The 115343-nt window shown below is 37.0% G+C and carries 100 protein-coding genes (1 of these 100 running past the window's edge); 51 read left to right on the forward strand and 49 right to left on the reverse strand.

Annotation, left to right across the window (positions count from 1 at the left end; all coding sequences use genetic code 11):
• The 8 genes from ACXAGJ_RS12585 to ACXAGJ_RS12620 all read left to right on the forward strand — a co-directional run.
• A partial coding sequence (locus ACXAGJ_RS12585) for a beta strand repeat-containing protein (protein WP_474840352.1) occupies positions 1-4343 on the forward strand: 4343 nt, incomplete at its 5' end.
• 45 nt (positions 4344-4388) lie between these two features.
• Positions 4389-5045 carry a hypothetical protein gene (locus tag ACXAGJ_RS12590; RefSeq protein ID WP_474840354.1) on the forward strand — a complete coding sequence of 219 codons (657 nt, stop codon included), beginning with the start codon at positions 4389-4391 and terminating at the stop codon, positions 5043-5045.
• Between the two features lie 13 nt (positions 5046-5058).
• Positions 5059-10563, forward strand: coding sequence for a beta strand repeat-containing protein (locus ACXAGJ_RS12595; RefSeq protein WP_474840356.1), 5505 nt, complete (start codon positions 5059-5061; stop codon positions 10561-10563).
• A gap of 315 nt (positions 10564-10878) precedes the next feature.
• Entirely contained in the window at positions 10879-12027 is a 1149-nt protein-coding gene (locus tag ACXAGJ_RS12600; RefSeq protein WP_474840358.1) for a gliding motility-associated C-terminal domain-containing protein, read from the forward strand.
• Between the two features lie 239 nt (positions 12028-12266).
• Complete coding sequence (locus ACXAGJ_RS12605; RefSeq protein WP_474840360.1) at positions 12267-12815, forward strand: ClpP family protease; 549 nt, start codon at positions 12267-12269, stop codon at positions 12813-12815.
• A 33-nt stretch (positions 12816-12848) separates the two neighbouring features.
• Entirely contained in the window at positions 12849-13574 is a 726-nt protein-coding gene (locus tag ACXAGJ_RS12610) for a M15 family metallopeptidase (protein WP_474840362.1), read from the forward strand.
• A 55-nt stretch (positions 13575-13629) separates the two neighbouring features.
• Positions 13630-14097, forward strand: a complete 468-nt coding sequence (locus ACXAGJ_RS12615) for a CAP domain-containing protein (protein WP_474840364.1) — start codon at positions 13630-13632, stop codon at positions 14095-14097.
• A gap of 159 nt (positions 14098-14256) precedes the next feature.
• Complete coding sequence (locus ACXAGJ_RS12620; protein WP_474840366.1) at positions 14257-15024, forward strand: M48 family metalloprotease; 768 nt, start codon at positions 14257-14259, stop codon at positions 15022-15024.
• 76 nt (positions 15025-15100) lie between these two features.
• Here the strand turns inward: ACXAGJ_RS12620 and ACXAGJ_RS12625 are convergent, their stop codons facing one another.
• Positions 15101-15481 (reverse strand): ankyrin repeat domain-containing protein, encoded by a 381-nt coding sequence (locus tag ACXAGJ_RS12625; protein ID WP_474840368.1) that lies wholly within the window; start codon positions 15479-15481, stop codon positions 15101-15103.
• Between the two features lie 477 nt (positions 15482-15958).
• Between ACXAGJ_RS12625 and gpmI the strand changes: the two genes are divergently transcribed.
• From gpmI to ACXAGJ_RS12650, 5 genes are all read left to right on the forward strand, one after another.
• Positions 15959-17476, forward strand: coding sequence for a 2,3-bisphosphoglycerate-independent phosphoglycerate mutase (gene gpmI / locus ACXAGJ_RS12630; RefSeq protein WP_474840370.1), 1518 nt, complete (start codon positions 15959-15961; stop codon positions 17474-17476).
• A 103-nt stretch (positions 17477-17579) separates the two neighbouring features.
• Complete coding sequence (locus ACXAGJ_RS12635; protein ID WP_474840372.1) at positions 17580-18146, forward strand: thioredoxin family protein; 567 nt, start codon at positions 17580-17582, stop codon at positions 18144-18146.
• Positions 18147-18220: 74 nt separating this feature from the next.
• Positions 18221-19039 (forward strand): type I methionyl aminopeptidase, encoded by an 819-nt coding sequence (gene map, locus ACXAGJ_RS12640; RefSeq protein WP_073321607.1) that lies wholly within the window; start codon positions 18221-18223, stop codon positions 19037-19039.
• Positions 19040-19063: 24 nt separating this feature from the next.
• Entirely contained in the window at positions 19064-19831 is a 768-nt protein-coding gene (locus ACXAGJ_RS12645) for a methyltransferase domain-containing protein (protein ID WP_474840374.1), read from the forward strand.
• 150 nt (positions 19832-19981) lie between these two features.
• The gene (locus tag ACXAGJ_RS12650; RefSeq protein WP_474840376.1) at positions 19982-23506 is read left to right on the forward strand and encodes a tetratricopeptide repeat protein; all 3525 of its coding nucleotides are present in this window, start codon (positions 19982-19984) and stop codon (positions 23504-23506) included.
• Positions 23507-23513: 7 nt separating this feature from the next.
• Here ACXAGJ_RS12650 and ACXAGJ_RS12655 read toward each other — a convergent pair whose 3' ends face one another.
• The 9 genes from ACXAGJ_RS12655 to ACXAGJ_RS12695 form a co-directional block, all read right to left on the reverse strand.
• On the reverse strand, positions 23514-24509 hold the full coding sequence (locus ACXAGJ_RS12655; protein ID WP_474840378.1) for an FAD:protein FMN transferase: 996 nt from the start codon (positions 24507-24509) through the stop codon (positions 23514-23516).
• Positions 24510-24514: 5 nt separating this feature from the next.
• Positions 24515-24892 carry a Na(+)-translocating NADH-quinone reductase subunit F gene (locus ACXAGJ_RS12660; RefSeq protein WP_473285723.1) on the reverse strand — a complete coding sequence of 126 codons (378 nt, stop codon included), beginning with the start codon at positions 24890-24892 and terminating at the stop codon, positions 24515-24517.
• Positions 24893-24945: 53 nt separating this feature from the next.
• Positions 24946-25824: a DUF4846 domain-containing protein gene (locus tag ACXAGJ_RS12665; protein ID WP_474840380.1), complete on the reverse strand. Its 879-nt coding sequence runs from the start codon at positions 25822-25824 to the stop codon at positions 24946-24948.
• 79 nt (positions 25825-25903) lie between these two features.
• Positions 25904-27214 carry an NADH:ubiquinone reductase (Na(+)-transporting) subunit F gene (nqrF, locus tag ACXAGJ_RS12670; RefSeq protein ID WP_474840382.1) on the reverse strand — a complete coding sequence of 437 codons (1311 nt, stop codon included), beginning with the start codon at positions 27212-27214 and terminating at the stop codon, positions 25904-25906.
• Between the two features lies 1 nt (position 27215).
• Positions 27216-27932 (reverse strand): NADH:ubiquinone reductase (Na(+)-transporting) subunit E, encoded by a 717-nt coding sequence (nqrE, locus tag ACXAGJ_RS12675; RefSeq protein WP_073321595.1) that lies wholly within the window; start codon positions 27930-27932, stop codon positions 27216-27218.
• Positions 27933-27943: 11 nt separating this feature from the next.
• Positions 27944-28642, reverse strand: a complete 699-nt coding sequence (locus ACXAGJ_RS12680) for an NADH:ubiquinone reductase (Na(+)-transporting) subunit D (protein ID WP_073321593.1) — start codon at positions 28640-28642, stop codon at positions 27944-27946.
• A 3-nt stretch (positions 28643-28645) separates the two neighbouring features.
• On the reverse strand, positions 28646-29404 hold the full coding sequence (locus tag ACXAGJ_RS12685) for a Na(+)-translocating NADH-quinone reductase subunit C (RefSeq protein ID WP_474840385.1): 759 nt from the start codon (positions 29402-29404) through the stop codon (positions 28646-28648).
• A gap of 2 nt (positions 29405-29406) precedes the next feature.
• Positions 29407-30666 carry an NADH:ubiquinone reductase (Na(+)-transporting) subunit B gene (locus ACXAGJ_RS12690; protein WP_073321587.1) on the reverse strand — a complete coding sequence of 420 codons (1260 nt, stop codon included), beginning with the start codon at positions 30664-30666 and terminating at the stop codon, positions 29407-29409.
• A gap of 4 nt (positions 30667-30670) precedes the next feature.
• On the reverse strand, positions 30671-32026 hold the full coding sequence (locus tag ACXAGJ_RS12695; RefSeq protein WP_474840387.1) for a Na(+)-translocating NADH-quinone reductase subunit A: 1356 nt from the start codon (positions 32024-32026) through the stop codon (positions 30671-30673).
• A 187-nt stretch (positions 32027-32213) separates the two neighbouring features.
• Between ACXAGJ_RS12695 and ACXAGJ_RS12700 the strand changes: the two genes are divergently transcribed.
• From ACXAGJ_RS12700 to apaG, 3 genes are all read left to right on the forward strand, one after another.
• Positions 32214-33482: a type IX secretion system plug protein gene (locus ACXAGJ_RS12700; protein ID WP_474840389.1), complete on the forward strand. Its 1269-nt coding sequence runs from the start codon at positions 32214-32216 to the stop codon at positions 33480-33482.
• 141 nt (positions 33483-33623) lie between these two features.
• Positions 33624-34775: a DUF3667 domain-containing protein gene (locus ACXAGJ_RS12705; protein WP_474840391.1), complete on the forward strand. Its 1152-nt coding sequence runs from the start codon at positions 33624-33626 to the stop codon at positions 34773-34775.
• Between the two features lies 1 nt (position 34776).
• On the forward strand, positions 34777-35163 hold the full coding sequence (gene apaG, locus ACXAGJ_RS12710) for a Co2+/Mg2+ efflux protein ApaG (protein ID WP_073321576.1): 387 nt from the start codon (positions 34777-34779) through the stop codon (positions 35161-35163).
• Here apaG and ACXAGJ_RS12715 read toward each other — a convergent pair.
• Together ACXAGJ_RS12715 and ACXAGJ_RS12720 are read right to left on the reverse strand one after the other, a co-directional pair.
• Positions 35156-36154 carry a DUF6695 family protein gene (locus ACXAGJ_RS12715; protein WP_474840393.1) on the reverse strand — a complete coding sequence of 333 codons (999 nt, stop codon included), beginning with the start codon at positions 36152-36154 and terminating at the stop codon, positions 35156-35158. The genes apaG and ACXAGJ_RS12715 overlap by 8 nt on opposite strands.
• A complete protein-coding gene (locus tag ACXAGJ_RS12720) occupies positions 36151-36867 on the reverse strand; it encodes an NRDE family protein (protein ID WP_474840395.1) in 717 nt (238 codons plus the stop codon). The genes ACXAGJ_RS12715 and ACXAGJ_RS12720 overlap by 4 nt, the downstream gene beginning before the upstream one ends.
• A gap of 171 nt (positions 36868-37038) precedes the next feature.
• On the opposite strand from ACXAGJ_RS12720, the gene pruA reads away from it, so the two are divergent.
• The gene (gene pruA / locus ACXAGJ_RS12725) at positions 37039-38667 is read left to right on the forward strand and encodes an L-glutamate gamma-semialdehyde dehydrogenase (RefSeq protein WP_474840397.1); all 1629 of its coding nucleotides are present in this window, start codon (positions 37039-37041) and stop codon (positions 38665-38667) included.
• 67 nt (positions 38668-38734) lie between these two features.
• Positions 38735-39199: a GNAT family N-acetyltransferase gene (locus ACXAGJ_RS12730; RefSeq protein ID WP_474840399.1), complete on the forward strand. Its 465-nt coding sequence runs from the start codon at positions 38735-38737 to the stop codon at positions 39197-39199.
• Between the two features lie 16 nt (positions 39200-39215).
• On the opposite strand, the gene ACXAGJ_RS12735 is transcribed toward ACXAGJ_RS12730, so the two are convergent.
• From ACXAGJ_RS12735 to ACXAGJ_RS12750, 4 genes are all read right to left on the reverse strand, one after another.
• Positions 39216-40406, reverse strand: a complete 1191-nt coding sequence (locus tag ACXAGJ_RS12735; protein WP_474840401.1) for a glycoside hydrolase family 130 protein — start codon at positions 40404-40406, stop codon at positions 39216-39218.
• Positions 40407-40417: 11 nt separating this feature from the next.
• Positions 40418-41812: an MFS transporter gene (locus ACXAGJ_RS12740; RefSeq protein WP_474840403.1), complete on the reverse strand. Its 1395-nt coding sequence runs from the start codon at positions 41810-41812 to the stop codon at positions 40418-40420.
• Positions 41813-41824: 12 nt separating this feature from the next.
• Entirely contained in the window at positions 41825-42973 is a 1149-nt protein-coding gene (locus ACXAGJ_RS12745) for a glycoside hydrolase family 26 protein (protein WP_474840405.1), read from the reverse strand.
• A 143-nt stretch (positions 42974-43116) separates the two neighbouring features.
• Complete coding sequence (locus ACXAGJ_RS12750; RefSeq protein WP_474840407.1) at positions 43117-44310, reverse strand: AGE family epimerase/isomerase; 1194 nt, start codon at positions 44308-44310, stop codon at positions 43117-43119.
• A 105-nt stretch (positions 44311-44415) separates the two neighbouring features.
• Here ACXAGJ_RS12750 and ACXAGJ_RS12755 point away from each other — a divergent pair, with 105 nt between their 5' ends.
• Positions 44416-45297 (forward strand): helix-turn-helix domain-containing protein, encoded by an 882-nt coding sequence (locus tag ACXAGJ_RS12755; protein WP_474840409.1) that lies wholly within the window; start codon positions 44416-44418, stop codon positions 45295-45297.
• 11 nt (positions 45298-45308) lie between these two features.
• Here ACXAGJ_RS12755 and ACXAGJ_RS12760 read toward each other — a convergent pair whose 3' ends face one another.
• Positions 45309-46616 (reverse strand): alpha/beta fold hydrolase, encoded by a 1308-nt coding sequence (locus tag ACXAGJ_RS12760; RefSeq protein ID WP_474840411.1) that lies wholly within the window; start codon positions 46614-46616, stop codon positions 45309-45311.
• 168 nt (positions 46617-46784) lie between these two features.
• Here ACXAGJ_RS12760 and ACXAGJ_RS12765 point away from each other — a divergent pair, with 168 nt between their 5' ends.
• Positions 46785-47543 (forward strand): LytR/AlgR family response regulator transcription factor, encoded by a 759-nt coding sequence (locus tag ACXAGJ_RS12765; protein WP_474840413.1) that lies wholly within the window; start codon positions 46785-46787, stop codon positions 47541-47543.
• Positions 47544-47548: 5 nt separating this feature from the next.
• Here ACXAGJ_RS12765 and rsmG read toward each other — a convergent pair whose 3' ends face one another.
• Entirely contained in the window at positions 47549-48178 is a 630-nt protein-coding gene (rsmG, locus tag ACXAGJ_RS12770) for a 16S rRNA (guanine(527)-N(7))-methyltransferase RsmG (protein ID WP_474840415.1), read from the reverse strand.
• A 168-nt stretch (positions 48179-48346) separates the two neighbouring features.
• Here rsmG and ACXAGJ_RS12775 point away from each other — a divergent pair, with 168 nt between their 5' ends.
• The 3 genes from ACXAGJ_RS12775 to ACXAGJ_RS12785 all read left to right on the forward strand — a co-directional run bounded on the left by ACXAGJ_RS12775 (position 48347) and on the right by ACXAGJ_RS12785 (position 51169).
• A complete protein-coding gene (locus ACXAGJ_RS12775; protein WP_474840417.1) occupies positions 48347-49447 on the forward strand; it encodes a fatty acid desaturase family protein in 1101 nt (366 codons plus the stop codon).
• Positions 49448-49488: 41 nt separating this feature from the next.
• Complete coding sequence (locus tag ACXAGJ_RS12780; protein ID WP_474840823.1) at positions 49489-50679, forward strand: pyridoxal phosphate-dependent aminotransferase; 1191 nt, start codon at positions 49489-49491, stop codon at positions 50677-50679.
• Between the two features lie 220 nt (positions 50680-50899).
• The gene (locus ACXAGJ_RS12785; RefSeq protein ID WP_474840419.1) at positions 50900-51169 is read left to right on the forward strand and encodes a hypothetical protein; all 270 of its coding nucleotides are present in this window, start codon (positions 50900-50902) and stop codon (positions 51167-51169) included.
• A 31-nt stretch (positions 51170-51200) separates the two neighbouring features.
• Here the strand turns inward: ACXAGJ_RS12785 and ACXAGJ_RS12790 are convergent, their stop codons facing one another.
• On the reverse strand, positions 51201-52697 hold the full coding sequence (locus ACXAGJ_RS12790; RefSeq protein ID WP_473285703.1) for a potassium transporter TrkG: 1497 nt from the start codon (positions 52695-52697) through the stop codon (positions 51201-51203).
• Between the two features lie 3 nt (positions 52698-52700).
• A complete protein-coding gene (gene trkA / locus ACXAGJ_RS12795) occupies positions 52701-54050 on the reverse strand; it encodes a Trk system potassium transporter TrkA (RefSeq protein WP_073321529.1) in 1350 nt (449 codons plus the stop codon).
• 198 nt (positions 54051-54248) lie between these two features.
• Between trkA and ubiE the strand changes: the two genes are divergently transcribed.
• Together ubiE and porT are read left to right on the forward strand one after the other, a co-directional pair.
• Positions 54249-54977 carry a bifunctional demethylmenaquinone methyltransferase/2-methoxy-6-polyprenyl-1,4-benzoquinol methylase UbiE gene (gene ubiE, locus ACXAGJ_RS12800; RefSeq protein WP_473285702.1) on the forward strand — a complete coding sequence of 243 codons (729 nt, stop codon included), beginning with the start codon at positions 54249-54251 and terminating at the stop codon, positions 54975-54977.
• A 1-nt stretch (position 54978) separates the two neighbouring features.
• Positions 54979-55686 (forward strand): type IX secretion/gliding motility protein PorT/SprT, encoded by a 708-nt coding sequence (porT, locus tag ACXAGJ_RS12805; protein WP_474840422.1) that lies wholly within the window; start codon positions 54979-54981, stop codon positions 55684-55686.
• 1 nt (position 55687) lies between these two features.
• Here porT and ACXAGJ_RS12810 read toward each other — a convergent pair whose 3' ends face one another.
• A complete protein-coding gene (locus ACXAGJ_RS12810; RefSeq protein ID WP_474840424.1) occupies positions 55688-56425 on the reverse strand; it encodes a TrmH family RNA methyltransferase in 738 nt (245 codons plus the stop codon).
• 37 nt (positions 56426-56462) lie between these two features.
• On the opposite strand from ACXAGJ_RS12810, the gene tamL reads away from it, so the two are divergent.
• The 3 genes from tamL to accD all read left to right on the forward strand — a co-directional run bounded on the left by tamL (position 56463) and on the right by accD (position 61287).
• The gene (tamL, locus tag ACXAGJ_RS12815) at positions 56463-59042 is read left to right on the forward strand and encodes a translocation and assembly module lipoprotein TamL (protein WP_474840426.1); all 2580 of its coding nucleotides are present in this window, start codon (positions 56463-56465) and stop codon (positions 59040-59042) included.
• Positions 59043-59297: 255 nt separating this feature from the next.
• Positions 59298-60365 (forward strand): class II fructose-bisphosphate aldolase, encoded by a 1068-nt coding sequence (gene fbaA, locus ACXAGJ_RS12820; RefSeq protein ID WP_073321514.1) that lies wholly within the window; start codon positions 59298-59300, stop codon positions 60363-60365.
• A 64-nt stretch (positions 60366-60429) separates the two neighbouring features.
• The gene (gene accD, locus ACXAGJ_RS12825; protein WP_474840429.1) at positions 60430-61287 is read left to right on the forward strand and encodes an acetyl-CoA carboxylase, carboxyltransferase subunit beta; all 858 of its coding nucleotides are present in this window, start codon (positions 60430-60432) and stop codon (positions 61285-61287) included.
• Positions 61288-61349: 62 nt separating this feature from the next.
• On the opposite strand, the gene ACXAGJ_RS12830 is transcribed toward accD, so the two are convergent.
• On the reverse strand, positions 61350-62180 hold the full coding sequence (locus ACXAGJ_RS12830) for a hypothetical protein (RefSeq protein WP_474840431.1): 831 nt from the start codon (positions 62178-62180) through the stop codon (positions 61350-61352).
• 165 nt (positions 62181-62345) lie between these two features.
• Between ACXAGJ_RS12830 and rpsO the strand changes: the two genes are divergently transcribed.
• A complete protein-coding gene (gene rpsO, locus ACXAGJ_RS12835) occupies positions 62346-62615 on the forward strand; it encodes a 30S ribosomal protein S15 (protein ID WP_073321640.1) in 270 nt (89 codons plus the stop codon).
• 230 nt (positions 62616-62845) lie between these two features.
• Positions 62846-65017 carry a polyribonucleotide nucleotidyltransferase gene (locus ACXAGJ_RS12840; RefSeq protein ID WP_474840433.1) on the forward strand — a complete coding sequence of 724 codons (2172 nt, stop codon included), beginning with the start codon at positions 62846-62848 and terminating at the stop codon, positions 65015-65017.
• Between the two features lie 82 nt (positions 65018-65099).
• Here ACXAGJ_RS12840 and ACXAGJ_RS12845 read toward each other — a convergent pair whose 3' ends face one another.
• Entirely contained in the window at positions 65100-65495 is a 396-nt protein-coding gene (locus tag ACXAGJ_RS12845) for a hypothetical protein (RefSeq protein ID WP_474840435.1), read from the reverse strand.
• 187 nt (positions 65496-65682) lie between these two features.
• Here ACXAGJ_RS12845 and ACXAGJ_RS12850 point away from each other — a divergent pair, with 187 nt between their 5' ends.
• From ACXAGJ_RS12850 to ACXAGJ_RS12890, 9 genes are all read left to right on the forward strand, one after another.
• A complete protein-coding gene (locus ACXAGJ_RS12850) occupies positions 65683-66909 on the forward strand; it encodes a hypothetical protein (RefSeq protein ID WP_474840437.1) in 1227 nt (408 codons plus the stop codon).
• 61 nt (positions 66910-66970) lie between these two features.
• Positions 66971-67528 (forward strand): RNA polymerase sigma factor, encoded by a 558-nt coding sequence (locus tag ACXAGJ_RS12855; protein WP_474840439.1) that lies wholly within the window; start codon positions 66971-66973, stop codon positions 67526-67528.
• Positions 67518-68825 carry a hypothetical protein gene (locus ACXAGJ_RS12860; RefSeq protein ID WP_474840441.1) on the forward strand — a complete coding sequence of 436 codons (1308 nt, stop codon included), beginning with the start codon at positions 67518-67520 and terminating at the stop codon, positions 68823-68825. The genes ACXAGJ_RS12855 and ACXAGJ_RS12860 overlap by 11 nt, the downstream gene beginning before the upstream one ends.
• A gap of 230 nt (positions 68826-69055) precedes the next feature.
• Positions 69056-69919, forward strand: a complete 864-nt coding sequence (locus tag ACXAGJ_RS12865) for a sigma-70 family RNA polymerase sigma factor (RefSeq protein ID WP_027395748.1) — start codon at positions 69056-69058, stop codon at positions 69917-69919.
• Positions 69920-70120: 201 nt separating this feature from the next.
• The gene (locus tag ACXAGJ_RS12870; RefSeq protein WP_474840444.1) at positions 70121-70528 is read left to right on the forward strand and encodes a BLUF domain-containing protein; all 408 of its coding nucleotides are present in this window, start codon (positions 70121-70123) and stop codon (positions 70526-70528) included.
• A gap of 49 nt (positions 70529-70577) precedes the next feature.
• On the forward strand, positions 70578-71240 hold the full coding sequence (gene rpe, locus ACXAGJ_RS12875) for a ribulose-phosphate 3-epimerase (RefSeq protein WP_474840446.1): 663 nt from the start codon (positions 70578-70580) through the stop codon (positions 71238-71240).
• An 11-nt stretch (positions 71241-71251) separates the two neighbouring features.
• Entirely contained in the window at positions 71252-72382 is a 1131-nt protein-coding gene (locus tag ACXAGJ_RS12880) for an AraC family transcriptional regulator (protein ID WP_474840448.1), read from the forward strand.
• 81 nt (positions 72383-72463) lie between these two features.
• A complete protein-coding gene (locus ACXAGJ_RS12885) occupies positions 72464-74224 on the forward strand; it encodes an FG-GAP-like repeat-containing protein (protein WP_474840450.1) in 1761 nt (586 codons plus the stop codon).
• Between the two features lie 153 nt (positions 74225-74377).
• Positions 74378-75349 (forward strand): YpdA family putative bacillithiol disulfide reductase, encoded by a 972-nt coding sequence (locus tag ACXAGJ_RS12890; RefSeq protein ID WP_474840452.1) that lies wholly within the window; start codon positions 74378-74380, stop codon positions 75347-75349.
• Between the two features lie 53 nt (positions 75350-75402).
• On the opposite strand, the gene ACXAGJ_RS12895 is transcribed toward ACXAGJ_RS12890, so the two are convergent.
• From ACXAGJ_RS12895 to ACXAGJ_RS12910, 4 genes are all read right to left on the reverse strand, one after another.
• Positions 75403-76113 carry a Bax inhibitor-1/YccA family protein gene (locus ACXAGJ_RS12895; protein ID WP_474840454.1) on the reverse strand — a complete coding sequence of 237 codons (711 nt, stop codon included), beginning with the start codon at positions 76111-76113 and terminating at the stop codon, positions 75403-75405.
• Between the two features lie 54 nt (positions 76114-76167).
• A complete protein-coding gene (locus ACXAGJ_RS12900) occupies positions 76168-77043 on the reverse strand; it encodes a zinc-dependent peptidase (protein WP_474840456.1) in 876 nt (291 codons plus the stop codon).
• 156 nt (positions 77044-77199) lie between these two features.
• The gene (gene folE / locus ACXAGJ_RS12905; RefSeq protein ID WP_474840458.1) at positions 77200-77862 is read right to left on the reverse strand and encodes a GTP cyclohydrolase I FolE; all 663 of its coding nucleotides are present in this window, start codon (positions 77860-77862) and stop codon (positions 77200-77202) included.
• A gap of 6 nt (positions 77863-77868) precedes the next feature.
• Positions 77869-78273 carry a MerC domain-containing protein gene (locus ACXAGJ_RS12910; protein WP_474840460.1) on the reverse strand — a complete coding sequence of 135 codons (405 nt, stop codon included), beginning with the start codon at positions 78271-78273 and terminating at the stop codon, positions 77869-77871.
• A gap of 102 nt (positions 78274-78375) precedes the next feature.
• Between ACXAGJ_RS12910 and ACXAGJ_RS12915 the strand changes: the two genes are divergently transcribed.
• The 4 genes from ACXAGJ_RS12915 (at position 78376) to ACXAGJ_RS12930 (ending at position 82787) form a co-directional block, all read left to right on the forward strand.
• A complete protein-coding gene (locus ACXAGJ_RS12915; protein WP_474840462.1) occupies positions 78376-79008 on the forward strand; it encodes an ABC transporter ATP-binding protein in 633 nt (210 codons plus the stop codon).
• Between the two features lie 2 nt (positions 79009-79010).
• Complete coding sequence (locus ACXAGJ_RS12920; protein ID WP_474840464.1) at positions 79011-80345, forward strand: ABC transporter permease; 1335 nt, start codon at positions 79011-79013, stop codon at positions 80343-80345.
• Positions 80338-80778: a hypothetical protein gene (locus ACXAGJ_RS12925; protein ID WP_474840466.1), complete on the forward strand. Its 441-nt coding sequence runs from the start codon at positions 80338-80340 to the stop codon at positions 80776-80778. The genes ACXAGJ_RS12920 and ACXAGJ_RS12925 overlap by 8 nt, the downstream gene beginning before the upstream one ends.
• A gap of 131 nt (positions 80779-80909) precedes the next feature.
• Complete coding sequence (locus ACXAGJ_RS12930) at positions 80910-82787, forward strand: hypothetical protein (protein ID WP_474840468.1); 1878 nt, start codon at positions 80910-80912, stop codon at positions 82785-82787.
• 65 nt (positions 82788-82852) lie between these two features.
• On the opposite strand, the gene ACXAGJ_RS12935 is transcribed toward ACXAGJ_RS12930, so the two are convergent.
• From ACXAGJ_RS12935 to ACXAGJ_RS12970, 8 genes are all read right to left on the reverse strand, one after another.
• Positions 82853-83680, reverse strand: a complete 828-nt coding sequence (locus ACXAGJ_RS12935; RefSeq protein WP_474840470.1) for a hypothetical protein — start codon at positions 83678-83680, stop codon at positions 82853-82855.
• A 33-nt stretch (positions 83681-83713) separates the two neighbouring features.
• Positions 83714-84697, reverse strand: a complete 984-nt coding sequence (locus ACXAGJ_RS12940; protein ID WP_474840472.1) for a DUF5829 family protein — start codon at positions 84695-84697, stop codon at positions 83714-83716.
• Positions 84698-84750: 53 nt separating this feature from the next.
• On the reverse strand, positions 84751-85335 hold the full coding sequence (locus ACXAGJ_RS12945; protein WP_474840474.1) for a HupE/UreJ family protein: 585 nt from the start codon (positions 85333-85335) through the stop codon (positions 84751-84753).
• A gap of 15 nt (positions 85336-85350) precedes the next feature.
• Positions 85351-85869, reverse strand: coding sequence for a DUF6702 family protein (locus ACXAGJ_RS12950; protein ID WP_474840476.1), 519 nt, complete (start codon positions 85867-85869; stop codon positions 85351-85353).
• Positions 85870-85933: 64 nt separating this feature from the next.
• Complete coding sequence (locus ACXAGJ_RS12955) at positions 85934-88141, reverse strand: DUF5916 domain-containing protein (RefSeq protein ID WP_474840478.1); 2208 nt, start codon at positions 88139-88141, stop codon at positions 85934-85936.
• Between the two features lie 8 nt (positions 88142-88149).
• A complete protein-coding gene (locus ACXAGJ_RS12960; RefSeq protein WP_474840480.1) occupies positions 88150-88686 on the reverse strand; it encodes a hypothetical protein in 537 nt (178 codons plus the stop codon).
• Positions 88687-88833: 147 nt separating this feature from the next.
• On the reverse strand, positions 88834-90051 hold the full coding sequence (locus ACXAGJ_RS12965; protein ID WP_474840482.1) for a GTP-binding protein: 1218 nt from the start codon (positions 90049-90051) through the stop codon (positions 88834-88836).
• A gap of 151 nt (positions 90052-90202) precedes the next feature.
• The gene (locus ACXAGJ_RS12970) at positions 90203-90511 is read right to left on the reverse strand and encodes a hypothetical protein (protein WP_474840484.1); all 309 of its coding nucleotides are present in this window, start codon (positions 90509-90511) and stop codon (positions 90203-90205) included.
• Positions 90512-90948: 437 nt separating this feature from the next.
• Here ACXAGJ_RS12970 and ACXAGJ_RS12975 point away from each other — a divergent pair, with 437 nt between their 5' ends.
• The gene (locus tag ACXAGJ_RS12975; protein ID WP_474840486.1) at positions 90949-92217 is read left to right on the forward strand and encodes a S8 family serine peptidase; all 1269 of its coding nucleotides are present in this window, start codon (positions 90949-90951) and stop codon (positions 92215-92217) included.
• Between the two features lie 80 nt (positions 92218-92297).
• Here ACXAGJ_RS12975 and ACXAGJ_RS12980 read toward each other — a convergent pair whose 3' ends face one another.
• Positions 92298-92684 (reverse strand): Fur family transcriptional regulator, encoded by a 387-nt coding sequence (locus tag ACXAGJ_RS12980; RefSeq protein WP_474840488.1) that lies wholly within the window; start codon positions 92682-92684, stop codon positions 92298-92300.
• 235 nt (positions 92685-92919) lie between these two features.
• Between ACXAGJ_RS12980 and ACXAGJ_RS12985 the strand changes: the two genes are divergently transcribed.
• Positions 92920-93432, forward strand: a complete 513-nt coding sequence (locus ACXAGJ_RS12985) for a hypothetical protein (RefSeq protein ID WP_474840490.1) — start codon at positions 92920-92922, stop codon at positions 93430-93432.
• A gap of 88 nt (positions 93433-93520) precedes the next feature.
• Here ACXAGJ_RS12985 and ACXAGJ_RS12990 read toward each other — a convergent pair whose 3' ends face one another.
• The 5 genes from ACXAGJ_RS12990 to ACXAGJ_RS13010 all read right to left on the reverse strand — a co-directional run bounded on the left by ACXAGJ_RS12990 (position 93521) and on the right by ACXAGJ_RS13010 (position 96565).
• Positions 93521-93682, reverse strand: coding sequence for a hypothetical protein (locus ACXAGJ_RS12990; RefSeq protein ID WP_474840492.1), 162 nt, complete (start codon positions 93680-93682; stop codon positions 93521-93523).
• Complete coding sequence (locus ACXAGJ_RS12995; RefSeq protein ID WP_474840494.1) at positions 93682-94347, reverse strand: hypothetical protein; 666 nt, start codon at positions 94345-94347, stop codon at positions 93682-93684. Before ACXAGJ_RS12995 ends, ACXAGJ_RS12990 begins: the two co-directional genes overlap by 1 nt.
• Before the next feature lie 64 nt (positions 94348-94411).
• Positions 94412-95497, reverse strand: a complete 1086-nt coding sequence (locus ACXAGJ_RS13000; protein ID WP_474840495.1) for a hypothetical protein — start codon at positions 95495-95497, stop codon at positions 94412-94414.
• On the reverse strand, positions 95481-96026 hold the full coding sequence (locus tag ACXAGJ_RS13005) for a hypothetical protein (protein ID WP_474840497.1): 546 nt from the start codon (positions 96024-96026) through the stop codon (positions 95481-95483). The genes ACXAGJ_RS13000 and ACXAGJ_RS13005 overlap by 17 nt, the downstream gene beginning before the upstream one ends.
• Complete coding sequence (locus ACXAGJ_RS13010) at positions 96026-96565, reverse strand: RNA polymerase sigma factor (protein WP_474840499.1); 540 nt, start codon at positions 96563-96565, stop codon at positions 96026-96028. The genes ACXAGJ_RS13005 and ACXAGJ_RS13010 overlap by 1 nt, the downstream gene beginning before the upstream one ends.
• A 243-nt stretch (positions 96566-96808) precedes the next feature.
• On the opposite strand from ACXAGJ_RS13010, the gene ACXAGJ_RS13015 reads away from it, so the two are divergent.
• From ACXAGJ_RS13015 to ACXAGJ_RS13025, 3 genes are all read left to right on the forward strand, one after another.
• Complete coding sequence (locus tag ACXAGJ_RS13015) at positions 96809-99130, forward strand: TonB-dependent receptor (RefSeq protein WP_474840501.1); 2322 nt, start codon at positions 96809-96811, stop codon at positions 99128-99130.
• A 3-nt stretch (positions 99131-99133) separates the two neighbouring features.
• Complete coding sequence (locus ACXAGJ_RS13020; RefSeq protein WP_474840503.1) at positions 99134-99988, forward strand: DUF4249 domain-containing protein; 855 nt, start codon at positions 99134-99136, stop codon at positions 99986-99988.
• Positions 99989-100150: 162 nt separating this feature from the next.
• Positions 100151-100336: a hypothetical protein gene (locus ACXAGJ_RS13025; protein ID WP_474840505.1), complete on the forward strand. Its 186-nt coding sequence runs from the start codon at positions 100151-100153 to the stop codon at positions 100334-100336.
• Positions 100337-100482: 146 nt separating this feature from the next.
• Here ACXAGJ_RS13025 and ACXAGJ_RS13030 read toward each other — a convergent pair whose 3' ends face one another.
• The 8 genes from ACXAGJ_RS13030 to ACXAGJ_RS13065 all read right to left on the reverse strand — a co-directional run bounded on the left by ACXAGJ_RS13030 (position 100483) and on the right by ACXAGJ_RS13065 (position 110986).
• Positions 100483-101151 carry a S8 family serine peptidase gene (locus ACXAGJ_RS13030; RefSeq protein ID WP_474840507.1) on the reverse strand — a complete coding sequence of 223 codons (669 nt, stop codon included), beginning with the start codon at positions 101149-101151 and terminating at the stop codon, positions 100483-100485.
• Positions 101097-101630 carry a hypothetical protein gene (locus tag ACXAGJ_RS13035; RefSeq protein WP_474840509.1) on the reverse strand — a complete coding sequence of 178 codons (534 nt, stop codon included), beginning with the start codon at positions 101628-101630 and terminating at the stop codon, positions 101097-101099. Before ACXAGJ_RS13035 ends, ACXAGJ_RS13030 begins: the two co-directional genes overlap by 55 nt.
• Before the next feature lie 117 nt (positions 101631-101747).
• A complete protein-coding gene (locus ACXAGJ_RS13040; protein ID WP_474840511.1) occupies positions 101748-101951 on the reverse strand; it encodes a hypothetical protein in 204 nt (67 codons plus the stop codon).
• 172 nt (positions 101952-102123) lie between these two features.
• Positions 102124-103959 carry an N-acetylmuramoyl-L-alanine amidase gene (locus tag ACXAGJ_RS13045; RefSeq protein WP_474840513.1) on the reverse strand — a complete coding sequence of 612 codons (1836 nt, stop codon included), beginning with the start codon at positions 103957-103959 and terminating at the stop codon, positions 102124-102126.
• 3 nt (positions 103960-103962) lie between these two features.
• Positions 103963-104838: a TolB family protein gene (locus ACXAGJ_RS13050; RefSeq protein WP_474840515.1), complete on the reverse strand. Its 876-nt coding sequence runs from the start codon at positions 104836-104838 to the stop codon at positions 103963-103965.
• 108 nt (positions 104839-104946) lie between these two features.
• Positions 104947-107397, reverse strand: a complete 2451-nt coding sequence (locus tag ACXAGJ_RS13055) for a peptidoglycan DD-metalloendopeptidase family protein (RefSeq protein WP_474840517.1) — start codon at positions 107395-107397, stop codon at positions 104947-104949.
• 332 nt (positions 107398-107729) lie between these two features.
• Complete coding sequence (locus ACXAGJ_RS13060; protein ID WP_474840519.1) at positions 107730-108407, reverse strand: response regulator transcription factor; 678 nt, start codon at positions 108405-108407, stop codon at positions 107730-107732.
• Between the two features lie 224 nt (positions 108408-108631).
• Entirely contained in the window at positions 108632-110986 is a 2355-nt protein-coding gene (locus ACXAGJ_RS13065) for a TonB-dependent receptor (RefSeq protein ID WP_474840521.1), read from the reverse strand.
• 143 nt (positions 110987-111129) lie between these two features.
• Here ACXAGJ_RS13065 and ACXAGJ_RS13070 point away from each other — a divergent pair, with 143 nt between their 5' ends.
• From ACXAGJ_RS13070 to ACXAGJ_RS13080, 3 genes are all read left to right on the forward strand, one after another.
• Positions 111130-111762: a MarR family winged helix-turn-helix transcriptional regulator gene (locus ACXAGJ_RS13070; protein ID WP_474840523.1), complete on the forward strand. Its 633-nt coding sequence runs from the start codon at positions 111130-111132 to the stop codon at positions 111760-111762.
• A 126-nt stretch (positions 111763-111888) separates the two neighbouring features.
• Entirely contained in the window at positions 111889-113544 is a 1656-nt protein-coding gene (locus tag ACXAGJ_RS13075; protein ID WP_474840525.1) for a TonB-dependent receptor, read from the forward strand.
• Between the two features lie 13 nt (positions 113545-113557).
• Positions 113558-115343 carry the 5' end (the start) of a hypothetical protein gene (locus tag ACXAGJ_RS13080; RefSeq protein WP_474840527.1) on the forward strand. The gene runs 4643 nt beyond the window's last position, so only the first 1786 of its 6429 coding nucleotides appear in the window; it begins with the start codon at positions 113558-113560; the stop codon falls past the right edge of the window.

Genomic DNA, 115343 nt, shown 5'->3' on the forward strand with positions numbered 1-115343 from the left:
AAGGACCGACAGGTGCTACCGGAGCAACCGGAGCGCAAGGACCTACTGGTGCCACTGGAGCAACCGGTGCACAAGGACCGACAGGTGCTACCGGAGCAACCGGAGCGCAAGGACCTACTGGTGCCACTGGAGCAACCGGTGCACAAGGACCGACAGGTGCTACTGGAGCTACTGGTGCACAAGGACCGACAGGTGCGACTGGAACTACCGGAGCGCAAGGACCTACTGGTGCCACTGGAGCTACTGGTGCGCAAGGACCGACGGGTGCCACTGGAGCAACCGGAGCACAAGGACCGACAGGTGCCACTGGAGCAACAGGAGCGCAAGGACCGACAGGTGCTACTGGAGCGACCGGAGCACAAGGACCGACAGGTGCTACTGGAGCAACCGGAGCACAAGGACCAACAGGTGCGACTGGAGCTACTGGAGCACAAGGACCGACAGGTGCCACTGGAGCAACTGGTGCACAAGGACCTACGGGTGCGACTGGAGCAACCGGAGCACAAGGACCAACAGGTGCGACTGGAGCTACTGGAGCACAAGGACCGACAGGTGCTACTGGAGCAACCGGTGCACAAGGACCTACGGGTGCCACTGGAGCAACCGGTGCACAAGGACCGACAGGTGCTACTGGAGCGACCGGAGCACAAGGACCAACAGGAAATACAGGTGCAACTGGTGCACAAGGGCCAACAGGTGCCACTGGAGCAACCGGTGCACAAGGACTGACAGGTGCTACTGGAGCTACTGGTGCACAAGGACCGACAGGTGCTACTGGAGCAACCGGAGCACAAGGACCAACAGGAAATACAGGTGCCACTGGTGCACAAGGACCAACAGGAAATACTGGAGCAACTGGTGCACAAGGACCAACAGGAAATACAGGTGCCACTGGGGCACAAGGGCCGACAGGTGCTACTGGAGCAACCGGTGCACAAGGACCTACTGGTGCTACTGGAACAACCGGTGCACAAGGACCTACGGGTGCCACTGGAGCAACCGGTGCACAAGGACCAACAGGTAATACTGGAGCAACAGGTGCTACTGGAGCTACTGGTGCACAAGGACCAACAGGTGCCACTGGGGCAACCGGAGCACAAGGACCGACAGGTGCTACTGGAGCAACAGGTGCACAAGGACCAACAGGAAATACAGGTGCCACTGGTGCACAAGGACCGACGGGTGCTACTGGAGCAACCGGAGCGCAAGGACCAACAGGTAATACTGGAGCAACAGGTGCTACTGGAGCTACTGGTGCACAAGGACCAACAGGTGCGACTGGAGCAACCGGTGCACAAGGACCTACGGGTGCGACTGGAGCAACCGGTGCACAAGGACCAACAGGTGCTACTGGAGCTACTGGTGCGCAAGGACCAACAGGTGCGACTGGTGCCACTGGAGCACAAGGACCAACAGGTAATACTGGAGCAACCGGAGCGCAAGGACCTACGGGTGCCACTGGAGCAACCGGAGCACAAGGACCAACAGGAAATACTGGAGCAACCGGTGCACAAGGACCGACAGGAAATACAGGTGCCACTGGAGCACAAGGACCGACAGGTGCTACTGGAGCAACAGGAGCTCAAGGACCTACGGGTGCTACTGGAGCAACAGGAGCACAAGGGCCAACGGGTGCTACTGGAGCTACTGGTGCCACTGGAGCACAAGGACCAACAGGTAATACTGGAGCAACCGGAGCACAAGGACCGACAGGAAATACAGGTGCCACTGGTGCACAAGGACCTACGGGTGCCACTGGAGCAACCGGTGCACAAGGACCGACAGGAAATACAGGTGCCATTGGAGCACAAGGACCGACAGGTGCTACTGGAGCAACAGGAGCTCAAGGGCCAACAGGTGCCACTGGAGCAACCGGTGCACAAGGACCGACAGGTGCTACTGGAGCAACCGGAGCGCAAGGACCAACAGGTGCCACTGGGGCAACCGGAGCTCAAGGACCGACAGGAAATACAGGTGCCACTGGAGCACAAGGACCGACAGGTGCTACTGGAGCAACAGGAGCACAAGGACCTACGGGTGCCACTGGAGCAACCGGTGCACAAGGACCAACAGGAAATACAGGTGCCACTGGAGCACAAGGGCCAACAGGTGCTACTGGTGCAACAGGAGCTCAAGGACCTACGGGTGCTACTGGAGCAACCGGTGCACAAGGACCAACAGGAAATACAGGTGCCACTGGAGCACAAGGACCGACAGGTGCGACTGGTGCAACCGGTGCACAAGGACCGACAGGTGCTACTGGTGCAACCGGAGCACAAGGACCGACAGGTGCGCAAGGACCAACAGGAAATACAGGTGCCACTGGAGCACAAGGACCTACAGGTGCAACTGGAGCAACCGGAGCACAAGGACCAACAGGAAATACAGGTGCCACTGGTGCACAAGGACCGACAGGTGCAACTGGAGCAACCGGAGCACAAGGACCGACAGGTACTACTGGAGCAACAGGAGCGCAAGGACCTACTGGTGCCACTGGAGCTACTGGTGCGCAAGGACCGACGGGTGCCACTGGAGCAACCGGAGCACAAGGACCGACAGGTGCCACTGGAGCAACAGGAGCGCAAGGACCGACAGGTGCTACTGGAGCGACCGGAGCACAAGGACCGACAGGTGCTACTGGAGCAACCGGAGCACAAGGACCAACAGGTGCGACTGGAGCTACTGGAGCACAAGGACCGACAGGTGCAACTGGAGCAACCGGAGCGCAAGGACCAACAGGTAATACTGGAGCAACAGGAGCGCAAGGACCAACAGGTGCTACTGGAGCTACTGGTGCACAAGGACCTACGGGTGCAACTGGAGCAACCGGTGCACAAGGACCGACAGGTGCGACTGGAGCAACCGGAGCACAAGGACCTACTGGTGCCACTGGAGCAACCGGTGCACAAGGACCGACAGGTGCTACTGGAGCGACCGGAGCACAAGGACCAACAGGTGCCACTGGGGCAACCGGAGCACAAGGACCAACAGGTGCTACTGGAGCAACAGGAGCACAAGGACCAACAGGTGCTACTGGTGCAACAGGAGCACAAGGACCAACGGGTGCTACTGGAGCAACCGGTGCACAAGGACCAACAGGAAATACAGGTGCCACTGGTGCACAAGGACCTACAGGTGCTACTGGAGCAACAGGAGCGCAAGGACCTACAGGTAATACAGGTGCCACTGGTGCACAAGGACCTACAGGTGCTACTGGAGCAACCGGAGCACAAGGACCGACAGGTGCGACTGGAGCAACAGGAGCACAAGGACCAACAGGAAATACAGGTGCCACTGGAGCAACAGGAGCGCAAGGACCAACAGGAAATACAGGTGCCACTGGTGCACAAGGACCGACAGGTGCGACTGGAGCAACAGGAGCGCAAGGACCAACAGGTGCCACTGGAGCTACTGGTGCGCAAGGACCTACAGGTGCCACTGGTGCACAAGGACCTACAGGTGCTACTGGAGCAACAGGAGCACAAGGACCAACAGGTGCTACTGGAACAACCGGTGCGCAAGGACCGACAGGTGCTACTGGAGCAACCGGTGCACAAGGACCTACGGGTGCGACTGGAGCAACAGGTGCACAAGGACCAACAGGAAATACTGGTGCCACTGGTGCACAAGGACCGACAGGTGCACAAGGACCAACGGGTGCGACTGGAGCAACAGGAGCGCAAGGAACTACAGGACCTCAAGGACCTACAGGCGCACAAGGGCCAATAGGTTTACAAGGACCAGTAGGAGCAACAGGACCTCAAGGAGCCACTGGGCCACAGGGGGCAACTGGAACACAAGGACCTACAGGTGCCACTGGAGCAACTGGTCCACAAGGACCAACTGGAGATCCGGCAACAAATATTGTGACGAATCTATCTCAGAATACAACAACGGGTGTAATCACATACACCAATGAAAATACACCAACCCCAGATACACAAACAGCTAATGTAGTTAGTACAGATGCTAATAACGACATTACTGTAGGTAGTGATGGAGGTGCATTCTTTGCTAGTCCTGTAAAAGCAATGGGTAAAGTTGCCGGTAATGGAACAGCAGCAAAAATATTAAATGCTACTGTGACAAGATTAAATGAAGGCGATTATCAAATAACGTTCACTACGGCAATGCCAGATGATGACTATATCATTCAGCTCTCAATACTAGATTGTGGTGGAGATTGTCCAGGAAATACCGGACAAGATTATGATGATCCGGGGATCACATATTACAACCAAACTACAACCGGATTTAGAGTGAATATTGGAGATAGTGATAATGGAACCAATCAGAAAGACGATATTGATTTAGAATTTATGTTTACCGTACTTGACTTCTAATAAATATTATTTAAAACAAATAGTGAGGCACTAATAGATATCAAAATGAAAAAGTTACCCCTATTAATATTATTTCTAGCATTAATGAATCAAGCCTTCGCCCAGATAGGCCCCAATGATGCTAATGCTTTGATGGGGTTACCCACCGCCACTAACCTAACTGAGATTAATGCTATTATTAATCCACAAATAGGATCTGTAGTCTTTAATTTGGACGACGAAGAAATATATCGTTATACTGGTGCAACCAATGGATGGCAAGTAGCTACAGATGATCAAACTGACGCGGAGGTGCCACTTTCAACACCAATAGATGTTGATGAAGATGCTGTTTCTACTCCTACTAACGAAACTAACTTACAAGAAGTAGTTCAGGCGATAGCTCCAATTACTTCAAAAGCTGGAAGAGTATTCTTCCCTCCTTCTATAGAAATTGATGCTTCGGCAATAGTAAGCAATCAAACTATAGATTTATATGCTTTGTATAGAGCTCAATACGCAACGCCAGTGATAAGCAGTCCTAGTGCGCCAAATACAATCCCCATTTATGAAGCTAATGAACTTTACTATTATGTAACTTTTGCGGATCCAGTCGTTTTTAATATCGATAGTTTAAGTGATGCTGGAGTTTTACAATATGATATTTTAAGTATCCCAACCGATGACAATACCCTGATCAATGTGGTATTTGTAGTTAGGTAATTAATGCTAACCCATGGGATTGATACAGAAGATAACATATCAACTTATACTTTTTTCGATTGCTGTATTGTCAATACATTCTTCATTTGGGCAGGATACCTATGCCGATAATTTTAATGGAGGAGGCAATTATGCAAATAGTTCTGGTAATCAAACATGGACTCCTAGTTGGGTTGAAAATTTTGATGGAGGTTCTCCAAATGGAGGTAGAATAGAAATAAATGGAAATCAATTAGAATTCAATAATCTTGATGGCCGAAGTATTAGTCGATTACTAGATTTAAGTGCAGCGACAGCCGTTACTCTTACACTGGACTTTGATGCAACGAGTAGAGGTAATGAATCTTTGTTAGTTCAATTGAGAAATTCTGCTGGTGTATGGGTAACTATAGCTACCATTAATACGACCAATACAGGTACCGTCACGCATGTTTTGACTGCAGACCAAATTTCCGCTAATTCTGGAATACGATTTTTGGGTGGAGATAACTTTTGGAATGGTGCAGAAACGATATTAATAGACAACGTTCAATTTGAAACCAACAGCAGTACTTTTGTGATTACTGACGGTGTAACCGTAAATACTTGTACTGGAACTTTTGTTGATTCAGGGGGAACAGGTGGAAATTATTCCAATAACGAAGATATTACATATACCATATGTCCAGACGTCGCAGGATCGAATGTAAATATTACGTTTACTCAATTTAACGTAGAGGACGATTTTGACTTTCTAAGAATCTATGATGGAACTTCTACTGCTAGTCCGCTCATAGGTATTTTTGACAATGGTAATTCTCCTAATGGTACTACGATATCCTCTACCACAGGATGTCTTACATTTAGATTTACTGCAGATTTTATTTTTAATTTTTCCGGTTGGGAAGCCACTATTTCCTGTACTGCTTCTGCAGCAGATTTATCTATTGGTGATGCTGTAGTAAATGAAAATGCTGGAACCATAGATTTTACGGTTACGCATTCGGGAGCTAGTACAACGGGACCTTTTACTGTAGAATATACTACTGCAGATAATACGGCTACTGCACCTGGAGATTATACAGCGACAGGCGCCCCAACTCCCACCATTACATTTTCTGGTGCCACTGGAGAAACACAGACCATTTCTATACCTATTATAGATGATAATTTCACAGAAAATACTGAAACTTTTTTCGTGGATATTGCCAACCCAAGTGATGGGACAGTCACGATAAGTGATTCACAAGGAGAAGGAACTATTAATGATAATGATACCGCATCGATTGCTATTGGAAACGTTACCGTGAATGAAGGTGATGGAACTGCCACCTTGGATGTTGTTTTATCTGGAGCTAATGTGGCTGGAGGCTTTACTGTAGAGTATTCTACCGCAGATGGTTCTGCTACTGCTCCTGCAGATTATACGGCCACGGGTGCCCCTACTCCAACAATTTCATTTACAGGTACAGGTAGTCTCCCTGAAACACAACAAATAACAATCCCTATAATAGATGATTCTGACGTAGAAGGAAATCATAACTTTTTTGTAAACCTTGGCGCAGTAAGCAACGCCCTCGTGACTATAAGTGACAATCAGGGAGAAGTAACGATACAAGATAATGATGCAGGTATTAGTATAGCAGATCTCACCAATATAGGCGAAGCTTCTGGCACAGCTAATTTTGTAATTACACATACTGGAGCAGATGTTCCTGGCGGCTTTACTGTTAATTTTGCCACAGCAGATAATACAGCAATTGCTCCTGGAGATTATACCGCCACTGCCTCCCCTCCTGCCATTTCCTTTTCTGGGACAAGTGGAGAAACACAGACTATATCGGTAACCATTATTAACGATGGTGATACAGAGGGTAACGAAAGCTTTTTTGTAAATCTTACAGGAGTTAGCAGCCCACAAGTTACTATTACTGATTCGCAAGCAGAAGGAACCATTATCGATGATGAAATCCCTTTTGTTATTACCGATGGGGTTACCGACAATACTTGTAGCGGGTTTTTCGTAGACACAGGAGGTTTTAATGGAAATTATAGCAATAATGAAGCAATAACCTATACACTTTGTCCGGACACCCCTGGAAGCGTTATTGTTTTAGATTTTGAAGAATTCAATGTAGAAGACTTTTTTGATGGTTTAGCCATTTTCGAAGGAACTACAACAACTACACAAATCGGTGTTTTTGATAATGAAAATGTTCCAAGGCAAATTGTTTCTACAGACCCTAGTGGCTGTCTTACTTTTGTATTTACTTCAGATTTCACTGTTGTAGACGATGGTTGGGTAGCTCGTATTTCATGTGCCTCTGTCTTCTTAAATGTAAGTAATGTAACCGTAAGTGAAGATGCCGGAACCGCAACCTTTACAGTAACTTTAAATGGAAATGTCCCGGGAGGTTTCACTGTAGATTACCTTACTGAAGATGGCACCGCATTTGCCGACTCTGACTATACTACAACTTCGGGAACATTAAGTTTTACAGGAGTAAACAATGAACAAAGAACGGTTACCGTACCTATAATCAATAACACCTTTGCGGAAAATGATGAGATATTTTATCTTACTTTAAATAATGTATCCAACTCTACTGTTGGACTTATAGAAGGTATTGGTACGATTACCGACGATGTTGGTGATACTGCGGTAGATGATGATGTACCGCTTACTTTATTTGATGAATTTAATGGTTATTTTGATTATGCCCTAACGGGAGGTTCCCTAAGGTTAGCTTCAGATTCTGTTGACCCTTGTGGAATTGCCGCTTCCTCATCGAATACCCTAACCACTGCTATACCACCAGGATCAACCATAGAGCAAGCATACCTTATCTGGGGTCATACCAGTCCTAGTGCAGATGATGTAGTCGTCTTCGAAGGACAAAATGTAACCGCTAGTGTAATCAATTCGGCCAATGGGGGTACTACCTATGGGATGGTGGGAGATGTAACTTCCATTATTCAAGGTATTGCAGACCCTTCTACCAATGTTTATGATTTTAGCGGGTTATCTGTAGATAATCGTACGCTATGTGACAATACTATTATTATTGGAGGTTGGTCATTAATGATATTTTATACAAACCCTGCTTTCCCAGCTGTGGGAATAAACATGTATAACGGTTTTGATGCCTCATCAAACAATACGACAACATATACTCTTGATGGTTTTTATGCTATTGGTGCCGCTGGATCTAAAACATCAGTTTTATCCTGGGAAGGAGATGGAGATATCACTGGGAATGAAGAAATATCTTTAACTGTTGGTGTAAATAACACCACATTGAATGGTGATGGAGATAATACAGGAGCAAACCAAAATGTATTTAACTCCACCATCTTTGATGATACCGTTATACCTAATGTGAATACCAATACAGATTTTGCCATAGACTTAGATACCTATGACATCTCTGCACTGATTGGACCTGGAGAAACATCTGCTACCACAGAGGTTACTACCGGAAATGATTTTATCATTCTGAATACTGTTTTAATCAAAGTACCGAGTAACCTTATTACTGGATTTGTTTTTGAAGACGTTAATTACCCTGGTGGTATTGGAAGAAACCTTGCAACTTCTTCTGGTGTAGGTATCGAAAATGCGCGAGTTGAATTATACAGAGAAACCAGCCCTGGTACATTCACTTTTGAAGAAGCAACAACCTCAGATAATACTGGAGAATATACTTTTGGAGGTATTCCTGATGGAACATATCGTGTTCGAGTGGTGAACAATACCGTGAGATCCACAAGAGGTGGAGGAGCGGCTTGCACAACTTGCCTACCGATACAAACTTTCAGAAGAGATTATGCCTCAGGAGGTACTTTTACCGATCAGCCTAATGAAGTGGGAGGTGTAGACCCTACCGCTACAGATGCTGCTTCAAATACACTTACCGGAGCTCAAACCGTTTCTAGTGTTACCATAAATGGTGAAGGAGTTGTAGATCTTGATTTTGGGTTTAATTTTAACACCATAGTAAATACCAATGCAGACGGTCAAGGATCTTTAGAACAATTTATAGTAAATGCTAATAATTTGGATGAAACCGGATTAAATATTGAAGCCAATGGTATTTTTAATCCAGCTGCTGGTGTGGATACCTCAATATTTATGATTCCGACCAATACAGATCCGCTCGGAAGAACGGTAGATCCGAATTACGATATAGCCAATGGTTTTTTTGACATCAATACAACAAGCAATCAACTTACAGAAATAACCTCTGACAATACGAGCATTGATGGTAGAACCCAAACTGCCTATTCTGGGAACACTAATAATGGGACTATAGGTGCAGGAGGAAGTACCGTTGGAGTATCGGCCACTACCCTACCAAACTATAATCTACCTGAAATTCAGGTACGAAGTGATTTTGGAGATGTCCTTCAAATGGAAGCTTCTAACACTATTATAAGAAATATAGCAGTGTATGGAGGAAACAGAAGAGCAATACAGCAAAATTCTGGAACCAATAATCTTGTTTCCTCAAATTTACTAGGTGTTAATGCTTTGGGAGCTATTGGCACAGTGGGAGTAGGATCTTATGTTGATGACGGTGTAGAAGTAACCGGTGGTGAAGTAGTAATAGATGGTAATTACATCTCATCAAACACCGATTTTGGTGTTATCGTAAATGGTGGAACAGCTACTACCATTCAAAACAATCACTTTACCGGTAACGGTACCAGAAATTGTGAATATAATATTACCATACAAAGTGGAAGTGGTGTTGTAATTCAGAACAATCTTATCGAAAATGCTGAATCTACTGGTATTAATGACGATGCAGGAAATGTTACTATTACAGAAAATACTGTTACTACTTCTGGAACAAACAATGGTTGTGCTCAACTAAGTGGTATAGAGCTTTCACAGAACAACTCATCAGTATCTAGTAACATCGTAAACAGTAATGCTGGAGCCGGAATCGTATTAAGTGGAGGAAACACTACAGGAAATCGCATATCTCGAAATTCTATTTTTGCAAACGGTACTGCAGCACCCGCATTAGGTATTGATATAAATAACGATGGTGTTACCCTTAACGATAATGGCGATACAGATAACGGACCAAATACTTCCATCAATTTTCCAATAATAGAATCTGCTGCGATAAGCGGAACTACATTACGCGTAAGAGGTTGGGTTGGTGCAGGTGCAACCGTAGAGTTTTTCTTAACCGATATTAATGAAGGTACAGCTACCGCAGGAGATAACCAGCTTGGTTTATCAGTAGATTATGGTGAAGGTCAAGTATTTGTTACCTCGGCTACGGAAGGTTCTGGAGTAGATAGCGATACCACAACATCGGGCTATACGGATGCAGATGGAAACACAGATAACACAAATAGATTTGACTTTTTAATTACATTGGCATCTCCTATTGCCCCAGGAAGCCTCATATCTGCGACTGCCACAATATCCAATTCTACCTCAGAATTTGGAGGTTCTGCCGCTATTGGTTCGGCCAGAGTAATTACCAACAGAACAATAACCTACAGAGTCAGACAAAATTAGAACATCAAAAAATTACCCACTATAAGTAAAGTAAACAGAATTATTAATCATCGTCAAAATTTTATAAATCGTCAAAATCATGAAACTACACCTTTTTTCTTTTTCACGAAATTTTATTCATAACGGGTCGACTAAGTCCTAGATAATCATACAGTTTGTATGAAAAAACCCATTTATCACTGATAAACGGCACAAAAATGCCGTTCGTCGAAAATAATGTGCGTTTTACCGTAAAAAATTAGTCGGATTTAAATATAAAGTTTATTTTAGCCATATAATTAATACGGTTAAACCGTAAACACATCTTAAAGCCCCATGAATAAAATAATCGTCATAGCAATTTGTTTAATAGCACCTGTTACCCTATCAGCCCAACAAGCCTTTCATAACTTTGGAGATATACAAATCCACGATCAAGGTCAAATTGGTTTTCATATCGATGTAATTAATGATGGTGCTTTTGATAATAACTTAGGTCTTGCTGGATTTTACAACGCAGATCAAAGTTTAACTGTTTCTGGAGATAACAGACCTGTATTCCACGACATGGAAATCGATGTAGCCAACGATCTTAATCTTGAGATCGCAGTTGGTGTTACTAACTTCCAAGAGTTTATAGCAGGTAGAGTAGTTACGCCAAGAGACCGAAGAGGAGTTTCTTTAGATTATATTAACGACGCTCCTTATTTGGGAGCCAATGACGATCGTTATGTTGATGGTTATGCTACCATCGATGGACTTTTAGATTTTACTTTTCCTGTAGGTGACGATTTCAGGTTACGACCAATGCGTATCGAAAATGCTGCGGCTGTAAATACTGCTAGAGGAGCTTATTTCTTCGAAGACCCAAACAATCCTAATTTCTTCCCTACACAATTTGATACTAACAGTTTTGGAGAGCTGTTATTTGGGATTAGTAATTTTGAATTTTGGGACCTTGATGGTGATGTATCAACCAGAGTGACGCTTACCTGGGATGATAATAGTAATATTCCTACACTAGTAGATGATCTAGACGATTTAAGAGTAGTAGGATGGGATCCTAACCTAAACCAATGGATCAACCTTGGTAATGTAGCAACTATAGGAGATTTGGATAATGGAGAAATCACTTCAGAAGCTTTTATTCCTAACAACTATACGGTAATAACATTCGGAACGTCTAGTCTTATCTTGGATGGAGATTTAGAAATTTTTACTGCAGTATCGCCTAATGGTGACGGTCTTAATGATACCTTTATCATACAAGGGATAGCTCAATTCCCAGACAATGAATTATCGATTTTTAATCGATGGGGAGTAATGGTATACAATAAAAAGGGATACGATAACTCCTGGGGTGGAATTTCAGAAGGAAGAGCTACGATCGCCAAAGGAGAAGAATTACCTGTAGGTACATATTACTATGTATTAAAAATTGAAGGTCAAAAAGACAGAGCTGGCCACCTATACATTAACAGGTAATACAAAACATAAATAAGTTTCAAGTAAATTTTTGTTTATTGACTCTAAAAAGTATTCGATAGCTACTAATAATCTACAATATTTAATAAGCTCGTCTTCAACGACTAGTATCCATTAATTCTATTTTTCTGTATCAAACACGGTGACTTGTATTTGTAAAATGCAAAAACAAATGCTATTTTTTGTAAAAATAATTATACATTTAACAGGTATATACACAAGAAAATAAAATCATAGATATGAAAGAGAAATCGGGAAAAACGCAAGACCTTTTAGACAAAAAATTTTTAGAGGAACGAACAGTATTTCTTTGGGGGCAAGTAGATGATAAATCCGCAAAACATGTTATTGATCGCCTAATGTATTTGGATATGGTAGGAGATCAGGAAATAAAGTTATACATCAATAGTCCAGGAGGTTATGTTACTTCTGGTTTTGCTATGTATGATACTATCAAAAGTTTAAAAAGTCCTGTTTCTACCATATGTACGGGGTTAGCCGCTTCAATGGGATCAATTCTTCTTAGTGTTGGTGAAAAAGGGAGAAGATTTATCCAACCTCATGCCAAAGTGATGATTCATCAACCAAGTGGAGGTGCCAGAGGACAAGCTTCGAATATTGAAATTCAAGCAGCCGAAATTCTTAAAACCAAAGAATTAAGCGCCCAGATCCTAGCGGATAACTGTGGACAGGATATGGAAAAAGTACTTAAAGATTTTAATCGCGATTACTGGATGGATGCCCAAGAATCTCTGGAATATGGTATCGTAGATGGTATCATCGAATAAGTTTCCTATCATCACTCTTTTCGAATAACCATTATGTTTAGACGTGATTTCATAAAGATAAACGCCACTGTGGCTTTAGGATTATCCTTTTCTGGGTTTACTGTGTTTCAGGATACCTTTTCGAAAGATGACCTCATGGGAAAAGGTAATCCTACCTTTTTTGGCGATGGTTATCGTCTTCAAAAGGAAACTTATGAAGCTTTCTTAAAGATGAAAGCTGCAGCTCAAAAAAGTGGATTCGAAATCAAGGTGGTATCTAGCTATCGAAATTATGCACATCAAAATCGGATTTGGGAACGTAAATACAAAAAGTTCACCGCAGAAGGGTTATCCCCTACCCAGGCAATTCGAAAAATTATTGAATACTCTACTATCCCAGGTACATCAAGACATCATTGGGGAACGGATTTGGATATTGTAGACGGCAATGCTCCACAACCAAAAGGATTGTTACTAGCTAAGAATTTTGAAGGAGACGGCCCTTTCTGTAAATTCAAAGAATGGATGGATAAACATGCCAATAGTTTCGGCTTTTATCTGGTCTATACAGACAGGGTTGGCCGAAAGGGTTTTAAATACGAACCCTGGCACTATACTTATGCTCCGCAATCTATACCCATGCTAAAGGCGTATAAGAAATTAGATATCACTTCAGAGCTTAAAAAAGCTAAATTATTAGGTAGCGAATTCATTACCGAAACCTTTATTGAACAATATATTAATGAAAACATATTGGATATAAATCTACAATTATTGTAATTTTTTATACTAAATTGCTCCGATTTTAGTTAATTAATAAAAAGACCCCATACCTATGAGAACCTACTTTACGAAGTATTGCTGCATTTTTGTAATGCTAATCACTGCCTTTTCATGTTCTGACGATGATAGTGCAGTTGCCTCACCAAACAATCTCTCAGTAACCGACGAGATTTTAAAATTGATCAATGAACATCGCGCTAGTGAAGGGCTATCCCCTCTCGTAGTAAATGCTACTGCAGAACGACTGGCTATAGAACATACTGAGTATATGATCGCTGAAGCAGATATAAGTCATGATAATTTTCAGGCTAGAAGTAATGAATTAAATCAAAGCGAAAATGCCTCAAGTGCTGCAGAAAATGTAGCGAGCTTCTATCCTAATGCTGCTAGTGTAGTTGAAGGATGGCTAAACAGTACAGGACATCGCAATAATATTGAAGGTAATTATACCCATACCGGGATTGCAGCGCTGCAAGACGAAAATGGAAATTACTATTATACACAACTTTTTTATCGCTAAACTAGGCAAACTCAACTATGCTAGTTAGCACTAAATACATTCTTTAACAGAATGATAAACCTCTAGTAGTTGCTTACTAAAAAGTGTTTTTACATTTTATTAGTAAGCAACTTTTATTTTATATTTAGTACATTTAAGTAGTAATCAAAACTCTATTTCATGAGACGTGGTGGTCTAAAAATCAGAATACTCATCGGTTTAGCTATTGTCGCTTTTGCTTTCATCAAAAAGTGTGGTAATCGCACCCATAATCCATATACCGATAGAGTACAGAATATTAATATGACTAGTGATCAAGAAATCGCTATAGGATTACAAAGTGCTCCTGCCATGGCAGAACAGCATGGTGGCTTATATCCTGACGAAAAGTTACAAAGCTATATTGAAATGGTAGGTAACAAATTAGTAAACTCCAGCATGGCCAAAGAAACGCCATATCGTTATGAGTTCCACCTGTTAGCGGATCCAAATACGATCAATGCTTTCGCTTTGCCGGGAGGACAAATTTTTATTACCTATGCCCTACTATCAAAGCTTGAAAACGAAGATCAGGTAGCCGGAGTATTAGGTCATGAAATAGGGCATGTTCTGGGACGCCATTCTGCAGAACGAATAGCAGAACATGATTTTTGGAAAACCATATCTACAGGAGCATCTGTAGGAGCCGATATGGGAGGGCTCGTAAATGGTATTGGTCAAAATGTATTATTAGGAAATGGCAGAGATGATGAACTAGAAAGTGATAAACTAGGTGTTTTGTTTATGATTAATTCTGGATATGATCCTAATGAGATGATTGATGTCATGAAAATTTTGAAAGCTGCGGCAGGTCCAAATAGAGTTCCAGAATTTCAGAGTACACATCCAGACCCTGAAAATCGAATTGAAAAAATCAAAGAAGCAATTAGAGAGTATCAAGGAAGATAAAATCAATTCAACCGTATAAAAAAACAGGTTTGTATGAGTCATACAAACCTGTTTTTGCAATTATATACTAATTAAATTAAGACACTTCTTTAAGAAGCGCTACAGCTTCCTGAGCATTAGATAATTCTGCAAATTTCATTGCCGTATATCCTTTTTTGTCTCTGGTCTTTACATTTGCTCCTTCATCAATAAGTAATTTCATGATCTCAACACGGTTATATCGTGCTGCATACATTAAAGGAGTCATTCCTAGAGACTTTTGGTTCACATCGCTACCTAGCTCTATCATTTTCTTTACTGTATCTACATCTCCTTTTACAATAGCCATGCAAAATGGGCTTGTTTTTACAGTTGTAACTTCATAAGATGGATTGTCAATTGATGTGGTGGTGTCTGTTGCAAATGCGGCAGAAGAGATTAGCATTGCCGCAAAAGCGAATAAAAATGTTTTTTTCATGATGAATGAATTTAAAGTTAAATTATTGATTATACTTAATAAGACCTCTGATCTATTCATTTTGTTACATTTCAATATTTTAAATAACAGAAATTTAACCTTTGTACAACAAAATATTAAGATTCTAAAACTAAATCAACTTGCTGTTTTACAAACATTTACCAAAACATCTCCCCTCACTCTTGTTTCTTAAATATTTTATTTAAAAAAATTTCAATACCGCAAATGAATTATAATATTCATACAAAACACCATCAAATTTTAAGGATAACTCACTTTTAACCTTCAGTAAACAAATTCGTTAATAGTATCACAAAAAAAAGTGTTCTCCTTACCTAAAGTATCTACAAAATTCATGTATCGATAAACCTATCTTTTTGTGTAGCTGAGTATGAAATTGTAATTTTGTCTCTTGTCTTATTTTAGCATAAAAATAACCGGGAAAAACAACCAACTAAAACCTAAATTCAGAATTCCATGAATAAAAAAGTTATCTTAATGATCCTAGATGGATGGGGAACATCACCAGATCCAAAAGTTTCTGCTATTGATCACGCCAATACTCCTTTTATCGACAGTCTATATACCAAATACCCGAGTGCTTCTTTACGAACCGATGGTTTACATGTAGGATTACCTGAGGGTCAGATGGGAAATAGCGAAGTAGGACATATGAATTTGGGGGCTGGTAGAATTGTATATCAAGATCTTGCCAAAATCAATATGGCAGTCGATAAAAATACTCTTAAGGACGAGCAAGTTTTGATTAATGCCTTTACTTATGCCAAAGAAAACAACAAAAACATTCATCTTCTTGGTCTGGTGAGTGATGGAGGTGTTCATTCTCATATCAATCATATCAAAGGTCTTTTGAATGCCGCACATGAATACGAATTAGAAAATGTGTTTTTGCATGCCTTTACGGACGGACGGGACGTAGATCCGAAATCAGGAAAAGGGCATCTTCAAAATATACAGGAACACATGTCTAAAACTACCGGGAAAATTGCTTCTGTTGTTGGAAGATATTATGCAATGGATCGCGACAAACGATGGGAAAGAGTAAAATTGGCTTACGATTTACTTGTGCATGGACATGGTACACCAACCACTAATGTTCTAGATAGTATTCAGGCAAGTTATGACCAAGACGTTACTGACGAATTTATCAAACCTATTCTAGTACAAGAAAATGGTGAAGCTGTAACTACTATTCAGGAGAATGACGTTGTCATCTTCTTTAATTTCAGAACAGATAGAGGTCGAGAACTCACAGAGATGCTATCGCAAAAAGATATGCATGAATACAATACGCATAAGCTACCGCTTCATTACGTAACCATGACGAATTATGACGATACTTTTGAAGGAATTCAAGTAATTTATGATAAAGAAAATATCACCAATACCTTAGGACAAGTGTTAGCCGAGGCAGGAAAGAAGCAAATTAGAATCGCTGAAACCGAAAAATATCCTCATGTTACCTTTTTCTTTTCGGGAGGACAAGAAGAACCCTTTGAAGGTGAATCGAGGATTCTAAGAAACTCTCCTAAAGTGGCTACTTATGATTTGAAACCCGAAATGAGTGCTTATGAATTGAGAGATGCTTTGGTCCCTGAATTACAAAAAGGAGAGGTGGATTTTGTATGTCTCAATTTTGCAAACGGAGATATGGTGGGGCATACTGGAGTGATGGAAGCTGCTATTAAAGCCTGCGAAGCTGTTGACGAATGTACCAAAGATGTTGTTTCTACTGGATTGGAAAATGGATACACCACATTACTTATCGCCGATCATGGAAATTGTGAAACTATGATCAATCCTGATGGTTCTCCGCATACCGCTCACACGACCAACCCAGTACCTTTTATTTTGATTGATGCAAATGGAATCAAAGTAAAAGATGGCGTTTTGGGAGATATTGCTCCTACTATCCTGGATCTAATGGGTGTTGATCAACCAGAAGCGATGACGCAACATTCATTGTTGGCGTAAGCTTTTAGGTATCGTTTTTTTGATTTTGTTAAACTAGCATTAAGATATACTATTGAGCTAAGGGTTTATGGTATCTTCGCGTACTGAATTATTATTTTATCCAATGAAAACTATACTCTTGCTGTTAAGCATTATCGTTCTTAATTCGTGCATCAGTGCATCGATAGCTGTAAACACCTCTGGTCGCTCTGAAAACGAATCTCAAGCATCTGATAGTTCTGAAACAAAACCAGATATCTTGGTAGGGAAACATCAACGGGCAGCTCTTGAGCAGCAACCTTTTGCATCCTGGTTTACTACAAATTATGATGAGTATACAGTAGATACTGAAGCGACTACCAAAATCTCACCTTATCTTAAAGATATCTCTGTAAAAGCTTTTATGGGGACTTGGTGTAGTGATAGCAAAAGAGAAACTCCAGCTTTTTATAAAATTCTGGATGAAGCGAAATTTGATTACAACAATTTTGAGTTAATTACGGTAACTCGTTCAAAAGACACTCCAGAAGGTTTTGAAAAGGGATTAAACATAGAAAGAGTCCCGACTTTCATCTTTTACAAAGAAGGCAAAGAAGTAGGGCGCTATGTAGAGTTTGCTAGAGAAAGTTTGGAAAAAGATATGCTGGCAATTTTATCTGGTCAAGGATACAAACACTCATACGAGGATTAAAAATAGCATCAATTTTAATTGATCCCAATATTCTTCGTAAATTTGCCTGCTTTTAATATGGAATTTTACGACCTATGATCATTACCAAAACAAGAGAAGAAATAGAACTAATGCGTGAGAGCGCTTTGATCGTTTCCAAAACGTTGGGCATGTTAGCCTCTGAGGTGAAACCAGGTGTCACTACATTGCATTTGGACAAATTAGCCGAAGAATTTATCAGAGATCATGGTGCTATACCAGGGTTTCTAGGGCTCTACGACTTTCCAAATACGCTATGCATGAGTCCTAACGCACAAGTTGTTCATGGTATTCCTAACGATACACCTCTTGAAGAAGGAGATATCATTTCTATAGATTGTGGAGCTATCAAAAATGATTTTTATGGAGACCACGCTTATACCTTCCCAGTAGGTGAAGTTTCTGAAGATGTAGCTCGTTTGCTACGCATTACCAAAGAATCTTTGTATGTTGGTATCGCCGAGTTCAAAGTAGGAAATCGTGTGGGTGATGTTGGATATGCCATTCAAAAATTCACAGAAGATGCAGGATACGGTGTTGTAAGAGAATTGGTAGGGCACGGTATTGGTCGTAAAATGCATGAAGATCCAGAAATGCCTAACTACGGCCGACGTGGAAGAGGAAAAAAATTTGTCGAGGGAATGGTAGTCGCTATGGAACCAATGACCAATATGGGCACACATCGCATCAAGCAATTGCGTGACGGATGGACCATCCTTACGGCAGATGGTAAGCCTAGCGCACATTTTGAGCATGATGTGGCTATTATAGACGGTAAACCAGAGATTCTTTCTACCTTCAAATACATTTATCAAGCTTTAGGTATTGAATCTGATGAAGAAGATGCATTCCGACAAGAATTATTAGCGGTATAGGCATTTGTGATCCAGTCCTAGTTCATGAAAAGGCTTTTTAAATTTATTCTTAATACGATTCCTAGACCTATCCTAATCAGGCTAAGTTATTGGGTTCGACCAGTAGTTTCTTTTTTACTACGTGGAAAAACCTATACAGATCCAATAGATGGAAAGAGTTTCTCTAAGTTTCTCCCTTATGGATACGGAAAGCAAAGAGAAAATGTTTTATCGCCTTCTACGCTATCATTAGAACGCCATCGTTTGCTATGGCTATATTTACAAAAAGAGACCAATTTCTTTTCTGCACCAGCCAAGGTATTACATTTTGCTCCTGAACAAGCTTTTTACAAGAGATTCAGAAAATTATCTCATTTAGACTATACAACTACGGATTTACTTTCTCCTTTGGCGGATGTAAAAGCTGACATCTGTAATCTTCCATTTGATAATGACCAATATGATGTTATTTTCTGTAATCATGTTTTAGAACACATCCCCGATGACACCAAAGCCATGCAAGAATTATATCGCGTCTTAAGATCTGGGGGCATGGCTATATTACAAATTCCTCAAGATCTAAATCGTGAGACTACTTTTGAAGATGATAGCATTACCGACCCCAAGAAAAGAGCCGAAATTTTTGGACAATACGATCACGTACGCGTATACGGTCGAGACTATTTTGAAAAATTAAGAGCTATTGGATTTAAGGTAGACGAAGTAGATTATACTTCTGTATTATCTGATGAAGAAGTGACCAAATATTGCCTGGCCAAAGGTGAAATCCTACCTGTTTGTTATAAGCATTAGTCTTCATTTTTAACACTTCCTCATTCAAATTTTCATTAATTAGAGGTAACATTTTCCGATCTTTGCCACTAACTAAAAACCAGCTTTGAATAGTTAATCTAGCTGAAAATTTTAAAGACATCAATTGACTTTTTGAAACCTAAAAAACATATGTCGTCGCCTACCCCAGCATTTCGATCTATTTATATCTTTCTTTTGCTTTCCTTGCTTTGTACTTGGACTGGTAAAGCACAATCGATTAATAAACAAGAAATAGCCTCAACACATTATAAAAAGGGAGAAGAATTACTCGCTGTATGGAAATTGGACAGTGCTGTGCTACATTATAAAAAAGCGCTTAAGCTCTACGAATCTTCTGGTAATTTGAAGAAGGTATCTGACTGCTACGACAAGATAGCAGAAACCCAAAGAAAAAATTATGATTTAAAAGAGGCTTTAGTAAATGCCAACAAAGCCCTTGAACTTCGATTAAAAATATTTGGAGATGAACATGCTGAAGTGGCATTATCGCATTCCAGCATTGGAAATATTCTAAGATTACAAGATCAATTTAATTCTGCACTTGACCATTTTCAAAAGGGGCATGCGATTGCATTAAACACATTAAACAAAAACCATCAAACAATTGCTGAAAGTCTTCATGGAATAGGGACAGTGTATCATCACTTGGCAAAATATGATCAAGCAATGAAAAATTATGATGAGGCACTTCAAATAAGATTAAAAGTATTTGGCAAACACCATCCTAAAATCGCAGAAAGCTATATTGATATCGGTACTACCAATTATCATCTTGGGAAATATAATGAGGCTTTAAAGTATTATCGCAAAGCTTTAGAAGTAAGAAAAACCGTCTCAGAAGAAAACAGCGTCGAGGTTGGTATTTGTCATGATCTTATTGGTAATATTTTGAATCGCCAACATAAGTATGAAAAGTCTGTCCAAAATATAAACACCGCGCTAGATATTTTCAAAGAAAAAGTTGGTAATAACCATCCATTTGTTGGAATATCCTATTACAGCCTGTCCAAAGTCCTAAGGTTCGAAGGGAAACAGAATCAATCATTAAATTACGCTCAAAACGCATTGTCTATCCTTATCCCTAAAATAGGTATTAACCACACCCAAATTATAGATATTAAAAGTAACATGGCTATTACTTATAACCTTAAAGGTGCCTATAACAAAGCTTTAGAAATTAATTTGATGTCGTTGAACACTGAAATGAAAGTTAGGGGTAAAACACACCCATATATTGGATCAAAACATAATAACATTGGTTTAATTTACTACAAGAAAGGAGAATACAATAAAGCTTTATTACACTATAAAAAGGCTATGGATATTTTCATAAGCGTGTATGGAAAACATAGCACAGCAGTTGCAACTACCTATAACAATATTGGAAATCTTTATAAACGTAAGGAAAAGTATAACGAAGCAATAATGTATTACAACAAATCATTAGAAATAAGAACTGTTTATTATGGAGAGTACTATCCTGAAACAGCCTATTCCTATAGAGATTTGGCCGAACTATATGGCTTAATTAACAACTACGAGTCAGCCTATTACTTCCAGCTAAAAGCGCTTAAGGTTATGAAAAAGCTTTACAAAAAACCAACATACTACATTAGTGATATGTATGATACATTCGCTTTACTACAGTATCAAAACAAAGAGATTGATAAAGCTTTTCAGACGTTACAAAAGAGCATACAAAATAGAATGGCAACAGACGGATCAAAACATCCCAGAACGGCCAAAACTTACAATCTATTAGCCAAAGTAACAACTGACAGAAAACAACTTGAAAATTCTTTGGGTCATTACCATAATGCTATTACTTCAAATACTAAATCTAAGGTTAATACTGCAAAGTTTTCGCCTCAGAATTATTTTGATCATAATACTCTTCTATTATCGTTACAAGGCAAAGCACAAACACTAGCAAGTCTATTTGAAAGCACAAAAAACAGGAATTATCTTATATCCGCTATAGAAGTATATCAAAACACTGATATTCTAATCGACGAAATTCGTCAAGGTCTTCATAGCTATCAAGACAAAATTGATTTTGCTCAAAAAGCACAACAAACCTATAGTGCTGCGATTGAAACGCAACAATTACTATATCAAAAAACGGGAGATCAAAAAGATTTGGAAAAAGCATTTTATTATGCCGAAAAAAGCAGAGCAAATACCTTAAAGAGTTTATTAGCAGCATCCAATGCTTCGCATTTTTCAGGATTACCCAAAAACATTACATCATTTGAACAACAACTAAAGGCAGATTATGCCTATTACAATTCTGCTATTGCCAACGAACGTATACAACAAAACCCTGATAGTTTAAAGATCGTTACTTACGAAAATCACTTATTTGATGTCATTGGGAAACGGGATTCCCTGGTCCAAGTTTTGGAAAAAGAATATCCAAAATACCATCAACTCAAACATCAAAATGAAATCATATCCATTCATGATATTCAACAAAAAATAGATGAGAAAACAACAGTTTTGGAATATTTTGTAGCTGATAGCATATCTTATGTGTTTACTATTTCAAAAAACGACTTCAATATTACCACATTAAACACCAAAAACGTATTAGACAATATCCAGGTGTTAAGAAAATCTATAGCCTCACAAAATACAGCATCATACAAAAGGGTATCACACAACATTTACAAACAACTTTTATCTCCTATTCAAAATCAGCTTAAAGGAGATCGATTGATCATTATTCCTGACGGTCCTTTATGGCATATTAATTTTGATATTCTACTCACAGACAATAGTGACTCAAACAATCCTAAAGCATTACCCTACTTAATCCAACAATACACAACCAGCTATGCCAATTCGGCTACCTTGTTATTTCCTGAACAGCAACAAATCGATAATCAAAAAAGAAAAGAATGCCTAGCCTTTTCGTTTTCTGATGATATCAACCAAGATAAGAATGAAACCATAAGTCTGGCTACCTTGCGAAATTCTAAAAAGGATTTACCAGGTACTCGTAAAGAAATTAAAGCGATTTCGAATATCATTAACGGAGACTACTTTTTTGGCCAGCAAGCAATAGAGTCCAACTTCAAAAAAAATGCAGCGCAATACAATATTCTACACCTTGCCATGCATGGTGAGGTAGATCATGAACGACCCCAAAACTCCAAATTGTTGTTTACACCAATCAAAGATACTATTGAGGATAATTTTTTGTACGCGCATGAATTATTTGCCATGCAAATCCCGGCAGAACTTACCGTACTAAGCGCCTGTAATACTGGAACCGGTAAAATTGCCAAAGGAGAAGGTATTATGAGTTTGGGTAACGCTTTTCAATATGCGGGAACCAAAAGTTTGGTGCTTAGTAATTGGGAAATATCTGATCAAACCACACCGGATCTTATGAAATACTTTTATACTAATCTAAAGAATGGTATAGATAAAGCACAGGCATTACGACAGGCCAAACTACAATGCCTTGATTTATCTGACCCAAATAAATCTCACCCTTTTTATTGGGCAGGGTTCTATCTGGTGGGTAACTCGGATCCCATTCAGTTTGAGAATGATTTATCTGTGTATTGGATCATAGGAATATTATCTGCTGTTGCACTCCTTTTCGTTATATTCTTAAAACGAAAAAGAAGCATTTCAGGTAAATAAATAAAATCTAGTTTTCAGGAAATCCATTCACCGCTAGTGTTTTTAACTCCTTATCGGAATCTTCATAAATAAAATACACTTTTAGCTCTGGATGAGTCGTAAGAAACTCTTTTGCCCGTTCTAGCCCCATCGACATTAACGCGGTAGCATACGCATCGGCATGCATACAATTTGTCGTGATTACTGATACACTTAATACATTTGATTTGTGAGGGTAACCTGTTTTTGTATCAATAATATGCGCATAACGATTACCATTCTCATCTACTTTGAATTTGCGGTAACTCCCAGAAGTGGCCATCGCTCCATCCTCTAAAGAAATCACCTTGCTATAAGATTGAGTCTGATCAAAGTTCGGATCTTCTACCCCAATTTTCCATGATTTTTGCTTGATCAAATTACTGCCTTTACCCCGAATTTCGCCCCCAATTTCTACCAAGTAATTATCTTGACCTTTGCTTTCTAAAAACTTGGCAAATACATCTACAGCGTATCCTTTGGCAAGTGCGTTGAAATCAATAAACGTATCCGGATGTTCTTTTACAATCTTATCCCCTTTTAGCACAACTTTTTGCACTCCTACAGTTTGCAACAAGCTATCAATTTTAAGGCTATCTAGTCCAACAATTTTACCTTCAGGCCCAAAGTCCCATGCATTTACCAATACACCAATAGTTGGATCAAAAGCGCCTTGAGTTTGGTCGTATAGTTGTTTTGAAGCTACAAATACCTTCTTAAAATGGTCATCTACAACGACTGTTGTATCTCCTTTATTAATTTTAGAGATATCAGAATCATCCATGTAGGTAGACATTGATGTATTGATTACCTTAATCAGACTATCGTATGAAGATGAAAAATCAGATTTTTCATTACTGATATACTGTACAGAAAAAGAAGTTCCAAAAGCTTCTCCTTTTTGATAATTCAAAAGCAAAGTTGGTTCTTTTTTACAAGCTACCACTGCAAAAAAGAGAAACAATACCAATAGTCTATGTATCATAATGATTAATTCAGATGAGTTTCGATGGTTTGCAACCCTGCATATTCCAGAATATACTCTTCATTAAGCTGTACGGGTTTATTTGGATTCTCTGCATTTTGCAATCCTACTCCGGCATAAAACACTTTTGCCTCTTGTTCTCGTGCATGTTTCTTGAAAGATTCCATCCAAATCATATCATAATTATGAGGATTATCAGGATATGCTATTGCCTTCACGATCACAAAATACCGTTGATTTGATTGATCTATACAAACAAATTGTGGGTGTTTTCCTAATTGACTGTTGATTGCTATAAATTCGTAGCCCTTTTTCTCTAATTCTTCTCCAACAATATTCATTGCCAGATTGTGTAGTTCTTGTCTTGTTAAAATCCTTGCCATTACGCTGCAAAGATACAATCAAAATCATGAATTTTTCAGAGGTAATTCGTGATTTATTTAAACCTTACAAACTTCGCTTCATCAAAATAGTAACTAGGGGTATACACCGGCTTTTCTGCTTCAAATTTGTACCAGGGAGAAGTTTCCGGTTCTTCAAAATTTTTAAGTAAGCATACACTTTGCGCAGGAGTGTTTCCTTGAGCAAGTAAATACATTTTCTCTCCGTTCTCATTCTTTATTTCATCAACAATAATTTCAATATGCCCTGGTGACCCAGGTTTGACCAGCATATCTCCTATTTTTATTTCTGAAACCGGGACCTTTTTCAACTCATGATACATAGAAAGGGTTCCCGCATAGGTGTAAATGAGATTAAGGTATTTATAAAAGTTAGATTTAGAATGATTGGCTGCAGCTGTTTTATGAAAGGAAACTTTATTCCCTCTAATTTTTGGTCGATATCCTTCGGCATATTTCTTCCAGGAACAATAATGACCAGAGGTAAAATTAAATCCGATTTCATTTTTGCGATTGTTATTCCATAAATACTCTGATCGAATACGCATTAAAGCATCTGCGCATTGCTGCAAACCATTTTTAGGAACTGGCACCTCAAGTATGGCATCATGCCAATTTTGAGCAAAATATTCGCTCTCATCATAATTAATGATTTTACTACCATAAGGTTTCAACTGATAGTTACGTAAGTACTCTTCAAAAGATCCATTGGGATACGTCACTCTGGTATACCCTTCGGGCAGTAAAACTCTGGTTACGATCGAATCTCCTTCTTCATTAATCAAACTAGGTTTGGAAATCACATGAGTCACTACTCCTTTTACTTGATGCGTCAACATCTTTCCTTTTGAGGTATTCTGAAACACCACAAAAATAGCCCCAACGATAATCAACACTACCACTAATTTCTTCATAACTTCCCTTCTTATACTCTCAAAAATAAAAAAACCGATACAAAATGTATCGGTTTTTGGTTGTATCTAGAAAGAAATCTTATCCTCCAAAGTCGTCGAATCTGATATTCTCATCAGGAATACCAAAATCTTCACCCATTTTCTGAACGGCTTTATTCATTAATGGTGGCCCACAGAAATACAATTCTATATCTTCTGGAGCTTCATGATGATTCAGGTAATTATCAATCACACAATTATGTACAAAACCAACAAAACCATCTCCTTCGGCATCATTAATATCTTTTTTCACTGTCCAGTTATCTTCTTCTAAAGGCTCTGAAAGTGCTAAGTAGAATTTGAAATTGTCAAACTTCTTTTCTAAGTCATAAAAATGATCTAAGTAGAAAAGCTCTCGTTTAGAACGACCTCCATACCAATAGGTAACTTTACGTCCTGTTTCCAGAGTTTTGAATAAGTGATATAAGTGAGAACGCATTGGCGCCATACCTGCTCCACCACCTACATATAGCATTTCTGCATCAGACTCATTGATAAAGAACTCTCCGTAAGGTCCAGAAATTGTTACTTTATCTCCAGGCTTTTGTGCAAAAATATAAGAAGATGCTACACCAGGATTTACATCCATCCATCCATTTTTTGCTCTATCCCATGGCGGAGTAGCTATACGTACATTCAGCATAATATCACGTCCTTCCGCTGGGTAAGAAGCCATTGAGTATGCACGCTCCACAGTTTCTGTGTTTTTCATTACAAGAGGCCATAATCCAAACTTGTCCCATTCTACCTGGAATTTGTCTGGAGTTTCGTGCTCTTCTGGGTGCGCAGTAATATCCATATCAGAATACTTGATCTCACAAGGAGGAATTTCAATCTGGATATATCCACCTGCTTTGTAATTCATATCCTCAGGAATGCGTACAACGAACTCTTTGATAAACGAAGCTACGTTGTAGTTACGCACTACTTCTGCTTCCCATTTCTTAATACCAAATACCTCTTCTGGGATTTGGATATTCATATCTTGCTTTACTTTTACCTGACATGCCAATCTCGCTCCGTGTTGTAATTCTTTACGAGAAAAGTGTGGTGTTTCTGTAGGTAGTGCTTCTCCACCACCTTCTAGTACGTGACACTCGCATTGTATACAAGTACCTCCACCTCCACATGCAGATGGTAAAAATATTTTTTCGTTACCTAAAGTAGACAAAAGTGTTCCTCCTGAAGCTACTTCTATCTCTTTTTCACCATTGATGGTAATCTTTACTGGACCAGAAGGTAATAATTTATCCTTTGCGAATAGTAAAATTCCTACCAACACCAGGATAAGAACCAAAAAGGAAACAATGGTAATGGCTATTGTTCCACCGGTTGATGCTAATAATATCATATTATTTAAGTATTGTAACATTAGTATTTTGGGCTACTTCTTTTGTAGTCTTCTCTTCTTCTACCTGAACAGCTTTTGGCGCCTGCTTTTCTTCTTCATCTCCACCTGTTAACATTCCACCAAAACTCATAAATCCAATAGCCATTAACCCAGTAAGAATAAACGTAATTCCTAAACCTCTTAATGGTGCTGGCACGTTTGAGTATCTGATTTTTTCACGAATAGCAGCAATTGCCAAAATAGCCAAAAACCATCCGATCCCTGAACCGATTCCATATACAGCAGCTTGAGAGATATTTGCAAACTCTTTTTGTTGCATAAATAACGACCCTCCTAGGATGGCACAGTTTACCGCAATCAAGGGTAAGAAAATACCCAAAGAGTTATACAACGATGGAGAAAACTTCTCTACAATAATCTCTACCAATTGTACCATTGTAGCAATCGTAGCAATAAATAGAATAAAAGTTAAGAAACTTAAGTCATAACTCGCATATTCTGGACCTAACCATACTAATGCTCCTTCTCTAAGGATATATTTATCTAATAAGAAGTTTAATGGCACTGTAATGGCTAATACGAATATAACTGCTGCACCAAGTCCTACAGCTGTAGATACTTTTTTGGATACTGCAAGGTACGAACACATCCCAAGAAAGAATGCGAATACCATATTATCTATAAAGATCGATTTTAAAAATAATTCTAAATATTCCATGTTTCTTTCTTTTAATGATCTTCAATTAATGCTTTATTTTTACTTCTTTGGATCCAGATAATAATTCCAACAGTAATCAAAGCCATTGGGGCTAATACCATGAAACCGTTGTTTTCGTATCCAATAGCATACAATCCTGTTTTTTCGATAGGATCTCCTAGAACTTTGGCCCCAAAAAGAGTACCTGATCCTAGCAACTCTCTGAAGAACGCTACAATAATCAATAGCACTCCGTATCCAGCAGCATTTCCGATTCCGTCTAAGAAGGATTTCCAAGGTCCGTTACCTAAGGCAAAAGCTTCAAAACGCCCCATGATGATACAGTTGGTAATGATCAACCCGATAAATACCGAAAGTTCCTTACTCAGTGTATACGCAAATGCCTTGAGCACCTGATCCACAATAATTACCAAGGCAGCTACCACTACAAGCTGTACGATAATTCTAATTTTTGAAGGAATAATGTTTCTCATCAATGAGATCACAACGTTACCTACTCCCAAAACAAAAACCACAGATATCGCCATTACTATAGAAGGCTTTAACTGTGCAGTAATTGCAAGTGCCGAGCAAATCCCCAATACTTGAATAGTAATTGGGTTATTATCTGCTAGAGGATCCGTTAATAATTTTCTGTTCTTTTTTGAAAACAAAGGCTCTTTTGGCTCCTTTACTTTCGCTTCAACTTTTTCTTCTATTACTTCGGCCATAGCTTATTTTTTTAAAGTTTCGAAATAAGGTTGATACATTTTGATTCCTTTCTTCACCATCGCAGTAACACCATCACCAGTGATCGTAGCTCCTGCCAATGCATCTACCTCATTATCCTTTTTATCCTGATTCTTAGGATCTCCGTTTCCTTTCTTAACCGTAATTCCTTTGTAGTTTCCACTAGCGTCAAGAATGCTCTCTCCGATAAAATCATCTCTAAAATAAGCTTCCTTAATGTTAGCTCCAAGACCTGGTGTTTCTCCTTTATGATCAAAGAAAGCTCCTTTTACAGTTTTGAACTCTTTATCCAAAGAAACATATCCCCAGATTGCATCCCAAAGTCCATTTCCTCTTAAAGGAACGATATAAAATTCTTCTCCATCCTTTTTACCGATAAACAAAGGCATTTTACGCTCGTAATTAGCGTCTTGCTTTACTTTGTCATTCTCTTTCTTAACTTCTATATCGAAAGCGTCAGTTGTTTGCTCAGCTTTACTACCTACAATAATAAACTGACCTTTATCTCCAACATATTGATTGAAAAGATCCTCTGCTTGCTCAGGAGCAACAAATTCGTTAGGATCTTCGCTATCGGCGATTCCCATTGCAAACAGGATATTTTGTTGTTTTTCAGTTCTTTTATTTGCATCTATTCGCCCTTTCAAAGAAGACGCAGTAAATGCTAACAAAGATCCAACCACTACCACCATCGCTATAGCGAATATGATAGTATATGAGTTTTTATCTGTATTAATCGCCATGATTAAGCAGTTTTAAGTTTTAAACGTTTCATTCTTTTCTTCACATTACCTTGTACCACATAGTGATCAATGGTAGGAGCAAATACATTCATTAATAGAATTGCTAAGAATACTCCTTCTGGATATGCCGGATTGAATACTCGAATCAAAATTGAAATGAATCCAATCAAAAATCCGTAAATCCATTTTCCTTTATTGGTTTGTGAAGCGGTTACCGGATCGGTTGCCATAAATACAATACCAAACGCAATACCACCAACGATTAGGTGTTTCCAGAATTCAAGATCCATTAATGCATAGAACTTACTTGATTCTGCAATCCATCCTGCATTAGTGATTCCGTTAAAAATAAGTCCCATGATAAGTGCTCCAAGAACAGCACTCACCATAATTCTCCAGCTTCCTATTTTGGTAAAAATCAAGAATAATCCTCCTAACAATATCAAGATAGCCGAGGTTTCTCCCACAGATCCTGGAATGAAACCATAAAACGCATCAGCGATAGAGTAAGTTACCTCCTTACCGTGAGATGCAGTTTGTGCTAGGATCTCTTTCCCTTGTGCCAAACCACCTAAAATAGTTTCTCCAGAAATAGCATCCAATTGAGCTCCTCCTGCAATTTCATTAGCTCTTTCTACAGCTCCGTGCACCCACACCTTGTCTCCAGACATCCAGGTAGGATACGCAAAGAACAAAAATGCTCTGATCGTAAGTGCCGGGTTAAGAATATTCATTCCTGTTCCACCGAACACTTCTTTACCGATTACTACTCCGAAAACAACAGCTACTGCCAACATCCAAAGTGGTGTATCTACTGGTACGATTAACGGAACTAGCATTCCTGTAACCAAGTACCCTTCTTCTACTTCATGACCTTTGATTACAGCAAAAACGAATTCTACCGCAAGACCAACTCCGTAAGAAACAACTACCAAAGGAAGTACTTCCCAAAGTCCTACTATAAGGTTATCCAAAGTCCAGAACTCTGCACTTAAGAATCCTCCAGAAACTGCTTGAATTTCTCCTAAGGCCAAATGATGCTGATAACCGGCGTTAAACATTCCAAATATCAAACATGGTAGTAAGGACATGATTACCGTATTCATCGTACGTTTCAAATCATCCGCTGCACGAACATGTGATCCCGAATGGGTAGTTTCGTTAGGTAAATACAAAAAGGTATGGATTGCATTAAATGCAGGGGCCATCTTCTTCCCTTTATATTTAAGTTTTAGTTTATGTAATTTATCTTTTAATCCCATAGCACTATCCTATTTCTTTTAACATTAGGTCCAATCCTTCTCTAATTATCTGTTGGTGCGGTTGCTTTGACACACATACGAACTCTGTAAGAGCAAAATCTTCTGGAGCTACCTCGTACATCCCCAGTTGTTCCATCGCGTCCAAATCATTTACCATACAAGCCTTCAACAACTGTAATGGATAAATATCCAACGGGAAAACATTTTCGTAACTACCTGTTACCACAAATGCTCTATGCTCACCATTGGTATTGGTATTCAACGAGTACTTTTTATTTGGGAACAACCAAGAGAATGTTAGTGCTCTTGATGGAGATATTTTATTGAAAATTGGTTTGTTCCAACCAAAAAATTCGTAATCGTCACCTTCTGGAATGATTGAGATCGTATTGTGATAGTATCCCAAATATCCGTCAGGCTTTACATTTTCACCAGTTAATACATCACCGCTTATCACTCTGATGTTACTTTCATCGTGAACTCCAGAATCATACACCATTGTAGAAACTTCTGTTCCGATAACCGTTTTGTAATATTGAGGCTTCTTTACAGAAGATCCCACAAGAGCTATCGTTCTTTCGGCATTAAATTTACCTGTCAGTAGTAATTCCCCAATGATCACAAGATCCTGTGGATTTACTACCCAAACTACTTCTCCTTTATTGATAGGATCAATCTTGGCGATTTGCACACTTACGTTTCCTGCCGGGTGTGGACCAGACACTTTATGTAGTGTTACATTATTAAGGTTTGAAAGTGGAGAATTACCTTGTTTCCCTACAGAAACATGTACTTGCCCTTCGGTCAACTTGCTCAAGGCAGTTAATGCCACTTGCAGTTCATTTTCCTTTCCTTCTAGAACATAATCCAAATCTGCAGCCAAAGGTGCTGTAGCATATCCAGACACAAAGATTGCCTTTGGAGCAACATCTGGATTTGCGATTACATCATAAGGTCTTTGCTTGATAAATGGCCAACATCCCGATGACAACAAGTGGCTTTTTACTTCTTCGCCGCTCATTGCATTGACATCTTTGGTGCCAAAATCAGCAAATTTTTGTTCCTTATCTCCCAAAATCTTAAAGGCTAAGATTTTTCTTTTGGCGCCACGCACAATTTCAACTATCTCTCCACTTACTGGTGAAGGAAAAAGTATATTTTCATTAGATTTAGAGTGGAAAAGTGGTTCGCCGGCCTTAACTTCTGTACCTTGTTTTGCAATAACTTTTGGTACGATACCGTGAAAATCGTCAGGCTTAATTGCGTAAACATTACTTCTGATAGCGTTTACAGTTTTCTTTTCTGCTTCGCCAACAAGCTTAATGTCTAAGCCCTTTCTGATACGAATGTCTTTTGACATATTTGTAGTCTATGTTAATTAACTAAAAAAATCGTGCAAATTTACTAATTAAAACACGTAAGTGAAAGCAGGTTATGTTATAAGATTTTATTTATAATAATTCTAAATAAGCTTTTTTGATGAACAAAAACTCCTTTTATCTGTTAGGCATACATTTTGTTATATTTACATCCAGAACAAAGCCAAAATGTTAAAAATAAATAAGCCAGCGTTAGCGCTATTCATTCTGTTTATTGGGATTCATCAAATCATTATTTCTCAATCTCCGATTGATGAAGCACCCACTGCAGATTACATCAAAACCATTCAATTTTCTGGGGACCAAGAATTTGCAGGAATCCCTATCATCAAATTAGGGGATCCGATCCAAATTTCTTTTGATGATGTTAATGGTGATGAAGCTGATTACTATTATCGTATCACACATTATGATTTTGATTGGACTCCATCCGTGTTATATAAAAACGAGTTCATGGATGGCTTTGATGAAATCCGAATAGTGGATTACGAAAACTCCTTCAACACCCTTCAAATGTACAGTCATTACACTTTGGAAATTCCGAATCAGGATACTCGAGGATTAAAAGTAAGTGGCAACTACCTACTGGAAATATACAATGATGATGAAGACGTTGTATTCTCTAGAAAATTTATCATCTACGAACCCTTAACTACCGTTAAGGTATACACCAAAAGATCCCGTGACCTCAACTTTATCAATACCAAACAATCTGTACAGTTTGAAATAAATTCTCCCAGAGAAATCCTGAGAGATCCTAAAAGAACAGTAAAGACCTTGGTGATGCAAAACAATGATATCAAACAATCCATTACTGATTTGATTCCTCAATTCACCATTGCAAACTCTTTGGTATACAAATACGATCAGGAATCGGCTTTTTGGGGTGGTAACGAATTTTTGGCTTTCGACAATAAAGAAATCAGAGCCTCTACCGCAGATATCGAACGTATCGAACTCAATGATATTTACCATAATTATTTGTATCGAGACGTTGTTCGAGCAAACCGACGATACACTTACAATCCCGATATCAATGGGAATTTTGTAGTTCGTAATCTAAATGCAGGCAACAATAATGTCGAAGCTGATTACGCCTGGATACACTTTGCATTAGAATGCTACGAACCTTTGGAAGGAGGTGAACTTCATATCTATGGAAATTTCAATAACTACACTTTGGATGAATCCACTCGCTTGGAATACGACGAAGAAAGCGGTTATTATTTCCTAAAGAAGCTATTCAAACAAGGATTTTACAACTACAAATATGTATTAGTGCGGCCCGATGGGAGTATCGATCCTGGGTTTGTGAGCGGCAACTTCGACGAAACCGAGAATGAATATATCGTTATCCCTTATTACAGAGCCCCAGCAACACGCTACGATAGAGCCATTGGGAAAGGAATAGGAAATTCTGCAAACATCACCAACTAAAATCTGTACTTGAAATAAACGATATCTCTTTCACAGGACAATTAGAAGTTCGTACAACCATACTTACCTCTTATCAAGTGGGGAAATAACAAATAATTAACATAAAACCTTTATTTTAGACCCCAGTAACACATTTCTTACATGAAAAACAAGGGGAGATTTCTAAAAAAGTATCGAGGAAATGAATGTCTAAACTGTGGAGTACCATTGGATATGGTGGACAAATACTGCCATAACTGCGGCCAGGCAAACACCACAAAACAACTCTCTTTCAAAGATTTTTTTAATGAGTTTTTTGCTAGTATTTTCTCATACGATTCAAGGTTAAGACATACTATCATTGCACTTTTATTTAGCCCAGGCAAAATTTCCAAAGAATACATCAATGGAAAACGGGTGAAATACGCTAATCCTTTTCGATTTTACTTAAGCGTCTCTATCATCTTTTTCATCATCAATGGATTGTTTATTGATTTTGACAAATTCAAATCAAATATTGAAGAAGACGTCACCAAAACCAAAGCCACCTTGTCAGAATTAGAAGAAGGCATGAATGTTCCTGACTCCGTAAAACAAAGAGTTGCAGAACAAATCTCTGAGACAAGAGGTATTCCCGTTTCAGAGAGAGAAAAGATCAAAACCGCCATTTTACAAGCAGACAGCCTTAATTTATCCGCACTCAAAAATGACAAACCTAAGGAAGTTGCCTATTACACACAATCTCAAATCGATAGTATTGGTTTTTTCTCTAGACCATTCAAACTCTTCAAGATGTATGATGATCATTATGAAAAAACAGAAGAGAAATCTACTTATAAAGCACTAGCAGACCTCAAGCATGATGAAAATCGATTGAATAAATACATTTACAATCGAGTTAAGAAAACCAATAACATAAACGATAATTACGGTATAGAATTATGGAAGTTTATCTTTAGTAAATTACCTTTTATCATCTTTTTCTTTCTGCCGTTTTTTGCTCTTGCCATATGGTTTGTATACATCAGAAGATCCTATACCTATATGGAACATTTGGTATTCACTTTTCATACACAAACCGTGTTTTTTATTTTGATAGGAATATCCATATTGATTGGTCAAATCATACACAGTTCTGCCATAGGAATCACCCTTTTATTATTTCTATTTTACCTCTACAAAGCCATGCGTAAATTTTACAATCAAGGAAGATTCAAAACTATTGTTAAATTTCTGTTAGTAAACGTTTTATTTTTTATATTAGCAAGTATAGGATCTGCGATTACTTTGGTAGGATCGATTTTCATTTTTTAGTATGGTTCAACAAATAACTCGAGGCATAAAAATTTCGGTGGATACCACCTTTGAGGGTACGTTCTATAAGAACTACAAGATCCATTTTGCCTTTGGTTATAAGATCACCATTGAAAATCAAAGTAAAGATTCTGTTCAACTTACTTCTCGTTTTTGGGAAATCAAAGATGCGCTAAACAATACTGAAATTGTAGAAGGAGAAGGCGTTATAGGGAAAAAACCAGTACTAAAACCCGGAGAATCCCACACTTATAATAGCGGATGTTTACTAAGTTCTCCCTTTGGAGCCATGAAAGGCCATTATAACATGGTTAATTTTACTTCCACACGGAAATTTAAAGTAATGATTCCTGGCTTCAAATTATATGCTCCTTTTGCACTTAATTAACGATTCGCTCTACCAGATCAAACCTTATTTTTTCTCCGTTTTGTTCTATATGGCAATACTTACAATTTGAATCGTACACAAATCGATATGTTTGAGTAATATCAAATGCTGATTTTTCTGCTTCAAACAGCCCTTTGAAATCTTCTTCTCCGTATTCATCAAATCGTACAATTTCATACAAATTATGATGATTTTCGGGTATCCTAAGCTTAAAATAAGCACTACTCCCCGTTCCCGACAAGAAGCAAGCATCTTCTAAATGCTTAGGCTTCTTTTCCTGCCCTGCAGAGTCATTGGGATTTGGAACATTTTTATCAAAGTAATTGGTCATATTTTCTTTAAATGCTGACCCTTTGTATTCCTTGACTTCTCCTTCAATTACTTCATAAATCGGATTATGAACAGAGGATTTTTCTACATTTCCAACTGTACTAGGAGTAAATCTCTTGTTTCGAAGTAATGGCTTCCTAATTTTGTGATGATCCGTACCCGCTAAGATAGTGTCTGTAACGATTCTTGAACAATTACTCCCTTCTTTACCAAAAGCTTTATAAGGAATGCTTCCTTTTCCTTGTACCGAAAGCACATGCGCCCGAGCTTTTTCATAATCAATAAAATCACATACAGAAGCTACCAAACGTCCGCTACCATGAGTTTTGTGTGGATTTGCTTCTAACCAAACTAAAAACTCTTTTAAATTTTCAAGATTGTGATCCGGATCTAATATGGCTTTGAAAGGGATTTCGAGCTCTACATCGGTAATTGCACTGCGAACCCTACCATAACCCTGAGGTGTGATATACCTCCCAAAATCATAGTATTCAGCTCTTCCCGTCGAATTTTCTATTAACACAAATGCCGCATGTCCGGCTTTGATATATCTGTTCCTTCCTAAACCAAATATTGGAAGTAATTGCAATACAGATTCGTCAGAATATCGAACAAAGGTATCAGGAAAAGCAAGAGAAATTATTTTACCTGTATATTTCACGCAGTTATTGCCTCAAAAATAATCGTACTCACCTCACTGTCCTGTAGGTTTTCGTAGCGCATAGAAAGTTCTTCTTCATTTTTTACTACTTGCGTAATACTTCGGGTTTTCAAGAAACCTCGATCAATCTGAAGATCTACATCTTTATCGCCTATACCTGCATTTTTATGAAAATCTAATAAGGTATCTGAACTCAAAACATTTTCATTTTCAAAAGTTTCGAACCAGTCTTCTCTTATTTTCTTCATTTCTTTTGTATAAAGCGTAGATGACGACCAAATATGAGTTTCTTTTTCTAATTTTCTCACATGTTTTTTCTTGCCGTCCCACACTAGCTCAAGTAGCAATAGATCTGCACTCCAATTGGCAGCTACGATAGTAAATGGCTCTATCCCTTTTAGATTATACCTTGCTATAGCATTTTCAAGATCTTCAGCCTCTAATAGATCTTTAACTACGACCCCTCTACTCTGTCGGTAAGAAACCATTCTTTCATGGATTTCAAAACCACCGTTAAGCAAACAAATCATTGTATTTTTATCGCTTACCCCTATCCAGGTGCCTCCCGCAACTGCATCTTTTGGAAAAAGCATTCTCGTCCCATTTATTTGATAGAACTCCGGCAACAGCGTTTTTCGATTTATAGCCTCATCACGATTTGAGGTAAGAATAAAATTATTTTCTTGAGTTGGAATTAATGTTACTGTACACATAAATTTTGGGTCGGCTAAATATTCCACAACTTACAAAAAAAAATACATACTCCACAATGTTTATAAAAGGTTAAAATGGATAATACCCTTTTTAATTTTCTATCTTTGCCATCTAATTTAACTAACTCGTTAAATAACAAATCTTAATAACTATTAATAACACTTCTTATCATGGGAAAAGGTTTTTTTCAAGTTCCTACTGCCATTAATGAACCCGTAAAATCATATGCTCCAGGTACTCCTGAGCGTGAAGAGGTTCTGGCCACCTATAAAAAAATGTATAATGAAACTATAGATGTTCCTTTATATATAAACGGAGAAGAGATTACCACTGGCGATACAGCTACTATGTCTCCTCCTCATGATCACAAACATATACTTGGGACATATCATAAAGCTGAAAAAAAGCATATTCAACAAGCTATAGATACTGCTCTTGAAGCCAGAAAAAAGTGGGCCGATTTGCCTTGGGAACAACGTGCAGCGGTATTTTTGAGAGCTGCCGAGTTAATTGCAGGACCTTACCGTGCAAAAATAAATGCTGCCACAATGCTTGCGCAGTCTAAAAATATATTTCAAGCAGAAATCGATGCTGCTTGTGAGTTTATCGACTTTTTGCGATTCAATGTGGAATATATGACACAAATCTATGAGGACCAGCCAGATTCTACTTCTGGAGCCTGGAACCGATTAGAGTACCGACCACTTGAAGGGTTTGTATATGCTATTACACCGTTTAACTTTACTGCGATCTCTGGAAACCTTCCTGCCAGTGCTGCCTTGATGGGTAACACTGTGGTTTGGAAACCAAGTGATAGCCAGATTTATTCTGCAAAAGTGATTGTAGATATTTTTAAAGAAGCTGGAGTACCTGATGGAGTAATTAACGTAGTTTATGGAGATCCTGTAATGATCACAGATACAGTTTTGGCTAGTCCAGATTTTGCGGGTATCCACTTTACCGGTAGTACTCATGTCTTTAAAGATATTTGGAGTAAAATTGGAACCAATATCCACAATTATAAAACATATCCTAGAATCGTCGGTGAGACTGGAGGAAAGGATTTTATCGTTGCTCACCCTAGTGCTAACGCCAAGCAAGTAGCTACTGGTATCTCTAGAGGGGCTTTTGAATTCCAAGGTCAAAAATGTAGTGCAGCCTCCAGAGCTTATATCCCACAAAGCTTATGGGCTGATGTCAAAAAATATGTTCAGGAAGACATCAAATCCTTCAAAATGGGAAGTCCTGAAGATATGAGTAACTTCATTACTGCGGTTATTCACGAAGGGTCTTTTGATAAATTGGCCAAATACATCGATCAGGCTAAAAATGACAGTGATGCAGAAGTGATAGCTGGTGGAGGTTATGACAAATCCAAAGGATACTTTGTAGAGCCTACAGTAATTGTAACAAAAGATCCAAAATACACCACCATGTGTACAGAGCTTTTTGGTCCTGTAATCACTATTTATGTGTATGAAGACAGCGATTGGAATAACATGTTAACATTAGTAGATGGAACCAGCGAATATGCGCTTACTGGAGCCATATTCTCTACGGATCGTTATGCTGCTGCGGAAGCGACCAAAGCACTTGAAAATTGTGCAGGAAACTTCTATATCAATGACAAACCAACTGGAGCTGTTGTAGGACAACAACCTTTTGGTGGAGCAAGAGCTTCTGGAACCAATGACAAAGCAGGTTCATATTTGAACTTATTACGTTGGGTATCTCCTAGAACCATTAAAGAAACCTTTGTATCCCCATCGGATTACAGATATCCTTTCTTAGGAGAATAACCACATATCTTATAAATTTAAAAAGCGCCAATTGGCGCTTTTTTTAACCCTTTTTATAAAAAACATCATGATTATCAGATCAGCTACTATTGAAGAACTTCCTATATTACTCGATTTTGAACAAAAAATCATTGAGGCCGAGCGCCCTATGGATGTAACTCTGAAACAAAAAGAAGCTATCAGTTATTATGACATTGGTGCATATGTAACCTCCGATCATACAGAAGTAGCTGTTGCAGAAATTGATGGAAAAATTGTTGGCAGTGGGTATGGACAAATACGAAATCGAAAATCATTTTTCAAACAAAAGCAATTAGGATACATAGGATTTATGTATGTAAAAGAAGCCTATCGCGGGATGGGAGTGAGTCAAGCTATAATCCAGTATTTATGCAATTGGTTTGCGACCAAAAACCTGGAAGAAGTTCGACTTACAGTTTATGAAAAAAACCCAAGAGCCATAAGAGCCTATGAGAAAGCTGGATTTGAAAAACATCTCATTGAAATGCGTCTAAATTTAAAAGGCGAATAACCCAAGAAATAAAGACTTACATTTCGAATTCTCTATTTTTTTTGATGAGCTTTAATATGCTATCCACTGATCCTGCACTGGTAAATGAATCGGCTGGTGTATTTTTACAATAATCCACCAATATATCTATGGTTGAAGTGGCAACATGCATACGCACATCTGAAGAAGCATAGTAGATATATACGGTGCCATCAGGGTCTTTTACCCAACCATTTGAGAACAATACATTTCCCACATCCCCTATGATTTCTTGATCATTGGGAGCCATAAAATATCCTCCTGGATAATAAATTACTTTGGTAATATCCTCCAAATCTGTCATAAACACGTACAACACATATCGAAGCCCTGCCGCCGTATTCCTTACTCCATGAGCCAAATGAAGCCATCCTTCATCAGTTTTTAGCGGAGCAGGACCAAGTCCATTTTTCAACTCATAAACCGTGTGGAATTTTTTATCAAAAATAACTTCCTCTTTTTCTATTATAGCCTGTTCCATAGAATGGGTATACCCTATTCCTATCCCTCCTCCTTTTCCAGTTTCAATAAAACCATCCTGGGGGCGTGTGTACAAACAATACTTTCCATTTACAAATTCTGGGTGTAACACCACATTTCTTTGTTGGTTCGAAGGAGTAACTAAATCCGGTAATCTTTCCCAATTCTTAAGATCCTTTGTACGAGAAATCCCTGCACTGGCTATTGCACTAGAAACATCACCTGCCGGAGCATTAGGATCCTTTCGTTCTGCACAAAAAACCCCATAAATCCAGCCATCTTCATGCGCGATCAAACGCATATCATACACATTGGTTTCTGGGTTATCGGTTTGAGGCATTACCACAGGCTCGTCCCAAAACTTGAAATTATCGATCCCATTAGGGCTTTCAGCAATAGCAAAAAAGGATTTCCTATCATATCCTTCTACACGAACGCAAAGCACATAATTGTCTCCCCATTTGATCGCTCCTGCATTAAATGTTGCATTTACTCCTATACGTTCTAAAAAAAACGGATTGGTTTCCGGATTTAAATCATAACGCCAATGCAAAGGCGCATGTTCTGCCGTGAGTATTGGATTCTGATACCTTGAAACAATAGCATTTCCAGATTCGATAATTGCATTTGGTTGTTGAATTAACTCTTTATGTTGTCGTAGTAAAGCTTCAAAACGTTTTGATACAGGTTTCTTCGGTTCGTTAATCATTACAATTGTTTTTAGTTGGTTGTATTTCTTCTTTCGGTGAGTTGTCTATTAATATCAAGAACTAACGCATCATCAAGCTTGTAGAAATATATAAATAGTGCAGAAAGCAATGCTCCGATCGCGGGAGCAAAACTTAACATCATTCGAATTCCTGTTTTTGCTTCTTCGCTTTGTACAGCATTTGCTTCAAATCCATAATAAGCCAACAACCAACCTGTTAAAGCACCTCCCAAAGTCCATCCTAGTTTTTGAGACATGGAGGATGAAGAGAATATAAGTCCGGTAGCACGTCTTCCTGTTTTCCATTCTGAGAAATCGGCAATATCCGCATACATCGACCATAGCAGAGGAAATATAATTCCTGCGCAAGTACTAATCAAAAACTGAAATACAAATATCAACTCCAGATCACCTTCTTCAAACCAAAAGAAAACACAACTTAATACTGATGCTAAGGCCATAGCAAACAAGAACGTAGCTTTTTTGCCTATTTTATCAGATATAGGTTTAGCCAAAATCACTCCTACAATATTCGCTGCCTGACCAAGTACCAGGTATAAGGTGCTATATGTTACATCTACTTTTAAAAGAGGTAATTGAAACGCCTCTTGTGTATCAAAGTAATATTTGAAATAATAGATTGCCGATCCGTCTCTTAAAGAATTAAAAATCAAAGAGCACACTCCCGCCCCCAGAAGAATAAACCAGGGTTTATTTTTTAGTAGATTCGAAAGGTCTACTTTTAAAGAGTGTCTCTGTTCTTTAGGTGGTGTAATCCGTTCTCTGGTAAGATAGAACGTAAAATAGAACAAAATCGCAGCAATCACCGCGTAAATCAGGACGGTATACTGCCATCCTCGTTGATCATTTATAACCCCGGTATCTGTTGTACTAAACACACTTACCAATGGTTCTGCAAAAGCCAGGACCAAAATACTTCCGGCAAAAGCAAAAACAAATCTATACGTAGATAAAGCTGTTCTGTCTTTAAGATTAGAGGTCATCACACCTAATAAAGAGGCATAAGGAACATTGACCGAAGTATAAACGATCATCATGAGGGTATAGGTAACATAGGCGTATATTAGTTTACCCGTTCCTGTAAAACCTGGTGTCGTAAAGGTAAGTGTACCGATTATTGCAAATGGAATCGCCATCCATAGCAAATAGGGCCTGAATTTCCCCCATTTGGTATTGGTTCTATCGGCGATGACCCCCATTATGGGATCATTTGCTCCATCGAATACTCTGGTAAGTAAAAACATAGTTCCTACTGCCGCTGCAGAAATTCCGAAAACATCGGTATAGAAAAATAACAGATACATCGAAAACAGTTTCCAAAACATCGACGATGCGAAGTCTCCTAATCCGTATCCAACTTTCTCTTTAAACTTTAATCGTTGCATATCTCATGACACTTATTTGATATTACTTATTTCTTCTAAAAACAACACATGAGGTAGTTTTCTATACGCTTTGAAATTTTCACTAGTTTTTTGTCCTTGAAAAGGGACATAAAAATGACTTTCTCGAGCATTTCTCCAAAATAATGCCCACGATATCCCCGTATTCGATATACTTTTATCCAGAATCTCTGTCCACCAGTTTTCAGAGCTATCTAATTTTTCATGCCCCGCTTCAGAAAGTGCATAAGGCATGTTTTTCTTTACCGCTACCACTTTTAAAACTTCGAGATTACGTTTTAAGATCTCCATATACTCAACATCGGTAGTATACTGATACACATCAACACCTAAGAGATCTACATAATCATCCCCCGGGTAGTACCTCAAAAACTCTTCTTCTTTTTCCAAAAGATTAGGAGAGTACATATATAAAATATTATGCACCTTCAATTCATTACTTAATAGAGCTACCGTTTCTCTCCATAATTGCTTATACTCTTCAGGGCTGCAACTTGAACTCCCCCACCAAAACCAATCTCCATTCATTTCGTGAAATGGACGAAACACCACAGGAATATCTCTTTGCCAAAAACCATCTAACTTCTTCAAAAACAAGGCTACTTTTGCTAAATACTCTTTGTAATTATCGTGTAACACCCCTCCTTTCAGGATTTGTTTTACGGTTGCGGTAGTATCCCAACTACTTTTACCAGACATAGGATTATTGGGATGCCAACTAATGGTTATAATGCCTTTATCTTTATGAGCTTTTCTAATCAAGTTCCTCATTACCTCAAAATCCACCGTATCCAGATTGTGTGGATTACCCAACTCTATATGGCCAATTTCAAAACCATATACCCCAGGAAAATCACCAGACACTTGCTGCGCATCACTTTGGTAAGTATCTCCATCGTTTTTCCAATTAATACCGTAAGCAGTTGCATCCTGATGACCAAAGGCGTACCCTTTTTTAGGAATTTCCTTTATCCGATTAAACAAATAATGTGTTTTAGCAGTTGCTTTGGTATCCACTAAATTATTTTTTTGTCGCATTGATCGGGATGAGCCACAAGACTGAAGCCACATTGCAAACATGATTACTGCTATAACATTTGCAACACGATTAACCTTTTTTATATCCCAACTATTTTTTTTCATCTTTTTAAACCAGGTTACATAATTACCTTTTAACCAAGAACATGGTAAAAATAGCGTTGATGAAAAAAGTTGTGTAATACTATTTTATCAATTCCTATACGAATCCTAGGAGCGCTCTACTAAATTGTGCTTCTCCCTGGTTTTTAACGCACATCATAAAGATGCAGTTGCATACACGCCCTACTATTATGATATGGGCATTTCCACATCCCTACTTTTTCATCCTTTGAATTATGATGCCCGTATGCATCTATACGCCAAAACCATTCTCCATATTTTTGATCGATCATCTTTGAAGTAATAAACTCCCAAATCCTTTTCGCGGTCTCGAGGTACCTTTGTTCTCCTGTAATTTGATACGCGTAATACAAACCAACCACGCCTTCGGCTTGCGGCCACCAATGCCTATCTTTATCTATATCTCCGGTAACATAGTTTTTCTCATTCATTACACCCCCTTCATCATCTATCGCCACCTGTATACATCGATCTGCTATGTTGATCGCAACACTTTTTACCTGATCGATTATTTTTTCATCTTGAATTGCTTCAGCAGCTTCTACCAGTAACCATGCTGCTTCTATATCATGTCCGTATGAATAGACGTTGCTTTTCAGGTTCCATTTCTCATCAAAAAACAGATTAAAATGCCCAATTTTATCCAAAAACACCTTCAAAAAAAGATGGATTAATTTCTCTATCGCCTCTTTGACTTGATTCTCCGGATAAATTTTAAAAAACACGGTATACGCTTCCAACAAATGAAGGTGCGTATTCATAGTTTTGGCGGTATTATCATCTTTCTCACTCAATCGCATATCTTGGATTTGATTCCATTGTTGATCAAAAGCCTCAATATAACCTCCATTTTGATGATCTAGCGCATGATTTTCTATTAAGTTAAAAATCTCTATAGCCCATGCTTTACTTTCTTCATTGTTGGAAAACAGATAATATTCTGAAAGAGCATATATCATAAAAGCTTGCGCATAGACTTGCTTCTTGGCATGCACAACTTCTCCCATGTAGTTTACCTCCCAAAAAACTCCTCCGTACTCCTTATCCTTAAAATAGGTTTTGAGATAATCAAAACTCCTCTCACATAGCAACTCATATCGGTTGTCTTTGTAAAAGTTAGAAGCTGCCGAAAAAGTCCATAAAATTCTTGAATTGAGTATGATCCCTTTATTACTTAACGGTTTCTTTTGATCCGGATATGCGATATGACCAATAAATCCTCCGTATTTGGTATCGAGGGTATGTTCTTCCCAATATTTCAAAATATGGGCAAGTTCCTTTTTTGTAGCTTCTTTTAATTCTTGCAAAGCAATCCTCATATTAGTATAGAATTAATAATTACTATCTTATAGACAGTTCAAAACTATTTTATATTATTTTTAGATTTTGACACTATTTAGTCAATTACTAATCCTATTCCGTAGATGAAGCTTTTGGAGCAAGATATTCATAGAGAAATCACCCCGCTTACGGCGAGTGATTGTTTTCTTGTATTTGATAGAATCAAAGATGACTTTGATTTTCCTGTTCACTTTCATCCTGAATTCGAACTTAATTTCATTCATAACGGAAAAGGAGTTCAAAGAATCATTGGAGATCATATGCAAGAAATCGAAGATTATGAATTAGTTCTTATCGGGCCCAATCTATTTCATGGGTGGACACTGCATAACTGCGAACAAAAGGAAATTCATGAGATCACACTTCAATTTCATGACAATCTTTTGCAGGATTCATTGCTGAACAGATCCCTAATGAAGCCCATAAAAAAACTATTTGAAGACTCTTTTTATGGGGTCCTCTTTTCGAGAGAAACAGCAATCGCTGCTTATTCTAAAATTAGGAACTTATCAAAATTAGAAGGCCTCGAATACTTCCTTTCTTTTATTTCTTTATTGCATTTTTTGGCTATTTCTGAAGGTCAAAAGAAATTGTCCTCTTATTCCCCTACCACAGAGAATTTTCACAATAGTGAAAAAATAAAAATCATCTATGAGTACGTCAAAGAAAATTTCAGAGAAAAACTTAAAGTTAAAGACGTAGCAGCACTAGTGAATATGACAGAAGTCTCCTTTAGCCGTTTCATAAAGAAAAGAACAGGCAAAACTTTTATAGACTATCTCAACGATGTTCGTATTGGCTTTGCCTCTCAATGGTTATTAGAAAATGATGAATCCATAGCAGAAATCGCTTACAAAGCTGGATTCAACAATGTATCCAACTTCAATCGCATATTTAAGTCCCGAAAAAACTGCACTCCCACAGAATACATCAAAAACTTTGAAGGTGTCAAAAAGGTTTTATAGCCTTGCACGAATCATTTCACCATTTCCCATGCCCAATCAATAATTTGCTGGCTGATTTTATCTTCCCATTTTCCAAGTTTAAAATTAAAACTTGAACTGTAATCCGGATGAATTGTAGACCAATGATCTAACTTTGGATATTTATAGAGTTGATGATCCTTATGATTTGATTTTTCTAAAAGAGCTATGATCATATCATTATCATTCTCGGTCATGATCCAATCATTGGTCCCCCATCGAATTCTAACCGGTACTTTTATTTTTTGCCATTCGGAAGCAAAATTAAAATCTTGTACCTGATGGTAATATTCAACAGGACGACCATACATATGGAAATGACCATGCTTGTGATATTTTTTGAACAATGGATTTTCCTCTAAAATATCATGATAACTTCTCTTTTCAATCAACATTTTATAGTAGATGGGAATATAAACTGTATTCATCAAGTCATATATCTCTTTTTGAGATTTGCCCTCGATCTCTAATATTCTACGTTCTATTTCCAGCATATGCTCGTACCAGGATTTGAAAAACGTTCCATCTGATATCACTCCCGCGGCATTAAATTGATTCGCAATATATGGAGCCAAAGCACTCCCCATACTATTTCCGTACACAATCACTTTATCTTGTTGGATATACGTTTTTGATTTGAGCAATTGCATCGCAGCTTCGTATCCGCTAATCTCGGTTTGGAAGTCCGTTTTCCCACAATCTCCCTCACTATCCCCTACTCCTGGTTTTTCTACTCTTACTAAAACCATACTCGATTTCTCGGCCAAATCTTTGATTAATCGTACCCAGTTGTTACTTCTACCCGAGTATTTTTCTATTGTAGAACAACTCAACCCCTGGATCAAAAAAATAGCAGGAAAAGGTCCTTTCCCTTTAGGCTTGGTAATAATCACCCGTTGACGTATTCCATAATCACTAGTCACACTCTCGTAAAAAGTATCTAAGACATCATGCTGTTCTTTTGGCAAAGGGTTTAACACTACCTCCTGACTTATTACATCGACTCCTCTTTTGGCCGCGATATAGGTTTTTTGATCAGCACGAATCCCGTAGGTTATAGCACTCCAATCTTCTGAATTAAGTACCGATCGATGATCTACATTTATAATCACATCTTCTACTTTAAAACCTGCGTTAAGCAATGGAGTCCCTTCATCGATCTCTTCAATCTTTGCTCCCGGTGTTTTGTTATCCGGCCATGAAATTTTAGCTTCAAACGAAGCTCTTCTTTTTAATGTTTGAGATAAACATTGTGTGGTGATACTAAAAAGAACCAATACTAATACCCCTATTTTTTTCATTTGTTAGTTTTTATATTTGTGATTCATTAAAAGGTTACTTGCTCAAATCCTGGATAAACGTATTCGCTTCCGGATAGAGCAATAGTAAAAAGATTGGGAGGTAGTAAGGGTTAATTTATATGAAGTATTTCGGTTTTTATATCAAATCATCTTTTCCCTACAGAATGTATGATGACAATAACTCTAGATAGAAAAAACAAAGTCATTATCCAGGTAATATTCTGGATTGCCTATTACCTATTGTTTAGTTTTATATGGGTGCAGAATGGAGATTACAAAGCTTCTTTCTTTTTGGAGTTTGTTTTACTGCCTATTCGCATTCTTACTGTATACTGTTGTATCCTCTTTTTAATCCCAAAATACTTACTGCAAAAAAAGTTTATAGCGTTTGTTATGTATTACATATTGCTACTATTATTTGCTAGTGTCGCTCAGCGGCTTTTTATGTTCTTTTTTATTGAAGACTTTGATCAATTTGTCTTTTCTAAGATATTTGATATTCCAGCAATGATTCGATCTTCTGTATTGATTAATACAACGATCATATTTGTTTCGTCGATTTATATTTTATTGCTCTATTTCAGAGAAAAGGAGAACAACGAACAAATACCTGGTAAAATGATAGAACTAAAGTCTAATAGACGTACTCATCGTATTGCTATTCATGACATCGTTTATATTGAAGGACTTGGAAACTATGTAAATTACCATCTACAAGACCATTCAAAAATTACGGTATATCAAAGTTTAAAAAAGTGCCTTGAGCAATTGGAAGATGATAAATTTGCTCGAATACAAAAGTCCTTTATTATCAACACCAATCATTTAAGATCTTATGACAACGATACGGTTGAGATGAATAACGGAGCTTCATTACCTGTAGGTGCCAAGTTTGACATCAAAGAACTATCCATACATCATTCTTGACCTATCTATAATTTATACTTCAAAGGTAAGTGTACCACTTTTTTGGTCTCAAAAAAAGATTCTTCAAAAATATCAGAAAGATTGTATTGGTTAGCTTTTGGAAAGCTAGCCAATTCTTCGGTAAGATCACCCCCCTTGAGATACAGAATCCCATTTTGTAATTCATGCTGGCTTTTTTTGGCAATATTTTTACGTACCCACTTTACAAAATCGGGCATATTGGTTACCGCTCTACTCACCACAAAATCAAAGCGATCATCAAAAGTACCTGCTCTTCTTTGCTCTGCTTTTACATTGGTAAGTCCCAACTCTTTTACCACTTCGTTGACCACTCGAATCTTTTTTGCAATAACATCTACCAAATAAAATTGGCTTTCAGGAAACATAATAGCCAAAGGAACCCCCGGGAATCCCCCACCTGTACCAACATCTAATATTGTAGTCCCTGACTGAAAGGTTTGAACCTTTGCAATTCCTAAAGAATGTAATACATGACGCTCATATAAGGCTTCAATGTCCTTGCGAGATATGACATTAATTTTTGAATTCCATTCTCTATATAGATCACCTAATTTTGAGAATTGATCTACTTGTTCTTCTGTTAAATCTGAAAAATATTTTTGTATAAGAGTCACACTTTTGTCTTTTTATTATTTTAAGAATAAACCGATCGTAATGAAAGCGCAAAAATACATGTTAAATCGTTACATTTTATTTCTTTTTAGGAAGTTAAAAAAATTTAAATACCTAAATTTACCCAATATTACTGTGACTAATTTCGTTTAGTCATAAACCTCAACAATATGACTAAACCGAATATACGTTTTAGTAGAGTAGATTCTTCTAAATTTTTCAGAACGCTGAATAAGCGGGTTAATCAGTATTTCAAAGAAAACGACATAAAGCGTACAGGAAACTGGAAACTACATTTGAAAACCATCATTATGTTTTCCATTTTTCTTACCCCTTATTTTTTGATCCTAACCCTTAATATTTCACAATGGTGGATGTTATTACTCACCGTAATTATGGGAGTTGGAATGGCAGGAGTTGGAATGAATGTGATGCATGATGGTAATCATGGATCTTATTCGTCAAAGAAATGGGTAAACAAGCTAATGGGAAGCAGCATGTATGTTCTTGCAGGAAACGTGTACAACTGGCAGGTACAACACAATGTTTTGCACCATACCTATACCAATATCCACGGGCATGATGAAGATATGGACGCGGGACGTGTAATTCGTTTTACCAAACATGCCAAATGGAGAAGGTTCCATAAGTTTCAGCACTACTACTCCATATTCTTGTATGGATTACTAACCTTTAACTGGGCTTTGACGACAGATTTCAAACAAACCAAAAGGTATTTGGCTAGAAAACTAGCATATGGTAAACTACCAAGTCCAGTAAAGCAGTGGAGTACGGTGGTGATCACAAAAGCAATTTATCTATTAATTTGGATTGTGCTTCCTATGATTATTATGTCGATTGCATGGTGGAAAATTCTGATTGGCTTTTTTGTCATGCACTATGTAGCCGGTCTAATTCTTAGTATCGTTTTTCAATTAGCACATATGGTAGAAGGCGCTGATATGCCAATGCCTGATCAAACGGGCACAATGAAAAACACTTGGGCTATTCATCAATTATTTACTACAGTTAACTTTTCTACCAAAAACAGATTGGTAAATTGGTTTACTGGAGGATTGAACCATCAGGTAGAACATCATATTTTTCCTCATATCAGCCATATTCATTACACCAAAATTTCTAAAATAGTAAAACAAACTGCTCAAGAGTTTAACCTACCATATAACGAGTACAAAACCACACGCAAGGCGATCATGGCACATTTCAAACATTTAAAAGAAATGGGTATGGAACCTGCAATTCAATCATAACTTTTATTTACCAATTAAAAATGAGTACACAAGTATCGGAAATGAGCGCACATTTGTCAGACAGAATCAATTCACTTAAAGCTTCTGCCACTTTAGCAATGGCTGCCAAAGCAAGAGAATTACGAGCTGAAGGGAAAGATATCATTGGTTTAAGTCTGGGAGAACCAGATTTCAATACTCCCGATTTTATTAAAGAAGCTGCTATACAAGCAGTAAACGACAATTACAATTCTTACACTCCTGTAGATGGATATGTAGAATTAAAAGACGCCATTATCACCAAATTTAAACGTGATAACAATCTTGAGTACGATAGGTCTCAAATCGTAGTTTCTACCGGAGCAAAGCAAGCACTGTATAATGTAGCACAAGTTTATATCAACCCAGGAGATGAGGTGATTTTACCTTGTCCTTATTGGGTAAGCTATAGCGATATCATAAAATTAGCTGGAGGAGTACCTGTAGAAGTGAAGACTTCTATTACTACAGATTTTAAAATGACTGCAGAACAGCTGGAAGCAGCCATTACACCAAAAACAAAAATGCTTTGGTACAGCTCTCCTTGTAACCCTAGTGGTTCTATATACAGCAAGGAAGAACTAAGAGCATTGGCAGATGTTTTACAAAAATATCCTGAGATTGTAGTAGTAAGTGATGAAATTTACGAGCATATCAATTATAAAGAAGAACACGCTTCTATGGCACAATTTGCAGACATGTACGATCGTACTGTTACTGTAAATGGTGTTGCCAAGGCTTTTGCCATGACCGGATGGAGAATAGGTTATATAGGAGCCCCTACTTCTATTGCACGTGCTTGTAATAAAATGCAAGGTCAGGTTACCAGTGGAGCAAACTGTATCGCGCAACGTGCAGTGATCACCGCCTTAGAAGCACCAGTAAGTAAAATCCAATATATGGTGGATGAGTTTAAAGAGCGTAGAAAACTCATCTTAGATTTACTTGCCGAAATACCAGGTTTTGAGTGTAACGAACCGGAAGGAGCATTTTATGTTTTCCCAGATATCTCTCATTACTTTGGTAAAACAATTAAAGGATATACCATACAAAACGCATCTGATTTTTCTATGTTTATTTTAGAAAAAGCCAACGTAGCGACAGTTACAGGAGATGCCTTTGGAAATGCCAATTGCATTAGAATATCTTATGCTGCCAGTACAGAACAAATTATAGAAGCGATTAAAAGAATAAAAGAAGCTCTTTTAGACTAGTTTTATTGCTTTTCACAACCTAAAAAAACCGATTGTAGACTCAAATACAATCGGTTTTGTTGCTTATTATCAAAACCTTAGGAAATATTAACCTTATTTTATCATTTTTATCACATTCTCCAGATAATAAATATAAAATATAGGAGTTATACTTTTCAGCTTTATAAAAAACTCTGTCTTATAAAGTTATTTTCGGAGATACCAACTTAAACTTAAAACCATGTCCCCCACTGAAAAAGAACGCATTGTTCAGAAAAACGTATTGCAAATTTTCAAAGAAAACTTTAATGTTTCTAAAAGTGATGATGAGATTTTAGACATCAAACCAGATCAGGAATTAGAAGGTAATGACACCTGCTATTACGAGGCTATTATAGACATTTTTTTGATAGAGCCTGAGCATTTGGATAGCATTAAGGGAAAAGTAAAAGACACCATCAAAATGGTAGCCAAGCTATGGACTATCAATCTGCATTACGCATTACCTTAGCCTTAAAAGCTAACAAAATTTGATTTGATTATTATCTATTTCTCCAGAAGAAAGGGGTAAGTAGAATTAATACCGTAAAAAGCTCTAGTCTTCCGATCAGCATCAGGAAGCAGCACCACCATTTTCCAAAATCAGGAAGCACATCAAAGTTGTTTACCGGGCTTAGTTTCCCAAAAGCTGGTCCGACATTTCCTAATGAGGAAGCTGCTCCTCCCACTGCAGTTTCAAAATCCAAACCTAATGCTCCAAGCACCACAGATCCAATAATAAAAGCTAGCATGTATAGAATAAAAAACGCAAGAATATTAAACGTAATTTCTTTGGATACCGCCTTGGTGTTATAACGCACCGGTAATACTGCTCTTGGGTGTAACGTTCTTTTAAACTCCAGAATACCATTACGTATCGTAATCAAATGGCGCACTACTTTCATCCCTCCAGAGGTAGAACCTGCAGAACCTCCCAAAAACATAATCCCGAAGAAAAACACCGTTAAAAACGGAGTCCACATCGTAAAATCCGCACTCACAAACCCTGTAGTGGTTACCACGGCTAACACCTGAAATAAAGCATGGCGAAATGCACTTTCTACTTCACCAAAAACCATGGGATGGTCTATAGAAGAAATGGAAGGATCTGCTTTATAGATTATGATAAAAGTCGCAATTACTGTAAAAGCAATAATAAATAAGGAATATAGCTTGAACTCTTCATCCTTTATAATCTTTTGCACTTTTCCTTTAAACCCAAAATAACTCAATACAAAGTTCATTCCTGCCAGGAACATAAACAAAATAATAATGTACTGTATTAAAGGTTGATCGTTCCAATAGGCAACACTGGCATTTTTGGTAGAAAAACCACCTGTAGACAAGGTACTCATCGCATGATTGATCGCATCAAAAAAACTCATCCCTGCGAGTTGCAAAAAAATAGTTTCTGCCGCAGTATACCCAAAATAAATTAGCCATAGTCGTTTGGCCGTATCGGTAATCCTAGGGTGCAATTTATCTGCACTAGGACCAGGAGCCTCTGCTGCAAACAACTGCATCCCTCCAATTCCTAAAAGTGGAAGTATAGCCACTGCCAAAACAATGATCCCCATACCACCAATCCAATGGGTTAAGCTACGCCAGAACAATACTCCTTTGGGAACGATCTCGATATCATTAAGTATAGAAGCACCTGTGGTAGTATACCCAGACATGGTTTCAAAAAAGGCATTGGTAAATGTAGGTATAGCTCCTGAAAAAAGATAAGGTAAAGTACCACTCAAGGACATAAATATCCAACCAAACGTTACTACGATATACCCTTCTCGCTTGTTAATTTCCTTTTGATGCTCTCTCGTTAAAAACATCATAGCGATACCAACAAACATGGTCGCCAAAGCCGCCATCATGATTTCTAAGGTAACCCCATCTTTGTACACAAAACTGATCATGGTAGCCAGTAGCATAAAACTACCATTACAAAGTAACAGAAGTCCCATGATGTGAGAGATGATTTTATAGTTTAACCTTGCCATATTCTAGAGAAAGAGCTTTTCTATTTTTTTAATAGATTTTGGCAAACAGCACACCACTACCCTATCTCCTGCCTGAATGTAGAAATTCCCGAGAGGTATCATACCTTCTCCATTTCTGATCACTCCCGCTATAATTGCAGAACGCGGAAAGTCCAAATCACGAATTAGATTATCACTTACTTCGGAAGTTGGCTTAACAATAAATTCTAAAAGCTCGGCATTCATGTTGTTGAGCTTTGTCATCGCCACAACCTCCCCTTTTCGGATAAATCTAAAAATATTATTTGCTGCTAATAATTTCTTATTGATTAAGGTATCGATACCTATAGAGTGAGACAACTGAAAATAATCCATGTTTTCTACCAAAGCGATGGTTTTGCGCACTCCTTTGGATTTTGCCACCAGACAAGACATGATATTAGTTTCAGAATTACCAGTTACTGCGATAAATGCATCCATATCTCCGATCCCTTCTTCCTGCAACAACTCCACATTACGACCATCTCCATTGATGATTAACGCATTAGGAAGATCATCTGCCAGATCAAATGACTTTTCTTTGTCTTTCTCTATCAGTTTTACTCTAAACTTATGATCACATAGATCACATGAGGTTTTATGACCGATTTTACTTCCACCAAGAATCATTACATTCTTGATAAGCTCTTTTACTTTTCCTGTTAGTTTGTATAACTCATCTACTCCTCCTTTTGAGGTCACAAAATATACCTGGTCTCCTTCTTTAAACGAGGTATCACCTCTTGGAATCAATGTATACTGCGTTCCAGAACGCTGAATCGCAATAGGCATAAAGTGTAGCTCTGGAAATATTTCGGCGGCTTCACGAACTGTTTTACCCACAAACAACGCTTCCTTGGATAGGGTGGTTCCCACCATAGTTAGCGCCCCATCTTCAAACTCATAACTATCATGAAAAGCAGATTGATTCAAAAGAAGTTCAATCTCACTCGCAGCCAACGCCTCTGGAGAAATCAATTCATCAATACCAAATTTGGTAAAACCTACTTCTTCTTTATTCTCAATAAATTCTGTGTTAGAAATTCTAGCGATGGTACGTTTTGCTCCCAATTGTTTGGCCAATACACAAACCGTAATATTAGTCGTTTCACTTGAGGTAACACTAATTACCATATCCATATTTTCGACTCTGGCATCTTTTAAAATACTGATCGAAGTTGCATCGCCTTTTATTACTCGAATATCCAAATGAGTATCCGCATAATTCAGGCATTCTTTGTCAGTATCTATGAGTGTAATATCTTGAGACTCAAATGATAGTAATTTCGCCAAATGAAATCCCACTTCACCAGCTCCGGCAATAATGATTTTCATCGGTTTTGTGTATTGTTTTCCATCTCTAGGTAAAATATAGCTAAGCAACTATTTGAACGTAAAAAAATCCCTTAGCCTATAAAAGCGTACAAAGATAATGCAAATTGAACAACTGATAAAATTTGATTATCCTAACTTAATACAAAACTCTTCAAACTATATCCTTCAAAACTGTATATTTGCCTAAATTTTTTTTGAATGTCGGAGAAAATAACACCATATAAAGACAAAGACAGATCTAAGAAAGAGCAGGTTACCGAAATGTTTGATACGATCTCGGGAAATTATGATGGTCTTAACCGTGTTATTTCGTTGGGTATTGACGTGAAGTGGCGAAAAAAAGTCGTAAAACAGGTAAGCAAAGTACAGCCAAAATCTATTCTTGATGTTGCTACTGGTACAGGAGATCTTGCTATCAATTTATCGCAGACCGGTGCTACAAAAATTGTAGGACTGGATATTTCTACAGGAATGTTGGAAATAGGCAAAAAGAAAATTAAAGCCAAAAATCTGGATACTACCATCGAAATGGTAACCGGAGATAGTGAAAATCTTCAATTTGAAGACAATCATTTTGATGCCGCTACTGTGGCTTTTGGAGTTAGAAATTTTGAAAATTTAGAAAAAGGACTTTCTGAAATCTACCGAGTACTCAAACCTGGTGGAATTTTCGTAGTTCTAGAAACTTCAATCCCCACAAAAACTCCTTTTAAACAAGGCTATAAGTTATATACAAAAGGGATTCTTCCGATTATTGGAAAGATCTTTTCTAAAGACAAATCGGCTTATTCTTATTTAAGTGAAAGTGCTGCTGCTTTTCCATATGGAGAAGCGTTCAACAATATTTTGAAGAAAATTGGGTTTATACATGTTGAAGATCATCCCCAAACGTTTGGAGTAGCCACAATATATACAGCCACAAAATAATATGAAAAGACTTTTTATCGTAATCGCTGTTTTAATTTGCTCTCAAAATGTGAGCGCACAATTATTTTCTAAAGAAAAAGTTCAGAATCTTCAGAACTTTGATAAACCGAGATTTAGCTGGGGTTATATTCTTGGGTTAAATAGTTATGATTTTAATTTTGATTACACTTCAGAATTTGAGGATGCAGATATCGAAGTGGATAAGACAGTTGGTTTCAGCGTTGGATTATTGGGAAATATGAGAATCAATGACTATTTGGATTTGCGATTAGAACCTATGGTTACTTTTACCAGCAGGAATCTCACGTTTTCTAATCCGTTATTTACTTCTCAATTTGAATCTTTCAGAGAGGTAAAATCAACGTATGTACATATACCATTATTACTAAAAGTATCTACCAAACGATTGAATAATTTCAAGCCTTTTATCGTTGGTGGAATATCCACTTCTATCAACTTATCTAGTAACGAGGATAACCCTGACGACAATAGTTCGGGAGAATTTAGAATGAAGACAAACACCAATTATTTTGAACTTGGTTTTGGTATTGATTTTTATCTGTATTATTTCAAATTTACCCCTTCTATACGTGGAATATTTGCCATGTCTGACGAATTGGTTCAGGATAACGATCCGGATAGCCCTTGGACATCAACCATCGATAAAATGTCTACAAGAGGAATTTTTATCAATTTCACCTTCCAGTAAGTCAACTTATTTTTCGCTTAAATTCGCTTAGAATAATAGCGGTAGCAGTAGCTACATTGAGGCTTTCTGTTTTTTGCCCCAAACCAAATTGAGGTATGGTGATGCGTTTGTCTACAATCTCTTCGATTGGTGTAGAAATACCATTCGCTTCATTCCCCATAACTATAACCCCTTTTTTAGGAAGGGATGCTTTGTATATGTTATCTCCTTCCATAAAAGTCCCATATACTGGAATAGTTGGTTTTTGTTGAAGAAGAAATGCCTCTATATCTTGATAAACGATGTTCACTCTAGTAATAGAACCCATTGTTGCCTGCACAACTTTGGGATTATAGCAATCTACAGTTTGACTAGAGCATACCAACTCTTTAACACCGAACCAATCGCACAATCTAATAATCGTGCCTAAATTACCAGGATCTCTTACATCATCCAATACCAGCACAATACCTTCTAAATCTATTTGACGAACTTCTGGAATCAAGAAAACAGCCAAAGCTACCTGCGGAGTAGTCAAAAAACTAATTTGTTTTAATTCTTCGTGACTTACCAAATACTTTTTTTGATCATTCACTTCAAAAATTTCATCCTCTGTGGTAAAGAGTGCATGCAACTCTAACTTGGCTTGCAATAGTTCCTGAATGACCTTTTTCCCTTCAGCAACAAACAAACCGTGTTGTTTTCGGTATTTTTTTTGATATAAACTTTTTATTAGTTTCTTTTGGTTTTTGCTAACCATACAAATAGTGTATTTTTGAATCAATAATGTATAGGGATTGAAACACTTTCTGACAAAAATATTATTTATTACCCTAACCACAATCTTTTTAAGCTCATGTGATGCTGTAAAAAGAGTTCCGGAAAACGAATATCTATTAGAAAAAAATCTAATTTTTGTTGATAGTGTTAAATCTAAGGATCGAAAGTTAGAGAATCAACTGTTATTACAACCCAACACTCCGGTGGCTGGAATTCCTTTTCGACTTCATATTTACAATCTTGCCAGTGTAGATAGAGATTCCTCATACCAGGATTGGTTACATCGCAAACCAAAACGGGAGCAACGAATGATCAACTTCCTTTCAAAAAAACAAGTGGATCGCCTGGGCAAAGGATTAACCGGAATTAACGAGTGGATCAAAAAAACAGGAGAACCACCATCTATTTTGGACGAAGGCAAAATAAAAAGGTCGGAAAAAAGATTACAAGCCTACTACTGGAACAATGGTTGGTTCAATATTAAGACCGACTATAAAATTGATAAAAGTGAAGACAAAAGAGCTACGGTTTCTTACTACATCAAACCCAATGAACCCTATGTTATAGATTCTTTACACACCAAAATAGATTCAAAAGTAGCAGATTCTATCTATCAAATCCACAAAGACAAATCCACCATTGTATCCGGAAAGCAGTACAAAACACTTGATATCGAGTCAGAAAGAGAACGCCTTACCTCATTATATAGAAACTCTGGGCTGTTTCATTTTGAAAAAGAATTCATCAATTTTGATGCAGACACCGTAAATACTGATCATAAAGTAAATCTGAATTTAAATATTAAGGACAGACCTATCGTATTTGGTGATTCGGTAGCTAGAGTTCCTTTCAAAGTTCATAAGGTAAGTAAAGTGAATGTTTTCACTGATTATTCTTATCAAAATCGAAATAAGACTCCTCTAGACAGCACTTCATATAGAGGGTATAACATTTACGGATTTGATAAAATTAAGTACACCCGAAAAGCAATTGCCAATTCCATCCTTATCAATCCTGGAGAGGTTTTTAGAGATCGGGATCGTACAGCTACTTACAACCAGATTAACAACCTCAGAACCTTTAAATACCCAAACATTAGGTATGATATGGATCCCAATGATCCTTCGGGGACAGATTTGATTGCAAATATTTTACTTACCCCAAGAAAAAAGTATAGTACCAACGTCGAATTTGATGTATCCACCTCTACCATTCAGGCTTTCGGAATTGGATTTGGAGGTTCTCTTTTGATACGAAATGTTTTTGGAGGTGCAGAAATTCTTGAAATATCTGCTCGAGGTAGTATTGGTTCTTCTACCGAAGCTGTAGATGGAGGAGAACGTTTTTTCAATATTTCTGAAGTGGGGACCGATGTAAAACTCACTTTTCCAAAAATAGTATTCCCGTTCAAAACAACTAAGATTATCCCGAAAAGTATGACTCCTACTACCAACCTACTTTTTGGTATGAACGTGCAGCAAAATATTGGATTGGATAAGCAGAATGCTACAGGAATATTTAATTACCAATGGAAATCGAGCAAATTTGTGTCTAATCAATTGGACTTGGTCAACGTACAATATGTACGGAATCTAAATACCAATAATTACTTCAATATTTACAATACCTCATTTAACGAGCTGAATGATATAGCTAGAGATGTTTTGGATCCGGATTCTCCTTTATTCTTTCAACCCGATACCGGAACACCCGATATCAATGATGCGGTACTTCGTATTCCTGAAGGAGCTGATGGCTTTATCGACCAATCCTTGGGTGCAAATCCAGATGGTGACCTTTCTGCAAATCAAATTCAGGAAATTCAAAACATCAGTGAAAGACAAATTAGACTAACCGAAGACAACCTAATCTTTGGTTCTAGTTATACCTATTCTAGAAATAGTAAAGAAAATCTGTATGATGAAGATTTTTCGAGATTCAGAGGTAAAATCGAACTCGCAGGAAATGTGCTAAGCACAGTTTCCAATCTTGCCAGTTTGGACAAAAACAGCAATGACAGATTTGAAGTTTTTGGAGTAGAGTTTTCTCAATATGCTAAAACCGAATTGGATTACACCAAACATTGGGATTTGGGCAGAAAAAACATCATTGCTTTTAGGGCTTTTGGAGGAATTGCAATTCCTTTTGGAAACTCGAACAGTATTCCGTTTGCGCGAAGTTTTTTTGGAGGAGGCCCCAACGACAACAGAGCGTGGTTGGTGTATGATCTTGGGCCTGGTAGTACAGGAGGACGAAACGAATTTAATGAAGCGAATTTGAAAATTGCTACTAATCTCGAGTATAGATATAACATTTTAGGTTCGTTGAACGGGGCTTTATTCATCGATGCAGGTAATATTTGGAATGTTTTTGACAACGTAGAAGACGAAGATGCTGTTTTCTCTGATTTGGATGATATCCAGGAAATTGCTGTTGGAAGTGGCTTCGGTTTCAGATATGATTTTGAATTCTTTGTGATCCGATTAGATGTCGGCTTCAAAACCTTTAACCCCTCTGATGATGAGGACCAAAGATGGTTCAAAGGATATAACTTTAAAAATGCGGTTTACAACTTCGGAATTAACTATCCCTTCTAGTATATCCTAGTCGATATTTTATATATTTGTTTCGTTATCCTCCCCACTTCTGTGATCTCAAATACTGCTTTATCCTTTTAGCACTATTCAATTTGAAAAACGTAATAATATGCGCTATGCAAAGATTGTTTTATTCGTGTAGGATTCTACATAATTTTACTATTTTTGTAAGCTTAAAAACCAAAATTAGATAGTATATTTCACCATAGAATTTATGTCTAAGATCTGACAACTAAAAACTTTAAAAATTAACAGATGAATCACAACATCAAACCAGGAGTTGCAACAGGAGACGAAGTACAGGCTATTTTTAAGTATGCAAAAGAAAAATCATTTGCATTACCTGCCGTTAATGTAATTGGTTCGAACTCTATCAATGCTGTTTTGGAAACTGCTGCGGAAATCAACTCCCCTGTCATCATTCAATTTTCGAATGGTGGTGCACAATTTAACGCTGGTAAAGGTCTTTCTAACGAAGACCAAAAATCTGCTATCGCTGGTGCAGTAGCAGGTGCAAAGCATGTGCATCTTATGGCCGAAGCTTATGGAGTACCTGTAATTTTGCATACTGACCACTGTGCAAAGAAGCTACTTCCTTGGATCGACGGTTTACTAGATGCAGGAGAGCAATTCTACAAAGAAACCGGAAAACCTCTTTATAGTTCTCATATGATAGATCTTTCTGAAGAGCCTATCGAAGAGAATATCGAAATTTGTAAAGAGTACCTAGAGAGAATGAGCAAAATGGGAATGACTCTGGAAATCGAATTAGGAATTACTGGAGGTGAAGAAGATGGTGTTGACAATACCGATGTTGATGACTCTAAATTGTATACTCAACCAGAAGAAGTGGCTTATGCATATGAAGAGCTAAGCAAGGTAAGTGATAAGTTTACCGTTGCTGCTGCTTTTGGTAACGTACACGGGGTTTACAAACCTGGAAATGTAAAATTGACACCAAAAATCCTTAAGAACTCGCAAGAATTTATCTCAGAGAAATATGGAGTTGAGCATAACCACATCGACTTTGTATTTCATGGAGGAAGCGGTTCTACTCTTGAAGAAATCAGAGAAGCGATTGGATATGGTGTGATCAAAATGAATATTGATACAGATCTTCAGTTTGCATTCAACGAAGGGATTCGTGATTATATGACCGGTAAAATTGAGTACTTAAAAACTCAAATCGGTAATCCTGAAGGCGCAGAAGAACCAAATAAAAAATATTACGATCCCCGCAAATGGTTACGTGAAGGTGAAATTACTTTCAAAACCCGTCTTAAAAAGGCATTCGAGGATCTAAATAATGTAAACACATTATAATAGACTAGAAAACCAAGCTGAAACCCCGCCCTCTGGAGTTTCAGCTTTTTTAATATATAAATTTATGGCTTGGTTTAAGAGAACACAAAAAGGTATACAAACCGCGACCGAAGACAAAAAAGATGTTCCAAAGGGACTTTGGTACAAATCCCCCACGGGTAAAATCGTTGACGCAGAGCAACTTGAAAAAAACTTCTACGTAAGTCCTGAGGATGGATACCATGTTCGTATTGGAAGTAAAGAATATTTCGAAATTTTATTTGATGACAACAAGTTTAAAGAACTTGACAAAAATCTTTCTGCAAAGGACCCTCTTAAATTCGAAGACAAAAAGAAATATGTAGATCGTCTTAAAGAAGCTCAGGATAAAACGAATCTTAAGGATGCCGTTCGAACTGCAGTAGGAAAGTCAAATGGAAATGATTTGGTAATCGCTTGTATGGATTTCTCTTTTATTGGAGGATCTATGGGAAGTGTTGTTGGAGAAAAAATTGCAAGAGCGGCGGATCACTCCTTAAAACATAAAATTCCTTTTGTAATGATATCAAAATCTGGTGGCGCCAGAATGATGGAGGCTGCCTTGTCTTTGATGCAAATGGCAAAAACATCGGCAAAATTGGCACAGCTTGCAGATGCTGGTATTCCTTACATTTCTTTATGTACAGATCCGACTACCGGAGGAACCACAGCATCTTTTGCGATGTTGGGTGACATTAATATTGCAGAACCTGGTGCGCTTATCGGGTTTGCAGGACCTCGTGTAGTAAGAGACACCACAGGTAAAGAACTTCCTGAAGGTTTCCAAACGGCAGAATTTGTTTTGGAACACGGTTTCCTTGATTTCATAACACCTCGCCAGGAGTTAAAACAAAAGATCAACTTATATCTGGACTTGATTACCAATCGTCCATTATCAAACTAGTAAGCATAAGAAAGTGCCTTTTTGTACAAAAAGGCACTTTTCTACTCACTAATCAAAAAATTCTATAATCGAATTTCTCTCTCTTCTCCATCTGTATTGGTAAATACAGCCAAATTATCACACGCCCCATCACCATAATCCAGGGTTCCACTAAAATTAGTTCTTACTAAATCCACCGTTCCACTAACCAAAAATCGACAGCTTGCCTCTCTTCGTATCGGAGTTGTGATGGTTGTACTATGGGTATTACCATTTGCAAAATTGGTCTCCCATGCACCAGTAATTAAAAACACATTATCTCCCCAATTTCCATTCAACACTCCTTCTATCCATTCACGAGTCTTTGTTCCTGTTCTAGAAGCAACTGTTCCATCAGCAAAAGTTACTGTTAAATCCACATTCATAGTATATTGTGGATTACCTTCGTCATTCATTCGTTCTCTGGTAATTGTCTTCGAACCTTCGAATTGGGTATCATCTACAAAAAAGTCTTCCAGACTATAATTAATAATACGTACTCGGGCTTCCAAATCAATTTCGTAAGACATTAGCACTTTACCTTTAATAATACGGCCTCTTACCTCGCAACCTTCGGTTCCAAAATCAACTGTAATGTTCTTTGTCGTATCCGTCACCACTACTGTAATAGTAGCACAATCAGGAATAAACGGATGAACAGAGCTCTTAAAAGGGGTTGCTACCTCTTCGTACTCATAAATTTGTAAAAATGTATCGCTGATAAACTCTGCATTGGTATCAATTTTTGCAGTAAGTGCGGTTTCTTCAATGGTTAAGTCGCTAGTAGTGATATCTTCAGATTCATCCTGAGTACATCCTACAAATACTACAGAAAGGATTGCTACTAAACCAAATTTCAAGATGCTGTTTTTCATAATATTTAATTTTAACGTTACCATCCTAAGACTTAGATTTTTACAAAAGGTTTAACTCAATATTATTTTTTTTAATAAAAAGGATTACTTGATTAAAAAGTACTATATTTGCACGCTGATAGCAGAATGTTATCAATACATAAAAATCATTTAAATAATATTGGAATGTATCTAACAAAAGAAACTAAAGAAGAAATCTTCGCAAAACACGGTAAAGGAAAGAATGACAGTGGTTCTGCAGAAGGTCAGATTGCATTATTTACTTACAGAATTACTCATTTAACAGAACACTTAAAGAAAAATCGTAAAGATTTTAACACAGAGCGTTCTTTGGTAAAGCTAGTAGGTAAGCGTAGAGATTTACTTGACTATCTTAAGAAAAAAGATATCATGAGATATCGTGCAATCGTTAAAGAATTAGGATTAAGAAAATAAGAAAAAGAGAGGCTGCGCGCCTCTTTTTTTATTATATATATTTTTTAAAGAAAACCATTTATAGCAATATCTATAAATGTATGCCTTGGTTTTTCATTGGTCGCGCAATTACTACAACAACACAACCTTGTCCGTCCGAGTGAAGACGGAAAACCAATGTTTAATTAGGCCTATAACACATTTCAGAAAATGAAGTGAAATATGATATGGGCACGAATCAAAAACAAATTATGATTCCACAAGTTTATAAAGAGGTTATCTACCTAGGTGATGGAAGACAAATCACCCTCGAAACCGGAAAACTAGCAAAACAAGCTCACGGGTCTGTTGTTGTTCAAATGGGTAAGGCAATGCTACTTTGTACTGTTGTCTCTTCTTACGATCCTTCTCCAGTAGATTTTTTACCATTAACTGTTGATTATCGTGAAAAATTTGCCGCTGCCGGACGTTATCCTGGTGGTTTTTTCAAAAGAGAAGCTCGCCCAAGTACAGAAGAGATTCTTACCATGCGATTAGTAGACCGTGTGTTACGTCCGTTATTCCCTAAAGATTATCATTCTGAAACACAAGTCATGATACAGTTAATGTCTCATGATGAAGATGTAATGCCAGATGCTCTTGCAGGTTTGGCAGCCTCTACAGCGATCCAACTTTCTGACATCCCTTTTGAAACTCCTATTTCTGAGGTACGAGTAGCAAGAATCGATGGTGAGTTTGTCATCAACCCAAGTAGAGCACAATTAGAAAATGCCGATATCGATTTAATGGTAGGAGCATCTGCTGATTCTGTTGCCATGGTTGAAGGAGAAATGGACGAAGTTTCTGAGGAAGAAATGACAGAAGCTATTAAAGTTGCTCATGAAGCTATTAAAGTACAATGTGAAGCGCAAATTCGTCTAGCTGAAGCTGTTGGTAAAAAAGAGACCAGAGAATACGAGCCAGAAGCGCAAGACGAAGAATTAGAGAAAAAAATATACGAACAAGCGTATCAAAAGTGTTATGATGTTGCGAAGCAAGGTTCTTCTAAAAAAGAAAGAGGTTTAGCTTTTTCTGAAATAAAAGACGAAATCAAGGCACAGTATACAGAAGAAGAGCTTGAAGAAAAAGGAGATTTAATCTCTAAATATTTCGGAAAAGCTCATAAAGAAGCGGTAAGAAACCTAACACTGGATGAAGGTATTCGTCTTGATGGACGTGCTACTACAGATATCAGACCGATCTGGTGTGAAGTAGACTACTTACCTTCTACGCACGGTTCTTCTATCTTTACCAGAGGGGAAACTCAAGCATTAGCAACAGTAACTTTGGGTACATCAAGAGAAGCTAACGTAATTGATTTACCAACCCAACAAGGAGAAGAAACTTTCTACTTGCATTATAACTTCCCTCCTTTCTCTACTGGAGAAGCCAGACCATTAAGAGGTACATCCAGAAGAGAGGTAGGTCACGGAAACCTGGCACAACGTGCATTAAAAGGAATGATCCCTGAAGATTGTCCATATACAGTTCGTGTAGTATCTGAAGTATTAGAATCAAACGGTTCTTCTTCTATGGCTACCGTATGTTCTGGAACTATGGCATTAATGGATGCTGGTATTAAGATTAAAAAGCCAGTATCAGGTATCGCGATGGGATTGATCTCTGATGGAGATAAATATGCGGTATTATCGGATATTTTGGGAGATGAAGATCACCTGGGTGATATGGACTTCAAAGTAACAGGTACTGCTGATGGTATTACTGCTTGTCAAATGGACATCAAGATCAAAGGACTTTCTTACGAAATCCTAGTAAAAGCTTTAAAACAAGCTCGTGATGGCCGTTTACATATTTTGGAAAAACTGACTGATACTATTGAGACTCCGAATGAATCTGTTAAGGCTCATGCACCGAAGATGGTGAAAATCACTATTCCAGAATCATACATTGGAGCAGTTATTGGGCCTAGCGGTAAAGTGATCCAGGAGATGCAGAAAGAAACAGGTACTACTATCGTAATCGAGGAAGATGGAGAGCATGGAATTGTTGAAATCTTGGGTGTAGAACAAGAAGCTATCGATACTGTAATTAGAAAAATCGAAGCGATTACTTTCAAACCTGAAGTAGGAAGTGTTTATGAAGTAAAAGTGATTAAGATTTTGGATTTTGGTGCTGTAGTAGAGTATACCGATGCTCCAGGAAACGAAGTTTTACTACACATCTCTGAACTAGCTTGGGAACGTACAAATAATGTTACCGATGTAGTGAATATAGGAGATGTTATCGATGTTAAATACTTTGGTATTGATCCAAAAACAAGAAAAGAAAAGGTTTCTAGAAAAGCACTTTTACAACGTCCTCCTAGACCAGAAGGAAAACCTAAAGGTGATAGAAAACCTCAACATAATAAGAAACAAGATTAAATTTCTTACGTTAATACTTAAAAAAGCCTTCTCGATCGAGAAGGCTTTTTTGTTTCATATTTACTATACATTTTTACGATCGTTATTGAATACCATATCCAAGAAAGGCTAATCCAACTCCGGTTGCTACATAAGATACGGGAAGTACTACAAAAGTTTTAAAGGGAGAAAACTTCAATCTTCTCAACTCCTGTATATCAGAAAACAGCACTTCCTGTTTTTGTTTATCAAACGTAACCACAATTATTCCGGTTTGCGTTTTATCCACGATAGTTACTCTTTTCTTAGACCATTCTTTGGTAGTAATTTTATATTTTTTGTTAAGGCTTATATCTTGATAAGCTTCATCCCCCATCTTTTTATAGGTATAACAACTAGAAAACAGCAAACAAAAAATAAATAATAAAGGAATTATTCTTGCCATAGGACTCCCAATCCTACCCAAGAACTTTGTAGATAATTTGTGTAATTTTCTCATAATTTAAAATTGTTTAGGCATTTAAATATAGACATTTAACCTTCTCCAACAAAAAACAACTCATTAATAATAAGACACTTAACAAATTAATAAAGGTTTTATCTTACCAAAATCAAAAGAAATTCATAACCCACGCAACCTTTTGAAAACCTCATGTCTATATAGATGTAAAATCAAAAATTAGGCAATGAAAAAAATAAGTTATATCGCACTAGCCTTATTATTCTGGACTTGTACAACAGAAAATGAAGCAATAGCACCAGAAACAAATAATGATGCACTTCTTAAATTATTTGTAGAAGACGGAACCACTTCAGATAGTAATAGAATATTTTATATGGTAAAAGGAGAAAATGGTGAACATCTGGCGTCCGGAGAACTTTTTAACCTCGATGAAATTGAATTAGTCACTGGTTCTTACTCTGGGGATAATATAGCCATTAGCATTTTAAGGTATCGACAGCTAAGTAGTGAAGTTTCTATTATCACCTATTTAGATGTCCCAAAAAATAAATCTATTATCCTAGATGATCCCTTTACTCCTTTTCCACAATCCAGAACACAACTTCAACTGGGTAATTTCCCCTCTAATTTTGAAGAAATTGTTATCGCACAATCTGGTCGTTATTCTCCTGTAGATTTCATTTTTGAAGAGAACTTTTCATATTCATTTTTTGAGAGCACTCCAGAAATTGTGATCACTTCATTATTAAAAAATGAAACACCAACATATCAAACACTAGTGTTAGACCCCAACACACAATATAACATCAATCTGAGTCAAAGTAAGGCTATGGAAACTTCTCACTCCATTAACGTTGCATTATCTTCTACAGAAGGTTTTGAATACACCACTACAATTAGTGGAATAGCAACTTTTAATGATACAATTAAAGAAAACAATTACCGTCTATATCAGGATCGAAACACAATAATATCGAACAATGAAATCCTTGTATATACTCCATCAATATTTGAAAATTTCAATTTAACCTTAAAAGCAACAAATCAAAACAACAGCTATATACAAACAACATATGGTGCAGTTCCTTCTAGTTTCGGTTTTATTAATCCAGAGGTTTCTATCAGCAATAATGATCTAAGTAACTTTGATATCTCTACCCAAAGCAATCAGGTATCCTATATTTTATCAAAATGGCATATAGAAAATACCATTGGTTTTTCCTGGAACATAGTTTCGCCGTCCACTGTAAAGGGTAAGTACAATCTTCAGGAATTACCAGAATCTATTGTAAATGAGATATCTTTACTACAGGATTTGAATACCGTTCAACTTAGTTCTGTAATAGCCACCAATACAGATGATCTTAATTATGATCTAAGCCTGGAACGTTTATTCAAATCGGATCAAACCAAAACTTTATTGAAATTAGCTAAAGAAATACATCTTTAATCCTTTATAGACGTGAAAGACATAAAAGCATAAAAACAAACATCTTAAACATCAGCATAGATTGGACTTAAAAAAGCTCATCAAAAAATGTCAAAAAAACAACCGAAATGCCCAGAGTGAACTCTTTCACTTATACAAGGATGTGCTTTTTTCTTTGAGTCTAAAATATTGTAAAAACTATGCTGAAGCTGAAGATAATTTACAGGATACCTTCATTACCATATTCAAAAAAATAAACCAATATAATTTTAAGGGGTCCTTTGATGGATGGGTAAAACGTATAGCTATTAATAAGGCTATTGATAAATATAAAAAGTCTAGCACACCTGCATTACAGATCGATGAAAACAGAGTTGCAGATACTACAATAGAGCCCAAAATGGTAGATTTTCGTTTGGATGAATTACTAGTTTTTATACAAGAATTACCTGATCAATACCGATTAGTGTTTAGTCTATACGAACTCGATAATTATTCACACAAAGAAATCGCTACAATGCTCAATATTTCAGAAGGCACATCAAAATCGAACCTTCATAGAGCTAAGGTGTTACTAAAAACAAAAATAACTGCTTTGCGAAATCCCCAAAAAAAAATTCTAGTACGTAATGAGCGATAAAAGAGATATAGGAAAAATTTTCAGCGAAAAGTTAAAAAACTTTGAAGCGGCTCCCAGTTCACTTAACTGGGAGGACATTGAAGCTGAATTACCTCCGCAGGGAAAATTTAGGATCCCATATTGGATCATTGCTTCAGGAGCGGTGTTAGTATTAGGCGCGACGATCTTTTTCTTTTATATATCGAGTGAAAAAAAACCTTTGAATCCTTCACCTGAACATCTTCAAATTGTACTACAAGAAGAAATTACAGATTGTAATGATCTTGTTTTGGAAACAGAAAACAACAATAAACAGTTCAACACTCCCACCGAAACCCGAAACAACATTAAAGTTTCCCAAACACCACCTAATACTACTACTTTTAATTCCTCAGCTACTAAAGCTGCAACGCCATTATCAAACGACCAAAAAATAGAGAAACCTGCAAACACCAACATAACTCAATACAAAACTAGCATCAACAATCATATTTCAAAAAATACCACAGAAACATCTTTAGGAAAAAGTTCCAACTCGGCAAATACAAATAACCAATATAATGTACTAAGTACAATTTTGGCTCAAGAATCAAAACTGGCATCTTACCATCTTAAGGGAGCATTGCTAACAGAGGATCAAATAGTTCCTATTGATACCATAAAAAGTGCTAAAACCTTTACTCCAAAATACAGTATTGGAATTCATTTAGCACCTACCTACCATCTCTCCCCAGATGGGTCTTTGATTAGTGATAATTTGGTTCAAAATTCGAATACAGGTGACATTGGTTTTGGATACGGCATTGTTTTCAATGCTGGTCTAAGTAAAAGACTTTCTTCAAGAATTGGTTACAACTATTTCTCAATCAAAAATGAAATTAAAGATATTACCCCTGTACAATTCCCATCAACAGTTCGAGACATTAATCCCAATGTCGATATTGATACTTTAGCAACCAACAGTAGCCTTTCACAAAGAATTAGTTTTCACGAAATATCCATGGAGCTAGGATATCTCTTTATAGACAAAAAGGTACAAGCTTCATTTATTGGAGGATTGAGTTTTGTAATTCAAAACAGCAGTGAAGTAAAACTCTCATCCCCTATGACCAATATTTCTCTTGGTAGCAACGACAAACTTCAAAAAACGAACTTTAGCATTAATTTTGGCACCAATTTCAAATATCCAATTTATAACAACATTTATTTGAACTTCACCCCACTAGTAAAATACCAATTGCAGGATGCGAGCCAAAACCGAACTTCTTACCAGCCATTATATATACAGTTACAAACCGGGTTTTCTTATCAATTCTAGAATTAAAAATTATAGCAGTACTACAAAATTGAAAAATAAATTTCTTTTTTCACATCCTTAAGATAAAGTGCAAAAGCCCTGTAAGTAAAGGGAAAAGTCAACGACTAAGCTTTTGATAATTGATGGGAAAAAATAAAAATTAAACATTTTTGTAACATTTATGTAACATATTACGTATAAGTAATAAAGGCCCTAAATTATTCATAAATCAAAATTTCAAGAGAACATAGATGAGACAGCTGAAAATTACGAAGCAGGTAACGAATCGTGAAACTGCATCGCTAGATAAGTATTTACAGGAAATTGGTAAGGTAGATTTGATTACTGCTGATGAAGAGGTGGAATTAGCACAACGTATCAAAGCTGGTGATGAGAGAGCACTTGAAAAATTAACAAAAGCCAATTTAAGATTCGTAGTATCTGTTGCTAAACAATATCAAAATCAAGGATTAACACTTCCTGACCTTATTAACGAAGGAAACCTTGGTCTTATCAAAGCTGCTAAGCGTTTTGATGAAACTCGTGGATTTAAATTTATTTCTTACGCGGTTTGGTGGATTCGTCAATCTATTCTACAAGCGTTGGCAGAGCAATCTCGTATTGTAAGATTGCCTTTGAATAAAATTGGATCTATCAATAAGATCAATAAGACCTATGCATTTTTGGAGCAATCACATGAGCGCCCACCGAGTGCAGAGGAAATTGCGAAGGAATTGGATATGACTATCAATGACGTAAAAGAATCAATGAAGAATTCTGGACGTCATGTAAGCATGGATGCACCATTGGTAGAAGGAGAAGATTCTAATCTTTATGATGTATTAAATTCTGGTGAATCTCCAAATCCTGATAGATCACTATTGCACGAATCACTTCGTACGGAGATTGAGCGTGCTTTGGAAACCTTAACACCTAGAGAAGCGGATGTAATTAGACTGTATTTCGGTCTTGGAGACCAGCATCCAATGACTCTAGAAGAAATTGGAGAGACGTTCGATTTAACACGTGAACGTGTCCGACAAATTAAAGAAAAAGCAATTCGTAGATTAAAACATACATCTAGAAGTAAAATATTAAAGACTTATTTAGGATAAATTCCTAAATTGCGGCTACAGACAGTTTTATAACATAACTGTTCGTTTTTTGATTGATGAATGACCTCCGGCTGATTACCGGAGGTTTTTTCTTTAAGTTATATTTAACGAATTATGTGAAATTTTCTAGAAAAAATGATATTACACCTAAACAATAGTTAAGAATATCGTAATTTAGAGGGTATCACAATTGCTCATACTATGAGGCATACTATATGCTATGTAAGTACCGTTAGCCCCGATGTATCCGACACCATGCTTTCGGAAATCATGGCGCACGTTAAACGGACCAATTCTCAATTAGACATTACCGGCATATTGATGCATTCTGAAGGAAACTTTTTTCAGGTTCTTGAAGGTGAAAAAGAAGTCATTCTCCCTTTATTTTACAAAATAAAAGAAGATCCCCGACACTACAATGTGATTAAAATACTGGATAAAGAAATCAACAATAGCACTTTTACGGAGTATCACTCTTCTTTTACTGTAATTTCTAGTCAAAGCAGCCATCAAGAACTACAACATTTTTTAAAAAGATTAAAAACCAATAACCCCGAACATTTTAAAAGCATATCGTATTTGACCCAAAAATTTATGAAGCTTTCCTAGGCTATAAATTGAAAGTTAAATAGTACTTTTGCGAAAAACAAACAATTTTATGGCTTCAAAACTTATTGCCCCATCTGTTCTGGCGGCGGACTTCGCAAATTTGCAACGAGATGTAGAAATGATCAATAATAGTGAAGCAGATTGGTTTCATATCGATATCATGGACGGCGTTTTTGTACCCAATATTTCTTTTGGGATGCCAGTGTTACGGGACATTGTAAAACATGCCAACAAAACAATTGATGTACACTTAATGATTGTAGAGCCAGATCGATACATCAAAACTTTTGCCGATCTTGGAAGCAATATCCTTACGGTACATTATGAAGCCTGTACACATCTTCATCGTACATTGCAAGCCATAAAAGCAGAAGGAATGCAAGCTGGTGTAGCGGTTAACCCTCATACCAATGTAAGTTTGCTTGAAGATACTATCAACGATATTGACTTGGTCTGCTTAATGAGTGTAAATCCAGGGTTTGGAGGGCAATCTTTTATAGAAAACACCTATAAAAAGGTAAAACAATTAAGAGAGATTATCGATAGAAATGGTGCCAACACCCGTATAGAAATAGATGGTGGGGTAACCAGCAAAAATGCTAAACAACTGGTAGAAGCTGGTGCAGATGTACTTGTAGCCGGAAGTTTTGTATTCAAAAGTGATAATCCCACTCAGACCATAAAAGAGCTCAAAGCAATTATCAAAACCTAAATAACTTCGTCATGCCTCAGGAATTATCTCCATCATTTGACACCTGGACTTCGATATTCCTGTTAGTCAGTTCGTTTGGATTTTTCCTGAGCATCATATTAAGTCTTCATAAAAGAAGTAGAGCGCATAATCTACCGATTATCCTACTTATTCTAGGATTTTCTTTCATCCTCTTGCAATATGTCTTTTTTTGGACAAGATACCGGAGCATATACCCACATTTGTATTTTTTTGATGCGGTCTGGTATTTATCCTTTGGTCCTTTGGTATATCACTATATTACCAGGTTTTATGACAAATCTTTCAAAATAGGATGGTATCATTATGTCCCTGCCTTACTCTCTTTTGTATTGCATGCTATTTATTATTTGAAATCCAATGGTTTTCAAAATATACAAGACTACAATAACGAAAAACTGTTTTATTTTTATTGGTCTATTAAATCTCCTTGGTTGGCAGCCTTATCCTTGATTATCTACATTGTAATCATAAAAGATTTTATCTCTTTATATAAGGGGAAACAAACCTCAGAATTTGAAATCCTTAGAACGAAATGGATTCGTTTATTAATTAATTTGTTTCTGGTATTTACCATTTCTTATATCAGTTATTATACACTGGTTAGATTTTCGTTCTTTAATGTAGCCTGGGATTACGGAATTTCATTTTCCATGTCATTGGCCATATACGGCCTGGGATATATGGTTTATAAAGAACCTTCTATTTTTAATGGAGAGTTATTGGCTAATTTATTTATTAAAAACTCTAATCAGAATGAGTTAACAGAAGCCACAAAAAATGAATTTCACCAACAGCTACTCTCCTATATTGCAAAAGAAAAACCCTACCTAGATAATAACCTTAGGCTGGTTCATTTGGCAGATAAGATTGGTTTTTCCAGCCACACCTTATCTAAACTGATTAATGAAAAAGCACAAAAGAATTTTAATCAGTTTATTAATGATTATCGTTTGGAAGAAGCAAAAAAGATGCTTTTAGAAGATCCTGAAACCAGTATTAAAACTATTTATTTTGATGTTGGGTTCAACAACAAAGCTACCTTCAATACTGCGTTCAAAAATAAATTCAACTGCACGCCTTCAGAATTTAAAAAGCAAAACATAGTGGTTCAAGATAAATAAGAAGTAAAAAATTATAATTCTAAACCCTTTCTCCCCTGTTTTTGAAGAATTTAGAATCATCAATCTTTAAAACCTGGGCTTATGAGAGCGTTATTATTATTTATGTTTTGCAGTATTTCATTCACTGTTTTTTCCCAAAAATTTACATTAATTACAGATACCTCCAATCCTATCGTATCCGAACCTACAATTGGTGGCACCTATTTTGGGACTTCGTGGACAGATATCGACAATGACCAATTGATCGACCTATTCTATGGAGGAACGATTTATAGAAATCTCGGAAAAGGAAAATTTGAAGTGACTTCGGGTAGTGATTCAATCCCTACGGCAACGGCCTTGGTAGGATGCAGTTGGGCAGATTATCAAAATGACGGTGATCTGGATCTTATTTACTCTCGGTTTTCTGCACCCTCAACTTTACAAACACGAATATATACCAATGATGGTAATGGAAACTTTGAAGAAGCAAACACCATACTAAACACCATTAGTTCTGGCACATGGAGCACACAATGGTGTGACTACAACAACGATAGTTATCTTGATTTTATACTCACCTTTGCAGATGGCTTTTTGAATCCTCTTAGTTTTCCTAATCGCTTGTATAGAGGTAATGCCGATGGCTCATTTACTGAAGTCACCGAACCCTATGAGTTTCTAACCGAAAAAGCAGCATATACGGTGTCCAACTGGACAGATTATGATGAAGACGGAGACACTGATTTATTAATAGCTAGTGGTCCCGCTGCTGGTCCTGCAGGGATTAAACCTGATTTTCTATTCAAAAACCTACAGGTAGAAACCGGACAAGAAGGATTTGAAAAAATCCCAACTTCTGAGCTTTCATTTTCTGAAGATCCACAAGATGGTCAATGCTATAATGCCATTGATTATGATAATGATGGGGATTTGGATATTTGCTTAACCAACTATTCTGGTACCACCAACAAGTTCTATGTGAATAACGCTGGAAATTATGTAGAAACTAGTACTCCTTTTACAACGGCAAACAATCAAAATTTATCCAATGCTTGGGGAGATTTTGATAACGATGGAGATCTGGATGTTATTATTACCGGATCTAATCCTGAAGGAAGTGGATACTATATCAACAACGGAGATGGAACGTTTACCGAAAGTGAATCGAATCTTATCAATACCCTGACCGGCGGAAATTCTACAGGAGCCACTATAGGAGATTATGACAATGACGGTGATCTTGATTTTTTTGTGGTAGGCAACAGCCTAAAAGGGCTATTCAGAAATGATCTTTTTATTAAAAATCACTTTGCAAACTTCAAACTTATTGGTAATCCATCCAACAAAGCTGCTTTGGGAGCTAGATTAGTGCTTACCTCAAAAATAAAAGGAAAGACGGTGACCCAAAAAAGGGAAATTTCGGCCTCAAACACATTTATGGGACACAATAGTTTAAGAGCACATTTTGGACTTAACAAATCTCCAAAAATAGACAGTTTAACCATTTACTGGCCTTCGGGAACTGTAGACACTTTCAAAAACCTAAGAGTGAATCAGTTCTATATTATCGAAGAAGGCAAAAAAAAACCGATTTCGCCACCGATTAAAGACATCAAAAAACGAATCATAGTATACCCCAACCCTGCAAAAAAAAGAGTAAAAGTTAAAGTAATCGGAGGGCAATCATCAAATCCGATAACCGTAAGGTTAAAAGGTAATTCTGGAAATCAATTAGTAGAAAAAACCTTCGCTCCCGACGAAAACATCATATTGGATACATCCGCATTTCCCGGAGGTAATTATTTTTTAGAAGTAGTCGTAGATGGAATGAGTACCGTTAAAAAGTTGGTTATTAAATAAACCTGTTCCTATTTCATCTCAAAAAAGGCAAGTTTTGTAATAGAACTTGCCTTTTCCCTTTTAAAAACTTTTAAAATTAGTAGTTTTACTCTGTATTTGGCGGTAAGAAAAGCTGTTGGGTAACGACAACTTTTCATAGATATTTTTTTAGCAATGAAGCATATAGATTTAATAATTATTGGCGGTGGTCCTATTGGGATTGCCTGTGGGTTGGAAGCAAAAAAAAACGGAATCGATTATCTTATTTTGGAAAAAGGCCCTATTGTGAACTCCTTATTCAATTACCCCATCAATATGCAGTTCTTTTCTTCATCTGAAAAGTTGGAGATTGATGATATTCCTTTTATTAGTAAGGAAGCCAAACCTAAACGTAATGAAGCATTAGAGTACTATCGTAGAATTGTGACTTCAAACGATCTCAACATCAACTTATTCGAAAAAGTAAATGAGGTAAAGAAAGAAGGGAATTCTTTCTCAATTACTACAGAAAAAGAAGCATACACAGCATCTTTTGTGATTGTTGCTACTGGTTTTTATGATATCCCAAATACGATAGATGTTCCTGGAGAGGAGTTGCCAAAAGTATCTCATTATTATAAGGATCCTCATTTTTTTGCCAAACAGAAACTTGCCGTAGTAGGAGCCAGTAATTCTGCTGTTGATGCTGCTCTAGAATGTTACCGCAAAGGAGCCGAAGTCACTATGATCGTGCGTGGACCAGAGATTGGAAGGCGAGTGAAGTACTGGGTACGTCCAGATATCGAAAACCGAATCAACGAAGGAAGTATTAAGGCTTATTATAATACCACTATCAAAGAAATTTCGAAAGATAGTTTAGTATTAGATACTCCCGATGGAGCACTGAGTATTGAAAATGATTATGTACTGGCACTAACCGGGTATAAACCTAATTTTGAGTTTCTGCGGAAAATAGGAATACAACTTTCTGACGATCAGAAATTACATCCACAATATAATGAGGAAACCATGGAAACTAATATAGAAAATCTATTCTTGGCAGGTGTTATCTGTGGAGGGATGGACACTCATATTTGGTTTATTGAAAACTCCAGAATACATGCCAAAACAATTTTGAGTACCATTTCTCAAAAAATACATCAATAAAAAAGCCAAACACTGTTGTAGGATTTGGCTTTGTTATATAATTTTCTTGACAGTTAGTCTCCGCTCAATCTCATTAAAATACTTAGGATATACCAAAAGAGTAGCATTAGCGAGGCAAACAAACCTAAAGAAGCTCCTACATATTGATCTTCGGCATATTTATGAACCATATTAGACGTCTGATACAATATAGACCCCGAAGCCAACACAACCATTCCTGCACTAAACCATAAGCCCAAGTTAAATCCAAATATCATACCTCCTACGATCAATCCCAAAGCGATAAAAAATCCAATCGTTAATGCTGATTTCAGAAAAGAAAAATCTTTTTTGGTGATCAAAACTATGGCAGATAAACCTGTAAAAAGGGACAACGTAAGAATTGCTGCCTGGTAAAGGATATTCTCTCCTCCACTTTCGGCAATCATCATTGCAATCCCGATAAGTGGAATAAAAATAAAGGCTTCAGCAACCACATATAATAGAAGTCCTAGATATTGCTGATTGATATTATGATTTTTAAAAGCCATTCTCTCGGCAAAAGAAGTGGCCAACATAAATCCTCCTAGCATAATTAACCACCTAAATCCTTGTGTCATTGAAAATGCAAATTCTACAATAGCATCTACTTGAAAAAAGAACCATTCTACGATTACAAAAAGCAAAACGGCCATCGCCAAATGGGTATATGTTTTTTTATAAAATGCTACTCTTTTTTCGTCCGATAGTGAGCTTACTGGTAATACTTGCTGAAATTCTTCCATATACTAATACATTGATTGTTTTATAAATTAAATATACTCCCTTTCTATCAAAAACTAGTGTAATTCTTCAAAATATCTAAAATTAAGCATGCGCACTACATACCCATAAATATTGGGGAATTTAGCCTTTAACTTATCTGGAGATTCCATAAATACCTCAATAAGCACCGCAATAAATTCGAACTTATCGGTAAACGCATATTCTCGTAGCAGGTTGGCTTCTACAATTTGTTTTCGTATTTCTATCGCACCCAAATATTCCTCTAGTTCCAAAAATGTATCATAAAAGATTTCGGAGCTAATATCATTCTTCTTAATAGAATTGTAATGAATCGCATGCGTAATTTCGTGCACACCAAGATTCCTACCGTGATCCTTGTTTTGTTTTCCTTTTAGAAAATGTTTCCAGGACAATGCTAATGCTTTGGATCGAGGGTTAAATTCTCCAATATTTTCTGTTTGATTTAGAATCGAATAAAAGGACTTTGGATATAATATAATGGTACTTAAATATGCCAACAAATAATGTCTCATCCCAAAAGTAAGTTGGATAAACATCATAGTAATCTGCATCTTCATAAATCCATCTACTACCAACCCTTCTCTGCCCACGAAACGAATTTCTTCCAAAAAGCGGGCACATCTATGCTCAAAATATTTTCTCCTTTTTTTATCGAGAGACTTGTAGAAATCATTTTCCTCTAAAAACTCTTCGAGATAAGAGGGTAGTTTTTTAAGAGAAGGATAAAAGTGAATAAAATAAGGTTTTTGCTTGTGTTTATAATATACAGACTCCATATACCGAAGCACATAATAGACACAAATAGAAACGATTCCAACGGTCACTACAACTCCAATAATATTTTGAAGTATAGAGTTAGAAACTTCTTCTTCCTGAAGCACTAATAAAGAGAATACATGATAATTCAAAAAAAGAAAAAATGTAGGTTAAGGCACTTAAAAATAGTATTTTAATAACAATTATCTCATTAAAATCGTTATTTAACATTATTTCCTAGTACTTATTCTCAACATATTAGTGAAATTTGGTCCTTTTACAATAGAAAGGTACTCCTACAATTTCGTCTAATCTAGTTGAAAACTTACCATATCAAAAAACTCTTTTCTTATCATAGGATCTGCAAATTGTCCTCCAAACTCTACGGTAGTCGTGAAGCTGCTTTTATCTTTAATCCCTCTTGAAGACACACAAAGATGTTTGGCATTTACCACCACAATAACATCTTCTGTTCCTAAGGTTTTTTGGAGATCTCTTAGAATTTGCAAACAAAGCCTTTCCTGTACTTGCGGTCGATGTGCATAATAATCCACCAACCTATTTAGTTTTGATAATCCTACCACTTTATCTTTGGGAATATACCCCACATGAGCATTACCTACAATGGGTAAAAAATGGTGCTCACAGGCAGAGTCTATGGTGATATTTTGTTCTACTAATATTTTTTGATACTCATACTTATTATCAAAAGTCGAAACTTTAGGTCGGTTTTTTGGATTCAACCCATAAAAAAGCTCCTTTACATACATCTTGGCAACTCTATAAGGAGTTCCCGAAAGGCTATCATCGGTCAAATCAAGCCCTAGTTCTTTCATAATTTCTGAAAAATGATGTTGAATCCTTTCAATTTTAGCATCATCTGATTTTTCAAAGGCATCAGCTCTCAATGGGGTTTCTGTAGCACTAGAAACATGCGAATCACCCATCATTTCTATTTCATTTTTATTCATTTTACACTAATTAGTGGTACAACATTCTTTTTTACACTGGCAATATTTCAAATTGTAAAAATGCAAAATCACAAGCGATAACGACCCTATATAAATGATCTCTTCGGGTAATGGAACAATAGCCAGTTTTTCATTAACAATAATTCCTAATAAAAATAACCAACTGCTCCAAAAGGCATATCTAATATTTGGTTTTGAAGTAGTTCTAACTGATCTACGAATAGCAAAAAAAGAAAGCACTAAAAAAACAAGATCTATAGATTTCCACCATATGGTTGGAGTATCTCCAAACATCACTACACTACTATGTGCCATAAAAAGAAATGGCGTTAATAAACAATGAGCCAAACATAGAGTGCTTGCAACAATTCCTACAGTATCCGAGTTATTTCGTATGAAAGATATATTCAAAAGAAAAAATGTTTATATTCCAAGAGTGCAAAGATACTATAATTTTATAAATGCGACTTTGTTGCGTTAATTAAATTTATTTATTTTTGCTCAAACAATCTTATGTTACGTACCCAATCTCTTCAGTTTTCATATCAGGACTCAAAAAATGGGACTTTATCTTTTCCTGACATCAATATAGGACCTAAACAAGATCTCTTGATATTGGGCCCTTCGGGAGTAGGTAAAACCACACTATTACACCTTTTGGCTGGTTTATTACCAGCACAAAGTGGTGATATTTTTGTCGCCAATACGCATCTAAACACTCTCTCCAGAAAACAACTGGACAAATTCAGAGGGCAACATATAGGATTAATATTTCAACGTAGCTATTTTATAAAATCCTTATCCTTAATAGAAAACCTCAGCCTACGCGAGCGAATTTCTAAAACGAAAAATGATCGATACCGTAAGGAGCAATTGATCATGCAACTTGGCCTCTCTGATCTTCAAAATAAAAAAGTGTACGAATTAAGTGAAGGACAACAACAACGTCTTTCAATAGCTCTTGGGGTTATTCATAAACCAAAAATACTATTAGCAGACGAACCCACATCCAATCTCGATGATGTGAATTGTGAAAAAGTGATCTCCTTGCTCAAAAAAGAAGCTGAAATATGCAAGAGTAATTTAGTGATCATTACTCATGATCAAAGAGTTAAATCCCATTTTGATAACCATATAATCCTATAAAGTTGTTATATCTAGCATACAAGAATCTAATTTCTAAACCTTTAAATACTTTTTTAAGTATTTTACTGCTAATGTTTAGTATTTCGTTGGCTACGTTTATATTGCAAATCAAAAATCAACTTAACCAACATTTAGAAAGCAACATAAAACCATTCGATATGGTTATTGGTGCAAAAGGAAGTCCATTACAACTGGTGCTTTCTTCTGTCTTGCATATTGACAATCCTACTGGAAATATCCTCTTAAAAGACGCTATGAAGATTAGCAAGAACCCTATGGTAAAAGAGGTGATTCCAGTTTCTTATGGAGATAACTACAAGGGATATAGGATTTTGGGCACTTATGATACTTATCTAACACAATACGGGGCAAAACTACGTGAAGGAAAATTGTTTGAAAAATCTTTTGAGGTAGTATTGGGAAGCTATGCAGCTCAAAAACTGAATTTACAGCTTGGAAGCACCTTGGTTAGTGCTCATGGTTTGGCAGACAATGCTCTCGAAACTCATGACGAAAAGCCTTTTACCGTTGTTGGCATATTAGAACCTACAGGATCTGTAATCGATCATCTTATCATTACCAACCTGGAAAGTATTTGGGAGGTACATGAACATGGAGATGAAGAGGAACACGCAGAAGAGCATGACGACCACGAAAAACATGATGAAGAGCATAACGAACACCAAGGAGAGCACGATGATCACAAAGAACACGATGATAAACACGCAGAAGAGCATAATGATCACAAAGAACATGAAGGAGAGCATGACAATCATGAACAACATGAGGATGAACGAGAAATTACTTCCTTACTCGTAAAATTCAGAAACCCTTTGGCGACTTTACAACTTTCCAGATACATCAATGAGCAAACATCAATGCAAGCTGCACTTCCTAAATTTGAAATAGAGCGATTGATGGATTTCTTAGGTATAGGTTTTCAAGCTATAAATAGTATCGCCCTTATTATATTGATAGTTGCGGGTCTTAGCATATTTATTAATCTCATAAAAACAGTCCGGGAAAGAAAACAAGAATTAGCGCTATTACGGACCTACGGGGCCAGCTCGATTCAGTTGTTACAACTGGTGTTTTTTGAAGCGTTGTTCTTGTCAGTATTCGGTTTCCTTCTAGGATGGTTACTTGGTAGATTCGGTGCCTGGCTGCTTTCCTTTTTTACGCAAGATCTATATGGGTATAGTTTTGCGTTTAGCCTTCCAGACAATAGGGAGCTTTTAATACTATTTCTGGTAATTTTAACGACCTTTTTGGCTGCGATTATGGCTTCTTTATCTATATTTAGGCTGAATGTATCAAAAACAATCTCGAATGCATAAAATAATTCTGGTAGTCCTATTTCTGATCGTTAGCAACAGTGCATTTTCTCAGGAACAATTAACCTGGGAAGACTTTGCCGATGTGAAGTTTTCTAATGTGTACAGCCCAGTATATGATGATATCTTTTTAAAACCAAAGTTTGGACCTGGCATAAAGTCTCATGAAGGTCGTCGAGTGAGTATCAAAGGTTATTTTTTGGATTTTTCTCTAGAAGATGATGAATTCTTTTTACTCTCTAAAAATCCTAGAGCATCTTGCTTCTTTTGTGGAGGAGCTGGCCCAGAGAGTGTTCTGGAGATTATGTTTAGCAAAAAACCCAATTTCAAGACCGATCAATTAGTAGAAATCACGGGTGTTCTTATACTCAATCTTGATGATGTGGATCATTGCAACTATATCATTAAGGATGCAACTGGTAAATTAATTCAGTAAACACCTAAAACTATCCCCTTAGCTATAAAAGAAAAAATCACTAAAATTTTTAAGCAATAGTAATTTTTTAATAAACTATAGTTTATATTCAATTTCGTTATTACTACACAATTTTATAATTCACACATTAAATGAAAAACATAATTTACATTGGGTTCCTTTTTATGGTATCTATACTAGAAGCCCAAGACAAAAATGTACAAGTCCCTAAAAGTTATAGCAATATCCATAGTGATGAAAAAGGGCTATATCTTGCTGATGGAGATCAACGTTATTATGCTGCAAAAGCAGTTGCCCAATATTCATTACAACAGCTGTTTGGAAACCCCAAAGGAACCGAAGACGGTGTTGTCTTAGATTTTGGAGATTTTGAAGGAAGTATCACCTACGGTCTTATCCCTTATGGAAAAGCACCGCATCCTTTACCTGTTTTCCGTTTTGTTAAAACATTGGTCGAAGGAAAAGCAGAAATCAATATTAAAAAGGATTTTAGGTATCCATATGATTTTGTGGATTGGCAAGAAAAAGAACAATTACATTTCGGATATCGATTAAAAGATAAAGATGGAATGATTGTATATGATGGAGAAATTTCTTTAAAAGGAAAAGGTCCTTTTGAAGCTGTCCCAACCATGTACGAAGGTCCTTTTGTAAACAAACTTACAGATACTAGCGCTACAGTTTGGTTCAATACCACCATCCCGACAAAAGCGCAATTGCATATTGATAATCGGATTATTGAAAGCCCTGAAGGAACACATCACGAGATCACTGTTACCAATTTGAAACCTTCACAAAAATATGTGTATAAGGTTGCATATGGTGTATTTGAACAACAATATCATCTTACTACTGCACCTAATCCAGGAAGTCGTAAACCGTTTGTTTTTGCATATACCAGTGATAGTCGACATGCCACTGGCGGAGGAGAACGTAAAATCTATGGAGCTAACGCCTATATTATGAAAAAAATGGCTGCTGTTGCCTATTCGAATAATGCCACTTTTGTGCAATTCAGTGGAGACATGATCAATGGATATTTGACCACTAATGAGGAAACGCAATTGCAATATACCAATTGGAAAAAAGCAGTAGAACCTTTTTGGCATTACATGCCTTTTCAAGTGGGCATGGGAAATCATGAAGCTCTTGGACATATATTCAGAAATGATCAAGGACAAAGCAGAGGGTTCGTGGATAAGTTTCCTTTTCATACCGCTTCTGCAGAAGCTGCTTTCGCCGAAGCCTTTGTAAACCCTCTGAACACTAGTCTAAAAAGTGAAGACGGGAGCCCATATGACCCAGATCAAAACGAAGTTGATTTTCCGAGTTATGCCGAAAATGTATTTCATTACGTTTACGACAACCTAGCAGTTATCGTTTTAAATAGTGATTATTGGTATGCTCCAAGCTTATCAAGAAATACATCAACATCCGGTGGATTGCACGGGTACATTATGGATAATCAATTGTCGTGGCTCAAAAAAACCGTTGCAGAATTAGAAGCGAATACCAACATCGATCATATTTTTGTAACTCAACACACCCCAGTATTCCCTAATGGAGGCCATAGTCGTGATGATATGTGGTATAGCGGAAATAATGAGAAAAGACCTGTAGTAGCTGGCAAACCACTAGCAAAAGGGATTCTAGAACGTAGAGATGAGTACTTAGATATTTTAATCAACCAAAGTCAAAAGGTGGTGGGCGTGCTTACTGGTGATGAACATAATTACAATCGTTTGAAATTGACCAAAGAAGTTCCGATCTATCCGGACAACTATCCTCATAAAAAATTAAATGTATCAAGACCTATTTTTCAAATCAACAATGGAGCTTCGGGAGCACCATACTACGCTCAAGAAGTGTTACCATGGAGCAAATTCACTGAAGCCTTTAGCGTTGAGAATGCGGTCTGTCTCTTTTACGTAGATGGAAAAAAAGTATCCATGAAAGTGATCAACCCAGATACGCTAAATGTCATAGATGAAATTATTCTAAGGAAATAAAACTAAAACAAAAAAAAGCCTGTGTCCTAAACAACACAGGCTTTTCACTTTTCTAAAGTAGTTTGTTATTCTTCTTTCAAGGTAACAGTACGAGTTACCTTATTAAATGGACCAGGAAGTAATGCTCCTGAAGCATCTAATAATTCTAGTTGAATAGTAACCTCTCCCATAGGTAACCCCTTCATAACATGAGGTACCCACTCGGTAATCATAAATTCGTTACCGTTGATAGTAGCTTTAACTTTATTCCCAGTTTCTGACAAAGTAGTATTAAGTACAAAAAAGTCTAATAACACCGCTTGTGTATCTTTACCCTTGTACTCTCCTTTTGGTCGGCTATAAATAAGTGTTGGAGCTTTCATATCCAGACCAACAGCATCTTCTGGGTTCTCCCCTATTTCTAATTTACGAACTACCACAGAATTTTCATTCTTTACCGATTCATGAAAAGATCGGCTTAAAAAAGCCACCAAATGATGAACACCTTCTGGCACTTCTTTTTTAAATGTTGGTTCATAATGTGCAGAATACGGCTGGTTATTCAGAATGAAATGGATATGTTGTCCTTTTCCAGAATTTGCTAATTTTTGAGCATTTTCTCCTTCAGTTTGAGCTCCTAATTCATAGTTCTCTACTTTGAAAGCAAAATCCATTTCTCCGGCTTGCCCTTTAATAGTTTCTTCTCCATCCAAAATTAATGAAGCATCAGCATATGCAGGAGAGCCTTTCAATTTTTCTAGTGTAATTTTTGGCTCTTCTACTTTTTCGGTGGTTTCAGTAGCAGTATCTACTGCTTCTTCTTCATCAGTAGTTTTTTTCTCCTGTTTACACCCTGCAATCATAAATATGGCCAGGCATACTGCAATAATTAAGTGATTAGCGTTTTTGTTCATTTTAATATAGTTTTAAGTATTAGTCAATTCTTTTCAAGGGTTATTTTCATAAAGCGTATCAAAATCCCAAACGGACTGTGTGTCGTTGTTTGTAATGGTCAAATTCCCCAAATGGGTAGTACTATGATCATGTCCGTTTAATCGGCAAACAAGTTGTGTAATTCTACTGTACTCTATTTCGTCTGAAGGTGTAATATAAATTTTAACATCACCCCCTGCAATAGTAAGCACATTACCTTTTCTTTCCAAAAGTCTACAACTTAAATATCTTAACTCTCGGGCAATTCGTATATAATCCTCTGGTATACAACTGAGATGAATTTCTTCTATTCCATTAAAAAGTTTCTGTTCGGTGTAAGCGGTTTCTAGAAAAGCCGAACGAGAATAAGAATCAAAAGATTTCTCAAACAAGGTTTCCAAAAAAGCAGGATCATAAAAAGCATACCAGGTATGTAAAGCAGTACCCGGGCTTGGTGTATAAAACGCCTTAAACCAAGTATGTTGATCTCCTTTTAGCGGCATATCCACAGTTTCTGAGGCATATAAAAGAGAGTCTTCTGTCTTTCTAATTTTAGGAACCACACCTAGATGAAAATGCTCATTATTATTTTTCAAAGAAAACCCAATACCACTTTTCCCTACGGGTTCATTATATTTATTATTTGGTCCTAAAATTTCAATATAATGCTGATGTCCTCTAAGGTAACAGGTCGAAGAATGTTCCTGCTCATTAAGTGGTGCAAAATCCGGTAGACCAAGGTCCATTCTGCCATAAGCAGCTTTCCACAGATTGTCTTTTGTTAATCTAGCATAAGTAACACTATCCACTACTACATACAAATGATCCAACAACACTTTGGATACATTTTTATCAAAAACGGCATCTATCTTTTCCCGGTCTATAGCATTTTGTTCTAGAGGCTCTTGCACTTGCTTTTTACAAGAAATACAAATCAAACATATTGTAACCAACATTATGATTCTATCTACTATAATACGACTGCTTAAAAAAGTCATAGCGTTTACAAGATATTTTGCTTTATCAAAAATAACAATAACAAAGTTATATATCACCCTCCATTAATCGCATTTAATAAAATTGTCCCTGCGATTCCAAAACCAGCTCCAGAGACAAATAAATTCCATTTAAAATGCTCTCCTTTGATAAACTTAGTATAGATCCATAAGGAAATCATAAACAGGAATACAATAAATAGCTGACCCACTTCTATACCAATATTAAATGCAAACAATGGCATAATGATGCTATCGTTAAATAGCATAAACTTAAAATTACTTGCAAATGCCAAACCGTGAATTAAACCGAAAATAAGTGCGATACCATACTTGAATTTAGTATCAGAAAATTTACCGTGCTTGTTATAGTTGATAATGTTTGCCAATGCTGTAATCATAATAGTGAACGGAATTAACATATCGATAAGCTTAGAATTGGCTGGAATGATATCCAAAGCACTAAGTATCAACGTTCCACTATGACCTATTGTAAAAGCAGTAATAATGACCAAAATCTGCTTCCATTGTTCTAGCTTGAAAGCTGCACATAAGGTCATTACAAATAATAAATGATCATAGGCATGGATATCCACGATATGCTCCCATCCACTAATAAAAAAAGAACTTAAATTGTCCATAGGTATCTTCGTATATTATAAATTAAAAGTTATTGGTTCATCGTAGGTGGTAACATCAAAATAATTCTCATCAACAAATGGAGGTATACTCACCGTAATTCGATTAGATTGTTGAAATCCAAATTCTTCAAATAACAAGGTGTTTTCTATGCAAATTTGATCTCCCTCTTTAATTTTAGGAACATCTCGATAAAACTTTATGGTGATGATATTGTTCTTTTCCATCACTTCTGAAGATTCGTATTTAAAAGGGAAATACTCATTGTTGATTGATACCTTATAATATCGTGCAAAATAGTTTTCAATCCCTTTAATATCTTCCTTGGATAGGTTAGATAGATTGATATCCTTGGTAAACGTATCATTGATACTAAATGAGAAGTCGTCTATAAAGAGCCTGCACTCCATAGCAAACGTGCTTTTTTTAGCACTATATTCAATTAACGAAGATGTCAATTTAACGGGATGAGAACTGCTAAATGACGCTGAAAGAAAGAACAAGCATAACAGCAGTAGTACTTTATAATATCTCATTTTCGGGAGTTTTGTTTTTCTAATATTTCTTGAAACAACATATATTGGGATTGGACTCATATGATTAAAACTGTTTTAAAAAGGTAATTTTACTAATGAACTGTGTGGTGCGTTGTATAGGGTCAAAAGCTTCGGTTTGCGTATCATTAAATACCAAATAGATAAATGATAAAGGCATATATTCCCAACTAAAACGTACATTCCATCTTCCTTGCTCATCAAAACTATTGTATTGATAAAAAGTCGACAGTTGGACTCTTGGGTTCAGGGCAAGTCTTAGACTGGCTGTATATAAATCGGTATTCAAATCTTGTTCTAAAATTCCTACGTCATCTATATTGTTATGTTCATAATCCGCAGATAGTGCAATATGGGGAATTGGTGCATACCGCAATCCAGCGGTAATTGTAGTTCGTTTACCGTTATAGAAATTTCCAAAATCATATCGAATTGACCCCGATATTTTTTTGGATTGATCGGTATTATATCGTAGCAAAAATCGAGTATATTGATATTCTCTTTGTTCAATTTCCAGACCCAATGGAGCAAAATTGAAGTTAATATTTTGCCAGGTAGGAGTAAATGATGCTTCGACAAAGCTATTGTCTTTGAACCAGGTATAAATTGGGAAAATATAGATACTAGCTTGTTGAAAATTTCCAAAATCCTCAAAATCGTGGTAATAGTTGAAAAATGCTCCCGGATCCCATCTTCTCACAAAAGGCAAGCTTTTTGGTCTTACAATAGCATACCCACCTGGGCTATGATACATCACATCTTTTTGAAAAACGAATCCCATATCCGGGGCATATGCATTACTCACAAATGTATTGAGGTATCCTAAGTAATATTTATTGGTTCTAGCCCCGGCAAACAATCTCCCGGCATACCCGGTATCCCCTTCACTATCCAGTGAAGTAGACAATAGATAGGAAATAGTAATCTCGCTTTTTGGCCGTATAAAACCATCAATGGAAATGGTAGTGTTATTTTGAGAAGAAACTCCCAAATTGCTTGAAGAGTCATCCAATCTATAGGTCACCATAGCTCCAACATTATTCTCTTTGCCATAGTTTTGCATATATCGAGCCACTCCAAACGTACTGGCAGGACTATTATCGGTATCGCGTTGGCGAACTGCAAGTGCTGCAATCGTCCGATTTTCATTTCTATCAGTATACCTTACCCCAGCATCCAAAGGAGCTGGTGCAGCATTAAAGGTGTTTTCTAATCCAATGGTTCTACTAAAGAATGGACGTAATTGCGAGTTCCCCCCTCCGGCCCAAATACCAGAGTTTTCTAAGAAAAACTGACGCCTCTCTGGAAAGAAAATATTAAATCGTTCTAAGTTATTTACCGCCCTATCCACATCAGCCTGTGCAAAATCGGTATTAATGGTAAGATCCAAAACCGCATTAGGATTGATTGCCCATTTAACATCTCCCCCTATTTTGGGTTCGTTCGATTTATCTGTAATCATACTCCCCGCCTTATTCTCATCGTATTGATATAGTGCATAGGGTTCTACACGAATATTGGCAGAAGGCGGTGGTACTTCTAAACCCGTAAGTTTGGCCGCATATACCATTCTATTTTGCGAAAAAGACTGGGGAATGGCCGGAAAAACAGTTTTTTCAAAATCCTTCCTGGCTAATCTATAAAAAGTAATCCCCCATGTTACTGGAATACCATCTACCGGTTTATCATAGCGTATAGATTTAAAAGGGATTGCAAATTCTGCATAATATCCCTCATCTGTTCGCTGTGTTCGAACACTCCACAAAGCATTCCAATCCCGATCAGAATTACTATCATTAAAACTCTGTAAATCTAGTTGATTACCGTAAGGTGTGGTCTGAAATGACGCAGCATATTGCTTAGTGTTTTGAGCATCTATTTGAATACCAAACACATCGTTTTCTCCACTATTAAAATCTCGTCTTAGATCCTGCATTCGCACCCCTGCTCTACCTAATGAATCTGCTGCAAACACTCCAAAATATAGATTTGAATTATCAAAAAGTACGCGAACCGTGGTTGGATTTTTAATAGCTCCTCCTTGTACCGGTTCTACTCTGAAAAAGTTTGTAATTGGGGTTGCATTTTGCCAATCGGTTTCATTCAATTTACCATCAATAGTTATTTTTCCAGCAGTTCTGGTAGCTCTTATTTCTTCTGGGGTTTCAGGAGGAGGAAAGTTTTGATCTCCCTCTTGGGACCAAGAAGTGAAATGGAGTATAACAACTAAAAAAAGAATGAACCTAGACATCATTTATGTTATTAATTGAGTGGCACCTTTCCATGAGCCAACACTCTTCTCTCGATGGTTCCCGGTGAATAAAAAACCGCATTATCAGAATGATACACAAAGCTTCGGGTAACTACCTTGTACTTTTTCAAAGTTTGCCCCAAAATCGAAGTTCTCAGAACATCTCTTTGCTGTTTTTGTAAATGTCTTGAAGCCAGGAGCATCGTTCTTAACATCGGATGACTTTGTTGTAAGAAGCAATCTGGCAACGTTTTATCCAATGCCAGTAACGTATTATTTACCTGAAAAAGAGATTCACAATCAGATTCAAGCGCTTCTTTATAAAACAAATTAGTGTGTTTTGTAATAAAAACAGCTTGAGTAATCTTTTGCTTTTTAATTAGGGTTGTAAGACTTTGCTGAGTCGGAACATCCCAATTAAAACTGGCCCCAAGGGCCGTATAGAAAAATGCTTTCGTGCTACAAGTTTGACTCAAGACATTTTCTATATGGTCCGTAGGGCAGATTAGAAACAGACAGTTTCCATATTTCAGTTTATTAAAACTCATATCTTCTTACATCGTATTAAACACCTACTATACATCAGATTTTCAGTAATAGATTTCATCCTTCAGAACACTCAAGTGTGTTCTACTTCAACCGTTATTAGAGCAGCATTACTACAGCACAATTCAATCTAGCCAAAACCGCTTGTGCTAAAATGAATTTTCCTGGTATCTACTAATTGGCCAATTATCTGTATTTCCAAATAGCCCGCTTTTCCAAGCAATGATCTCTTTATCGGTAAGCAAACATTTTTCTAGCTGAGCTGTAATCTCATCTACATTCAAGTGTTGACCGATAAAAACTAATTCAATTTTACGATCTCCATAGACCGTATCCCACTCCGATTCTATCATGTCTTGATTCTGTAAAAACATCGGATAATTCATTCGCTCATTGAAAGGCATAGAGGCCCACCAAACTCCAGCAGGATCTGTTTTTAAAGATCCTCCGGCAGAACTCCATATCAGTGCTTGATCTGATCTGGACGCCAACCAAAACAATCCTTTACTTCGTATCACATTGCTTGGAAAACCATCTCTGGCAAAATCTAAAAATCGATCAGGATGAAATGGTTTCTTACTTCTAAACACAAATGATCCTATCCCATATTCTTCGGTTTCAGGAATGTGTTCATTTTCTAATTCACGTATCCATCCTGCCGAGTTCTCTGCTTCCTCAAAATCAAAGAGCCCGGTATGAATCACTTTGTCTAATGGAATCTGAGAATTTTCTGTGAAAAATATTTCAGCTTTAGGATTAAGCTTGGCAATAATATCACGTACATTATTTAATTCTTCCTTGGTTACCAAATCTGCCTTATTCAACAAAATCACATTGGCAAATTCTATTTGATCGGTCAAAAGATTAACGATAGTTCTATCATCTCCTTCTATATTGGTTAAATCCCGATCTACCAAATATTGAGGACTTGAAAAATCTTTTAAGAAATTAAAGGCATCAACTACTGTAACCATAGTATCCACATAGCTGAAACGACTAAGGTCGATGGTTCCGTCCTCACTTTCAAAACTAAAGGTTTGAGCTACTGGAATAGGTTCGGAAATCCCCGTACTTTCTATGATTAGATAATCAAATCGATTTTCTAGGGCTAGTTTCTCTACTTCGACCATAAGATCCTCTCGTAAAGTACAGCAAATACAACCATTTGACATTTCTACCAATTTCTCTTCAGTTCTAGATAGCGTATTTTGATTTTCGACCAGATGAGCATCAATATTAACTTCACTCATGTCATTGACAATGACAGCAGCCTTGAGCCCTTCTTTATTATGTAAAATATGATTCAGTAAAGTGGTTTTACCCGCTCCCAAGAAACCACTTAATACGGTAACCGGTAATTTATTCATGTATTTTGAATTAAGATATTAAAAGCATTTTAGCAGTTTAGCGATCTATGTAAATAAGTACACAGCAGCTAAGAGGTAGCTCAACGATCAGTGATAACGAAGCATAGATCACCTATATCATTGAAATAGGTTTATTTTTTAGAGATAAATCCTAGGAAACAATTGTAGGAGGTGGTTTATTGTATAAGCCTCTTGGTAAAGTGATGAAATATCCAGAGGTCTCATAGTTAAACCTATTCGTAAGTTCCTGAAAATTGATCTCAACCTTTTTTTCCAACTCAAAAAAAGTAGGACTAGAGAAAGGAGTTATTTTATGAGACACCTCAACCATATCACACAATTCGCAATGGGTTTGGTCATCATTTTCAGAAAAATGCACCAGATCATGAACATTAACTATTCTAAGAAGTAGAAAAGCTAAGACAAAGCAATATGAATACATCCGTCTTTTATCATTCATGTCCATTGGGTAAATATACCAATTAATCAAAAATCAAATCTTAAGACTTTTATAATAATTGGAATTTTAAGAGTTTCCTCTCTCTATTTTGTTCAAAAAAAGAAATACTCTGGTTAAACAAATCCACCGAATTGACAAGAGATGAAAATGGAAAAATCATTAACTTTAAGTTAAATTTTAGTTAAAAATGTTAATATTAGTTAAAATTTGATACAGATTAAATAAGTGTTTCCTACGTCTCAAAACCTGAAGGATTTTTCCTAAAAATTACTTCTAACCTACCAATTTTACTAAAGCAACATTGTTGCAATAAATTAATTAAGAATTTCTAAATTACACCTTATTTTTTAATTTTCAGCCACTTACCCTACGGTTTTACCCTACGAATATTTTTGATTGATTTAATACATTTGAGTCCTAACACAAATTAAACTTATATGAAAACTTTTAGCAAAATTGCCTTGGGCGCTATGCTCTCGGCACTGGCACTCACTTCGTGTCAAAACGACACTGTTACCGAAGAAGTTGTTGAATCTGCAGTAGAAACTACAAGCTTTGAAGGCAACATTATTCCTGATCAGTATATCGTTGTTTTTAATCCGGACCAAATCAAGCCGGCGTCAAAAATTCTAGCCAAAACATCATTTACAAGCAGAGATGCTAAAGCTAAGGCGGTAAGAGAAATCTCTGAGGTTTCTATGAAGCAAATCAACACGATTTTGACAGACAACAATGTGGATCAGTCTAAGGTAATCGATTATTACACTACAAAAATTTCGGGTATTGCTGTAAAATTAAACGATAGTGAATTTAAACAATTATCTAAAGACCCTAATGTTCTGGGGATCGAATTTGACCGAGTAGTTCAACTCCCAAAGTTTGAGATAGAAGAAGCAATCACAGGTGATGCTGCAGTAAAAATGCCTCAGCAAACACCATGTGGAATTTCTAGAGCTGGGGGAGCCGCAAATGGAGCTGGAAAAGATCAATGGATTTGGGTAATCGATAGTGGTATCGATTTGGATCACCCAGATTTAAATGTTGTGACCAACTCTACTTATGCCAGATCTTTTGTAGGAGGTTCTGCAAACGATTGTAATGGGCACGGAACTCATGTAGCTGGTACTGCTGCTGCGATCAACAATAATGTTGGTGTAGTAGGAGTTTCTGCTGGTGCTTCTGTAGTTCCTGTTCGTGTATTTGGATGTAGCGGTGGTAGTAGTACTTCGACTATACTTTCTGGTATCAACCATGTTGGACGTTATGATATCGCTGGAGATGTTGCCAATTTAAGTTTAGGAGGATTCTTTGGATCTGGATGTTCTAGTAATTCTTCTTATCGTAGTGCTTTATTAGCATTAGGAAATGGCGGTACTTTAGTAGCAATCGCAGCTGGAAACAGTAGTGCAAATGCTGCTAGTTATCAACCAGCATGCGTAAATGGAACAAATATATACACTGTGGCTTCAATGACTTGTAATCGAGGGTTTTCGTCTTTCTCGAACTACAACATGAATCCAATTGATGTAATTGCTACTGGTAGTAGTGTTCGTAGTACTTATCTGAATGGTGGGTATGCTACTCTAAGTGGTACTTCTATGGCTTCACCTCACGTTGCAGGTATCATGCATGCAAGAGGTAGCGGACCAAGAACTTCTGGTTCTGTAAGTAATAGAGGAGAAAATTATCCCATTGCTGTAAGATAATTAGGATATATTCCATTATTCATTTTACATTGGGAATGTGTAGTTACAACCACCTGTTGGAGAACAGGTGGTTTACTTTTTTATGCTTTACATTTGTTGCAAACACCTATGATCAAGAACTGTGTTTCATTTACAGTAAACCCTTCAAGGTTTGGGATACTAAGTTTATTAGGCAAACAGGTCACCTCCTCACATTCTTGGCATTCAAAATGTATGTGATTATGAATATCGTGTGACACCCCACAACCATTGCACAATGCATAATAAGCTTTTCCATTTTTACCGGTCACAAAATGTACTTCTCCTTTGGCTGCAAAACGATCCAAAATCCTGTAGATGGTGGTTTTATTGACTTTTATGGGCATGGCTGCCATAATATCCTCAGCAGACATGGTATGTTCTGTTTTCGACAAAATATCTTTTACAAGGTTTTGCTTTTCCGTGTTTCTCGTTTTCTTCACTTCCATAATGTACAATTCAACCGATTCCTACAACCGAAATTACGGATTTTTTGATTACCGAATACGATTTCATCCAAAAGAGTAATTGCGTTAGTTTAAAAAAATTGTATTATTATCTTCATAATTTTATGAAAAATTTAAACTATTCCCGTATATTTCTTAAAGAAATGATAATACTAGAATAATTTAACAAAAAACAAGTTCTATATAGATTTGAACAATAAATAAATTAACCAAAATCATGAAAACACTTTCTAAACTAACAGTAATTGCCGCAGTACTTTTATTAGCTTCTTGTAAACAAAATCCTGCAGAAACACCAGAACATAAAGCAATGGTAGAAGAACATACAAAAATGGAAGCTTCTCACGAGACTATGGCTAAAGAACATGCTACAATGAAAGACGATCACCAGGAAATGGTGGATGCGCATAAAGCTATAGAAAATGACTCTCTTCATTTGGTGACAGAAAAGAATCATACGTCATTGTTAGCTAAACATGAAAATCTTATTTCTGCACACCAGGCATTAATAGCTAAACATGCAGAATTAGAGACTAAACATGCTGCCGGAGAAATTACTTTGGAGCAAATGACTGCAGAACACGAAGCTATGAAAGAAGCCCATAATGCAATGGAAAAAGAACACCAAAGCATGGCTGCAGAACACCAACGTATTACTGAAGAGGATCAAAAAATGATAAAAGAAGATCAGGAAAAAGCAAAAGAAGCAGAGGCTGATAAAAGCGAATAAACTGATTCTTTTCTTTTTTAGAATTACAAAAGGCAAGCTCATTTGATTTGAGCTTGCTTTTCTTTTTTTACAGGCATACGTTATTTTATCAAAAATGAACTCCTCTCGAAAAACCATTTTCCTGGGATATCCAACTAAAATTAATAGGATGCCAGTTTTGATTGCCGTTTTGAGCAAATACTTGTTGATCTTCTGTATAGACCTTAACCGTATGAATAGGTACTCGTTGCTCTTTTGAATTACTTTTCATTAGTCTAACTGTTTTTTGTATCGATTTCTACCCATATTGAATATTCCTAATTTTATTCCTATCTCGCTGGTAAAACCATTGATACGATCTATAGGACTGTCCACCAATTCTATTTTGCTCGAAAACCGATATTTAATTCCTGCCTCTATTTGCGCATATCTGGAGATATTAAATAGCACATTTACTCCAGGTTCTAAAACAAATATTGCATCCAAATCATCATCATCCACATCAAAATCCTCATCATTCTCAACTAGATCCCGATCTACATATCCTACTGCACCACCTCCTATAAATAGGGGAAAAGAAAGACTTACCCTTGATTTACCAAAAAAAATAGGTTCTAAATGAAACCCTGCATACCCAGCAAACAAATCATCATTATCTTGTGTTCTAGGGTTAAAAATATTTTGCCTGGAATATAAGCCTTTGGTCAAAAAACCTACTTCAAATTGTTGATTGGCCACATAAGCAACCTTGAAACCAGCAACATAGGTATCCTCCCCTTCAATTTCACCATAACCCATTGAAAGACCCAAGTATACGCCATGCACCACATTCCTGCGGTCATTAAAAGTAATGTAATTACCTTCATCTACCTGTGCATACCCTCCTAGAGTAAAGGCGGTTAATAGTAAAAATAAAATCGATTTTTGATTGTTCATTTTGTTCGTTTTAATTGATTTTTATTGACAATGAAGTTTTGTTTGTTAGTACAACCAGTATCTTTTAATCATTGATCGTTACAATACCCTTTGATCCTTGAATGGATATCAGTCCTTGCTTTTCCTTTCCAAAAGTAGCATCGATCTCTCGTAATTTTTTAAGCTTGTTCAGCATCGTAGAGTTTACGTTCTCAAAAGATTTCGGCAAGCGCACTACACCTTGTTCTAATTTTGCCGTAAAACGATGTGAAAACCCTGAAACTTTAAGATTGATTTCTGAAGATTCTTGTTCTATTTCTATTTTTCCTTTGGGGTTAGCGATATGCTTTATTCTAAAATCTGCTATTTTCATAATCAAATTCACATCTTGAGTTAAGCGATTTAAGTCCATAGTGGTAAATTTTAAATCTCCATAAATAGACCCTATCTCCTCCAACACAATATCATCTTTATTTGAATAAATCTCTAGAGAAGTAATCGAATTGATTTTCATGTCTGTACCATCACTTTTGATCTGCAAGCTCTTAGCATCTTTCATTTCCAATTCACCATTTTTAATCATGATCTTAGCATAACTCAAATTATTCGCTCTTACTTTTCCAAATTTCAATTCGATATCGGCTTTATTCAAATCCTCTCCTACCCAAAGATCTCCATGTTCTATGATTGCGGTTAACCCCCCACTCCAATCTTCGATAAAAACATCTCCAAAGCGATTGGTTACTTTAAGTTTCGCTTTTTTGGGTAAAAAAACCTCATAATCAATTTTCACATGACTTCGATCAAGATCAATAGGGTTATTACGATTAAAAAAATCAGCAAACCATCCTGTATTCTTATTCGTAATCTCTGAAGTAATAGAAACATATCCACTTGCCGACCTAAAGAGTGGTTGTATTCGACTCAATAAATCTTTTGCATTTTCTTTTTTTCTATGGTTTACTTTTATAGTGATGACTACAGACACCTTGTCTTGATCCCATCCAGTCATGGTAATATCTCCATACTTATTTTCAAGCAGTAATTCTCCGTCATTAGTAAGCGGAAAACTCTTCTCTATAGTTTTAGATACTCTTTCTTGCGCGGTGCCTATGGGTATCGAAAATAATACCCAAGCAATCAAGAGCACCAATTTATAACGTGTATCCATAATCATCTTCTATTTTTTTTGAATCGTTTATCTTTTGCAATAATCTTTGAATAAGCTCTATACGTTTTTTGTAGTTAGCCACCACAGCTTCAAGCACGCGCTCATTATCCAGGTTCTTTTGCATTTCCAAACGAAGGGTTTCATATTCTGTATCCAATTCATCCATAAAAGACAAAAACTCGGCTTTATCCTCTTCTGAAAGATTGGGGTTTTTCTTTACCAACTCAACCTGATAGGCTACCAGATCCTTATAATGCATATTGATTTCTAACAATTCTTTCGAAACATATTGTTCCTCTCCAGAATTCTTGTTATACATAGACAGACCAACAAAACCTGCCACACTAACAATTACAGCAATAACCACAGCGATATGTAGTAAAGATGATCTCCAAAGTGGGATCACCTTGGTTTCTTTTTCCTTTTCCTGAAGTTGAGTTGAGATCTGTGCCCAAAGTTTTGCGCGATCAGCCTTATGTTCGTCAAATTGAGCAGCATTCTCTCGTATATGTTTTTCAAAATTATCCATCACATTTCGCTTATAATTTCTAGTAATTTTTTCTTTGCCCTGTGATATTGTGATTTGGAAGTACTGGTCGAAATATTCAGTATTTCTCCAATCTCCACATGGTCATATCCTTCTATTAAGTATAGGTTGATGATCTGTCTGTAGCCGTCGGGTAATTTGGCAATTCCTAATTTTACCTTTTTAATATCTACCGAGTTTGTTTCTAAAGGTGCTTCATCCGCTAGATGATATTCATGTGCATCCATAGGCACAACGGGAATCCTCTTCGCCTTTAATCTATTGATACTCTTATTAATGACAATTCGCTTTAACCAAGCTCCAAAACTACTGTCATACTTAAAGTTATTCAGGTTTTTAAAAGCATCTACAAAACTATCTTGTACGATATCTTCTGCTTCTTCTTTACTTCCCAAAAAACGCATACCAACATTATACATCGCATCCACATACAGCCCGTACAGCTCAAATTGAGAACTGCTATTCCCGGCCTTGCATTGCTCGACTAGGGTCTTATGCGTAAAGCGGATGTCGGTTTCCAAAAGGTATTAGGTTGATGTCTTGATGTTGCTAAAGACAAGGTAAAAAATAAAGGGTTGCATCTAGGCATAAAAATTTTTAAAAAAAGTTTGCTCATGCAACTCTCTATTTTTTGGGTTGTCATTAGTGTGAAAATTTTATAAACCATAAAAAATCAAAAAATGAACAGTCAACCACAACTGTCCTCAGTTACCCAACCTAATCGCTGGTTACTGTGGCTATTCTTTTTAAGTTCCGTCATAACAATGGCACAAAACAATCACACCGTTAGTGGAACTATTACCGACAAAAGCAATGGAGAAAGTATTTTTGGAGCTACAGTATTCCTTAACGGCACTAACATTGGCGGTGTTACCAACGAATACGGATTTTATTCTATTACTGCTCCCGAAGGTTCTTACGTTCTTACCATTTCCTATATGGGATTTAGTGATGTTACCATCAATATCAATCTTACTGAAGATGTAAAACATGATGTAGAAATTGATCAATTAACTTCAGAACTTGAAGAAGTTGTTGTTAAGGCCGAAGGTGTAGAACGTGCTATTCTTCGTAAACCTGAAATGAGTGTTGCCAAGATGAATATCGGTACCGTCAAACAAATGCCAGTCGTCCTGGGTGAAGTAGATATTTTGAAATCGCTACAAATGCTACCTGGAGTTGCCAATAATGGTGAAGGTACAGGTGGATTTCATGTTCGCGGAGGTGCGCAAGACCAAAACTTGGTGTTGCTTGATGAAGCTATCATTTACAATACTTCGCATATGTTCGGTTTCTTCTCTGTTTTTAATGCTGATGCCATCAAAGATGTAAAACTCTATAAAGGTGGTATCCCCGCACGTTTTGGTGGTAGGGTATCTTCGGTATTAGATATCCGTCAAAAAGATGGGAACAGTAAAAACTTTGGATTGACCGGAGGAATTGGACTTATCTCTAGTCGTCTAACTGTAGAAGGGCCTCTCTTTGGGGATAACGGCTCCTTTTTGGTGGCGGGAAGAAGATCTTACATTGATTTGATCTTAAAAGCGTCAGGAGAAGACAACAGTGTATCCTTTTATGACCTCAACCTTAAAACAAACTACAAGATCAACAAAAACAACAAATTATTTTTGAGTGGGTATTTTGGTAGAGATGCATTCGAACTTGGGAATAACTTTGATAGCAGTTATGGAAATACCTCTGGAAACTTACGATGGAATCATATTTTTAACGATAGAATATTTTCTAATCTGTCGGCAATATGGAGTAAGTATGATTATGATTTAGGGTTTTCTCAAGATCAATTTGAATGGATCTCTTCCATCACGAATTACAACCTTAAATACGACGTTAAGTATTATTCGAGCGATGCACTTACTTTTGATTTTGGGGTGAATGGAATTTATTATGACTTTGATCCCGGTCAAATTAAGACCACGTCAGATACTTCTCCGGTTAACCCATTGACATTAGATCCAAAACGTGCCATCGAAGGTGGTGCCTATATCAACGCAGAATATAAAATTACCCAAAATTTAAGCACACAACTAGGACTACGGTATAGCACGTTTTCAAGATTAGGAGGACAACCTATAGCTCAATATGCCAATAATCAACCTGTAGTGTATAATCCAACGCTGGGGATTTATGAAAGAGGCCAAGAAATTGGAGAAGAAACTTTTTCCAAAAGTGACGCAATAAAAACTTTTGGAAACTTTGAGCCCAGGATATCTCTTGCGTATTTATTAAATGAGAATTCTTCGATAAAAGCTGGTTTCTCAAGAACTGCACAGTATATTCACTTATTGTCTAATACCTCATCGGTTACCCCATTGGATGTTTGGACACCTAGTGGTCCATTTATCGAACCTCAATTATCCAATCAATACGCCATAGGATACTTCCGTAATTTTTTGGATAAAAAATACTCTTTAGAAGTAGAAACCTATTATAAAACGGTAGACAATCGTATCGATTATATTGATGGATCCGAACTCATTGGACAAAACAATATTGAAACCGAAATTCTAAATGGTGAAATGCGTGCCTACGGTCTCGAAGTATTGCTTCGCAAAAACAAAGGTAATTTTAAAGGATGGATCGCTTATACCTTATCCAAATCAGAGCAACGTACTCCTGGAGGAATTGCAGGTGGACCAGGTATCAATAACGGAGAATGGTATAATGCGGTTTTCGACAGAACTCACGATATTTCTATTTCTGGTTCGTATCGATTCAACGATCAATGGAGCTTTGGAGCCAATATGGTCTTCCAAACCGGTAGACCTGTCACCTATCCCAACGGTCAATATGAATATGAGGATCTATCTATTGCGAGTTATGCAGCAAGAAATTCAGATCGCTTGCCAGCCTACCATAGAATGGATGTTTCTTTAAATTATAAGCCTAAAAAATATCAAAACAAAAAGTTTAAAGGAGAATGGGTATTAAGTGTCTACAACTTATACCATCGAAAAAATGCAGCCTCCATTTCTTTTGGACAAAATCTGGAAACTGGAGCTAACGAAGCTACCCGAACCGCCATTTTTGGTATTGTTCCCTCTATAACATACAACTTTACATTTTAAGCCATGAAAACAGTAGTTAAACTTATTATAGTAACAATCGCCATCATATTCACATCTTGTGAAGATGTTATTGATGTAGAAGTACAACAAGGTCCTGAACGACTTGTCATAGAAGCCTCTATCGATTGGGAGAAAGGAACCTCTGGCAACGAACAAACAATTCGATTACGTAAATCAACTCCATTTTTTGATACCAATACTAACACAGCCGTAACAGGAGCTTCGGTAGAAATAACCAACACCAATACTCAAGAACAATTTGTTTTTACAGATCAGAATGATGGAACCTATACAACAGATTCTTTTGTGCCTGTTTTAGGGCAATCTTATTCTCTCCGCATTGCCTATGATGGTGAAGTTTTTACAGCCACAGAAACTATGACACCTGTTCCTGATATTACCAATGTTTTTCAGGATAGAGAAGATGGGTTCGACGAGGAGCTTCTAGAAGTTCATCTTGTGTTTACGGATCCTGTAGATGAAGAAAACAATTATCTATTCAAGTTTCAACGTAGAGGAGACTTACTGCCTGAATTAGAAGTTGCTGAAGACGAATTTGTGAATGGAAATGAAATCGATTGGTGGTATGAACTAGAAGATGATGATGAAGATGGGGAAAACCAAGGTCCCTTTGCACCAGGAGATACTGTGGATATCGAATTTTTTGGAATATCCAGACAGTATTATGATTATATCAAAATTTTAATCTCTCAAATAGGAGGTGTTGGTCTTTTTGAATCTACTCCTGTTGCGGTACGAGGAAATTGTATTAACGAAACAAATCCCGATAATTATCCATTTGGTTATTTCAGATTGACAGAAGTGGTAAGAACGAGCTATACGTTTACAGAAGATTAGGTTTGGTTGGTTTGATGTCGAGTGTCAGGTTCCTAGGGCCTGGCACTTTTTTTATTGGATATGTATTAAATGTTTCGTTATCAAAATGTTACTTTTCGTTAATTATACTCAAAACAGCCAGTTTTTACGTAAATTATTATTCAAATCTTAAAACCTAATATTATGTTACACCGTATTTTAAATCTTGATGGAGTAAAAACACTTGACGGCAATCAGAAAAAAACAATACACGGAGGTGCCTGGCCACAAACCGAAGAAGATTGTTATCGATGCGGAGGTACCAGCTGGATTCCTACTCCGCTCAATGGAGGTTTATGCGAACTCCCCTGGAACTCTCCTTGTATCTAGTTATTCGCAAAGGATATGAAAAGAAAAAAGCGAGCATGAATATATGCTCGCTTTTTATTAATCATCTTAAATGAGTAAACTAAGATGAAAACCTAAATTCCTTAGATGTTGTATACATCCATTAAGCTTTCTTTCGTTTTTAAAAATTACTGTACGGCTTTAAGAACGTCTATTTTACCAAAACCATATCTGTTGCTACGATTAGGATAATATTCACCTGCTTTTTGCATTTTATCCAGTACCTGTTCTCTTGTCATATCTGGATTAGTTGCCCATACTAGTGCTGCTATTCCTGCAGTGGTCGCTGTTGCAATCGAGGATCCTCCTACTACATTTCTAACATCTGATCTGTATCCTAAAACTGGCATTGTTCTATCCCCATCGCTATCCCTTTGCATCATTACAGTAAAGTCTATTTTTCTTCCATCATGACATATATTACAACGTTTCCCATTCTCTCTGATACCTGTGACTGCTACCGTTTCTCTCATACTAGCTGGAAATATTACCGCATACCAATTGGTAAAGGTAGTAGAGGTTCCACCCGCAGCAACAATCATCTTTCCTTTAGAATGTGCATATTTTACCGCATCTTTTATATTTCCTACAGTCCACACCCATCCAATAGACATAGATATAATTTTTACATCAGGTCGATCTGCTAATTCTACAAGTGCCCTACTAACCGATCTTCTTTCTTTTCTACTTTCTAAAAGTACATCCCCTGTGCCTCTATAAGACACCAAATTACAGTTATAGGCTACTCCAACAGGCATTGCATCATCATTTCTTGGGCCTGCAATTGCAGCAGACATAGCTGTACCATGACCACAATCATCCACACTACAGAACCATCAAAAGTACCCAACTTCTCAACCGTTCTTCCTGTTGAAAAACCATCATTAAAGTCACTCCCTAAAAACTTTTGACTGTCAGAAATACCAGAATCGATAATTCCAACCGTAATCCCAGCACCAGTGCTATATTGCCAAGCCTGAGGAATATTATGCACATCAAAAGTCCAGGGAATCCAACTATCGGGCGTAGTTACTCTATAATCATTAGGATTAACTGGTCTTCCATCTCTGGCGCAACCAAAGTTCTTTTGAGTTTCATCATTCGCCTCATTTTCTAAAAAGAAAGTATACGAATTGGGTTCTAAATATCTTACTCCTTCCATTTTTTGAAGTGCCTCAATAGTCTTCAGGTTGGAAACTTTAACCTCGACAGATTGTAATAACTCCTGCTCTTCTATTACAAAGTTGGATTTACTTGTATTTTCATTTGCTTTCAAAACAGCAAAGATGTTTTCCTTTACCCTATTAATTTCAGGTGATTTCTGATTGGAAAAATTTACTTCCTTTCCATATCCGATACTTAGATATCCATCACCATGTTTTACCGCACTCCATTATACATTTGCTGGTGCTTCAAACCAGAGCAGATCTCCTTTTTCTTGCAATTGCTCTTCTATGTAGGTATTGACCTCTGTGATAGAGAGTAGTTTTTGATTTTCCTCTATCACAGATTCAGTAGGAATAGTTTCATTCACTTTTTCTTTTGTACATGATACAATAAGAACTAAACCAATGATTAAAAATTGATTTTTTTTCATTTGATAAGATTTTCGAGTTTGTGTTATTTTATGTGAAGTTTATAGTTGGTTTAATTTTTTGGTTACTGCCTCCTTTCTTTTTTGTATATTTTAAAATAGTGCCTAAACCCAGTCAAAACCCTAATCACATAGGGCTTTGACAAGTTTTTCTCGTTCTAGTGTTTATTTAATACTATTGCTTAATGATACGAGTAGTACTAATTTGAGTCCCGTTATTCACTTTAAGGAAATAAGTCCCTGTGGGAATCTCATGTACCATATCACTTATATCTATATTTCTTTCTGGCTCTTTACCAGATTGATCCAACTTTTGATGTATTAGTTTACCTGCAAGATCAAATAAGGATATGGTTGCTTTTGATGTATTGTCACTATCGTAGTTCAGCATCAATTGTTTACCATCGGTAGGGTTAGGATAGACCATTACAGTATTCGTAAGAAAAGTATCGTCTATTATCGTATTGTTCTGCTTAGACAAACTACTTATCGTTACATCTAGATTTCCTGGTGCGGACCAGTTTCCTGCCGCATCTCTTACCAAACTTTTCACCTTACCATTTCTCCTTCTCATATCCTTGGTCACTGCACTTCCTGCGGTAATCACTTGACTATTACCAGCTCTGAATTTGTACACCTTAAGATCATCAAACTCTACCACCGTTTTATTGGTTCTTAACGAAATAGAACTACCATTTTTGATCGGGGAAGTATCTGTCCATTTCAACAAAGACCTATTGTTCTTAAAGATTTCTAATACTCCAAATGCTGGGCTATAGGTAATTTTATAATTCGCCCATTTGTTATCCTGTGGCGCATCACCAATAGCTCTGGTATTAAGCACATTATTCACCGTTTCGTAAATACGCACCTTATTATCTTCGCCACTAAACCATATCAGGTAAGAATTACCCCGTTGAGATAAACTACCATCACTTGCCATGATATGGATCCCAAACTTACGAGGACCAGAGGTTGATTCTACTTTGGCGGCAAACTCATACAAATAGGGCAATCCTGAGTTCTGAGACAAAAACGAGCTAAGTTGAGTGTTATCAGAACTTGTGTTGGATTGCCGAAGATGTTTGTTATTGATTGACCAGTTTCCCGCTCCAATCGTATAGCCAGAATACAGCACATTACAGTTATCATTAAAGAATCCATTACCTTGATTAGCATACCAGTTATCGCCATATTTCTCTAAAGCCTGATAAAACCTTCTCGTTACTCCAACATTATCATTATCTGTAAAGTTGGCCGTAAAATCACCAGCTTGCGTAGTCCCCCCACTAGCACTGATACTAGTAGTAGGGGCAGTAGTATCTCCAGAAGGCGGAGGGGGTGGTGGGGTTCCTCCTCCGGAGCAGTTCCCCAAACTATTTTTTAATGCTGTTACATAAGCATCAGCAAATCGATCTCTCCAGGTATCATTCAATAATTTATTTCTATCGGCAGAGTCTACAAAACCAATTTCGTTTAATATACCTATTGCATTGTTTTGATTCAAAACTCCTAGTGTAAATCCCAAATAAGGGCGATCTTCAGAAGATCTGCGATCTACCCATTGCCCTCCGGCAACCATTTGATCCTGAATTTCTCTAGAAAAACGACTATTGCTTGCGTTGGGTGAATTACTAGATCTGGACCAAAAGGTTTCAGTTCCTGTACCTCCCCCGCCATTGCAATGGATACTAATAAATCGATCACCTCTCCAGTTGTTAGACATTACTCTTCTTTGCGTAACCGACACCCAACCATTTCTGGTCGTTCTTGTCATTCTTACGGTCCAATTGCCACAACCATTTTGCAGTTTTGCACGAAGTTTTAATCCCACAGCAAGTGCTGTAGCATGCTCTGTATCTGTCCTCCCATCGGGATCTGCTCCGGTAGAGGTATATCCATGCCCTGGGTCAATAACAACGACTTGAGCATTACTAGTTCCTGAAAATAGCATTACCGCCAACAAGACCATAATGCCAATAGTATGATTCAAATATTTAGATGTATTCATGGTTTACTTATTTAGGTTAAAATCAGCGATAAATATGGCTCCGGTTTTTTCATCAGAAAACGCTATTTTCTTTCCATCTGGAGATATATCTCCCCACATTTCGATGGTATTTGGCGTAGCAGTTAGTTGTATTTTTCTTGAAGATTTTGCAGAAATATAAAAGAGTTCTGAAGCAGAAACATCATGTCCATCCTCACTCTCATCTTCAAAAGTGACTATTCCGCTGCTATCTGGAAGCCAGCTACTTGCCAAACCTATCCCCAGATCTTTTCTTTGACCTTTTCCTGAAATAGGGTAGCTATACATATTAGCGCCTTCATGAACCACCACATATTTTTGATCTGGAGAAACTATTGGATGATAAAATTGTCCCTCTTCTTTGGTAATTACCCAGGGTTTTCCAGCTTTTCCTTGTTTTCCCTCCAGTTTTAAAGTCTCTTGATTAATATATACTACTAAATGGTTACCTGATTTTGTTTGGGTCACTATTTTCGTATTATCGGGATGTACTCCGGCCAATACTTTTTCCTTTTTAGATGCCAGATTGATACTCTTTACCTTGAGGTCAGAAAAAGTTCCTCCTTCGGGTTTTTCTCGAAATATGATACTATTACTATCTGCTGACCAGTTGGCTAAATACCCAATACCTTCAGCACTTTTTACTTTTTCTACTTTATTCCTTTTTTTCAGATCGACAAAAAACAAAGTACTGTTTTCATGATTCGTAAAAAGTATTTTTTGTCCATTGGGAGACCATACTGGCGTACTAAAATCTCCTCCTGAAGTAATTGGTTTTACATTGGTTAAATAAGATTGCGAATACCCAATAGCACAGGTTAAAGCGCATAGCATTACTGCTAATAATTTGAATGTTTTCATAGGATTTGTGTTTCGATTAATTATTCTGAGGTAGCTTATTACTTTTCAAATTATGCCGTATTGAAAATGTATCCTTCTTAGATCATTTATTGAAAATACCTTTGTACTCTATTGTTTTGTAATTTTTACTGTACTTGTGATGTGATCAATAGATACTTTGATTATATATTGTCCTTTTTGAAGATCGCCTATAAAATTGCTGAGGTCCATACTTCTGGCATTTATCCCTTTATAGAAATCTTGAGTTGATTTCAGTTTTCTTCCTAGCATATCATAAATAGAAATGTATGCTGTATTCTTGGATAAAGAATGGTAATCCATTCGTAGTTCTTTTCCATCGGTTGGATTGGGATAGATCACTACGGTATTCGTAAGAAAAGTATCGTCTATTATCGTATTGTTCTGCTTAGACAAACTACTTATCGTTACATCTAGATTTCCTGGCGCGGACCAGTTTCCTGCAGCATCTCTTACCAAACTTTTCACCTTACCATTTCTCCTTCTCATATCCTTGGTCACTGCACTTCCTGCGGTAATCACTTGACTATTACCAGCTCTGAATTTGTACACCTTAAGATCATCAAACTCTACCACCGTTTTATTGGTTCTTAACGAAATAGAACTACCATTCTTGATCGGGGAAGTATCTGTCCATTTCAACAAAGATCTATTGTTCTTAAAGATTTCTAATACTCCAAATGCTGGGCTATAGGTAATTTTATAATTCGCCCATTTGTTATCCTGTGGCGCATCACCAATAGCTCTGGTATTAAGGACATTATTCACCGTTTCGTAAATACGCACCTTATTATCTTCGCCACTAAACCATATCAGGTAAGAATTACCCCGTTGAGATAAACTATCATCACTTGCCATGATATGGATCCCAAACTTACGAGGACCAGAGGTTGATTCTACTTTGGCGGCAAACTCATACAAATAGGGCAATCCTGAGTTCTGAGACAAAAACGAGCTAAGTTGAGTGTTATCAGAACTTGTGTTGGATTGCCGAAGATGTTTGTTATTGATTGACCAGTTTCCCGCTCCAATCGTATAGCCAGAATACAACACATTACAGTTATCATTAAAGAATCCATTACCTCGATTGGCATACCAGTTATCGCCATATTTCTCTAAAGCCTGATAAAACCTTCTCGTTACTCCAACATTATCATTATCTGTAAAGTTGGCCGTAAAATCACCAGCTTGCGTAGTCCCCCCACTAGCACTGATACTAGTAGTAGGGGCAGTAGTATCTCCAGAAGGCGGAGGGGGTGGTGGGGTTCCTGTACTGTTGTTAGAGCGATAACGATAATCTTGTCTTGGTTGTCCAATTCCTGTAAAACGACCTGTGGTAGAAGCATTACCTCCCGCAGCTCTCCATTCAAAATGAATATGATCTCCGGTTGATCCACCTGTGGTACCTTCTTTTGCCACTACTTGACCTCTGCTAACGGTTTGACCTTGATTGACTAAGTTGACCTTGTTGTGTGCATAATAGGTTCTTGTACCATCACTATGACGGATAATCACTAACCTACCATATCCACTAGTAAGGCTACCACTAATGCCAGAAAAAGATACCACACCACTTGCAGCAGCCCGAACATTTTGGTCACTAGACAAAGATGTTGCAAAATCAATAGCAGGATACGAATGATGCCCTCCTGGTCCAAATATGTTGCATCTCCCAACATGGGTATGAGAACCTACCGGCCCTGGAGTACCATGTCTAGAAACACATAAATCTACTCCCGCATCCCATGGTAAATAATAACTTAGGTTAGAAAACTTTGTCTGATTTTGTTTGTGCTTCTTTTGATTTAGCTGGTGTTTCCAACCTATTAATTGTAAATATTGTCCTTTTGCTGCTAACAGCGTATTTGTTTGTTTAGACTTTATATCATAAGAAATGATCTTATCAGCATGTCCATGTAATACATCTATCTTCTTATCCATTGTTCCCAAAAAATAAAACTGAGTTCTATCGGGAGACAATAATGGTGTTTTCATGTAATTAAATGGTATGTCCAACTTTTCGAATTCATTGGATAAAAGATCTAATATCCAAATACCATTATGCTCATCAGAGGAATCCAGAAAAATTCCCTCAACATAGATCTTATTGGGATCGTTAGTCCAGGCAATCGGTTTGAAGGCCATTTCTGTTCGATCGGGATTCTTTTTATGTAATAAGATACTTTTCTCTTTCTGCAAAAGATTGATTTTGATCAAATTGAATGCACCTCCGATTTGCTCACGTTCCATATATACCCATTGGTTTGAATCAAATGGACTTTGAAGGCCTTGAAAAAAATCATAGGCTTTAGTGACCTGTATATTTGGAGCTATCTGAGTAACCGCATAAGCGATATTATCCAAAAACATAGGTTGAATATCTGGCGTTACTTCGTTTTTTGCTGTGGTTGGGTTGATTTTTCCTGTAATTGGATCTATAACAACTATTTCTTGTTGTTTTTGAAAGATCAATTCTTGAGAGTGTATCACTGAAGCATAGAGCAATAGCAACCACTTACATGTTTGTATAAGAGATTTCATTAGGGATGAGTTTGTAGTTAAGATTAGTTAATAGTATGCCTAGCCTACTTGAAACAAATAAGCTGCAATGACAATCTGTAATTGTCTTTTTAGGGATTTAAAGTCTGGTAATTGGTTTGTTTACGGATTAGTCAAATAAATACTAAAATGACAAGGAGTTTTTCATACATAGAGTTTTAAGTTTGATGCATCGTTGTATTTAATAATGCTAAAGTACTTATACCCAAACCTAAAAAAAATAGGCACATGTTCTTATTTCTACAAAAGGTTAATAATCTTGGATAAAAAGCAACCTTTTTCAACTCAAAATATAACGGTCAAGTACTTATATTCTACCAGATCGGAATACCAGAAGGTATGATATCTTTTTTAATTTCTAATGCGTACTTCAAAAGCGCATTACTCCCTTGAAGATTCAGTTTATTACATATGTTCTGGCGATGGTTTTTTACTGTCTTTACACTCTTGAAAAATTCTAAAGCAATTTCTTTATTGGTTTTCCCCTGAGCCACTTGTTGAAGAATTTTTATTTCTGTCTTTGATAATTTATACAAAGGATTGTCCTTTTGCATTTCTTCGGCGTCCTCGGCATACCATTTTTCTCTAAACTTTTTACTTATATATGGTTTATCATGAATAGCTCTCCAAGCGCATTTTTTCATACTTTCTACGGTATCTGCTTTGTACATCACCCAGGTGATCTCCAGTTTTTTTAATATCCTTTTCAAACGAATATCCAAATCAAAAGTCATGATCACTATTTTAGTTTTCTTTGCATTTGTTTTGGTAAACTGGGCAAGCTCTATGCCTGAATTATTAGAATTTAAAGTTGCATCGATAACAATAAAATCAGGTTGTAAATCCACAATCAACGCTCTCATTTTATCCAGGTCACTTATATCATCATGAAGTATAAATTTAAGTTCCTTTGGGGCTTCAAGCATTGCTCTTATTCCTAGTCTCTTTAGGGGGTCTTCATAGGCTACGATTACGTCAAATTCTCTCATCATTCAAATTGGTTAATTATTGCAAAACAAACTATTTTCGGAAAATAGTTTTGTGAATATAACAATATTTACAAAAAAAAATTAACGAATTTTTACTTTACAATCAATTTTATTGACATAATGCAATAATTTTCGATATCTGACAATATTTTAAAAAACAAGGTTTCAGAAAAACAAAATAACTATTGTTTATCTTCTAGATCATCAACAACAAATAAAACCCGTATTTAGAAATCCACAACAATACCAATACTTGGTATAATCTGTCCTGAGTCTGTCTCAATTGGAGTAAGACTTCTTGGGTTGATTATTGTTCCTGTATTATCTCTACTAAGACCGAATTGAGTTGGCTGAGGAATCTCTTGACCCAGCACATTTTGAGCTTCTATAAATACATCAAGAGATAAATTTTTAAAATTCCATTTTTTATCGATTCGAAGGTCTAATTGGCTAAAGATATCCAATTTTTCCTCTCCTAATCTTGAATAATCCAAAATCACTTCTGGATAATTTGCTAATGTAGCATCCAGATCTGTTGGTACAAATGGTGTTTCGCCTGCAAATCGATAACGGGCACTTATTTCCCAATTTTTAGGAAGTTTATATCCTCCAGTAAACGACACCAAATGACGACTATCCCATACCGAAGGCAAATATTCATTTCTATCAAAGCCAGTAAACTCGCTATAAAACCAAGTATAGGCAAAGATTCCATAAAAATTATTCGACAATTTTTGTTGAAACTGCAATTCGACTCCATAGCTTCTTCCCTGGCCTACGGTAGCTACATCTTCACTTCCTAACACCTCGAAATCAGCTCCTTTGTTAGCTAGTGAAACTCCATCCAGTACAGATACTGGATAATCATCATATCTTTTGTAAAATCCCTCTAAAGAAATACTGGCAGATGGCCCAAAATAATGTTGCAACCCAATAACATAATGGTCACTAACCGTATAATCTACATCTCTATTCACCAAAACATCATTGTTATCTCTAAATCCTAAAATTGTATATGGTGGTAATTTGTAATACCTCCCTAACGATCCATTTACTCTCCAGTCTTCAGCAAATTCATAGGATAAGGAAAGTCGTGGTGAAAAAGTGGAAAACAGCGTATTGTCTTCTACAAAACTGTCATCGTCTGCTCTAAATCCAAAAGACACGTCTAATTTCTCATTAAAAAAGGAACGGGTCACGTTGGCAAACAGCCCGTATTTAAAAAAATCAATCTCGGTACTAAAAAAGTTATTATCCGTTAGATTAGCAGTATTATTTTCGTAATACGAATACTGGGCATTGAACCCAGTGGTGAGTTTCCAATCTCCCAAAAATTTGGTGAGTTGATATCGTAACTTCGTTTCAGACTCTACAGCATCATTACTAAAAATAACCCCTGTTTCATTCTCTGGATCCTCAAATCTTGTAAATTCATTGTTTAATGTATTATTGCTCAATGTAGTTTGCATAAAACCAGAACCATCTTTGAAACGGTTTCTCCATGATATCCCAATTGCGTTGGTGGTTTGTTCAATAAAAGGGGCCTGCTCTAATTGTGCTTGTTGTTCGGCATCAAAGTCATCTGGAGCTTCTACAGAAAAATCATCAATAGATCCCAAACCTGTAAGACTAATCTCATTATAAGCATCAATTTTGTGATTGATTTTGTATTGATAATCCCAATAATTAGGTCTAAACGGAAGACCAATAACTTCAAATAAAAATTGTAGATAACTACGTCTTGCCGATACTAGAAAAGTAGTTTTTGCATCCTCTAGAGTACCTTTAAACAAGGGACCATCTAGGGTTAAAGCCGCCTCGCTCGCGCTAACTCTGAAGTTTCCACTTAACGATCGGCTATTTCCTGTGCGTTGACTAAATTGTAACACACCTGATAGTGGGTTATCATATTGCGCCCCAAATGCAGAAGTGGACAAGGTAACATTATCTATAAAAGAAACATTGATTAAACCTACCGGTCCTCCTGCACTACCCTGGGTACTAAAATGATTAATATTAGGCACCTCCATACCATCCAGATAATACACCGTTTCGTTGGGTGCCCCTCCCCTTATGATTAAATCATTTCTAAACCCTCCTATCGAAGGAGATACTCCCGGTAGTGTTTGTGCTACTTGTACCACATCATTATTACTCCCCGGATAGGTTGCTATTTCTACAGCAGATAACGATTGTGTGGATAATGGTGTTTCTTTTGGTCTACTTATCTTATTGGCATTGGTTACAACCACTTCATCCAAGGATTCTGTGGATTCTAAAAGAACAAAATTATAAGCTGGAGTTCCCTTTGATCTTACGATAACATTAAATGTGGTTTGCGTTTCAAAACCTACATAGCTTACTATTAAATTATATGATCCGGGCGTAATATTGGTGATGCGGTAATTCCCATCAAAATCAGTTTGCCCTCCTTTTTCGGTACCCTCTAGAAAGACTGAAGCACCCAAAATCGGTTGCCCGGTCTCGTCGGTGACATTCCCAGAAAGTTCTCCATACACTTGCGCATGTAGGTTTGAAATCACCATAATAAAAAATACAAGGAAAACATTTTTAGAATTCATAGTAGTAAGAGTTAATGTTTTAGTCCTATTTTAGTAAATACCTAAAAAGAACTTTAAATTTGTATAACAATTTTTTACAAATATTAAACAAAAAGGTATTTTATCACAATATATAATTTTAATTTAGTGTTAAATAATACATAATGAAAGTTTTTGACTTTATAAAACAGGTGTATGATCTGGTTGGAGTATTTATAAAGAGCAACAAGGAAGCGGATATCAATCTGAAATATTTCTCAAATTGGTTAGATCATCAATTAGACGATACAGCACAAAATGACGATTTTGGCATTACAGGACATAGCATTGATGCCGAAATAGCCGCTTATATAGGAAGAATGAGTAGATATTCTAATTTCTACATCAAATCTGCCTTGGGAGAATTACCCTTTACTACAGATATGGATTTTGCTTTTACAGCAATCTTACATAGATCACAACCCATTGGGAAGACCAATTTGATTAAAAAATTGGCCTATGATAAATCTTCGGGAATGGAAGTTATTAAACGATTACTAAAAAATGGGATTATTGAGCAGTTTCCCAACCCAGAAGATAAGAGGGGTAAACTTTTACGATTGACAAAAAAAGGCGAAGAAAATGTAATCCTCGCATATACTGAAGCAGGAAAGGCAGCAAAACTAGTAAGCGGCAACCTATCCAAAAAAGAACAACAGACGTTGCATCAACTCCTTAAAAAACTAGATAATTTTCATTATCCGATATATTTGAATGACGGAAAAGATATTACCGAAATTCTAAACGAGTATTCCTGAAGGTTTTGTTCTCAGGTTTGAAAATCGCAACAACTACATAAATTCAAAACTAAGATTCATCAATTCATACATTGAATCCATAAATTACTACATCCTATGTATAAAGTGGTATAGTAATATTGATGAATGGATTCGTCAAAATTAATAGTACTTCTATCACTATTTGGTCTATTGGCCACCTCTAGTCGTGCTCAAGACTTATCAAAACTAGGAGACTCTACAGCTGTTCAGTTTTCGGGATCCGTGGGGGCTCGTACTATATTTTACAGTGCCAAAGGCGGTCCAGAAAGACGACAACCTTTCACCTATTTATTTACTGGCAACGCGGCAGTGAGCATTTATGATTTCAATATCCCTTTCAGTTTCACTTTTGCCAATCAACAATTTCAATTCAGTCAACCTTTTAATCAAATAGGCGCCAGTCCATCTTATAAATGGGTAAAGGCGCATTTGGGACACCGCAATATTGTGCTATCTCAATTCACCTTAGCCGGCCATCAAATGTTGGGTGCTGGGGTTGAAGTCACCCCAGGAAAGTTTAGAGCAAGTATTATGTACGGGAGATTGCAACGGGCTGTACCTGAAGATACCACTTTGGTATCCCTTCGAAGACCTGCTTATGAACGCCGCGGAATGGGTGCAAAAATCGGATATGGTACTGGTACGGATTTTATTGATCTTATTGTATTCAAAGCAGAGGATGACGAGAACTCTTTGGATACAGAAGAATCCCCACAAACAATCACCCCAGGAGAAAATTTGGTCATTGGTTTGAATACCAGAAAAACGTTTTTCAAAAAAAAACTGTCTTTTTACTTTGATGGAGCGTTAAGTGCTTTTACGTTGGATAAGACATTAAGTGTAGCTATCCCAGAGGTTGATTTTTTAGACAACTTAGCTTCAGGTTTTATTACGACAAATGCTTCTACTCAAATGTATACTGCCTTTAAAACTGGTATACGCTATCAGGGAAAAACATTTGGACTACTAACTCAAGCTCAGCGAATAGATGCAGATTATCGATCCATGGGCCTTTATTTCATTAATAATGATGTATTAGCCTATAGTATCAATCCTTCATTTACCATTTGGAAAAGAAAAATACGAATTAATGGTGGGATTACTTTTCAACGAGATAATCTCAATAATAAAAAAATTGCCACCTCCAAACGAACCATACCTACCATAAACATTGTCGTAACACCTACTCCTAGTTTAAATTTCACCGGGTCCTACACCAACCTGACCACATTAATGGAAGAAGGGGTTATCCCCTTAGACAATGCATTTAAACAAGATCAAAAAAATCCAATCTACACAGTTACTGCCAATTATATCAAAAGCGATACCACACGTTCTCATTCTATCTCTTTATTTGGCAGCAGAAGCGAGCTTAAAGACGGGAATCCTCTTACGCAACAATTTTCTGAGTATGTAGGAAACTCGATCAATGCAACCTACAATTTTACCCAAATGCAGCAGCATTATGGAGTTTATGTATCCTACAATTACAATGATCTGCAAACATTTACTGGCAAACTTCCAGGAAATGGTTTTTCCTTAGGAGGGAACAAATCTTTCTTTGATCAAAAATGGAATATCTCATCGGCTATTAGCTATGCTAAACAGCAGGAAAATGAGAGTCAAAGTTTTGTTTTGTCATCCTCTTATCAATTAAAGAAACATCAAATCAGCTTAAGTGCTAATTACCTGAAAACAGAATTAATTACAGGACCCTTTGATGAATTTACCGGGTTTATCAACTATGTATTACGATTTTAAAAATAGGATAGTCATGAAATTTTTTAAAAAACTTATAACCTGTAGCACCACGTTCTTACTCATGGTTTTTAATCCCTCTTTACATGCCCAAAACGATGTGCAAGTGGTTACTCAAGTACTCCCTCCCTATTCTCCCTATTTTTCGGACTACATATCGTATGAAAACCGTTTAGCAATTCAACTTATCAATACCGTGGACGCCAGTGGAAGTGGAATAACAAGAGATGTACGACTAACCGCAACCATCACTGGAGACAATGGAGTGTCACTGGTATTACCACCAACTTTTATTCCTCCAGTCCCCATTTCGCTACCACCTATGGGAGTAACCAGACTTACCGGTATTCAATTACAAGATTATTGGGATATTAACGTCTGGAATATCTCAGGAATATCAGCTTCAGAAATTATCTTGGGTAATGGGTTTCCCGAAGGAAATTATGAGTTATGTATCCGAGTACTTGATTACAGCTCCGGGACTCCACTTTCCCTTCCTGCTCCGAGCGGATGTAGTTTTTTCAATATCAATTCTATCGAACCTCCCATTCTGTTAAAGCCATCGTGTGGAGTAACTCTGGATAGCAATACACCTCAAAACATTTTCTTTTCCTGGGCAGTGCCTGCTGGCTCTAATCCATCCCAAGTAGAATACGAATTGGCCATAATAGAGCTTTTTAATAATATGGATCCAAATCAGGCTTTTTTATCCTTCGGAGACACTCCTCTTTTTCAAAAGACCGTACCCATTAATGTATATAATTATACCCTTAGCGATCCTCCGCTTGAACCTGGACGCACTTATGCGTATAGAGTGACCGCTGTAAACAAACTAGGAAACCCCAGACCTCTTAATTTTAGGAATGGAGGAAGCAGCGAGGTGTGTGCTTTTACCTACGGTAAGAGCCCAGAAATTAATATCACTTCGCCTGCTCCTCAAAATACCGAAGTAGCCGTTACACAAATTAATATTGATGGAGATGATGTATTAGTAAATCCCCAAAATCAAAATACCCCCCCTGATCCTAACGACGCCCCAAATTGTATCTCAGACTGTATACAATCAGTTCCACAAAATACTACTCCTATTTCAAATCTATCTCCTGGGGAAGAAATTGGTTTAGGTAAATTTTTGATGGAGATAATCCAGGCGCAACCTAGCGGTAATGGTTTCTCTGGTATTGGAAAAATATATATTAACTTTTTACAAATTCCTGTTTTGGTTACTTTCAACAATCTAAAAGCAAATACAGATAAGGTAGTTTATGCGGGAGCTGCTTATGCTAAAGCAGAACCAGGTTTACCCAATAATCAGGAATTCTTAACTAAACAGCTACAAGTGCCGCAGGTTTCCGAAGCTATTTTTGAAAATGCAATAACCTATATCGAAAACGAGGGGAGAAAAGTACATCTGCTATCAGGACAAAATCAAGCCTTTGGGGTTCCTATTTCCTGGGAAAACGGCGCTAACACCCTCACATTTTTTGGGATGATCTTTACTCCTGAAAAAGCGCATATAAATTTAGCTACTGGTTTTGAAGTTTACCCATCAAATAATGAACATAATCATGTACTCCTTACTGGAAGTAATTGTCTAAGACCTAATGGATTTGGATCAACTGGAGAATTACAACTTCAAAACACAGTTTCGATTCCCATTTCGAATGCACTTACACATACTTTCAAACCAGAAACTTCGGTAGGCTATGATTGTTCCGGAATTAGTAATATTCACTTGAAAGGCGCATTAACTTTTGGAAGAAATATAGCATTGCCCCTAAATGAACAAGGAAACGTTATCG

The organism is Aquimarina sp. AWH4_224 (genome assembly GCF_056160245.1).

Excerpts from the sequence above, each read along its gene's own strand:
- ACXAGJ_RS13065 (WP_474840521.1), bottom strand. The coding sequence starts at position 110,986 with ATGAATTCTAAAAATGTTTTCCTTGTATTTTTTATTATGGTGATTTCA.
- ACXAGJ_RS12760 (WP_474840411.1), bottom strand. The coding sequence starts at position 46,616 with ATGAAAAAAATAGGGGTATTAGTATTGGTTCTTTTTAGTATCACCACA.
- ACXAGJ_RS12930 (WP_474840468.1), top strand. The coding sequence starts at position 80,910 with ATGAAAAACATAATTTACATTGGGTTCCTTTTTATGGTATCTATACTA.
- ACXAGJ_RS12975 (WP_474840486.1), top strand. The coding sequence starts at position 90,949 with ATGAAAACTTTTAGCAAAATTGCCTTGGGCGCTATGCTCTCGGCACTG.
- ACXAGJ_RS12635 (WP_474840372.1), top strand. The coding sequence starts at position 17,580 with ATGAAAACTATACTCTTGCTGTTAAGCATTATCGTTCTTAATTCGTGC.
- ACXAGJ_RS12940 (WP_474840472.1), bottom strand. The coding sequence starts at position 84,697 with ATGACTTTTTTAAGCAGTCGTATTATAGTAGATAGAATCATAATGTTG.
- ACXAGJ_RS13050 (WP_474840515.1), bottom strand. The coding sequence starts at position 104,838 with ATGAAAACATTCAAATTATTAGCAGTAATGCTATGCGCTTTAACCTGT.
- pruA (WP_474840397.1), top strand. The coding sequence starts at position 37,039 with ATGGGAAAAGGTTTTTTTCAAGTTCCTACTGCCATTAATGAACCCGTA.
- ACXAGJ_RS12750 (WP_474840407.1), bottom strand. The coding sequence starts at position 44,310 with ATGAGGATTGCTTTGCAAGAATTAAAAGAAGCTACAAAAAAGGAACTT.
- ACXAGJ_RS12690 (WP_073321587.1), bottom strand. The coding sequence starts at position 30,666 with ATGGGATTAAAAGATAAATTACATAAACTAAAACTTAAATATAAAGGG.
- ACXAGJ_RS12945 (WP_474840474.1), bottom strand. The coding sequence starts at position 85,335 with ATGGACAATTTAAGTTCTTTTTTTATTAGTGGATGGGAGCATATCGTG.
- folE (WP_474840458.1), bottom strand. The coding sequence starts at position 77,862 with ATGAATAAAAATGAAATAGAAATGATGGGTGATTCGCATGTTTCTAGT.
- ACXAGJ_RS12785 (WP_474840419.1), top strand. The coding sequence starts at position 50,900 with ATGTCCCCCACTGAAAAAGAACGCATTGTTCAGAAAAACGTATTGCAA.
- ACXAGJ_RS12595 (WP_474840356.1), top strand. The coding sequence starts at position 5,059 with ATGGGATTGATACAGAAGATAACATATCAACTTATACTTTTTTCGATT.
- ACXAGJ_RS12840 (WP_474840433.1), top strand. The coding sequence starts at position 62,846 with ATGATTCCACAAGTTTATAAAGAGGTTATCTACCTAGGTGATGGAAGA.
- apaG (WP_073321576.1), top strand. The coding sequence starts at position 34,777 with ATGGTTCAACAAATAACTCGAGGCATAAAAATTTCGGTGGATACCACC.
- ACXAGJ_RS13025 (WP_474840505.1), top strand. The coding sequence starts at position 100,151 with ATGTTACACCGTATTTTAAATCTTGATGGAGTAAAAACACTTGACGGC.
- ACXAGJ_RS12645 (WP_474840374.1), top strand. The coding sequence starts at position 19,064 with ATGAAAAGGCTTTTTAAATTTATTCTTAATACGATTCCTAGACCTATC.
- ACXAGJ_RS12705 (WP_474840391.1), top strand. The coding sequence starts at position 33,624 with ATGAAAAACAAGGGGAGATTTCTAAAAAAGTATCGAGGAAATGAATGT.
- gpmI (WP_474840370.1), top strand. The coding sequence starts at position 15,959 with ATGAATAAAAAAGTTATCTTAATGATCCTAGATGGATGGGGAACATCA.
- ACXAGJ_RS12995 (WP_474840494.1), bottom strand. The coding sequence starts at position 94,347 with ATGAACAATCAAAAATCGATTTTATTTTTACTATTAACCGCCTTTACT.
- ACXAGJ_RS13040 (WP_474840511.1), bottom strand. The coding sequence starts at position 101,951 with ATGAAAAAAAATCAATTTTTAATCATTGGTTTAGTTCTTATTGTATCA.
- ACXAGJ_RS12885 (WP_474840450.1), top strand. The coding sequence starts at position 72,464 with ATGAGAGCGTTATTATTATTTATGTTTTGCAGTATTTCATTCACTGTT.
- rpe (WP_474840446.1), top strand. The coding sequence starts at position 70,578 with ATGGCTTCAAAACTTATTGCCCCATCTGTTCTGGCGGCGGACTTCGCA.
- ACXAGJ_RS12845 (WP_474840435.1), bottom strand. The coding sequence starts at position 65,495 with ATGAGAAAATTACACAAATTATCTACAAAGTTCTTGGGTAGGATTGGG.
- ACXAGJ_RS12665 (WP_474840380.1), bottom strand. The coding sequence starts at position 25,824 with ATGAAGAAATTAGTGGTAGTGTTGATTATCGTTGGGGCTATTTTTGTG.
- ACXAGJ_RS12660 (WP_473285723.1), bottom strand. The coding sequence starts at position 24,892 with ATGGCAAGGATTTTAACAAGACAAGAACTACACAATCTGGCAATGAAT.
- ACXAGJ_RS12950 (WP_474840476.1), bottom strand. The coding sequence starts at position 85,869 with ATGAGATATTATAAAGTACTACTGCTGTTATGCTTGTTCTTTCTTTCA.
- ACXAGJ_RS12860 (WP_474840441.1), top strand. The coding sequence starts at position 67,518 with ATGAGCGATAAAAGAGATATAGGAAAAATTTTCAGCGAAAAGTTAAAA.
- ACXAGJ_RS13055 (WP_474840517.1), bottom strand. The coding sequence starts at position 107,397 with ATGAAATCTCTTATACAAACATGTAAGTGGTTGCTATTGCTCTATGCT.
- rpsO (WP_073321640.1), top strand. The coding sequence starts at position 62,346 with ATGTATCTAACAAAAGAAACTAAAGAAGAAATCTTCGCAAAACACGGT.
- ACXAGJ_RS12735 (WP_474840401.1), bottom strand. The coding sequence starts at position 40,406 with ATGATTAACGAACCGAAGAAACCTGTATCAAAACGTTTTGAAGCTTTA.
- ACXAGJ_RS12890 (WP_474840452.1), top strand. The coding sequence starts at position 74,378 with ATGAAGCATATAGATTTAATAATTATTGGCGGTGGTCCTATTGGGATT.
- ACXAGJ_RS12980 (WP_474840488.1), bottom strand. The coding sequence starts at position 92,684 with ATGGAAGTGAAGAAAACGAGAAACACGGAAAAGCAAAACCTTGTAAAA.
- ACXAGJ_RS12730 (WP_474840399.1), top strand. The coding sequence starts at position 38,735 with ATGATTATCAGATCAGCTACTATTGAAGAACTTCCTATATTACTCGAT.
- ACXAGJ_RS12970 (WP_474840484.1), bottom strand. The coding sequence starts at position 90,511 with ATGAATGATAAAAGACGGATGTATTCATATTGCTTTGTCTTAGCTTTT.
- ACXAGJ_RS12615 (WP_474840364.1), top strand. The coding sequence starts at position 13,630 with ATGAGAACCTACTTTACGAAGTATTGCTGCATTTTTGTAATGCTAATC.
- ACXAGJ_RS12850 (WP_474840437.1), top strand. The coding sequence starts at position 65,683 with ATGAAAAAAATAAGTTATATCGCACTAGCCTTATTATTCTGGACTTGT.
- ACXAGJ_RS12695 (WP_474840387.1), bottom strand. The coding sequence starts at position 32,026 with ATGTCAAAAGACATTCGTATCAGAAAGGGCTTAGACATTAAGCTTGTT.
- ACXAGJ_RS13000 (WP_474840495.1), bottom strand. The coding sequence starts at position 95,497 with ATGGATACACGTTATAAATTGGTGCTCTTGATTGCTTGGGTATTATTT.
- ACXAGJ_RS12625 (WP_474840368.1), bottom strand. The coding sequence starts at position 15,481 with ATGAAAAAAACATTTTTATTCGCTTTTGCGGCAATGCTAATCTCTTCT.
- ACXAGJ_RS12935 (WP_474840470.1), bottom strand. The coding sequence starts at position 83,680 with ATGAACAAAAACGCTAATCACTTAATTATTGCAGTATGCCTGGCCATA.
- ACXAGJ_RS13075 (WP_474840525.1), top strand. The coding sequence starts at position 111,889 with ATGGATTCGTCAAAATTAATAGTACTTCTATCACTATTTGGTCTATTG.
- ACXAGJ_RS12880 (WP_474840448.1), top strand. The coding sequence starts at position 71,252 with ATGCCTCAGGAATTATCTCCATCATTTGACACCTGGACTTCGATATTC.
- accD (WP_474840429.1), top strand. The coding sequence starts at position 60,430 with ATGGCTTGGTTTAAGAGAACACAAAAAGGTATACAAACCGCGACCGAA.
- ACXAGJ_RS13015 (WP_474840501.1), top strand. The coding sequence starts at position 96,809 with ATGGCACAAAACAATCACACCGTTAGTGGAACTATTACCGACAAAAGC.
- ACXAGJ_RS12720 (WP_474840395.1), bottom strand. The coding sequence starts at position 36,867 with ATGTGTACAGTAACATTAATTCCAACTCAAGAAAATAATTTTATTCTT.
- ACXAGJ_RS12830 (WP_474840431.1), bottom strand. The coding sequence starts at position 62,180 with ATGAAAAACAGCATCTTGAAATTTGGTTTAGTAGCAATCCTTTCTGTA.
- ACXAGJ_RS12810 (WP_474840424.1), bottom strand. The coding sequence starts at position 56,425 with ATGGTTAGCAAAAACCAAAAGAAACTAATAAAAAGTTTATATCAAAAA.
- ACXAGJ_RS12780 (WP_474840823.1), top strand. The coding sequence starts at position 49,489 with ATGAGCGCACATTTGTCAGACAGAATCAATTCACTTAAAGCTTCTGCC.
- fbaA (WP_073321514.1), top strand. The coding sequence starts at position 59,298 with ATGAATCACAACATCAAACCAGGAGTTGCAACAGGAGACGAAGTACAG.
- nqrF (WP_474840382.1), bottom strand. The coding sequence starts at position 27,214 with ATGATATTATTAGCATCAACCGGTGGAACAATAGCCATTACCATTGTT.
- ACXAGJ_RS12915 (WP_474840462.1), top strand. The coding sequence starts at position 78,376 with ATGTTACGTACCCAATCTCTTCAGTTTTCATATCAGGACTCAAAAAAT.
- ACXAGJ_RS12655 (WP_474840378.1), bottom strand. The coding sequence starts at position 24,509 with ATGATACATAGACTATTGGTATTGTTTCTCTTTTTTGCAGTGGTAGCT.
- ACXAGJ_RS12620 (WP_474840366.1), top strand. The coding sequence starts at position 14,257 with ATGAGACGTGGTGGTCTAAAAATCAGAATACTCATCGGTTTAGCTATT.
- trkA (WP_073321529.1), bottom strand. The coding sequence starts at position 54,050 with ATGAAAATCATTATTGCCGGAGCTGGTGAAGTGGGATTTCATTTGGCG.
- ACXAGJ_RS13045 (WP_474840513.1), bottom strand. The coding sequence starts at position 103,959 with ATGAATACATCTAAATATTTGAATCATACTATTGGCATTATGGTCTTG.
- ACXAGJ_RS12700 (WP_474840389.1), top strand. The coding sequence starts at position 32,214 with ATGTTAAAAATAAATAAGCCAGCGTTAGCGCTATTCATTCTGTTTATT.
- ACXAGJ_RS12925 (WP_474840466.1), top strand. The coding sequence starts at position 80,338 with ATGCATAAAATAATTCTGGTAGTCCTATTTCTGATCGTTAGCAACAGT.
- ACXAGJ_RS13070 (WP_474840523.1), top strand. The coding sequence starts at position 111,130 with ATGAAAGTTTTTGACTTTATAAAACAGGTGTATGATCTGGTTGGAGTA.
- ACXAGJ_RS12745 (WP_474840405.1), bottom strand. The coding sequence starts at position 42,973 with ATGAAAAAAAATAGTTGGGATATAAAAAAGGTTAATCGTGTTGCAAAT.
- ACXAGJ_RS12680 (WP_073321593.1), bottom strand. The coding sequence starts at position 28,642 with ATGGCCGAAGTAATAGAAGAAAAAGTTGAAGCGAAAGTAAAGGAGCCA.
- ubiE (WP_473285702.1), top strand. The coding sequence starts at position 54,249 with ATGTCGGAGAAAATAACACCATATAAAGACAAAGACAGATCTAAGAAA.
- ACXAGJ_RS13020 (WP_474840503.1), top strand. The coding sequence starts at position 99,134 with ATGAAAACAGTAGTTAAACTTATTATAGTAACAATCGCCATCATATTC.
- ACXAGJ_RS13060 (WP_474840519.1), bottom strand. The coding sequence starts at position 108,407 with ATGATGAGAGAATTTGACGTAATCGTAGCCTATGAAGACCCCCTAAAG.
- ACXAGJ_RS12790 (WP_473285703.1), bottom strand. The coding sequence starts at position 52,697 with ATGGCAAGGTTAAACTATAAAATCATCTCTCACATCATGGGACTTCTG.
- nqrE (WP_073321595.1), bottom strand. The coding sequence starts at position 27,932 with ATGGAATATTTAGAATTATTTTTAAAATCGATCTTTATAGATAATATG.
- ACXAGJ_RS13005 (WP_474840497.1), bottom strand. The coding sequence starts at position 96,026 with ATGGATAATTTTGAAAAACATATACGAGAGAATGCTGCTCAATTTGAC.
- ACXAGJ_RS12685 (WP_474840385.1), bottom strand. The coding sequence starts at position 29,404 with ATGGCGATTAATACAGATAAAAACTCATATACTATCATATTCGCTATA.
- ACXAGJ_RS12650 (WP_474840376.1), top strand. The coding sequence starts at position 19,982 with ATGTCGTCGCCTACCCCAGCATTTCGATCTATTTATATCTTTCTTTTG.
- ACXAGJ_RS13030 (WP_474840507.1), bottom strand. The coding sequence starts at position 101,151 with ATGTCTGCTGCAATTGCAGGCCCAAGAAATGATGATGCAATGCCTGTT.
- map (WP_073321607.1), top strand. The coding sequence starts at position 18,221 with ATGATCATTACCAAAACAAGAGAAGAAATAGAACTAATGCGTGAGAGC.
- ACXAGJ_RS12895 (WP_474840454.1), bottom strand. The coding sequence starts at position 76,113 with ATGGAAGAATTTCAGCAAGTATTACCAGTAAGCTCACTATCGGACGAA.
- ACXAGJ_RS12765 (WP_474840413.1), top strand. The coding sequence starts at position 46,785 with ATGATGACAATAACTCTAGATAGAAAAAACAAAGTCATTATCCAGGTA.
- ACXAGJ_RS12870 (WP_474840444.1), top strand. The coding sequence starts at position 70,121 with ATGAGGCATACTATATGCTATGTAAGTACCGTTAGCCCCGATGTATCC.
- porT (WP_474840422.1), top strand. The coding sequence starts at position 54,979 with ATGAAAAGACTTTTTATCGTAATCGCTGTTTTAATTTGCTCTCAAAAT.
- ACXAGJ_RS12990 (WP_474840492.1), bottom strand. The coding sequence starts at position 93,682 with ATGAAAAGTAATTCAAAAGAGCAACGAGTACCTATTCATACGGTTAAG.
- ACXAGJ_RS12740 (WP_474840403.1), bottom strand. The coding sequence starts at position 41,812 with ATGCAACGATTAAAGTTTAAAGAGAAAGTTGGATACGGATTAGGAGAC.
- ACXAGJ_RS12775 (WP_474840417.1), top strand. The coding sequence starts at position 48,347 with ATGACTAAACCGAATATACGTTTTAGTAGAGTAGATTCTTCTAAATTT.
- ACXAGJ_RS12965 (WP_474840482.1), bottom strand. The coding sequence starts at position 90,051 with ATGAATAAATTACCGGTTACCGTATTAAGTGGTTTCTTGGGAGCGGGT.
- ACXAGJ_RS12605 (WP_474840360.1), top strand. The coding sequence starts at position 12,267 with ATGAAAGAGAAATCGGGAAAAACGCAAGACCTTTTAGACAAAAAATTT.
- ACXAGJ_RS12600 (WP_474840358.1), top strand. The coding sequence starts at position 10,879 with ATGAATAAAATAATCGTCATAGCAATTTGTTTAATAGCACCTGTTACC.
- ACXAGJ_RS12590 (WP_474840354.1), top strand. The coding sequence starts at position 4,389 with ATGAAAAAGTTACCCCTATTAATATTATTTCTAGCATTAATGAATCAA.
- ACXAGJ_RS12985 (WP_474840490.1), top strand. The coding sequence starts at position 92,920 with ATGAAAACACTTTCTAAACTAACAGTAATTGCCGCAGTACTTTTATTA.
- ACXAGJ_RS12755 (WP_474840409.1), top strand. The coding sequence starts at position 44,416 with ATGAAGCTTTTGGAGCAAGATATTCATAGAGAAATCACCCCGCTTACG.
- ACXAGJ_RS12610 (WP_474840362.1), top strand. The coding sequence starts at position 12,849 with ATGTTTAGACGTGATTTCATAAAGATAAACGCCACTGTGGCTTTAGGA.
- ACXAGJ_RS12960 (WP_474840480.1), bottom strand. The coding sequence starts at position 88,686 with ATGAGTTTTAATAAACTGAAATATGGAAACTGTCTGTTTCTAATCTGC.
- ACXAGJ_RS12955 (WP_474840478.1), bottom strand. The coding sequence starts at position 88,141 with ATGATGTCTAGGTTCATTCTTTTTTTAGTTGTTATACTCCATTTCACT.
- ACXAGJ_RS12865 (WP_027395748.1), top strand. The coding sequence starts at position 69,056 with ATGAGACAGCTGAAAATTACGAAGCAGGTAACGAATCGTGAAACTGCA.